The following is a 115,343-nucleotide window of genomic DNA, read 5'->3' on the forward strand; positions in this document are numbered from 1 at the left end:
CTTTAGCGGTCAGCTTCATTAGTCCGGCGCCAGGGTCGGTACCGACAATGCGGTAGCCGACCTCTTTGCCAAAGTCCTCAGTTGTGGCGGAAGCCGGAGCCGCTTCGGCTCCGTTATCCTGCAAATCAGTAATCGATTTAACATCCATGTAAGCTGGAACGACCAATCCGGTTTTAACACCGCTCATATTAGCCCCAAGATCGTCGAGCTTATCCTTGTATTTAGCCCAGTAATCCGCATGTGTTAACGGCAGCCATGCAGCCGGTGAAGCATCTACATCACCACTAGCGACACCCGTCCACATAGGACCTGCTTCGACTTGAAGTGCGGTTACTTTGTAACCCAGTTTGTTCTCCAAAATATAACTTAGCAAATTCGTACTGGCAATTTCGGAATCCCAAGCCACATAACTCAGCTTGAACGTGTCGCCATTGACAGGTTGCAGTCCTTTAGTCCATTCCTGAACCTTGTCGGCATGTTTCTCCGCCCAATCCTGGGCAGCTTGTTCAGGACTGGTTCCAGCTTGAATGGCAACCATCATTTCACCCATATCTTCAGGTGTCCATTTGAAACGTTTTAGAAACTCATAAGCGATAGGAGCATCCTGCTGCAAGCCTTTACGGGCAATCGTATGAATACCCTCGGCTTCACCATAAGACTTCTTAGGGTCTTCCAAATATTTGAGATCATACTTGTTGAACATCCAGTGAGGAGTCCAACCTGTAATAATGATCGGTTTTTTCGCTTTAATGGCTTTGTCCAGTGTGGCCGTCATAGCTGCACCGGAACCTTCAACCAGCTTCCAATCAGACAAATTGTAGTCTTGAATTGCTTTGGCAGTCGATTTCATAATGCCTGCCCCGGCATCAATACCGATAATTTTGTAACCGACTTCTTCGCCAACCGGGTTGGCAGCAGCGTTACCTTTGCCAGATGCGGAATGATCCGTTCCAACAAAATATTGGGATGCACCAGCGATCAAAATGACAGCTGTAACTGCAGAAGTAATCCAAACTTTTTGCTTGCTGGATACGCGGCTTTTGCCTTTTTGCGTAGGTTTAAACAGGTTTTGCGTAAAACGATCAAGCACAATAGCCAGAACGACAACAGCTAAGCCGGCTTCAAAACCTTTACCGATTTGCAGCTGTGTCACAGCACGGTACACAACAGCACCGATGCCTTCTGCACCGATCATGGAAGCAATGACAACCATGGACAGTGACAGCATAATCGTCTGGTTAATACCAGCCATTAAGGTAGGCAATGCCAGTGGAAGCTGAACTTTGAACAGCTTTTGCGCAGATGTTGAACCGAAAGCATCTGAGGCTTCGATCAGCTCACCTGATACTTGCATAATCCCCAAGTTAGTCATGCGAATGGTTGGGGGGATAGCAAAGATAACAGATGCGATAACACCAGGTACAACACCCAAGCTGAAAAAGGTAACCGCTGGGAGCAAGTACACGAACGCAGGCATCGTCTGCATAAAATCAAGTAAAGGCGTGATAATGCGGGATGCGGATTTACTGTATGCACACCAGATCCCGATGGGAATCCCGATAACAATGGATACGAGCGCAGACGTGATGACCAGTCCGAGCGTATTCATTGTTTCACTCCAATAGCCGAGATTATCAATCAGCAGGAAGCCGATGACAGTAAACAGCGTAAGCTGAACCCGCCCGATCATAAAGGCGATAATCCCGATGATCACGATGAACACCAGAGGATGCGGAAGCATGAACAGGCCTGAGAAAAAGCCTACTACAGCTTCTATAATAGAAGAAATAACATTAAACAATCCAGCCAGATGAATACCCATCCAGTCGACAATGGATTGAATCCACTCAGCGATTGGCAGTTTCGGTATCATGGGCATTCACCTCCTTTGTAGTGGTAACATCTCCACCAAGTGCGCCGAGCAATGCTCCACGGACGATAACGCCCAGTAACTTTTGATTGTCATCGACCACAGCCAGCGGCACCTTGGACGAGCTTGTAATTTCAAACAAATCATTAATGACAGTCTCGGCAGCAACCTGCGGTCCGTCAGTAATCAAAATATCTTCAATTTTCAAATTATTGCGCAGTGCATGAACAGCATCCTCGGCGTTAATAACACCCAGTAGCTTTTTAGTGCGGTCAATGACGAACAAATTGGAAATTCCACGCTCCCGCATCAATTCCAGAGCCACACGCGGACCACGATCCATGGTGATGGTTTCTGGACGAAGCATGACATGAGCAGCCGTCAATACCTTGGACAGATCCACATCCTCGACGAAGCGGGCTACATAAGAGTTAGCCGGTTGGATCATAATTTCTTCCGGTGTACCGATTTGTACGACCGCACCGTCTCGCATCAAGGCAATCCGGTCACCAATCCGCAACGCTTCATCCAGATCATGGGTGATAAATACAATTGTTTTCTTCATTTTATCTTGAAGTTCCAACAGCTCATCCTGCATGTCACGGCGAATGAGAGGGTCCAATGCACTGAACGCTTCATCCATCAGGAGCACTTCAGGGTCATTAGCCAGCGCCCGTGCCAGGCCGACACGCTGCTGCATACCGCCACTCAATTCATCGGGCATTTTATCGCCCCAGTTTTTAAGACCAACCAGTTCCAGCGCTTGTTGCGCCTTTTCCTGACGCTTTGATTTTTCTACCTTTTGAATTTCAAGACCATATTCTACATTTTCTAATACAGTCCGATGTGGGAACAGGGCGAATTTTTGAAAAACCATGCTGATGGTTTTTCGACGAACTTCGCGAAGTTGTTCTTTGTTCATCTTACGGAGATCTTTGCCGTGGACCAGAATTTCACCGGAGGTAGGCTCAATCAAGCGATTTAGCATTCGCACCAAAGTGGACTTGCCACTGCCCGATAGCCCCATAATTACGAAAATTTCACCTTGCTTAATTTCCATGTTGGCCTTATTGACACCAACAGTAATCTGTTTTTCTTTGGCCAACTTTTCCTTGCCCCAGCCTTGCTCCAGGAGCGGAACACCTTGCTCTGCGTGAGGACCAAAGAGTTTGCTGACATTTTTGACTTCCAAAATCGTCATACATACACCTCTTCTTTCTATACTTTGCTTGGTATTAACCCCATGTTGCATTAAGGATTGAGTATAAAAATCATAATTCTGAACATCCTGAACGGTTAATGACAAAATTAATTGTAACAGAAGCATTGCTTACATTTCAAACAAAAAAACTGTTCATAAAGTACGTACAGAAAAAACTGTACAAAGTTTCCTTCAATATGCTCCTTCGTTCTTTAGAATGCTCAAACATGCGGAACTTTACAACTGATAGTGCTTTTTTTAAAATAGACAATGAAATATAACCATAAGAAAAAGATTTATGTATATCCATAATTTTAAAAATCTACTATCATTAGCAATTTTGCGAATTATGATTTTGAACGACCATGCTGTTGTAATATAGACAGAAGCTTTGCTTTTGAAACATTTCATTTATTATTGAAAGATTTCATATATTGCGTCAAAGCTAATCCTTTACGGGTAAGTCGTTCATACTAGGTTGTGCAAAATGCTCTAAAATTAGGAGGTTGCAAGCATGAGCTTGTACCAGTTAGGTGATGAGCAGCAAGCTTCGCTGCAAAAAATTCGCAAACGTGTCATAGAAGCTATAGGTAAAAACATGGACCTGTATGGGATTACTTTGTCTGCGGGGCATTTATACGGTTTGCTTTTCTTTGCGGATAAACCGATGACGCTGGACGAGATGGGCCGTGAAATGGAAATGAGCAAAACGAGCATGAGTACAGGAGTTCGAACATTATTAGATTTGAAAATGGTAAATAAGGTATGGAGCAAGGGCTCACGCAAAGACTTGTATGAAGTCGAATATGACTGGCATCAAACCTTCACTGACTTCTTCGCTATTAAATGGAGAAAAGCGGTAGAAACAAATTTACTGGTGTTGCGCAAAGCCATTGATGAGCTGGACAGATTGATGACTCAGGGTGAAGAGTACGAGGAATTTAAGGCGATTCTTCAGCAAGATCGTATGAAAATGAAGCAGGCCGTCGCTTATTACAAGTGGCTAGACCGACTAATTGACTCTATGGAAAGCGAAGAAATTTACAAGCTGATTCCCAAAGAAGAAGTTCGTGATTAATCGCTATTTCCCTATCTTGTTTATAAAAATGCCGGAGCGCAAAAGTGCTTCCGGTATTTTTTGGTTTGGCCGTGTGCAAAGGGTATAATAGAGATATGTAAAGATTGATATTATACCGTTGTGTTGAACATACGAAATAAAGGAGGCTTCATGATGGAGAGTATTACAGTACATACTCGTTTAGGTCAATTACGTGGGGAAACGGGGAATGGATATCATGTATGGAAAGGTATCCCATATGCACAGCCTCCTGTTGGAAAACTACGTTTTCACGCGCCCCAGCCTTTGGAGTCTTGGGAGGGTGTACGGGCTGCGACGAGTTTTGGGCCAATCTGTCCGCAACCTATGCCATCCGCTGAAAGTATGACTGGAAATCTGGTGGAACCGCCTGAGCAGTCAGAGGATTGCTTATACCTGAACATTTGGACACCTGCTTCGAAGGCTCCTGAGAAGGGACGTCCGGTGATGGTGTGGATTCATGGCGGTGCCTTTGTCACGGGGTCCGGGATTATACCTTTATATGACGGGGAACGCATGGCGAAGAATGGCGATGTTGTGGTTGTTACGATCAATTATCGATTGGGGCCGTTAGGATTTTTGCATCTGACTCCAAAGGGAGTTGGCCTGACCTCTAATGCGGGACTGCTGGATCAGATCGCTGCGCTGAAATGGGTTAGGGATCACATCTCTGCCTTTGGCGGTAACCCGGACGAAGTAACGGTGTTCGGTGAATCAGCAGGCGCGATGAGTATTGCCGCTTTATTGGCAATGCCAGCCGCTGAGGGACTGTTCCAGCGTGCAATTTTACAGAGCGGTGCGTCGCAGGTATTGCCAACTTCACAGGCCGAACAAGTGACGGCTGTGTATCTGCAGCAGTTGGGTGTGGACACTCAGCATCCAGAACGGTTGTTTACGCTGCCGACAGATGCGCTGATGCTAGCTATGGCGAAGACGCATGAAGTCATCGGACCAGGGATGGCGATGATCTATCAACCCGTTGTGGACGGTGTGACCTTGCCAGATGTACCGCTGTCTTCAATCGCGCAAGGTTCAGCAAAGCAGGTATCCGTTTTGATTGGAACGAACTTGCATGAGGGGGCCTATTTCATCCGAAAAGAATCCCATCTAATGAACAAGTCAACAGCGAGTCAGGCATTGGAAATGATGACGGGCATGTCAGACATCGGCGACCTGATAGAACCATTTCCGGTTACGATTGAGGGACAGGCGCAAATGTTGACTGATCTATTTTTTTGGCGTCCTGCATTGGCTCTTGCTGTTGCGCAGTCGGCGCATGCGCCTGTATGGATGTATCGTTTTGATTGGACATTGCCGGGTCATCCTACCTTTGGACAAGCGGTTCACGGTGCCGAAATTGCGTTTGTTTTCGATAATCTGGAGCTGCTAGGTAAGCTTGGATTAGAGATTCAACCGTCGATGCAGAAGCTGGCTCAAGCTATGCAGCAGGCGTGGGTTGCTTTTGCACGTGATGGGAAGCCTGTGCTGTCTGAGGGGGCTTGGCCGATGTACGACAGGGAAGAGCGGACTACAGCTATTTTCCATCAGGATATTAAGGTAGAGCACGACCCCGAAGGAGATAGACGCCGTCAGCTAACCGGTCAGATGACCCTATAAGTAAACAAGAGAGAGAGCATCTTAAGAACTCAAATGTAAAAAACCTTCGCCCGTTTTGTATACGGACGAAGGCTTTTGTTAGTAGTAAGTTAAATCTTAAATCGCTTAACCAGCTGTTGCAAATCCTGCGCCATGTTGGACAACTCCTGAGACGAAGATGCGATTTCCTCCATGGCCGCCATTTGCTCCTGAGCGGCAGCAGATGTTGTCTGCGAACTGTCCGCCGAATTGCGAGACAGACTTGCCAAATGGGTGACAGTAGCCGAAACTTCCTCTGTACTGGCTGAGATTTGTTCAGCCGCAGCGGATACACTTTGAATTTGTTCCACGATATGAGATGTAGAGCGTTCAATATTCGTAAATGCACCTTCTGCATCTTGGCTAATACGTAATCCTTCACCTACCTGGTTGCGAACATTACCGTTCATGGTAGCAGTGGAGCGTTGAATCAAATCGAGCATCTGAGTAATGATCTGACTGATGGAATCCGCGCTTTCCTTGGATTGCTCAGACAGCTTGCGTACCTCTATAGCGACCACGGCAAATCCTCGCCCGGCTTCGCCAGCTCTGGAAGCTTCAATAGACGCGTTCAGAGACAACAAATTGGTTTGCTTGGCAATGGCGGCAATAGCTGTATTCATCTGCTTTGCATCGTCCGAGAGCTGGGATAGCTCATCCATCAGGCTAGCCGTTTGGCTTACAGCTTCCAGAATACGGTCCATTTGTGTCCGCACATGGCTGATCATTTGACTGCCTTGAGCTACATCATGCTCGGTTTGTCCTGCTGAATCCACGATGGAGCTTGCTGATTCGGCAATGGTGCTGACACCCTTCGCCATTTCTTCAACGGCATTAGCGGTTTGCTCGGATGCTTCGGCGCTGGTGGCTGCATTTTCCGCGGATTCCATAACCGTTTCCGCTACGTGTTGTACGGACTCCGTCGTTTGCTCTGTGCTTTCCTTAATCATCAAAGAAGAGGAAGCAAGTCGGGAGGACGTTTGATTGACCTCGGAAACCATCGTATGCAAGGAATGCGTCATCTGGTCAAAATTCTGTGCCAGTTCGCCGAACTCATCCTTGCTGGATAGATTAACACGTTCGGTCAGATTTCCGTCACGGACGATGCGTGTTCCTGCTTGCAGCTTGCGCAGCGGAATTAGGAACGAGCGGACCATAAGCACAATGATGATCGCAGCGGCCAGTATGGAAATAACAATTACAATCAGGCTTTGCTTCAAAATCGGTTGGGCAGCATCACTGTAATCCTCCAGATCCGACAGTGCGATAATGTTCCAGCCGGTGAGAGGGTCCTGGATTGTAAAAGCCAGCACGTCCCGATTCATGAATTGAATTTGTGATATGGAAGGAGTATCATTTTCGGCGGTTTTCGCCACTTCGGGAAGTCCCTCTATGATGTCTGTTGGTTTTTTGCCTGTATTTTTAAAGGCTGTTCCAGCTCCAGCCACAATTTTATGATCAGAATCAACAATAATGAGTCCTCCGCGTTCACCAATCTTAACAGACTGCAGACTTTCACTCATTTTGTCCAGGTTCAAAGCCAGGGCAACAGCTCCTTGACCGTCCTCCAGCGTTTTTGATACATTAACCACTAAATTCCCTGTCGTGACGCTGACAGCTGGAACACTAACGGCTACTTTACCCTTCTCCTGCATCGCGTTTTTGTACCATTTTCTCTCCCTTGGATCATAATCAGCCTCCTTTTTTTTCGGCGTACGAATGTATTGTCCTTCCGCATTGCCGAGGAGCGCAGCATCTAACTCAGGATGAGCTTTGACGATGACATCCAACTTTTTCTGAAGGGCCTCTTCGTTGGAATCAATGGAATTAGATTCGATTTCAGTGGTAAGAACGTCCACGTCTTTCATAATAGGTGCTACATACTGATTGACATTGCTTCGGATCAGAAACAGATTCGTGTATACGGAACCGCCCATTTGCTGGCTGAGCTGTGTCGTAGCCCCCTGATAGGAAAAGTAACCAATAAGCACGCTCGGAATCAATAACACAGCTAAAAAAGATATTATTAATTTTGTCCTCATTAAATAAAACTGCTTGAGAAACCTGCTCCACCACGGAGCTGTTTGTTTTGCTTTAGTCATAGTTCTTTCTCCTCTGTGTCTGATGATCACTACATTGTTTTATTCGACATAAACCGACGAATTTTATAGATGTAATCATTGGGAAACGAGGAATAGTAGCATGTTTTAGACACTTTTTTTGAAAAACGGGTCTAAAGAACTATATTTTATATGGATACGAATACATAAAAAAGCCAAATCGGAGATGCAAAAGCATCTTCACAATTTGGCTTGGGTGAGTCATGAAAGGGACATTGAACTGTTAATTTTTTTGCTGACGTGAAATCATAAAGAGCGTAATCCAGATAAGCATAAAACCAGTCAATTGCGCTACAGTAACGATTTGCTGAAATGCGATCCAATTAATCACGACACCCACCATGGGAAAGCTCAATTCTGCCATCGTAGCATAAGACGCTTTGGTCGTACTTAAGCCTTTGTAATACAGCAATAAGCTAAGAAGACCCGGAAGCAATGCCTGCAATAGCAAGTTGATAATCACAGCTGCGCCTACCCATGTACCGGCAGGCATATTCCATGGCGCATGCTCTACAGAGGTGAGGACAATCAGCAGAGGAAGCGCCACCATGAAGCGGAGGGAGGTTACCGTTTCATATTTCATTGAACGAAGCAAGTAACTTCCCATGACTGTCGAACCACCCCATAGAACTGCTGCACCGAGTGCAAGCAGACTACCGACCTGGACAAAATCACGAACATGCCCGAAGGGGAGCGACCAACCGAAGGTCAGAAGATACGTCCCGAACAGAGCGACGACAATTAATAATCCAAAATGACGCGGCAACATTTCCTTCAAAATAATACGGGCTAGAACAATAGCGACCAGCGGTTGAAGCTTCTGGAGCAAGAGTACAGCATTCAAATCACCATTGCTGAGCGCCATGGTAAAAATCACGCTGGCCAGAGCCGAGCCGCCCCACGAGACGAACAAAATAGCGAAAACTTGACGAAGCCGTACCGCTTTGAGTTCCTCACGATGCTTCCACAACATCGGTGTCAGAGCGAGGAAAAGCAGCATATGCTCCATAAGTACAATTTGTGTTGAAGTAAATGATTTTAGCAAAATAATACGAAACAGCGGGTCAGCGCCCCACAAGGCCGCTCCAATTGCGACCAGCCAAAAACCGTTTTTCATGTGCGAGCTACGATCAAAACCTTTGGATGTTAGTACAGTAGAAGATTGACTCATACTCAATTAGCTCCTTGCGAATACAGGACCGGTGGCACAAAAACCCCCGTCCATGGCGAAAGGCCATGCAAGACGGGGGTGATCAAATAAACTTGCCGCTTTATGCAAGTTAAATGAAGTTACTGCAAAACCAATAACGCAGTATTCATCCACTTCGCGGCATGTTGATATTTCGATCTTCTTCCATCCGGACTTTACCGTCGGCTTTGGCATCTCACCAAATCAGTCCGTATCCTGTTGCCAGATACAGAGTCGCGGGCTTAGCTCCATGAGCCATACCGCCGGTTGGGAATCACACCCTACCCCGAAGATCCTTATTCCGTTTTTAATTTCTCCTATAGGATATACCTGTTTTAGAATGAAGTCCAGTGAAAAATGTGTGTATATCTAACAATGATTTTCATCTGTTTTTCGAAAGCGCTCTACGAAATTACATATTACGAGGTAATATCCTTATACTCAATACGTCGAATCGCCGCATAAGCCACAAGCATTCCCAGTATAGAGAAGCCAATTTGCACGGGGGCTATGGAGCTAAGTGTAGCGCCGTTATTATTGGAGAAAAGCAATGCTACAATCAGGATTGAGGTCACAATGGTGGTGGGTACAGAGTATCTTCGCATCCCCATATACAGCGGAACCAATCCCATAAAGCTGGCAGCAACGGCATTGATTAACGTCCGTGCTGATTGTTGACCCAGTATCGAAAGAGTAAGGTTATCCGGTACAATCAAGACAAACTGGTTGAGCAGATGAATAGCAGCCGTAATGATTATTTCAGATATAATAATAGACAAGAACGTAAACAGCAGCACAACCAAGAGCTTGGCGATCATCAACTTTTGACGGTGAATCGGATACATGAACAAGATCGTAATCGATTTGGATTTAAATTCTCCGACGATAAAGCGGCATAGCAAAACGGAGGAAAACACAATAAATGTGGCTCTTACAAAAATGTCTATTATATCCAAAAGTTGAGTGTACTGTGTAAATTCAGGTATTCCTTCACTTTGACTGTCCAGTGCGATAATACAGATCAGCCCAAGAATGCATGCATTGGCGATCAGTGCTGATCGGATATAACCCGCGAGATGAAATTTTTTCAGCTCCAACTGCATCAATTTAAGCATGGAGATCACCTCCGTTTAACAGCCGTAAAAAGTAGTCTTCCAGCGTGCTGCTTTTCTGATGAATGGAATCCACCTCTATATCATTTAAAATGAGCGTTTTCGTAATTTGTTTCTGCGGTACATTTGAATCGTAAATACGTATACTCTGTTCATTTAGTACCCTTATATTATTCAGATTCAGATGATGGGAGAGGACGTAGGTCGCTTTTTTACAATCGTTGGTCGTAAATTCGATATATTCCGTATTGGTTTCTCGCACCTGTTCCATCGACACTTCCTCAATCAGCCTTCCGTGATTAATCACGCCTACCGTATCCGCAATCTGCTCTATTTCCGCTAAAATATGACTGGACACGAGCAGGGTCATCCCATATTCCTTGCATAGCATATGGAATAATTGGCGGATTTCCTTGATTCCCACGGGGTCCAGACCATTAATCGGTTCATCCAAAATGAGTAGCTCTGGCTTAGTCGCAATAGCGCGGGCAATCCCGAGACGCTGTTTCATTCCCAGTGAAAAGTCTTTTACCGACTTGTCACCCGCATTCTGCAAGTTCACTAATTCCAGGGCATCCCGGACAGCCTGCTTATTATAGTAGCCCATGTATTCACAATGAAGTTCGAGATTTTGCTGCGCCGTTAGCCTGTCATAAAAAATCGGGTATTCAATAATCGAACCCATCCGTCCGAGCAGATGATACGATTTTGGCGTTAATTTCTCACCGAATAATTCAATTTCACCCGATGTCGGCTTGAGTAAATTCGTAATCATTTTCATCATCGTCGTCTTGCCTGCCCCGTTAGGGCCGAGAAAGCCATAGGTTTCTCCCTTGCGCACATTCATACTGACTCCCGCTACAATTTCGTTGCCCTTCAGGGCCTTGGTCAACTGATGTGTACGTATTACGTAAGTCATGGGTGTTCTCCCTTCGTATACTGCTGATAATTCAAGGATACAGGGCGAAATGTTCATTTTTCTTTCGTGATTCTTACAAATTTATTAAGTTGAGCATGTTGAGTACGATTAATAGTTGATTTTCTTCAATGTAAAAGAGAAGACTGTCCGCTCATAAGGTCTACTGGTCAATTGAACTTCTCCGTTCATCGTTTCAACCAGACGTTTGGCAATCGTAAGGCCCAGTCCGCTGCCTTGTACCGCCTTATTGCGGGAGTCCTCCAGTGTGTACATGCGTTCAAAAACTTTATCTTGCTCAGATTCCTGTATGCCTTTCCCACGATCCCATACCTCTATATGCACTGTATCCTGCTGTTCTGACAGTGTCAGGCCTAGCGTCCGTCCATCTGCCCCGTAGCGAACGGCATTCGAGATCAGATTATTCAGCACCCGCCCAATGGCTCCTTCGTTCCCCAAGGCATGAATGGGGTACTCGGGGATCTCAATATGCACAGTAAATCCCTGTGCAGTCAGCAGGTCATAATACTCCAAAATGCTGCGTCTGCACAGTTCTCCTATCTCCAGTCGGGTCAACGGAATATCCGTATCATTAGCTTCCAGTTTCGCCAAATTAAAAAAGCTTGCGATCAACTCAATCGCTTCGCTTGTCTTTTGATGAATTTTGGATAGCAGCTTTATACGTTCTTCCGGCAAAATAGTCGGATCGCCATCCAGCATCTCGGCATATCCAAGCACAACCGTAAGCGGGGTCTTGAGATCGTGTGAAATGTTCGAAATCATTTTGCGCATAGCAATTTGGCTACGGTTGTAATCTGCAGACACTCTGAGATTCAAGTCCAGCAGTCGATTAATTTCCGTCATGAGTCGTTGCAGTTCAACGTCACCTGTGACATATAGCAGCTTTTCCGCATGATTCACCGTCACAATCCGCTCTAGTAGCGCTCGTATATCTTTTATTTTGCGCTTATAGGCCATACGCTCCTGCCAAAGCCATACTATAACGACTGACATGATGAGGCCGACAATCCACTCAGAAATGTTTTCGATGTTCATATCAGCCATTCTCCCATTTGTAGCCAATGCCCCATAGCGTTTTAATGTGGAGAGGATGAGAGGGATCTTCTTCGATTTTCTCACGCAGGCGGCGAATGTGGACGTTAATCACGTTCTCATCGCCCATATAATCGTCTTTCCAAATAAATCCGTATAATTGTGCTTTTGTAAATACCCGGTTCGGATTGGCTACAAATAGCTTCAAAATATCGGACTCTTTGGCTGTTAGCTGAATTTCATTTTCATTGCGTATGACTGTAAAATGATCAAAATCAATGCGCAGACTGCCGTAGGTCAAAACTTGTGCTTGCGGCTGTTCCTCCTGTTGTTGCTGACGGGCATATGTAGTAGATCTGCGGATCGCGGACTGAATACGAGCCGTCATTTCGAGCATTGAAAAAGGTTTGGCAACATAATCGTCTGCCCCAAAGCCCAGTCCAAGCGCTTTATCCACGTCGCTGTCCTTGGCTGACATAATCAGAATAGGTACGGCGCTGTGGGTACGGATTCGGCGGATCACCTCCATACCGTCCACCTTCGGCATCATCAAATCCACCAGTACCAGATCATAGGTATGACGTTCAAAGGCAAGAAGTCCCTCTTCCCCGTCATAGGCGGTGGTTAAAGTGTAACCTTCCTTGGTGAGTGCTTTAAGTAGCATTTCGGCAATGAATAGATCGTCTTCAATAAGTAAAATATGCTGTGACATAGGTGTGGAACACCCCTAATTTTTAGATTAAGCTCGCGTGACGAACTGTACCTGAATTATATAGAGCAGTGGAGGGGATTTCCATAAAAATTATCCAAAGAAAAAATGAAAACTCCCTGGATCGTCCCAGGGAGTTACGTAATCAGCTGTGTCTGGCAATATATCTTTCCTCTATTATACTGAAAGAGTTTATAATCCGGTGTTTGGAATACGATGTTATGATATACGTGACATGCTTTATACAAGAAATCAGGTATGTCTAATCACGAGCTACGGCACAGGACCGTCAATAAAGGAGAGCAACGATGTTAGTTATACGAGGAACACAAAAACTGCTGAAGGAATGGGAGACCGAACCACTTCAAGTTGATATTTATCCGCCTTTGAATAGTTGGCATGCCAGCTTGTTTTTACTTAATCGAAGAAAAAATATAGTGTTTATGCATGATATATCCCGCTTAAGCATCACGCTTTTTGGGATCAAAAAATCGCAGTACAACAACCTGCCAGTTCTTTTTGTGCAAGCTTTGAAGGAATTAATGATCAGTGAAGGCTTTGATGAGCAGATTGTAAAGGCATACACACAGGAAGGCGAGCAGATGCTGGCTACGACGACGAATAGTCATAGTGTAATAGGAACCTTGGATGAGATTATTTTTATCATGAAGGAACTGGATATGGAGCATGGGTGCGAGCTGGAAAAAAACCAGTGGAATAACCGGATTGTTTTCAAAACTGTAGAATACAAGTATCCTGTTGATGTTTTTAAAGAAATGCTAGAAAAGCATTATAAACTAGAGAGTATTTGAGAAATTTATGATTTTACGAAATGAGTTCCATTTATTCCCTCTGTCCTATATAATCTAATATAGTTCTAAAAGACTATATAAAGAGAGGTAAGGGGTAAATGAAGATTAAATTGAGAAATAAAACGGGAATGATCAAGGAACGCAAAGTAGGTTTTTCATGGACTACGCTCTTTTTCGGTTTTTTCCCTGCGTTGTTTAGAGGGGATTGGAAGTGGGCTGTTATTATTTTTCTGGTATCGATCCTTACGAGTGGGGCGTCCAACTTTGTATTTTGCTTCATATATAACCGCTTACATATTAATGACCTGCTGACCCAAGGCTATGGTCCTGCTACTAAGAAATCCCAAGCTATCCTGATTTCTAAGGGATTTATTGCTGAAAATTACGCTGCTAACTTTGCAGGTTAATTTGAGAGCTGCTTGTTAAAACGAGACGTGTCAAAAGAGCATTCACCGAAGTCCATGCGGCCGGGGAATGCTCTTTTTTTATAACTCACATGATAGCAACGCTTGCGATGAAATGAATCATAGCGCAATAAGCGGCAGACTTTGGTAAAATAAAACGATACAGGGTTTGGCACCATCGGTCAGACTTATAAAACGGGGGGTACATAACGAAAGATGAAGAGGATTATTGATATAGCCAAAGAAGCAGGAATTGAAGAAGAACATCTGGAGACGTATGGAAAATATAAAGCGAAGCTGAATCCGTCCCTGTGGGAGCAGTTAAAGGATCGCCCGAATGGAAAGCTGGTGCTGGTTACAGCGATGAATCCCACGCCAGCGGGAGAAGGGAAAACGCTGACAACCATCGGGCTGTCACAGGCGCTGAATGCGCTGGGGCATAAAACCGTTGCTGCGTTGCGTGAGCCGTCCCTTGGCCCTTGCTTCGGCATGAAAGGAGGAGCAACCGGGGGAGGACAAGCCCAGATTGTTCCTGCAGAAGACATTAACCTGCATTTTACAGGTGATATTCACGCGATTTCAGCTGCGCATAATTTGCTGGCAGCGATGATCGATAACCATTTGTTTCATGGAAATGCTTTGCGGTTGAAACCGGAGCGGATCGTGTGGAAACGCGCTGTCGATATGAATGACCGGAGTTTACGGAATATTGTGACCGGATTGGGGTCAGGTAATGGAGCGGTGAGAGAAAGTGGCTTTCTGATTACCTCGGCTTCAGAAGTGATGGCAGTATTATGTTTAAGTGAAGATATGGACGATCTTAAAGTGCGATTGGGTCGGATGGTGATTGGTTATAACGAAGATGGCGAAACGGTAACAGCTGAGGAACTACATGCGGTGGAAGGTATGGCTGTGCTGCTTCGGGAAGCATTGAAACCCAATCTGGTGCAAACGTTGGAGGGAACTCCAGTTATTGTGCATGGCGGACCTTTTGCGAATATTGCGCATGGATGCAGTAGTTTGATCGGTACGAAGCTGGCCCTGAAGCTGGGAGAGGTGGTCGTCACGGAGGCTGGATTCGGGGCCGAGCTGGGAGCGGAAAAATTTTTTGACATCAAGTGCCGTCAATCCGGTTTGCAGCCAGATGCGGCTCTGTTGGTCGTAACCGCCAAAGCGCTGAAATATAACGGCGGTGTAGCTAAAAATGAGCTGGACGCAGAAAATCTGGAGCAATTGCAACTTGGATTAGTCAACATGAATCGGCATGTACGGAATTTGCAAAAGTTTGGCGTGCCAGTACTGGTAGCAGTCAACCATTTTGTAACAGATAGCGATGCCGAGCTGGAACTGATTTTCTCGGAATGCCGCAAGCTGGGAGTACCCGTAGAACTGTCACAGGTGTGGGCACAGGGAAGCCAAGGTGGAGAGAAGCTGGCCCAAAGCCTGCTCAACCTGCTTCAGGAGAACAAAGCCCATTTTGCACCATTGTATGAGCATACACTTGATTTGCAAGCGAAAATTAGTGTCATTGCGAAGGAGCTTTACGGTGCGGCAGAGGTAGCTTACACTCCTGCGGCCAAACGGGCGTTGGCCGGTATGGAGCAGCTTGGTTTTGGACAACTGCCTGTATGCATGGCCAAAACGCCGTATTCTTTCTCAGATCAACCTTCTCTGCTAGGTGCACCGGAGGGTTTTACCATTCACGTGTCCAGCGTTGCTTTGTCCGCAGGGGCAGGCTTTGTGGTCGTGGAAACAGGCAATACTATGACGATGCCAGGATTGCCCAAATCCCCAGCAGCTGAGCATATGTCGCTGGAGGCAGATGGAAGCATTCAAGGTCTAATGTAGTATCTTTAGAAAATGGCAGCTTCTCAGGATGAAGTTCCAAGCAGTTTGGGCAGTGCAGTAAGCAGTTTTTGCCGGGTTATGGCATCGCTCCAGTTCCAACGTTCAGCTTCTACGAAATATACCCGACCTTGACGTACAGCAGGGAGGCTGCGCCAGAGAGGGCTGCTGATCATGCGTTCCAGCGTACGTTTGGATTCTGGTGCTGTTGGGACAAGCATAAAAATGCGGTCCCCGGCGTAATCAGGCAATTCGTTCGGATCTATTTCCGCGAAGCCGTGTCCCTCGTCGAGCACCTTTTGGATCGGCTCAACGGGCTGAAAGCCCTGGGGGTGGTAGAGGGCCGATGAGAATCCGGACATACCCATGACAAAGAGCCGATCACCATGATCGAAGATGAAGACGGAGGCCGTTTCTCTGGCTGTGATTTGCGTGCCGAGCTGCTGCCACATTGCCAGATTACGGGCTGTGAAGGTAGACAACCAGCGTTCGGCCTCCCGCTCCTTACCGAGCCAGGCGCCAAGTGTACGCATCCGTTCCTCCAGCGTGGCGAAGGAGTTGAAGGTGACGGTGGGGGCGATGCTGGCAATGCGCTTATATTCCTGTTCGTCCGAATTGGCGATGATAATTAGATCAGGATCAAGAGCACTGGTCAAGCGGGCATCCAGTGGAAGGCCCACATCGGCAACATTCACAAGACGATGTTTATAGACACTGTATTCACTGAGTTGCAGACTTCCGCCGATGGCTTTGGTCCCTAATGCCAATAGATCGCCCATCGTTTCTCCATGATAGATGATGCGGCTTGCTCGGCGCGGAATATGAATATGGTGACCCGTCCAATCCTTGACGCGCACAGAACCGGAGACAGAAAGTGCGTACTTGCCAGGGGGAATCCCGGTCATTTGCCTAAACCGTCGATTAAAATAATATTCGTCAGAGAAACCAACTTGACGGGCAATTTCACGTAAAGGCCGTTTGCAATCCAGCAGCAGCCGCTTGGCATGATTCAAGCGCAGCTCAGTGAGGTAATGCAGCGGCTTTTTGCCTGTAATTTTACGAAACATTTGCGAGTATTGCCATATGGAAACGTTCGCCTGCTCGGCAAGCTGCTTGACGGTAATGGGCTTTTCATAGTTGTTTTCCATATATGAGAGAGTGCCTTCTACCGATGCTGGCAATGCCGGATTAGAGGTATTGTTTTGATCAATATCGGTGTGGTCTTCCTGCCACAACAAGAGCAACTCTTGAAACATGATTTGCTGCCGTAATACGGATGTTTGGTTATGCGGCTGTACCGTTTGTTGGGCACTATAAAATAACTCTTCAGTCGACTGAATAAGTTTGGAGGAAGAAGAGGAGACGATGTATTCGCGCGGTCCCGGCAGGACAGGTCCATGATATAGGGATGGCATACACGCTGCGTGTTCAGCCAAGGCCATGTCCGCTTGTGGTTCTGACGTCAAAGTGATGACCTCAAACGAGATTTTGTAGTATTTAGGTACAGTTCCATTCAGGGGAGCGATTTGATAGGATTCACCTGGAGCTAGCCAATACCCATGGCCTGTATGGAATAGATACTGCTCTGGGCCAATGTCCACCATCCCTGTCCCACTGATGAACATAAGCAGACAGTGATATGAATTGGGACGTGATAATAATTCATCGGTAGGCTCACCAATCAACGCAATTTCCTTAAAATGAAAAAGCAGTGAGCTGAACGGAGGAGGATATACGGACGACGGAGACTGGTTCACGGTATTGCTCCTTTTATTGAGAATGGTTATCATGTATATATGAGTATACCTCCTTTAGGTTCAACAAAAAAGAAGCCTATCAACAAGTGTCGATAAGCTTCTCCAATTTTATTTGATGAGCTTGGGCAATTCCTCCAGCAGCCATTCTCGAGTGGAAGCATCACTTTCAGTTTTGCCAATATCCTGAGTGTACACACGACCCTGTTTGACAGCAGGGAGCTGGAGCCACAGCTTGGTTTTCATTAACTGTTCGGTGGATTGTTCGGCTTCTGAACTTGGTGTTCTTAGTATGAAAATCCGATCTCCAGCGTATTGTCCGATCACTTCCTGAGATATTTGTACAAATCCTTTGTCTTCATCCAGTGCTTTCTGGATAGGAGGGGTAGGTTTGAAACCATTCTTTTCATACAGTATTTGTGACAGTCCTGTCCGTCCCATTGCGAATAAACGGTCACCTGGATAGTAGGTAAAGACTGAAGCAGTTTCCCCCGCCTTAACACCTTCTGCGTGAAGTTTGGTCCACATCTCCGCTTCCTTTATTTTATATTGGGTAAGCCAATCTTCAGCGTCCTTTTTCTTGTTCACAATGTCTCCGAGATGTTGCAAACGTTCGTTTAACGGAGCAAAGGTATCGAACATAATTGTAGGTGCAATTTTTGTTAACGCTGCGTATTGCTTTTCATCTGTATCGGCGGTAATGATCAGGTCAGGCTGTAGTTCCAAGGCTTTTTCCAAATTAATCGGGAACCCCAGATCAGCCACGTTCTGAACCTGCTTTTCGTAAACCTTGCCTTCAATCATAGAAGTTGATGTACCTACAGCTTGTACGCCTAAAACCAATAAATCCCCATAGTTTTCTCCAAAGTAAGCAATGCGCCGAGGAGTCGTGGGAATATTCACTGGATGTCCCTTATAGTCTGTGTATTCACGAGTTGTGGCAGCTTCCGATGTTTTTGTAGGTGCTGTTCTGTTGCTGCTTGCACTCTGATTGTCAGATGCGCCGCATCCCAGCAGCAATGCCCCCATAAGAAAGAATAGGCAGATGAGAGCAGTGTATGGTCGAGTAGATTTTTTGTTGATTGTCGAGCTCTTGTTGGTCATAGTAACCCCCGTATAATAGAATTATTCAGAATTTTGCAAATGAGAATTATTATCACAAAAGCTATGATAAGCGCTAGACCCTCAATACTCAATGGACAAACTTGGTCAATGAATCCGATTTTGTACAAAATAAGTCTCATGTGTTCTTAGCTCATTTCATTCTTCAAATTTTATTGATTTGTCATTTTTTATGGTATAGAATATCATTTTTTTACATTTGAAAGGGGTTTTGAAATGGCATTTTTTATTACATATGTTTTACTAGGTTTCTCTATAGCACTACCTGTAGGTACAATTACGGTTGAAATGACGAAGCAAGGGCTAAAGAATGGATTCATGCATGGATGGATTGTGGGCCTTGGGGGGATGACCGTCGATTTGTTATTAATCATTGGTTTATATTTTGGTCTGGCCTCTGTTTTGTCATTATCTGTTGTACAGGTGATCATGTGGCTCATTGGAGCTATATTTTTGTGCTACGTGGGGTACGACAGCATTAAAAATGCAGATCATGATATTGCGCTAGAAGGAGAGAAAAAGGCGAAATCATTAGGATAAGTTCAAGCTTGTCATGCCAGTCTGCATAAATCGAACAAGTCCTTCATAGACATATACTAATTCATTTAAAACATGTGCTGAAGGGGTTGATGACATGCGCCGGATTTCATGGATGCTCGCCATGGTCATGTGTGTAACGCTGCTGCTGGCCGGGTGCGGCAAGAAGAGCGCGGACGATGTGGTTAAAGATTTGAGTGACGTGGTGAGCGACCTGAACAGCTACCACGGTACAGCTTTGATGACGCTGCATACCGGCGACACGCCGCAGGAATACAAGGTGGATATTTCCTACCGCAAGCCGTCCTATTACCGAATTGCCATGACGAATGAGAAAAAGGATGTTACGCAAATTGTGCTTCGTAATGATGAGGGTGTATTTGTACTGACACCCAGTCTGAACAAAAGCTTCCGTTTCAAAAGCGACTGGCCAAACAATCAGGGTCAAGTATATTTATATGAAACGTTGGTTCGCAGCATTATCGGCGATGCCTCCCGTCAGTTGGCTACCGACGATAAATCCTATGTGTTTGATGTGGCAGCGAATTACAACAGCCATGCGCTGGTGAGACAAAAGATATGGCTGTCCAAAAATGACTATGCACCCACTCAGGTACAGGTGTCTGATGCGAATGCCAAGGTAGTTGTTGATCTGAAATTCGATCAATTTGCTTTTGATACGAAGTTTGACAAGGACTCTTTTGATATGGAGCGGAATATGGCTTCAGGTAAGACGAGTACGGGTAGCGAAGGGGCGCCATCTTCCGGAGCAGTGGATCCCAGCGGTCAGCTTGAACCTTCCAGTGCGATGGATGGGACGACTGGCGTGACGTCTGGCGAACCCGGACAAGAACAGGGAACAGCAGGGGATGCAGTCCAGCAGCCGTCAGGGGAAGCGAAGGTGGATGGTACTGCCACAAATGATACGTCCAAACCGGATGCAGCAGCCAATACAGAGGCACAGCAACAAACACCAGGCACATCGGATGCCGCAAACGGAACGTCAGCGGGAACAGATGCAGCAGAAGCAGTGATGGGTGAGTTCGGCTTGATCGAACCGTCCTACACGCCAGCCGGAGTACAGATCAAGGATACGCCGGAGCTGGAGGATAATGGGACACATGCCGTGATGCTGCGGTATAGTGGAACGTATAATTATACCATTGTGGAGGCACGTCCAAAAGATCGGGCGGTCGCACTGGCCGCAGGTGAACTGGTTGATATTGGAGGAAGCTTCGCCGTTCTGACCGGAAGCGAACAGCAGACGATGACCTGGATGAATGACGGAATCGAGTTCAGAATCACCAGTGCTGACCTGCCTGTGAGCGAAATGATACAAATTGCCGCTTCTATACAGGATCAATCGGGTAAATAAAACTTTATAGACGGATGCAGACGGTCTAGAGTGTAAATTACTCTGCTGCCGCCCGTATCCGTCTTTTGTTCATTCGCGGTCTAGGATATGCATCGCTTGTAAGTCGTGTTCATTGTAGAGGATGCTGGCAAACGCCCCCTGCCATTGACAGCCACGTTTCTGAACATTACCATTAACCTTTGGAAGTAAGGTATGTGCCACACTCCGAATGGTAAAGGTTATGTTACAGGCTAACAATTGAAGAAGGTGACTGGATTTTGCAAGCACAATACAGATCGACCCGGGCCGAAATCAACCTGGATCTCCTTGGCGCCAACTATGAAGCTTTTCGCAAGGCATTGCCAGCGGATAAGCTGATGCTGGTCTGTGTCAAGGCAAATGCCTACGGACACGGTGCCGTGGAAATTTCAAAGGAATTGGAACGCCTTGGTGCGGATTATTTGAGCGTCGCTTTTCTGGATGAAGCGTTGGAGCTTCGTCATGCGGGGGTTCAGCTACCAATTCTAGTACTCGGTTATACCTCACCGGAAGCTGTACAAACGGCTTGGGAGCATGATATCTCATTGACAGTGTTCAGTGAGGAAGTGCTGGAGGGTATCCGCAGACTGGACCGCCAAGGAAACGAACGCAAGCTGAAGGTGCACATCAAAATAGACAGCGGCATGGGAAGACTGGGTTTGTTGCCTGGAGAAGAGGCTATGGCTTTTGTCCGGCAGGCTAACGAATTAGAGCAAGTGCTGCTGGAAGGCATGTACACCCATTTTGCCCGCGCGGATGAAGAAGACAAAAGCTATACACTGCTACAATATGATCGGTTTCGGGGCGTGGCGGAAGCGCTAAGGGAACAAGGTATCACCATTCCCATTATACATACGGGCAACAGCGCCGCCACCATTGATACCCCTTCTCTTTCCCCCAATATGGTGCGGATTGGTATCAGTATATACGGTCTGTACCCGTCTGATGAGGTTAACCGGCAAGCCATTGAACTGTTGCCTGTGTTGTCATTAAAGACGGCAGTGGTTTATACCAAGACGCTTCCTCCCGGCTGGGGAGTTAGCTATGGCACCCGGTACGTGACCTCCAGTGAAGAACGGATCGGTACACTGCCAATCGGCTATGCGGATGGATACTCCCGCATGCTGAGTGGGAAGATCGAAGTGTTGATACGCGGTCGCCGCGTCCCGGTACTCGGTACGATTTGCATGGACCAGTGTATGGTATCCTTACAATCTTTCGCAGAAGATGCGGAAGAAATCCAAACCGGCGAAGAGGTTGTTCTCATCGGCCAGCAGTCCGGCGAAACTATCGCGGCGGATGAGCTGGCATCCAAGCTTGGTACGATCCACTATGAGGTAATCTGCATGATCGCAGACAGGGTACCGCGTGTATACACACGAGATCATGTTCCTGTTGTTCGAGTGAACTCGCTTCTCCCAACCCGCTGGAATTAATTTCATAACGCAAATTACCGAATAAAAGCAGGAGTTTTCGCAGAACGTCCCGAAATATGTACAAAGGAAAGAAAAGAGCGCTATAACTGTCAAAAGACGCATCAGGCTCCGCTGACACTTGTATTTCGGGGATCAAACGCCTGTACGAAAACGAACTGCGTAGTTTATAATGGAATGCAGCATAGATGATATACGAATATCATATACATTCTCTTGTATTCCGTTTGAATAAATTACCGGGAATAACGTTATAATGGTACAATGGCGACAAGGTTTTGGGGGTGGAAGAGAAGTTGGCTAATTTGCAGAACACCAAAAGAATAATGATCAGTTTGCCAGATCATCTCTTGCAGGAAGTGGACGGGATCGTAGCTATGGAAAATTCCAACCGCAGTGAATTTATCAGGCAGGCCATGAAGCTGTATGTAGGCGAACGTAAAAAACGTTACATTCGTGAAGCTATGCAGCGTGGATACATGGAAATGGCTAAAATTAACTTAACCATGGCATCCGAAGCCTTTCACGCGGAGGAAGATGCAAACAGCACCTTGGGCCGTACAGTTAGCGGGGTGTAATCCATATTGATCGTAAAGCGCGGCGACGTTTTTTTTGCAGACCTTTCACCCGTAGTCGGTTCCGAGCAAGGTGGCGTCAGACCTGTGCTGATCATTCAAAATGATATCGGCAACCGGTTTAGTCCTACTGTGATCGTAGCGGCCATCACCGCCCAGATTCAGAAGGCAAAGCTGCCTACACACGTGGAAATCGACGCGGCGACGCATGGCTTTGATCGTGATTCTGTTGTTCTTCTGGAGCAAATTCGGACGATCGACAAGCAAAGGCTTACCGACAAAATCACCCATTTAGATGAAGAAACCATGCGCAAAGTGAGCGATTCGCTACAAATCAGTCTCGGTTTGATTGATTTTTAGCGTGATGGAACAACGAGTGAAACGGGAAAAGGGCAGCGCTTGGGCGCTGTCCTTTTGCGTGTCCAATGAAAATGCAGGTAGAGCTTGCTTTAACGTCACCTGCTGGCGCTTTGAATCATTTTTTGTGATAATGAAAGACATGGTGTATGACAAGAGCTGTGAGGAAGAAGGGATAGGTTTGTCTAACGAGGAAACGAAGACGGAAATCCGGCAGGAGCCGAACGAAGCAGAACGCCAAGAGCGGATTGTCAAACAAGTGGCGAGAGAGCTGTCGCTGGCACTCAAGCAAATCCGGACAACGATCAGTTTGTTGGATGAAGGGAATACAATTCCTTTTATCGCGCGTTATCGAAAGGAAATGACAGGAGAGCTGGATGAAAATCAGCTGCGTGAAATTGAAGATCGTGTGCTGTATTTACGTAATCTGGAGGATCGTAAGGTAGAGGTCATCCGCATTATTGATGAGCAGGGTAAGCTGACGGAAGACCTGCAGGCTGCTATCACCTCTGCGGTTAAACTTCAGGAAGTGGAGGATCTGTATCGTCCGTATCGGCAAAAACGCAAGACTCGCGCCAGTGTAGCAAAGGAACGGGGACTGGAACCGCTCTCCATCTGGATCTGGAGCCAGCCGAAGCAGGGCGATGCTCTGAAAGAAGCCGAGTCTTATGTAAATGTGGAACTCGGAGTGGATAGCGCTGAGGCGGCCATCCAAGGAGCCTTGGATATTTTAGCTGAAAATATAGCGGATGATGCAGCTATTCGCCAATGGGTACGCCGATATACGCTGGACCATGGTATGTTGACCTCCGAAGCGAAGGACGCAGAGCAAGAGTCCGTATATGAGAACTACTATAGCTATCGTGAGCTGGCTAAGAAAATGCCGCCTCACCGTATTCTGGCGATTAACCGCGGCGAGCGGGAAGGTATTCTTAAGGTCGGTCTGGAGGTAGTGCCAGATTCCATTTACAATTACGTGGCAGGTCAAGTGATTAAAGGATCGTCTGTCGTAGAAGAGCTGCTGCGCAATGTCATTGAGGATGCGTATAAAAGACTTATCGCGCCATCCATTGAGCGCGAAGTGCGCGCTGAAATGACGGAGAAGGGCGAGCAGCAGGCCATCTCCATCTTTGCAGGCAACTTGCGCAGCCTGTTGCTACAGGCTCCGATCAAGGGCCGCCGTGTGCTCGGTGTCGATCCGGCCTATCGGACAGGCTGTAAGCTGGCGGTTGTCGATGACACAGGCAAGCTGCTGGAAGTGGCTGTGACGTATCCGACACCGCCGAACAACAAGAAGCGCGAGGCTGCTGAGAAGTTCAAGCAGCTGATTGCCCAATACGGTATCGAATTGATTGTCATTGGTAACGGAACCGCTTCGCGCGAGACAGAGCAATTTGTAGCGGAAGTCATCGCGGACATTGGTGACAGCAGTCTAGCGTATCTGATCGTCAATGAGGCGGGCGCGAGCGTATACTCTGCCTCCAAGCTGGCACAGGAGGAATTTCCCGATTTGGACGTGGCCGAGCGCAGTGCGGCTTCCATCGCACGTCGTGTGCAGGACCCACTGGCTGAGCTGGTCAAAATTGAGCCGAAGGCTATTGGTGTAGGCCAATACCAGCATGATGTGTCGCAGAAACATCTGGATGAAAGCTTAAAGGACGTTGTCGAATCAGCCGTTAACCATGTCGGTGTGGATGTGAACACGGCTTCCTCTGCGCTGTTATCCTATGTAGCAGGGATCAATGCGACGATTGCCAAAAACATTGTTAAGTACCGTGAGGAAAACGGAAAATTCAGCAACCGTCGTCAGTTGCAGAAGGTGCCGCGTCTTGGTGCAAAAACCTACGAGCAATCTGTAGGCTTTATACGTATACCGGGTGGAGAAAATCCGCTGGACCGCACACCGATTCACCCTGAATCTTATGCTGTCGTAGACCGCCTGTTGGCGGAATTGAACATTAGCGCTCACGATCTGGGTACTAAGACTGCAATGGAAGCACTGAGCGTGTCCAACATTGACGAATTGGCTGCGAAGCTGGAAGTCGGCGTGCCGACACTGAAGGATATTCTGGAAAGCCTCCAGCGTCCGGGCCGTGACCCGCGTGACGAGCTGCCGTTGCCTGTATTCCGCAAGGATGTGCTGAAGATCGAGGATCTGGCACCGGGTATGGAGCTTCAGGGAACCGTCCGCAATGTCATTGATTTTGGTGCGTTTGTCGATATCGGTATTAAAAGTGACGGGTTGGTTCATATTTCACAGCTGCGCAGTGGCTTCGTAAAGCATCCGATGGATGTCGTATCTGTCGGTGATAACGTAACGGTGTGGGTGTTGAATGTTGATTTGAAAAAAGGCAGGGTTGGTCTGACGATGAAACCTCCTGCAGAGGCGCAATCGCAGGCATAATACTTTAAATAAAGCTGTACAACCTTCTTGTGCAGGTATAATAAAAGCCGGAATCTCCGAACTGTATCGGAGATTCCGGCTTTCATTTTTGGATGCCTTTAGCTTTTACCCGTTGTTGGCATCGAACTCCACGCCAGGTGCTTTATGATAAAAAAACCAACAATCGTTCAACAGCTTAATTTGGCGCCGGTCCTTTTTGTAAAAGGCCCGCATGAGCTGGTTGCTGAGCCATTGAGGCAAGCCGATCTCCTCCTCTGTGTTACATCTGTATGTTTAGCATATGGGGTGGGTACCTAAAGTGTGCTTATGAATTGGGGGTTAGACTTCGGTCGTTATTTTATAATATGCTTGTCAGTAAGGAGCGAAGGAGGAGAGACCGTGAGGATGGAGTCCAAGTCCCTGAGCAATTCAATGAACCATTCAATGAGCCGTTCTATGAGTAATGAAGAGCTTCAAGAATGGGTAGAGCGCATTTCGCTGGAGAGCTTCGGCGTGCCGTTTCGACATCAAGCCACCTTTAATGCGCGCCTGTCTTCCACAGGTGGTAGGTATTTTATGAAAAGTCATCATATTGAAATTAATCCACATCAACTCGCAGCTTACGGACGTTCTGAGGTGGAGAAAATTATTAAGCATGAGCTGTGCCATTATCATTTGCATTTGCGCGGGATGGGCTATCAGCATCGAGATGCTGACTTCAAAGCATGGCTGGCCCGTGTAGGAGGAAGCAGGCATTGTCAGACTCTGCCGGGAAGAAAAGAACGTGAGCCTCAGCCTTATCGTTACAAGCTAGTATGCGTTTCCTGTAAACAGGAGTATATGCGCAAGCGCAAGATGAATCCTCAGCGGTATCGCTGTGGGAAATGTGGAGGTAAGCTACGCCTGTTGGCACTTGACGGCACCCCCTGAATCATGGTAAATTAACCATACTGTAAGATAATTTACAGTAATGTTCCCTGATAGCTCAGTTGGTAGAGCACTCGACTGTTAATCGAGTTGTCACAGGTTCGAGTCCTGTTCGGGGAGCCATGGAGAGGTACCCAAGTGGCTATAAGGGGACCCTCTGCTAAGGGGTTAGGCTGCGAAAGCGGTGCGAGGGTTCGAATCCCTCTCTCTCCGTTGGTATTTTAAGCAGAAAAAGGACGCTCGTATGCATTGTAATGATGCTTGCGAGCGTCCTTTTCGTCTATATCTGCTTTGAGAATAACGGAGGACTGAAATCGTTTAAATGGAGAGTGGACGTGCTGCGTACAGCATGAAGCGGCGCTAGCCTGTCTTGTACGCAGCCAATGACGTCTATTTCACGGTGTCAGCCTCGACTGTCTTGAGTATGTTCAACAGAGCATGAGCGACGCCATCTTCCGCATTAGTCAGAGTCACTTGGGAGCAGACGGCCTTGATGTCGTCTTTTGCATTGCCCATGGCAATGCCTGTTCCTGCCATCGTCAGCATGGAGATATCGTTGTAGCTGTCCCCAATCGCTACGGCTTCCTGCATGGGAATGCTCAGATGATTCGCCAGATAACGCAATGCATTACCTTTAGACGCATCCCTATGCTCGACTTCAAAGTTACGGTCTGAAGAGATGACCATGTTCAGGCCCTGAAAACCTCGGTAACGCTCACGGCCCCGCTCCAATTTGGCTTGATCAAAGGAGAAACAGAGCACGTTATAAATCTCTACATCCAGTGGAATGTCCTCATATGAAGCGATCCGGGTATGTCCAGTCTGTTCATATTGTTTTTCAGCTGCATGTAATAAAGTATCCAGCGAAATATCCGGGTTGGCACTCAGCAAGCGGTCCATTTCAACAGCAAGTAGCTGATGACCGTTTTGTGGAGAATAAATAGCGCGGTCTGTCATGACCTCATAGTAAAAGTCGTTGTCATGCAGCCAGCTCAGCACTTCAAACGTTTCACTGCGGCCCATAGGAGTAGAGGTTAACTGACGACGATGCACATCATGTACGGTTGCACCGTTTGCTCCAATGACTGGAGTTATAAGCTCTGCTTCCTCTAGCTTCGTCCAGGCGTCATAAGCGGCTCTACCAGTGGCGATTGTCACCTGAACGCCTTGCTGCTGTGCTTGGCGTATAGCCTCCGCGTTCACTTTGCTTATTTTTCCTTCCTCGTTCAGCAGTGTTCCATCCATATCAATCGCAAACAGTTTCATTTCTCTCCAACTCCTGTCTTTCGATATCTCTGTGATAAATCTTGAGTTCTAGCTAAGCAGTTTCATATTTTATGAGGGTACAACAACTTCAACATCATAATGTTGCAAAATTTCCAGCATCGCTGGTTCTGGCAATCTGTCGGTGATCACGATATTAACTTCAGACAGATCGGCAAAACGATATGGAAAATTGATTCCGAATTTCGAATGGTCCGCAAGGATGATCACCTGATCTGCCTGCTTCATCATCTGATGCTTCAGCATACCGTCTTCTTCATGAATCAGGCTTAGTCCGTGGGCAGATATACCACCAATCCCGATAAAGGCTTTGTCTACAAAATAGTGAGACAAAGTGGCGATCACGGAGGAGCCATATACATATCGGTGTTCTTTTTGCAGGCGGCCTCCCAACAGATGTATGGAGACACCGTCTTTTCCAGATAGCACGTCAGCCTGATTGATTGAATTGGTGATGACCGAACATTCCTGCACATTCAGTCTTTCTGCACACGCCTGCACGGTGGTAGAGGAATCCAATATAATACGATCCTTATCTCGTACCATGCTGGCAGCAAGTTGTCCGATCACTTGTTTCTCCTCGGATACAGTAAGTAGTCTTTCGTTATAATTTCCAATTGGATCGTGATGAAGTGTAGGGAGAAGAGCGCCGCCACGGGTGCGAATAATTTTTTGATGTTCTTCAAGTTTTACGAGGTCTCGACGCGCCGTATCTCGTGAAACATTAAAAAATTCACAAATATCATCCACCGAAATACGCTTATGAAGCTGTAAGTAATCAACGATTTTTAACATTCGTTCTTCCTGATACATAGAAAGCTCCTCTGATGTATAATTATTTCGGTATCTTGTAAGTGATTATAAGTAAATATAAGTGATATTGCAATCATTTATCGCTTTTTTCAGGATTTTAGTGATTTAAGATAAGGGATTGTAAGTTAATATGCATTTTGTACTTATAAAAACTGCTTTTTTAAAAATTTTAGAAATAAGTATTGCCATTCGTTATTCTATTTGATATACTCTTTCTTGTCGCTAAGTTGGCGCATAATAATAAGGCCCGTTGGTCAAGGGGTTAAGACACCTCCCTTTCACGGAGGTAACAGGGGTTCGAATCCCCTACGGGTCATTGTTGTCTTTATAGACTACATGTTGCATGCTTAAGGGAAATTCCTGAGGTCTGGTCTAATGGCGGACAGCTTGGATGAACAGCATGAGCCATTAGCTCAGTTGGTAGAGCACCTGACTTTTAATCAGGGTGTCGAAGGTTCGAGTCCTTCATGGCTCACCATTTATATTTTGTTATGCGGTCGTGGTGGAATGGCAGACACGCTATCTTGAGGGGGTAGTGAGCGTACGCTCGTGGAGGTTCGAGTCCTCTCGACCGCATCAATGGAATGAACGGAAAAGTCTCTCGCGGTAGAGGCTTTTTTTATTTGTGTAATGATGTAATAAAGTAATGATTATGATGAAATAATGATTCCATAGTATAATATAACGCCATAATGTTATAGAATGATAAGTATAAACTTATGAAGTGACGGTGAAAAATATGGACACTCAACTGTTAGGAAATATATCAGAAAATATTTTGGGCTTGTTTCCGATTGTGAAGAAGAAATTTTTCACCTACGGTCCGCTCGATTTCCCATTACACTTGTCGCCTAATAACTTTCAGGTGCTAATGCTCCTGCGTGAAGTACGTTCGTCTACGGTATCTGATTTATCCAAACAGCTCAATGTCTCACGTCCGAACATGACTCCTCTTCTGGACAAACTGGTGGAGCATGGGTTGGCTGACCGCCAGTCGTGTGATTCGGATCGCAGAGTCGTGAATGTAGCGATTACACAGGAAGGCGATGCTTTTTGTGAACAGGTATTTCATACCTTCTCCAATAAAATTCAAGAAAGACTGGTGTATCTGCCAGAAGAAGATTTATTGCATCTGAGTGAAACTTTGAATGAATTGAAGCATATTTTACTTAAAATCGACAACTCTGCTACGTGATTGGCGTAAGTGAACTGGCTTAAAAACCGCCCTTTCTTTGGAAAACAGGCGGTTTTTGTTGCGTGTTGTGGTATAATGGGAACCAACATACATAATTCGGTAATTTTAGCATACGTGATCTTTGAAATGGGAACGGAGAACATGATATCGTTATTTGAGAGCCTGCTAGGGAGGAAGGAACTTCTATGCAATCTATTTACCATCGCATCGAGGAACTCATCAAGGAACGGGGAATGACGAAAAAGGCGTTCTGCCAGCAGTTAGGCATTAGTACAGGGAACTTCGGGGATTGGAAAAGAGGAAAAACGACGCCAGGCACGAATAAACTCATTGAAATCGCTTCTTTTTTTGATGCCAGTCTGGATTGGATTATGCTGGGTCGAGATGTACAGGGTGAGGTGCTAAAGGAGTCGCAAGACCCTTATTTTTTTGACGCTTCAGGGCAACTGAATTACCAGGGGGAACCGCTTAGTGAGGCGGAAAGAAATTTTATACTTGAGTATATTGAATTTACCCGCTTTCGTAAAGAGAAAAACCAGCGCAATTCTACTATGGGGTAATGGTTGCTTAGGATTTGATGGGGATTACTAATGAGTAAGGCTGAAAAATGAAAATTATTTCAGAAAAAGTTACTGTGTCGGAGGGGAAACATTTTGGGAGATCAAACTATTTATCAGCGGATTGAAGCTTTGATTAAGGATCGTGGAATGACCAAGAAGGCATTTTGTGAAAAACTTAAAATCAGTTCAGGGAATCTTGGTGATTGGAGAAGAGGTAAAACAACGCCGGGTACCGCCCATTTGATTCAGATTTCAGACTTTTTTAATGTATCGCTTGATTGGTTAATGAAAGGGATTAAGCCAGGAGAAGGCGTACTTCAGGAGCAGAAGGCTGCTTATTTTTTTGGAGTGATGGGGCCACTCAATTGCCAGGCAGAAGATCTTGAGACGGAAGAACAGAATTTTATTTTAGAATATGTTGAATTTGCGAAATACCGTAAGCAAAAAAGTGAGAAGGATAAAACAAAGCCGGAATAATTTTTTAGCTAAAGATCGTCTGGGTTGAAAACCCGTAAACGAACTGGAGAGGTTCTGGTCAAGACCCCATTTTATAGACACTGAAAAAAGACCCTAGGCTATAAGCTGCTTCCGATACTCTTTCGGAGGCAGCTTATTTAACTTTCGTTGTGGTCGACATTGGTTGTAAAATCGAATATATTCTTCTATTCTCCTTTGTGCCCCGTCCATATTTCGGATATCATATGGGTAGAGCCCTTCCGTTTTGAGATGCGAGAAGAAGCTCTCCATCGAGGCATTATCATAACAATTGCCTCGGCGAGACATGCTGATCCGGGCGCCAACCTTTGGCAACATGTCATGGTACGCATGGGACGTGTACTGGAATCCCTGGTCGCTGTGAACGATGAGGCCAGTCACGTCTTTTTGCTGTTTAAAGGCTTGTCGAAACGTCTGTAAAACCAGTTCGTTATCATTTCTATGGCTCATCTGGTACGCGATAATTTCGTTATTGAACAAGTCTTTAATCGCAGACAGATATAGCCAGCAATCCCCCACACGATATTGCGTGATATCTGTGACCCATTTTTGATTAGGTTTGTCCGCCTTGAAATCCTGTTTTAGCAGATTTTTCGCCACACGACCTTTCGTAGAGGAAGCATAGTTGCAGCGATGTTTCCGGCGAATTTGTGAGCGGATTCCCAAGACCTGCATGAGCCGGAGTACCTTTTTATGGTTCATCCAGACTCCATGATCGTGCTGCAAAAATAGTTGAATTTGGCGATAGCCGTAGACCCCGTTATACTGCTCATACACTTTCTTCACAAGTGCTTTCGCGTCCCGATCTCGATCTGCTCCTCTACGCTTTAAGAAGGCGTAATATCCACTTCTGGAGACTTTGAAAAGCGTACACAGTTTGCTAATAGGATAGTCTTTCGCAGCTTTCTCAATGGTTATATATTTGTGTGCTTCATCTCCTGTATCCAGATTTCCAAACACTTTTTTAGCATATCATTTTCCCGTCTCAGCTTCTGTACATACCTATCCTGATCGATATACTCCTTACGCCGTCCTCGCTGGTCCATGAGCCCGAATTCACCGAGTTGCTTGTATTTGCGCATCCATTCTTTTAATCGATGTCGATCTGCGATCCCAAACTTCTCCATGAGTCTACGATACGTCCAACCTTCTTCAATATGGAGTCGTATGGCCTCTACCTTGGTTTCAAACGTATACTCGTTAAACTTTGTTCCCTTTTTCGCCGGCATAAAAAATGCACCCCTTAGATTTCATCGGATAAACCAGGGGTTTATTCCAATGTCTATTCTAAGGGGTGCACTTCAGTTCGCTTTACGGGTTTATTTGGTTTCTTGGTGGTATGGAATGACCTATATGTAACTGGAATGCTTGTTGGGTTTAGAGTGGCGGTGCCTCCTTATAATCGTTATCGTCGATGTTCAGAATTGCAGCAACTTGTTTTCTGTACCTTTGTGCTTTGCGGGTGCCGTGAATCAGATTGGACAAGCGTGAAGGTGGAATATTGTGTGTCTCACAAAATGTTTTCTGATCCAGTCGAAGTTCGACAAGCCGTTGTTTGATGGCCCACCCGAAGGAGGTGACAGGCATTTTGTTGTTCAAGAGAAATCGCCCCTTACGGATTCTTGCGGAATAATTGGTGTGTTATAATAATCATCAGTAAACATGTTAGAATTAACCATCTAAAACTATGATACACTTTTATACGTGTTTTTACAATCGTAAATGCGTCATTTTATTGAATTAATTACTTAATTAAGTGCTAGATGGTTCTGATAATCCGTCTAGAGTCTGCTAATGGTGTGAATTTCGATTATATGTGGATAAAAAACACTCTGCCACCTGAGGAAAGGGACAGAGTGTTTTTGGTGTTGCTGCCACATTAGCGAAACGACGCATCAGGGGGATGCTGGAAGGCGTTTGAATAGACCTGAGGAGAGGAAAACAGTCTAGGTTCATCCAATTGGCTATTATGGCTCATATAAAGAGGTAGAGTGATGTAGGAGCTGGACCAGTGTCTGTGAAGAAGACGACGCTGAAATGCGGTTGGCTCAGGTTCGTTAAGCTTCTTCCATGCAGAGAGCAGCTCGCTGGTCATACGCTCCATAAAAGGGTTCTTTTCCTCATAAGGAGGATTGAGTAGTTTGAAGGCATCTTCCACACAGAAGGACACCGCTGCGCCAAGATAGCCGTGAACGGTCTGTTCTACATCGTTTCCGAGGAGGAGGTTAATCCAGGTGTGAACGGTAGCGAGTGTGCCAATCGCATTGTATTGAATGAGTATGGATTCCAACTGGTCAAATTCAAGCCAAGGATAAAGAGCCTTAGCGAGCTTGAGTAGACGCTGACCGGATAGACGCAACTCCTTCACATGCTGCAAGGAGGGACGTTGGGTATGCAGCATCTTATCAATGAGAGCGATCCGCCAACCGTCATTCTGCTGGATGGCGACATACAGACTTTTGATAGCCATGCCATCAACGGTTGTAAATTGAGGATACAAATCATCCAACATGTAATGTTCCAGGTCTTGTAGACTGTTCAAATGTCTGTTGCGGAATAGTTTCTCTAGTCCGTTAAAACGGGTGAAGCCACCAATAGGTAGGGAAGGGTCCAACAATAAAGCATAGTTCAGCAAGCGGTTGCCTTTATGCAGGGTGGTTCGCCTCCTCGAAGTGAATTATTATGTTATATTATTTTACTCTGCACTTGGGGATAACAAAAAAATTCGAAATATATGTAATATATATTTACATTTTAGTAGCCTTTGTGTCAAATTAAATATTATTATCGCTTATATATGTTAGAAAAAATAACACACAAAATAATTATTATATTTTTGTTTACAAATAGTTGATGAGAGAGTATAATAAATCTGTTGCCTCATTACATTATGATTTGCGGTCGTGGTGGAATGGCAGACACGCTATCTTGAGGGGGTAGTGGGCGTACGCCCGTGGAGGTTCGAGTCCTCTCGACCGCATTATATGCAAGACCCAGTTAAAAAAAGCATCCTGACACGTTTTACGTGAAGGGATGCTTTTTTTTTTGTTAAGCATTTTTCGTTATATCCTTTAGCCACAGAAGCAACGGTAGACAACAGGTTGTTTAATAACTGTGATTAAGAAGAATGTCAGTTTTGCTGCAAAAGCTTCTCTATATCTCCCGCCAGCTTATCTGGAGTGGTTTGCGGTGCATAGCGCTTAAATACGTTACCTTCTCGTGTAATTAAGAATTTAGTAAAATTCCATTTGATCGCTTTGGATCCTAATACCCCCGGAGCTGTTTGGGTAAGGTAGCGAAATAAGGGGTGCGCTTGATCTCCATTGACATCTGTTTTGGCGAACATCGGAAAGGTAACACCATAATTGATCTGGCAAAATTCGGAAATCTCCTCGCTAGAACCTGGCTCTTGTTTGGCAAACTGGTTGCTGGGAAATCCCAAAATTTCGAGCCCCTGTTCATGGTACTGGTCATATAGCTCTTGTAGCGCTTTGTATTGGGGGGTTAACCCACATTTGCTGGCAGTGTTCACGATAAGCAGAACGTTCCCTTCATATGTGGATAACGGAATTTGTTTCCCTTGCAGGGTTTGCGCATCATATTCATAAACGGTCATAGTATCTCTCCTTATTCAATATTCAGCAATTAAATTGTAAGCAATTAAAAGCGAGGTTGCAAGTTTGGAAAAGCTGTATCAAGCCTTTAGCCGCTGTAAAATCGTATTTTGTTCAAAACAGTAAATCGCACCGCAAATGGAGCGAATTAAGGTGTTTCTTCTTATAAAAGCGGGTTCAATCGGTGTTTAGCTGGTACATATAGCGTATTTTCTTCTCTTTTTACAAAAAAAGGCCAAAAACGCTCTACCCTACGCCAATATTGACATGCTTGTCATTTTCGAAAAGGGATGAAAAACAGAGATTGAAGGAGCTGTGAGAAGCATAGTTGTATTGTAAGCGCTATTATTAATATACTAGGCTCTAAAGGCCGATTTATAACCCCGCAGTTGAGCTTTACAGTCTTCCATGCGCGGGTGTATGATTCAAGACGTAATTTCAAATTAACTTGAATGAAGCAACAACGAAATGTCTATAGCGCTGAATTTTGCAGTTGCAAAAGCGGGGGAACCAATCGAGACTGTACGGCTTCGGAAGCCGTGTGTCTCATGGGGTGAATTTTCCGGTCAAGTACCAGAAATAGGGCGACTCTCACGTCCGAATCCGACAGCTAACCTCGTAAGCGTACAGGGAGAGGCAACAAACCGCCGTGTGCAGCCATGGTTTATTTTATCATGGATATGTAAGAAGCCGGAGGAAAGCCTTTTTCCTTCGGCTTCTTTTTGTTGTCTTTTTATACCGGGAGAGGAGCTACTGATGGAAGGTCGGTTAATTATTGTCACTGCACCGAATGAAGCGGGCAGAAGTTTTGTGAAATTGCTTATGTTCAAAAAATTGGCGTTTGCAGTTCTCACGAATAGCGCCCAGGAGGAACGACAGCTCAAAAAAATGGGTGTGGAGCACATTGTCCGCATCAATACCATGCAAGCGGGAAAATGGAATTTTCCAAAAAAAGAAATTGGTAGTGTGTATTTGTTCGAGAACAGCTTGAATCTGACTTGCCGTTTCCTGCAAATATGTCGGCCACTAACATCGGAATCGATCTATGTTATTACGCACGGCTGTAATCCACAAGGAATTTATCGGGGATTGGGAGCGGACCATGTGATCTACACATTGAACGGAGAGGTGGGTTTTCTACTGAACGGATAAGCACTTATAACATAGTTGTTTTATGATTTTATGATGAAATAAGAATGGCGATCTGAGGACCGATACGGAGGTTATGAACATGATGGATATATACATGCTGCTCGTCATGGCTGTGAGTTATGGAGTGATATTGCTGTTTGTACGCTGGTGTGATGCGCAGACCTCTAAAGGAGGACGAAGAGGATGATCGTTATACTTGGGCTTACGGCTATTGTGTTTATGTATTTAATCTACGCACTCCTGAACCCTGAAAAGTTCTAGTCAGCTATAGGGGATAGAGCGGGCGGGAACAACAGATCTGAATATTAAGCATCATAGGTAGCAGGTTTTCGCAAACGTGTGCACTCCATAGATGGTCTGAATCGGGTCTGTTGTTCCAAACGCAGGAGCATTTTGAAGGAGGAATAGAGGATGGAGCTGCTTCAAATTGGAATTGTGATCCTTATATTGCTGCTCTTGGTAAAGCCAATGGGTACATATATGTATCATGTATTCTCGAATGAACCGAATCGGACGGATCGGATTTTTGGCGGAACAGAAAAGCTGATTTATAAAGTAGTAGGATTGAAGAAGCTGGAGAGCATGCGTTGGACTACGTATGTTATGAGTTTCATTGCTACGAATGTCGTGCTTGTGGCGATCAGCTACTTGCTGTTGCGTTTACAGGGAATGCTTCCCGGTAATCCGGCAGGAAACAGTAATATGGAAGCATCACTAGCTTTTAATACGGTAATCAGCTTTATGACGAATACGAATCTCCAACATTATAGTGGAGAAAGCGGGCTTACGTATCTGACACAGATGGCGTTCGTCACGATGATGATGTTCACTTCGGCTGCTTCCGGTTTTGCGGTTGCAGCGGCTTTTATGAGAGGATTGACGCGGCGCGGTGAAGGAATGGGCAATTTCTTTCAAGATTTTATTAAAGCCATTATAAGAATTTTCCTGCCGCTGGCCTTTGTGCTTACGCTGGTGCTGGTTGGATTGAAGGTACCCCAGACGCTACAGCCTACGGCGGATCTTACGACGCTGAGCGGAACACAGCAGCAGATTTCTATGGGACCTATTGCTTCCCTGGAGTCCATCAAGCATTTGGGGACAAACGGGGGCGGTTATGCGGGAGCTAACTCTGCGCATCCTTTTGAAAATCCAAGTCCTTGGACGAACGTGCTGGAAATTTTGGCAATGTGGGTAATGCCGGCTTCGTTGCCGTATACCTTTGGATTGTTTGCCCGTAATCGTAAGCAGGGCTGGATTATTTTTAGCTCCATGATGGTATTGTTTCTTATTTTTCTATCCATTACGTACGTGTCTGAAAAGACAGGTAATCCGTTAATCCAGACACTGGGTGTGGATGCTTCTCAGGGAAGCATGGAAGGGAAAGAGGTTCGTTTCGGCATTGGACAATCGGCTTTATTCACTGCGGTCACAACAGCGGCAACGACAGGTTCGGTCAATAATATGCATGATACACTAACCCCACTGGGTGGTATGGCTGCTTTGGGAGAAATGATGCTAAACGTCATTTTTGGCGGCAAGGGTGTCGGGCTGATGAATATGCTGATGTATGCGATTCTGGGTGTGTTTATATGCGGACTGATGGTCGGGAGAACTCCGGAATTTATGGGAAGGAAAATTGAAGGCAAGGAAATGAAGCTGATCGCGATTGCCATTTTGGTACATCCGTTTCTCATTCTCGCCCCAACTGCACTTGCATTTATGAGTCATTGGGGATACGATGCGGTCACTAACCCTGGCTATCATGGGTTGACTCAGGTGCTCTATGAATATGCGTCATCTGCCGCAAATAATGGTTCGGGGTTTGAAGGTCTTTCGGATAACAACGTATTCTGGAACATGACAACGGGGATGGTTATGTTCTTCGGACGATATGTATCTATGATTGCATTGTTGGCTGTGGCGGCTTCGTTGAATGCCAAAGCACCGACTCCGGTGACGACGGGGACACTGCGCACGGACAACAAGTTATTTGGAGCCATTCTGATCGGGGTCGTGCTGCTGATTGGTGCGTTGACCTTTTTACCCGTCATCGTATTGGGACCTGTTGCTGAATTTTTGACCATGTGAAGAAGAAAATGAGAATGGATGAACGGGGTGTTTGATCATGAAGGAACAACGCAAACACATGCTGGACAGAAGCATCTTGAAGCATGCGATCAAGGATAGCTTTATAAAATTAAATCCGATGATCATGATGAAGAATCCTGTCATGTTCGTCGTGGAGATCGGTACATTGGTCGTGCTGCTAATGTTACTGTTTCCCGGTTATTTTGGAACTGGCAAGGAAATGGGCTTTAACCTGGCCGTGTTTGTTATTCTGTTGTTTACGTTGCTTTTTGCCAACTTTGCCGAAGCGCTCGCGGAGGGGCGGGGTAAGGCACAAGCTGCCTCTTTAAAAAAATCCAAGCAGGATACACAAGCTAACAAGCTCATCGGAAATGACATTCAGGTGGTTAGCTCAACCGAATTGCGTAAGGGGGACGTGGTTATTGTCTCCCAGGGCGAAATGATTCCAAGCGATGGTGAGGTCATTGAAGGTCTGGCTTCGGTGGATGAATCTGCAATTACGGGAGAATCGGCTCCGGTCATCAAGGAATCGGGTGGTGACTTTTGCTCGGTAACTGGCGGGACGCGAGTGGTCAGTGACCGGATTAAGGTGCGGATTACTACAGAGCCGGGCGAGACATTTATTGATAAAATGATTTCGCTCGTGGAAGGCGCACAGCGGCAAAAAACGCCAAATGAGATTGCACTGAACACTTTGCTGATTAGCTTGACGATTATCTTTCTAATTGTGGTGGTTACGCTAGCGCCGATTGCCCGTCATTTTAACATTGATTTGCCTGTTCCTGTGCTGATTTCGTTGCTAGTCTGTCTGATTCCGACCACGATTGGAGGGCTGCTGTCAGCCATCGGGATTGCCGGTATGGACCGGGTCACCCAGTTTAACGTGCTGGCCATGTCAGGTAAGGCGGTAGAAGCTTCTGGAGATATCAACACGATGATTCTGGATAAAACAGGTACAATCACCTTCGGAAACCGGATGGCGAGTGAATTCGTGCCTGTAGAGGGCGTGGAGAAGGCAGAGTTAGTGAAGTGGTCCGCGATTAGCTCAATGAAGGATGAGACGCCAGAGGGTCGCTCGGTTCTCGAATTGATGCGCAAACAGGAGCATACGTTGGATGCATCCTTGGCAGCAGATGGAACCTTTATCGAATTCAAGGCGGAGACCCGGATGAGTGGTCTGGATCTGGCCGATGGACGAAAGGTACGCAAGGGTGCGGTGGATTCTGTTCGGCAATGGATCGTATCGCAAAACGGCAGTGTTCCAGCCGATCTGGAGGAAAAAGCGAATCAGGTAGCCTCTGAAGGAGGTACACCGCTGGCAGTCGCGCTGGATGATCAGATATACGGCATTATTTATTTGAAAGATACAGTGAAGCCAGGCATGAAGGAACGGTTTGATCAGCTCCGGGAAATGGGTATCCGTACGATCATGTGTACGGGAGATAATCCGCTGACAGCAGCTACCATTGCACGAGAAGCGGGTGTGGACGACTTTGTAGCTGAGAGCAAGCCGGAGGACAAAATCGCGGTTATCCGACGTGAGCAGGAACAGGGGAAGCTGGTTGCCATGACCGGAGACGGCACGAATGATGCACCTGCGCTGGCGCAAGCGGATGTCGGTCTTGCCATGAATAGCGGCACAGTCGCAGCCAAAGAAGCGGCTAATATGGTGGACCTGGATTCCGATCCGTCCAAAATTATTGAGGTGGTCGCGATCGGCAAGCAGCTGCTTATGACGCGCGGAGCATTGACAACGTTCAGCATTGCGAATGATGTTGCCAAATATTTTGCCATCATCCCGGCGATGTTCATGCTGGCCATTCCCCAAATGGGCGCTTTGAACGTCATGGGGCTTGGCTCCCCGCTGTCCGCTATTTTGTCGGCGCTGATCTTTAACGCGGTTATTATTCCGCTTCTGATTCCGCTGGCCATGAAGGGCGTGAAGTATAAACCGATGAGCTCGGATCGCCTACTGGGACGGAATTTGCTGATTTACGGTCTGGGCGGTATGGTCGTACCGTTTATCGGCATTAAGGCCATTGATTTGCTGGTGCATTTGTGGATTTAGCGCAGAAAGGGTGAATGACATGAGTGGTTTTTATCGGATGATGTCTGGACGCAGATTTGCTGCGCACGAAAAAGCCGAATCTGGCGGGCAAGGTCATAACAAACGTACAGGGACCGGGACAGTGTCGGAAGGACAACCGGAGAGACAAGAGATGCGAGGAAGTACAGTTATTGGAGTGGCTTTGCGAACATCGGTGCTGATGATTCTCTTGTGCGGTTTGGCATATCCGCTAGTCAGTACAGGAGTAGCGCAGGTTCTGTTTCCGCAGCAAGCAAACGGTAGTATGATCCGTGACGCAGAGGGGCGGGTGGTCGGCTCCGAATTGATTGGGCAGTCCTTTGCCGATTCGGCGTTTTTCCAAGGTCGGGTATCGAGCGTTGATTACAATGGGGCTGGTTCAGGCTCTAGTAACTACGCACCGTCGAATCCGGCCTTGATGCAGCGAGTCAAGGATTCTATTGCGGATTGGCAGAAGCATAACCCGGATGTACCTGTCAGTCAGGTTCCGGTGGACCTGATTACGAACTCCGGCTCCGGTCTGGACCCGCACATCTCGCCACAGGCGGCACAGGTGCAAATTCCGCGCATTAGCGGCTTGACGGGTATCCCGCAGGATCAACTGAGAGCACTGGTGCAGGAGCAGACAGAAGGCCGCAGCGCCGGGGTATTCGGCGAGCCGCGTGTGAACGTGCTCAAGCTGAATCTCGCGCTTGAGGCGCAAATGAAGGTAGAGCCTGCCAAGCCATAAATGGATCAAAAAAAGGTATTCCTGAGCGATAAGCTTGAGGAATACCTTTTTTCAGGAGTTGAAATTCTGTATAATGGAAAATATGCAATAAAATGTTTTATCATTTATGTGGATATGAATTTTTGTTCACTTATTTACTTAGCTTTACATTGCTTGATGAATTTTTGGTTTTCCTTAAGGCTGAAGCGAGTACGAACATGTATATAAATACAATAATGCCTATGATTAAATAAGAGAACTTAATATTCATTAGATCCGTGAGAGTACTGCTCAAAATAGGGCCGATCATTAGGCCAATCGAGTATGCCGTGTTATAGAGTGCAAAAGTAATTCCATAAGAATGAATTCCACTTCGTTGAGAGATATCAGCAAGTTGAGGTAAGCAGGGAGCAAGGACCATACCCATGCTAACCCCTAAAATAGCTAAAATAACAGCTTGAAGCGATAATATTGCTGGAAGTGCAGTTAGAGGAAGTGCGATGGATACCATAAGTAGACCGAGGAGAATTCCATTTTTATAGCCGATTTTACTAGAAAACTGTCCTATAAAAGGTGTTGCCAGGCCATAAGCAAGCGTGGGAATAGCAAATAATAATCCAATAATTCCTGGGTTAGCGCTAAATTTGTGCTGTAGGTGTAACGGTAATGTTGGCTCAAGTACGCTTGGGATGGATGCGCCGATAATCACCACTCCAATAACCAAAAGCAAATCTTTATTTTTCATGAACGAGAAAGGGGAAATATACTTTTCATTTTTCGCTTCCGGAATATCATGCAGGAGAATTAGTCGAAGTACAGCATCGATGACGGCCAAGGAGATGGCAAAGTAAAAAGGAAGCTGGTAACTTCCCCATTGATACAACCAACCGCCAATTGTCGGTCCGAGAAGGGTTCCGGCGGCTTGACCGGATAATGCCAAGCCCATAGCTTTACCACGTTCTTCAGAAGGGTATAGATCAGCCAAGAGAGCGAGTCCTGCTGTCCAGGTCATTGCGGCTGCGATTCCCTGAAGAGCGCGTGCCACTATAAGTAGCCAGAAAGTGTGGGCTATGGCAAACATAAAAGTGGAGGCTATGAGTCCAATTAACCCCCATAATAGAGGTGTCTTTCTCCCAATCCGATCCGTTAATAGGCCAAAAACAGGTGTAGCTATAAATAATGCGATTGCATAACTGCTGAATAAAAATCCGATTTCAGTTTGAGTTGCGCCCAGAGAATTTGCATACCTCGGCAAAATGGGAACGACTAATCCATAGATTAACATATCAATGAATACAGCTAATCCGACAACAATTAGTGCAGCTTTTTGCTTATTTTGTACTCCTTTACTCAGTTTCATTATTACATCCTCCTCATAAATTTCTTCTTATTTCCTCTTTAATTTGTTTAACAAATTTTAATTGAAGCTCACATTGATCATAAATATTTCTGAAAATTAACATAACGTTTACAGGGATATCCATAAGTTCAGCTTTTTGTTCTTGCCCTAATTTCATTTCTTTATAGATTTTTTCGATGGCTTGCTGCTGGAAACTTAAAGCTTCCTCAATTTCATGGAGCCCAGCCTCATTCATAAAAGTTAAAGCTGTGTACAGTGCTGTTGGAAATACAACAGAAGATTCCTTAAATGATTCGATTAAAAGCCGACTAAACTCACTTTTTCCAGCCTCCGTGATAGCATATATAGCTTTGGACCGGTTCCCTGTCTGTTCTAACGTTTCTAACTGTACAATTCCTTCTGAATCCATTTTTTTTAAGGCATGATATATGGAAGCTGGTTGCACATAAGCCCATTTATCCGTTTGTGCTGATTGCATTTTCTGTTGTATTTCGTATCCTGACATTGCTCCATATTGCAGCAAGAGCCCAAGAACCATCACACGTGTTGTACTCAAGATGATATCTCCTCCATAACTTTATTGCTAAATGTTTTATACTAAATATTTAGTAAAGGATTATAGTCGGATTATATCATTACAATCCAATGATGTAAAGGTTTATTGCCTACATGCGTTTCTCACTGTGCTTCTTCAAAAGAAGCCGTACTAAGAAATTAATCGGTTTTATCCCTAGAGACACGATGGCTGACCTCAACATCGGAGTACGTGAGCTTTGTTGTCTTTTAAATACCATTCGGTTGGTTACTGATCAATAGTATTAAATGGAGAAAGGTATCCTTAGATAAGCACCTCATAATCCCTTTGTTTAAGGGAAAGCTTTTTACCATTAAGTTGATAGATTTTATATAGTTTGTAATTATAAATTTAACCTGAAAAACATTAATTCAATATTTACTTTACGAAAATATGGAGGTAGAATATTTCTTGTGTAACATACTAAATATTTAGTATTTTATATTTTTTAAAAAATGTATAGTTATTAATGTTTTCTATGCTATTAGAGAGGTGGGTATATATGAACAGTCTATAATGATGCTTACATTTACATCGGAAAGATACTTCTGCAAGGGGAGTGATCCGAAATGTTAAGCAAGTTGATCAAGGATATCCGGTTTATTAGAGAAATGGACCCAGCGGCAAATAGTTGGCTAGAAATACTATTATGTTATCCAGGTTTTCATGCTTTGATATTCTATCGATTATCTCATTTCCTTTTTGAGGCTCATTTGTATTTATTTGCACGAATGTTATCTAATTGGGGACGATTTTTTACGGGAATAGATATACATCCGGGTGCGAAGATGGGAGATGGGATTTTTATAGATCATGGTATTGGAGTTGTAATAGGTGAAACTACTGTAATTGGGAGCAATGTGACGATATATCAGAATGTTACTTTAGGGGGCACTGGGAAAGATGTGGGGAAACGGCACCCTACTATTGGAAACAGGGTTGTTATAGGGGCGGGAGCCAAAGTATTGGGCCCTATTACAATTGGCGATTACTCCAAAATAGGAGCAGGCGCAGTTGTGTTAAAAAATGTACCTGCTAATTGTACAGTTGTCGGTGTTTCGGCAGGCATAGTGAAATGGAACGGGTATTCTTTCATAAAAAACAACCAGCATAATAAGTCAGTGGTCAGATATCTTAAATGATCATATTTAGAGGAGGAACTATTATGCATAAGCAAGTCCCTGTGAAATTATCCAAATTAATCCATGATGAAGCGGAGTATTTCTGGTCTCCATCCGTTCGTTGGTGCAAAACAGAGGATGCTGTTGAAATTGAGCAATCCATATTCTCTGGTATAGCACTTGAATTATTTCCTGAATTGTACTACATAACGCAAAAAGGCATAAAGCTGGAATCTCTTATCGAGCATTATTCTCATTTAGATCAGGGACTATTTGTTGATTTTATTAAACACTTAATTAATGAACGTATATTAGTAAATTCTATTTTATCCCCTCAAGAGCTCCTTTATCCGCATAATTATCTTGTACACAATCCTCACCACGATGACACTTTCATTGATCCGGAACGTTACAATTACTTCAAACAAAAACAGCTTGAACGCTCATTTTCGAATGTTATGGAGTACGAACTTCCTCTAGAGGATGTTTCTTTCACAGAAGAGATTGTAAATCGCAGATCTTTTCGTAATTTTGATATAAATCTTAAACTTCCATTTAAAACATTTTCAAAACTAATCTCTGTTTTTAAGCAGACGATAACGAATGGGGAGATTCGCTATTTTTACGCAACCGATGGTGGATTATATCCAATCGATATATTCATTTATGTTAAGGACGCCCGTGTAGAAAAGGTAAAGGCAGGCTTATATTACTATAATCCTGTACGTAATATGCTACAAATGGTAAGCAGCGCTTGTGTTATCACACAAGAAGCTCATTATGCCCAAAATCAAGAAATATTTAGCACATCAGCTTTTTCTGTGTTTATGGTTTATAACAGTGAGGTAACGATGCCGAAATATGGAGGAATGGGCTATTTGTATGCCGCTATCGACTGTGGAATTATGGTGCAACTGTTTACTCAAGTAGCTGAACTGGAACAGGTGGGGTTGTGTTCTATTGGTGATATGAATTTCCGGAAAATTAAAAAATATTTCAAACTAAATTCCAGTCAGGTTATGCTGCACTCCATTGAAGTTGGACTCAAGTGAATAGAACGATGGAAACTCGGCAGGGAGGAATAACAATATGACTATCCACAGTCTATTTGAAAAGCAAGTAGTAGCTAATTCAGATCATCCCGCTGTTGTCAGTTGTGAAAAATACCTAACCTATCGCGAATTAAATGAAAAATCCAATCAATTAGCTGAAGTACTGGTTGAGCATAATGTTTGTACTGGTTGTATTGTTGGAATTATGATGGAACGCTCCGTCGATATGATCATTGCAGTATTAGCGGTCCTTAAATCTGGAGGAGCTTATTTGGCAGTTGATCCAGGTTACCCTGAGGAGAGAATTAGATTCATGCTAAGTGACAGTAACGTAAAGTTGCTGCTTACACAACAGCATTTGAAAACTCCTAATCATCCAGGATTAAGTAAATTAATAATGACTGAACAGCTGTATTGTAATCGCTCGACTGATAATTTGGAGCGGAATGTTTGCTCAAGCGATCTCGCCTATTTAATCTATACCTCAGGTTCAACAGGGCAGCCTAAAGGAACCTTATTAGAACATAAGGGAATTGAAAATTTGCAGTCAATTTGGGCAAATAATTTCCATATTACTTCAAAAGATCGAATCGGTCAGTTCGCCAGCTTTTCATTTGATGCCTCTGTATGGGAACTTTTCATGGCACTTTTTAATGGGGCGACCTTATATATTATTCCTCAGAAAATAATACATGATCCCATCGATTTTGAATCCTATGTTTCAGAAAATATGATTACCGTCTTAACACTGCCTCCAAGTTATGCAGTGTACCTGGAAGCTTCACATATTTCGGATTTAAGGTTGCTGATAACAGCCGGATCGTCATCATCCAGTAATTTGGTGAATCAATGGAGTCCGTGTACAACTTATGTGAATGCATACGGGCCCACAGAAGCGAGCATATGTGCTTCTTTATGGGTGGCTCCTTCAGCATATTTTGAAGGTAATTCAGTTCCTATAGGCTTGTCATTGCCGAATACGCATTTTTTTATTTTTGATGAGCAACTAAACCCTGTTGATGCTGGAGAAATCGGGGAACTTTTCATAAGCGGCTGTGGGCTGGCAAGAGGCTATTTGAATCGTCCAGAGCTTACAGAACAAAAATTCATCCAACATCCAAGAATTCCGGAAATAACAATATATAGAACTGGTGATTTAGTTCGGATGCTTCCTGACGGGAATTTGGAATATCGTGGGAGGATGGATCAGCAAGTAAAAATACGTGGACATCGGATCGAATTGGAAGAAATTGAAGCGATTCTTCTTAAATATAAAGAAATCACAGAAGTAGTGGTGCAGGCTATTCGGGATGAGCAGGATCAGCTGCAGTTGTGCGCGTATTATGTAGCTCAAAATACGATTAGCACAACGGAGTTGCGTCAGTTTATCAGGCAAGAATTACCGATTTATATGATGCCAACCTATTTTGTTTATTTATCTGAACTTCCTATGACCATTAATGGAAAAGTGGATCGAAAAGCCCTTCCTATGCCAACCAGGGATTTATCGGAGCAATCTAATCATCATCAGCCTCGCACTAATTTAGAAGAACTTTTATGCCTACTAATGAGCGAGGTTCTTGGCGTAGGGCAGGTGGGAATATATGATAACTTTTATGATTTGGGTGGTGATTCAATTAAAGCCATTCAATTATCTGCAAAGTTGAACTCCCATAATCTAAAGCTCGGTAGTCATCATCTTTTAAAACAACCTACTATTGCACAATTTGGCCAGTCCATTCAACAGATTCACCGTAAGAGTGACCAAGGCAAAATTTTGGGGAATGTCCCCCTTACCCCTATTCAGCATTGGTTTTTTACAAAAAAGTTAACTGATAAGCATCATTGGAATCAATCTGTTCTGTTTTATAATCCGGAACGGTATGAAACAGAAGCATTGCTCAGAGTTTTGAAAACATTGGTTGAGCACCACGACGCGCTTAGAATGACTTACCAGATGGAGGGAAGTATTTTAAAGCAGGTGAACATGGACGTGAGTCCCGAGGTATTCGGCTTCAATGTATTCGACGTGCCGCATGAGGATGAAGAAAAATTTATTATTGACCAAATTTCAGAGATTCAAGGGAGTAAAAGTTTGGAGAAGGGTCCATTAGTACATTTAGGACTGTTCAGATCCAAGTCGGGAGATCATTTGCTGTTGTCGATACATCATTTAGTGATGGACGGAATTTCCTTACGTATATTAATCGAAGATTTCTCAAAGTCCTATGAGCAAATTATTAAAGGCAGAAAGGTTATACTGCAAGGAAAAACAGATTCATACCAAAAATGGGCTGAAGCATTGAAGAATTATTCATATAGTAAGGAAATAGTAAAACACATCCCTTATTGGCTGAATTTTAATGCAAAAGTTAATCAGGAATTATTACTGTGGAAGAATGACCAAGTGCAGGTGTCAACACAAAGGAACAAACGTAATTTAAAATTTGCTCTGTCAAAAGAAAACACAAAATGGGTTCTTGGTCAAGTTCATCATGCATATAACACCGATATAAATGATGTTTTGATAACTGCTTTAGGGATAGCTCTGTATGACTGGCTTGAAGTCAAACAAGTTGTAATCAATATGGAATCCCATGGCCGTACAGATATTTTACCTGATATGAATATTACACGTACAGTCGGCTGGTTCACATCTCAGTGCCCCGTACTTCTATGTATGTATGAGCCTGACAATTTGCCTGATTGGATTATAAAAACCAAAGAGAATCTTAGAACTATTCCGAATAAAGGTTTGGACTATGAGGTACTCAAATATCTTAGCACGGAAAGTTTGAGGGCGCCTTTGGTATTTTCTATTGAACCAGAAATTAATTTCAATTATTTAGGTCAACTTGACCCAATCTCAAGTTCTCCATATTTCCAACTCTCTTCTTACAGTAGTGCAGCTTCCTTTGGACCCGAGGGATTAGGGAATATCAGCCCTAATAATGAACTGTGTTATGCACTTGAAATAACAGGATATATCACGGGAGATCAATTGCATCTTTCTATCGGCTATGATAGTGCACGAATTAGTGGACAAGAAATCCAGCATTTGGCGGAAGGATATGAAAAGCAGCTTATCAGGATTATTCAGCATTGCATAGACAAGAAGGAGCAGTTGCGCACTCCAAGTGATTTTACATTAAAAAATTTAAAGGAAGAGGATTTAGATATGATTTATGATGTACTTCTCAGTTCCTTGAATTCTAAACACTAGATTAGGCAGGTGAGTAGAGTGAACCCGTTTTCGAAAGGACAAATTCAGGATATATATGCGCTGTCCCCTATGCAAGAAGGCATATTATATCATTCTCTCTCAGATACAGATCCCAACACTTATATAGTACAGCTAATCCTAACCATGGAAGGTCATCTTAATGCTGAACTTATGAAGCAAAGTTTTTCGACACTTATCCAACGGCACAATGTATTAAGAACTACTTTTTTATTGGAAAAGGTCAAGCAGCCACTTCAGGTAGTGCTGACGGAAAGACCTCTTCAATTTGTTTATAAAAGCAGAGCTGATATATCAAATCTGGATAAAAAACAGTGGATTCAGCATTATTTACAAAAGGATCGTCAGCAAGGATTCAATCTAACGGTAGATCCGCTCATTAGGCTGTCCGTGCTCCAGACAAGCTCTAGTGAAAGTACTTGTATACTCACTTTTCACCATATTTTAATGGATGGCTGGTGCTCTGATTTAATCCTTTGCGAATTATTCGAAATCTATACTGGTTTAGTTAAAGGACAAAGCCAAACCATTTGTATGGAGCAGCCTTATAGTCAGTATATAGAATTTTTGGCAAAACAAGACCAAGATAGTGCGCTTGAATACTGGAAAGATTATTTAAGCGGTTTTGAAGAGTGCTCAATCATGCCAGGTCAGACACATACTAATGGAAACAAATTAATTCAAGATTATAGCTTGGGTAAACATTCTATTCAATTAGAGCGTCGGCTGTCCAATTTTTTAAAAGAATTGGCCCGAAACAACCAAGTCACATTAAACGCGGTCTATCAGAGTCTGTGGGGGGTTGTGCTGCAAAAATATAATAATAGTAACGATGTTGTATTTGGCTCAGTTGTTGCAGGAAGACCACCAGAGATCCCAGCAGTTGAGCGAATGATAGGGTTGTTTATTAATACAGTTCCCTTACGTATACAATCAGCAGGAGACTTAACCTTTACTTCACTAATACAGCAAATTCATCATCTAAATTTGAATTCTAAGCCCTACGAGCATTTGTCCCTTTCACAGATTCAAAATCAGTCGATTGGACAAAGCCTGTTTGATCATATTTATGTGTTTGATAATACGCCTTTAAATTCCTCATGGAAACATCAATTAACAGAAGTAAATGTACACATCAAGGACGTTAATGTTATAGAACATACTAATTATGACTTAAGTATTACAGTGCTTCCGGGAGATGAAACAAACATAACATTTATCTATAATTCCAATATCTATTCTGAAGATACTGTGAGAAGAATGGCAAATCATATATATAATGTCGCAATGAAAATCTACAGTGAACCTTCTGCTTGCTTGAAAAATATCTGTATTTTGAGTGCTGATGAGGAAATCGAACTTATTGCACTGAGAAGCTCAAAGAGTATGGAGCATAGCGGTACAGAAACACTTGCAGATTTATTTGAAAGACAAGTTGAAATTGCGCCATTTGCAACGGCCCTTACCTATGGAGAAACTCATATATCCTATGGTGAGTTAAATAGGCAAGCCAACAAGCTTGCCTATGTTTTGCAAGATATAGGTGTTCAACCTGATCAACTAATTGGACTGCTTACTGAGCGTTCACCAGAGATGATTATTGGGATACTAGGCATTTTGAAATCTAATGCAGGCTATACTCCTCTTGATCCGGAAAATACAAGTGAGAGGTTAAAGGTTATTGTGCAGGATGCGAACTTATCAATCATTGTAGTTTCGCGATCAAAGGTTTCTTTAATTACAAAGCTAATAGCACAACTGGAAGGTTCCGAAAGACGTCGGATTTTGGTTCTTGAGGACGTGCTGGAACAAACAAATGATCGTGATAAGAGTAATCCACTACGCCTATCAGAGGCTAACCATTTGGCTTATGTAATGTATACTTCTGGCTCGACCGGTATACCTAAAGGAATCATGATTGAACATATCAATGTAATGAGAGTTGTGAAGGGTTCAGATTATGTACAAATTACACCACAAGATACCATTCTCCAATTGTCCAACTTTGCTTTTGATGGTTCTATTTTTGATATATTTGGGAGTCTTTTGAATGGAGCAAGACTTGTTTTAATAGACAAAGAGACAATGCTTAATGTATCTGAGTTAGCTCAGTTGATTTTAAAAGAGAATGTCTCCGTTTTTTTTGTGACAACGGCTCTTTTTAATACACTCGTAGACCTTGAAATTCATTGCTTGGCCAATGTAAGAAAGGTACTTTTTGGTGGCGAGCGAGTATCCATAGTACATGTAAATAAAGCTTTTCAGTTGATGGGTAAAGGGAAAATTATTCATATGTATGGCCCCACAGAGAGTACCGTTTATGCGATGTATCATGAAGTTCAAGAAGTTAATGAGGAGATGTTTACGATCCCGATCGGCCGACCCATTAAGAATACGGAGGTGCTTGTTCTTAATTCGGATAATCAGCAGCAGCCAATTGGGGCAATTGGGGAACTGTGTATTGCTGGAGAAGGTCTCGCACGAGGTTATCTCAACAATCACCAATTAACTCAAGAGAAATTTTTCTATCTGCATGATAAACGATTATATAAGTCAGGTGACTTAGGGCGACGACTTGAAAACGGAGAAATTGAATTTCTAGGACGTAATGACCATCAGGTAAAGATTAGGGGATTCCGAGTTGAATTAGGTGAAATTGAAAAGTGTATCCTTGAAAATCAGGCCATTAAAGAAGTATTCATCATGGAGCAGACAGATAAACAAGGGGATAAGCGCTTATGTGCGTATTTTGCTGCAGATCAAGAAATGAATACCGAAAAAATCAGGCAATGGGTTTCCGAAAGGTTGCCAAACTACATGATTCCTGCCTATTTTGTAAAGGTAAATAAGTTGCCTCTAAATGCAAATGGCAAAGTGGATCATAAAAAACTACCAATACCTGATACAAGCCAGCTTTTTCAGAATCAAGCGATACATCCAAGGAACAGCATTGAAGAGACGATAGCCCATGTATGGGAAACGGTGTTGGGGATTGAAAACATAAGTGTAGTCGAGGACTTTTATACATTGGGAGGAGATTCAATAAAAGCAATTCAAATTTCGGCGCAACTTCGAGTGAAAGATATTACAGTGACTACCAAAGATATATTCCAGTATCCAAGCGTAGCGGATTTAAGCACCTTTATTATAAAGGGACAATCCAAGCAGGCCCAGTCTGTGAATACTACTGTGATCCAAAATGGCTATGACGAATTAGGGATTTCCGCAAGTGATCTGCACGAACTTCAAACAGAGTTGAATTCCAAGATCAATTAACAGGGGGAACTAGTCATGTCGTCTAAACAACTTTTACAAAAGATTTATTCGCTAACACCGATGCAAGAAGGAATTCTATACCATACATTGCGTGAAGAAAATCAGGGGAATTTTATAGTTCAGCTTTTTTTCAGTGTGGAAGGGCCTCTCTCACTAGATATTATGAATAAGAGTATGCAATTGCTTGTACAGCGACATGAAGTTTTTCGTACGCTTTTTAATGTCGATAAAGCGAAGCGACCCATTCAAATAGTCGTAGACCATTTGGAACATAAAATTGTTTTTCAGGATTTAACTGAAAAAAATCATGATTGCCAAATGGAATATATCTCTCATTATGCCGATGAAGAAAAAATGAGAGGCTTCGATGTAACTGCTGAAATGCTTGTTCGGCTTGCTGTATTCCAGACGAATCTACAACATTTTCGATTACTTCTAAGCTTTCATCATATTATTGTAGATGGTTGGAGCTTGAGCGCGATTGTACAAGAGCTTTTTGAAATATATAGTGCCTTATCTGCGCAAAGATCTCCTGATCTAAGGGAAATTCACTCTTTTCAAAATTATATCGAATGGCTTAAACATCAGGATCAAAATTCTGCAAGTTTATACTGGAACCAATATTTAGAGGGGATTGAACAGTCCACTGCTCTACCATGGCAACCCAAACAGAAAAGGGAAGGCTACTTGCAGGAACAAGTTAAGTTTACCTTCGATCGGGAAATGACTAAAAAACTTAAGGAATTGGCACTTGCCTATCGTGTAACGATGAATGCTGTTATTCAAGCAATCTGGAGTATTGTGCTAAAAAGATATAATGATACCAATGATGTGGTTTTTGGAACAGTCGTTTCAGGAAGGCATGCAGCGGTTTCCGGAATCGACCAAATGATCGGAATATTGATCAATACCAATCCAGTAAGAATAAAATTTGAACAAGATATCCATTTTGAAGATCTGTTGATACTCATCCATAAGCAAATGATTGATTCCCAAGAGCATAGTCATTATCCCCTGATGAAGATACAAGCGGCTACGCCATTGAAAGAGAATTTAATCAATCATATTGTAGTTTTTGAAAATGTGCCTTTGGAATTCAATTTATTAGACGGACAGCATGTCCGTGAGTTGAAAATTTATGATTTTGAATTAAAGGACCAAACAAACTATGATTTCAATATCATTATCATCCCCTCCGAAGAAATATCTGTATGTTTAAAGTATAATGCATTTTGCTATTCGCATGAAGATATGCAAAAGGTTGCCGGACATATTCGTGCGGTCACTACTTCCATCACTGAAAATCCACACATACTTGTTAGAAACATTTCAATTCTCACGCCAGATGAAAAAGAACGTATATTAACAGAATTCAACAACACGGACCAAGCTTTTTCTGGTCAAAAATATTTACACGAATACTTTGAAGATAGAGTTATAGCTTATCCTAATAAAACTGCCCTCATCTTGGGTGAACAAAATATGAGTTATGAAGAGGTTAACAAACGTGCCAATCAGCTAGCCAGAATACTACGACGCAAGGGGGTAGGTAGTAACCGGACCGTTGGAATAATGGTTGAAAGATCATTTGAAATGATCATAGCTATACTGGCGACTCATAAGGCTGGTGGGGCTTATATACCTATCGATCCCGCTTATCCCAAGGAGCGGGTTCGCTATATGCTACATGACAGCGTAACTAACCTTGTCTTAACAAAGACAAATTGGAAGGAATGCCTCTCAGGTTTTGAAACAGAAATCTTGCTTATGGATGTAAGTTTGTCTGATAACGAGGATGACACCAATCTAAATTGTGTTAATAAACCTGAGGATATGGCTTACATTATGTACACATCAGGTTCTACTGGCAAACCAAAAGGGGTTATAGTTCAGCATCGGTCCGTTGTCAACAATATGTTATGGATGCAACGAAAGTATTCGATCACAGAAGCAGACATTATCATGCAAAAAACAGCTTATACTTTTGATGTGTCTGTGCTTGAATTGTGCTGGTGGTATTTTCAGGGCGCTGCTACCCTATGTTTATTGGAGCCTGGAGCTGAAAAAGATCCTGAGAGCATAATCCGCACAGTTGAACAACAAAAAGTAACTGTAATCCACTTTGTTCCATCTATGTTACATGCATTTTTAGACTATTTAGAATATGGAGAGGGACATATTCAGCGTTTATTGTCTATACAAAAAGTATTTACTAGTGGTGAAGCACTGACATGCTGGCATGTTCAACGGTTTAACGATGGATGGAGAAGAGATAAAAACATTGTTTTCTCTAATCTATATGGACCGACTGAAGGCACTATACATGATTCTTATTTTGATTGCCCTTCTGATTTTGAGAGGGATTCCATACCAATCGGCAAGCCGATCGATAATATTCAAATGCATATAATAGACCAGGATGGTCAATTACAGCCAATTGGTGTAGCAGGAGAATTATGTATTTCGGGTACAGGTGTAGCAGCAGGATATGTGAATCTTCCAGAAGCAACTGAAGAGAAATTTGTAAGAGATCCATTTAGAGCGGGTCAAAAAATGTATAAAACAGGCGATTTAGCAAGATGGATGAGTGATGGGAATATTGAGTACATGGGGAGAAAAGACTTTCAAATTAAGATACGTGGATATCGAATTGAGATTGGAGAAATAGAAAACGTTCTACATCAATATCCAGGTATACAGCAGGCATTAGTCACAGTATATATGGATGCCGAAAATAATGGACATTTATGCGCATATATTATGGAGTCCCGATCTATTGATGAAGATGCCATAAAAAAATATCTTATCCAACACGTACCAGATTATATGGTGCCGTCTTGTTTTATAAAGTTAGATAGATTTCCTCTATCGCAAAGCGGAAAGATTGATCGTAGGAATTTACCAATACCGGACATCAAAGTAAAGGTATATGCTAGCTACACACCGCCAAGAAATCATATTGAAACCGTGACTTCAGAGATATGGGAAGAAGTGCTGGGGGTAGAAAAAGTGGGCATCCATGACCATTTTTTTGCACTCGGGGGAGATTCTATCAAAGCCATTCAAGTGTCGTCACGTTTACAACGTCATCATGTGCATATCGGGATCAAAGATATTTTCGCGAATCCGACGATTGCACAATTAAATCAGGTGTTAGCTATACAAACAAAAGTTGTAGATCAGAGTGTTGTTGAGGGGATCGTTCCGCTTACCCCAATTCAAAAGTGGTTTTTTGAACATCAGGGGATACAACGTCATCATTGGAATCAGTCTTTTATGTTGTATAGAAAAGAAGGTTTTGAACCTGAGACTCTTCAAGAAACGATGAATTATATTATTTATCATCATGACGCTCTGCGTATAGTGTATTCAAGCGAGCATGACTCTATTGTACAAACAAATCAGGGCATGAAAAAGTCGGCTTGGTTGCAGGTTATGGATCTATCAAGTGAACTAGATGTAAGGGAGCGTATCGCAAATTTTTCAGAAGAGATTCAAAAGAGTATGGATTTAACTACAGGTCCTCTACTGAAAGCAGGGGTATTTCAAACCATAGAAGGAGATTACCTCCTTATGGTTGTGCATCATTTGGTAATAGATGGTGTTTCTTGGAGGATATTGCTAGAAGATATCACACAGGTTTATAAACAGCTTAGTTCTGGAGAAAAGCCTTCATTACCGTATAAGACTACTTCCTATAAGAGCTGGGCTAGCACACTGGAGGAGTATGCGAATAGTCCGATATTACTTGATGAGATTCCATACTGGATGAATATAGATCAGCGGTATTTTGAGCCTCTACCTAAGGATCACACATGTCCAACCAACTTTATCAAGGATACGAGATCGATAAATATTCAACTATCCAAGCAGGACACAGACAATCTGCTTCGTCATTCCAATCAGGCTTACAATACGGAAATTAATGACTTATTGTTAGCTGCATTAGGGAGTGCATTCCGAGATTGGACACATCATACTCAGATTCTTATCGGTTTAGAGGGGCATGGGAGAGAAGACATAGTTTCTGATATTAATGTCTCCCGGACGATCGGTTGGTTTACAACGATGTATCCTGTAGTAATTGATCTTCCGCCATCTTGTTCTGTTCAGGATATTGTTCAACATGTAAAACAAACATTACGCCAAATCCCAAAAAAAGGGATCGGATATGGTCTGTTAAAATATATTACTGCTCTGGAACACAAAAAATCAATGAAGTGGAAACTCAATCCAGAAGTTTGCTTTAACTATTTAGGGGAATTTTCCCAAAGTATAGATCAGGAAGTTTTTACGCTTTCTGATATGCCTCAGGGCCAAATGCTTGATCCACAATCAGAGCGAAGTTACTCCATTGATATAACGGCAGCAGTCATGGAAGACGAGCTGAAAGTTTCTTTTATATACAATGAGTATGAGTATGATGAAGATACCCTGGCCGAAGTTGCCCTAAATTTTAAAAATCATCTCTTGGAAATTATCAATCATTGCGCAACATGTGGAACAAGAGAGGTTAGTGAAAAAATATACCCGATAGTGCTTCCCGATTTAGAACAATTAAACGCTCCTTTTGCATTAACTGATATTCAGATGGCATATTTTCTAGGTCGAAATGATGAACTTGAAATGGGCGGCGTTTCCACTCATGTATATACCGAGGTGGAGACTGACGTTGACATGGTGCGTTTTAATGAATGCTTGAATAAAGTCATTCAGAGACACCCGATGCTAAGGGCGATTATCATGCCAAGCGGCGAGCAGGTTATTCTTAAAGATGTGCCTGAGTATCAAATGGTTATAGAAGACCTTCGATTCCTGAAAAGAAGAGAACAAGAGGAACGAATTCATCTGGAGCGAAGCCGGATGTCACACCATGTGTTTGTTCCTGAACAGTGGCCGATGTTCGAATTTAAGGCTTTCCTGCTTGAGAATGATAAGTATCTATTGTGTATGGGCAGAGATTTGCTCATTGCTGATGCAGCAAGTATGGATATTATCGGTCGTGATCTGATGTATTTCTATCACAATCCAAATGCCGAATTGCCCAAATTGGACTTCAGCTTCCGCGATTATATTCTTGCTTATTTAGATTTGAAGCAATCTGAAATACATGAGCTGGATCGCAAATACTGGCTTAATAAAGTAGAAGATTTTCCATTAGCGCCTGTTCTTCCTTTACAATGTGATCCAGAACAAATAAAAACACCAAAATTCCAAAGAAAAGAGAAGATATACAATCAGCAACAGTGGATTTCTTTAAAACAGTTGGCTTTACAAAATGGAGTGACTCCATCCGCTTTGCTTGCGACTATTTATTCATATCTTCTTTCCATATGGGGCAATCAAGAGAACTTGTCCATTAATCTTACGGTCTTCAATCGTTACCCTTTTCATGAGCAGGTAGAGCATATAGTAGGTGACTTTACATCAAACCTTCTGCTTGGTATCTCATTTAAACCGGGTATGTCATTCTGGGAAAAGGCCAGGGCCGTTCAGTTTGTCTTAATTGATGCGTTGGAGCACCGCCACTATGAGGGTGTTGAGTTTATTAGAGATATTGTGAGACATCATGGGATTAGACATGGAAAGGCTGTAATTCCGTACGTTTTTACCTCTGTGCTTTCTGAAAATAACACAGAGCGCACACCTGGTCTTGAACAATTAGGAAACTTGAAAACGGGAATAACGCAAACCTCACAGGTCTATATTGATTTTCAGGCTACATTAGTAGCAGATGAATTATGGCTATTTTGGGATTATGTAGAGGAATTGTTTTCACTAGAAATGATTGAAGGCATGTTCAGACAGTTTACGCAAATCATTGATTCTCTTTTGTTAGATGCTATGCATTCTTCAAATCTGGAAATTAAAGTAGAAAATGAGGAAGCTAACCGGTTATACAATAATACGAACAAGACTATACCGTCTAGCACCTTGCACGGTTTGTTTGAGGAGCGGGCAGCACGTACTCCAGAAGCAGTGGCGTTAATGCATAAGGATGAATGCCTTACGTATGGAGAACTGCAGAAACGTTCGAATCAAATTGCCCGCTATTTGCAAGAGCAGGGGGTATGCCGTGGTGATTATGTCAGCGTATCGGCAAGCCGGAGCATTGCAACTGTTGCTAATGTCATAGGTATTTTGAAGGCTGGAGCAGCTTATGTACCGGTGGATCCAGACTATCCAGAAGAACGTCGCCACTACATCCACGAGCACAGTCAATGTAAGCTGACTGTAGGACCGGAGTTGTATGATACGGCTGACGTATCAGGATATTCTGACGAAGCACTTCCACTGAATTATCATCCGGACGATGTGGCGTACGTAATCTATACATCCGGCAGCACAGGCCGCCCCAAGGGCGTAATCACCACACACGGAGCAGCAGCCAATACAATTCAGGATATAAATCATAAATTCGGCGTCCATGAGCACGACCGGATGATAGGTTTATCCTCCATGTGTTTCGATCTGTCTGTATATGATCTGTTTGGTGCCTTGGCAGCCGGAGCGGCCTTGGTATTGATTGATGATCAGCGGGATGTGGAAGATGTGATCTACACGATAGAGCATCAAGGCATCACCGTATGGAATTCCGTACCGGCAATTATGGAAATGGTGCTCGCCAGTGCCACGGATGACTTTTACAATGATGGAATTCGAACAGTGTTGCTTAGCGGGGACTGGATACCATTACAGCTGCCTGAGAAAATCAAACGACATTGCCCACATGCAGAAGTGATTAGCCTGGGAGGAGCGACAGAAGCCTCGATTTGGTCCATCTATTATCCAATCAGGGAATGGGATGGTCAGACCACCTCGATACCTTATGGCAGACCGCTGGCGAACCAGCAGATGTATGTGCTGAATTATGAACTGAAGCCTTGCCCGGCGAATGTACAAGGGGAACTGTATATTGGCGGGATGGGGCTTGCGGCAGGTTATCTGAATGATGAACAGAAAACCCGTGAATCGTTTGTGGAACATCCAGAGCTGGGTCGATTGTACCGAACGGGAGATTATGGCATATGGCGTCCGGCAGGTTATATCGAATTTCAGGGACGGAAGGATCAGCAGGTCAAGATCCGAGGGTACCGGGTAGAGCTGGGGGAAATTGAAGGACGTCTGCTGGCACATGAATTCATCCAAAGTGCAGTGGTAATGGAACAAAGGGATCATCGCAATCACGTATTTCTATGTGCGTACTATGTTCCAGATGAGGAGGAAGTAACCCCAGAGGAGCTGCGAATATATTTACAACGGGAACTGCCGAGTTATATGGTGCCGTCGCATTATATGGAACTTGAGAAACTACCGTTGTCTCCTAATGGGAAGGTGAATCGAAGAGAGCTGCCGATCCCGGATGTGGAGCAGCAAATGGATACGAAATACGAAGAAGCACGTAATGAAACAGAGCAGAAACTGACGGAAATATGGAAAGAGGTATTGGGCGTCGAACGAATAGGAATCCATGATCATTTCTTTGAACTAGGTGGAAATTCGATTCTGATGGTGCAAATCCGAACCAGAATAAGTAGGGAAATGGGAATCGATTTGAATCTACGAGACTTCCTGCAGCATTATACTATAGCGAAGCTGTCGGAACGGATCAAGGAAGGTGTAGATACACAAGAGGCCATTGTGTATCCAGAGTTAACACCTGATCCGGAGCATATGTATGAACCATTTCCGCTAACGGATGTGCAGATGGCTTATCTGATGGGACGCGAAGACCATTTTGAAATGGGCGGAGTATCGACTCATGGATATACGGAAATTAAAACTGACTTTGATATAGACCGGCTTAATTTTGCATTACAACAGGTTATTCAATATCAGCCCATGATGCGCGCAGTCGTATTTCCTACCGGGGAGCAGGTTATTCTGGAGAACGTACCGGAATATCGAATAACAGTGCTTGACCTTACCCATATGAGTTCATCTGAGCAGCAAGAACGGATAGTGTCAGAAAGAGAGCGAATGTCTCATTATGTATTTCCAACAGACCAGTGGCCGCTCTTTGAATATAAAGCTTTTAAATTATCTGAAGGAATTCATTATTTGTTTATCAGCTACGACATGTTGATTACGGATGGAGCAAGTATTCAACTGATAGGCAAGCTGCTGGTTAAATTCTATCATGAGCCCAATTGGATGCCATCACAGTTGCAGAGCACATTTCGGGACTACATTCTGGCATTGCAGCATTTTAAAAATTCGGAAACCTATAAGAAGGACAAACTATATTGGTTGAATAAATTGGAGGATTTCCCTGCAGCTCCAGAGCTTCCTTTGAAAACAGAGCCTTCCGGTGTGACTGAGCCTCGTTTTCGTCGTCTGGAGCAAGAGATTGATAGAGAAACCTGGGAGAGAATTAAAAAGCAGGCGTATAAGTACAATATAACGCCTACAGCGGCTCTTCTTGCCGCTTATGCAGAAGTGGTGGCCTTTTGGAGTAATCAGCCTCATTTAGCTGTAAGTTTGACTGTTTTCAACAGACTGCCGTTTCATCAAGATGTGAACGACATGGTTGGAGATTTTACTTCTGTAATCCTTATAGAAATTGATTTTAGATCTGAAAAGGGATATTGGGAGAGAGCAAAACAGATCCAAGAACGTCTTTTAGAATCACTTGAACATCGGCATTATGATGGAATTGAGTTGATACGAGAAATATCCAAATATCATAATTATGGTAATCGTGCTGTTATGCCTATTGTTTTTACAAGCATGCTGCTGGGGACCAAAGAAAGAGGTGAAGTTAGTTGGTATGAATTGGGAGAAATACAAATGGGTGCTGGGCAGACATCTCAAGTGTATTTGGACCACCAACTTTTTGAAGATAACGGTTCGTTAAGACTCGTTTGGGACTACGTTGAGCAACTATTTGATGAAAATGTAATTCGTACAATGTTCAAGCAATATATAGATGCATTAACTCTGCATACTAATTGCATCAAAATTACTGAACAAGAAATGAAATTGCTGGAAAGCTACAATAATACAGAGAAACCGATACCATACAGCACCTTGCACAGGTTGTTCGAGGAGCAGGCAGGGCGTAGTCCAGAAGCAGTGGCGCTAATGTATAAGAATGAAAGCCTCACGTATGGAGAACTGCAGAAACGTTCGAATCAAATTGCCCGCTATTTGCAAGAGCAGGGAGTATGCCGTGGTGATTATGTCAGCGTATTGGCAAGCCGGAGCATTGCAACTGTTTCTAATGTCATAGGTATTTTGAAGGCTGGAGCAGCTTATGTACCGGTGGATCCAGACTATCCAGAAGAACGTCGCCACTACATCCACGAGCACAGTCAATGTAAGCTGACTGTAGGACCGGAGTTGTATGATACGGCTGACGTATCAGGATATTCTGACGAAGCACTTCCACTGAATTATCATCCGGACGATGTGGCGTACGTAATCTATACATCCGGCAGCACAGGCCGCCCCAAGGGCGTAATCACCACACACGGAGCAGCAGCCAATACAATTCAGGATATAAATCATAAATTCGGCGTCCATGAGCACGACCGGATGATAGGTTTATCCTCCATGTGTTTCGATCTGTCTGTATATGATCTGTTTGGTGCCTTGGCAGCCGGAGCGGCCTTGGTATTGATTGATGATCAGCGGGATGTGGAAGATGTAATCTACACGATAGAGCATCAAGGCATCACCGTATGGAATTCCGTACCGGCAATTATGGAAATGGTGCTCGCCAGTGCCACGGATGACTTTTACAATGATGGAATTCGAACAGTGTTGCTTAGCGGGGACTGGATACCATTACAGCTGCCTGAGAAAATCAAACGACATTGCCCACATGCAGAAGTGATTAGCCTGGGAGGAGCGACAGAAGCCTCGATTTGGTCCATCTATTATCCAATCAGGGAATGGGATGGTCAGACCACCTCGATACCTTATGGCAGACCGCTGGCGAACCAGCAGATGTATGTGCTGAATTATGAACTGAAGCCTTGCCCGGCGAATGTACAAGGGGAACTGTATATTGGCGGGATGGGGCTTGCGGTAGGTTATCTGAATGATGAACAGAAAACCCGTGAATCGTTTGTGGAACATCCAGAGCTGGGTCGATTGTACCGAACGGGAGATTATGGCATATGGCGTCCGGCAGGTTATATCGAATTTCAGGGACGGAAGGATCAGCAGGTCAAGATCCGAGGGTACCGGGTAGAGCTGGGGGAAATTGAAGGACGTCTGCTGGCACATGAATTCATCCAAAGTGCAGTGGTAATGGAACAAAGGGATCATCGCAATCACGTATTTCTATGTGCGTACTATGTTCCAGATGAGGAGGAAGTAACCCCAGAGGAGCTGCGAATATATTTACAACGGGAACTGCCGAGTTATATGGTGCCGTCGCATTATATGGAACTTGAGAAACTACCGTTGTCTCCTAATGGGAAGGTGAATCGAAGAGAGCTGCCGATCCCGGATGTGGAGCAGCAAATGGATACGAAATACGAAGAAGCACGTAATGAAACAGAGCAGAAACTGACGGAAATATGGAAAGAGGTATTGGGCGTCGAACGAATAGGAATCCATGATCATTTCTTTGAACTAGGTGGAAATTCGATTCTGATGGTACAAATCCGAACCAGAATAAGCAGGGAAATGGGAATCGATTTGAATCTACGAGACTTCCTGCAGCATTATACTATAGCGAAGCTGTCGGAACGGATCAAGGAAGGTGTAGATACACAAGAGGCCATCGTGTATCCGGAGTTAATACCTGATCCGGAACATATGTATGAACCGTTTCCGTTAACGGATGTGCAGATGGCTTATCTGATGGGACGCGAGGACCATTTTGAAATGGGCGGAGTGTCGACACATGTATATATTGAGTTGGAAACTTCATTGGATATGGATCGGTTTAATCGAGCACTGCAAAAAGTTATTGAACGTCATGCTATGTTGCGAACGATTATCCTGCCGAGCGGACAACAACAAATATTAGATTATGTTCCGGAATATCATATTGAGGTTATCCCGATACAGGATCTCTCCAAGGAAGCCCAGGAAAAGAAAATACTGATGGAAAGAGAGCGCATGTCTCACTACATTTTCAAGACCGATCAGTGGCCTCTATTTGAGTATAAGGCTTATCAATGTTCTGCAGAAAGGTTTTACCTTTTTATCGGTTATGACATGTTAATAACGGATGGGGCAAGCTTTCAATTCATTCATCAGGAAATTATGAAATTTTATCATGATCCAGATTTAGATTTGGAAGGTGTGGACATTACTTTCAGAGACTACATGATGGCTTATACGGGTTTCAAATCCTCGGAAATATATAAAAGGGATCGGCAATATTGGACGGATAAACTGGAATGTTTTCCTGATCCTCCTGCTTTACCGTATGTTTCCTCACCGAGCCTGATTGTACAACCGCGATTCAAAAGGGTAACCAAACATTGCAATAGGGAGCTTTACGAAAAGCTAAAGCAAGTTTCACAAAAAAATCACGTGACACCAACTGCAGTGCTGTGTACTGTATTTGCCAAAGTGTTGTCATACTGGAGTAATCAATCCCAATTGGCGCTCAATTGTACTATTTTTAATCGTTATCCATTTCATAAAGATGTATATAAGATGATAGGGGACTTTACATCCGTTATGTTACTTGACATCACGCTTGAAGGAGGGAAATCTTTCTGGGAACAGACTGAATCCGTGCAAAACGTGTTGATGGAGGCGCTCGAACATAGGCACTACGACGGAATTCAATTCATCAGGGAAATAATACGTCAACGTGGTGCTGAAACTCATAAGGCAGCGATGCCCATTGTATTCACAAGCATGTTACTGGATACAGGGAAAGGTACTGATGATTCTGTTTATTATATGGGTGATGTAAAAACAGCGGTTTCTCAAACCTCTCAAGTTTTTTTAGATTATCAGGTCCTGGAAGTAGATGGTGGACTCACGATCACATGGGATTATGTTGAACAACTGTTTGATTCAGAATTCATTAAAACGATGTTTGACCAGTACTGTATGCTGCTGGAATTTTCCTTAAGCTCAGATGCCGGAAATCGTTTTCCTTGGGGACATGAAAATCATCTTCTGATCTCAGCCTTTAATCATACTTGTGAAGAAATTCCAAGGACTACACTCCATTCCTTGTTTGAACAGCAGGTCGTTCGCTGGCCAGAGGCAATTGCAGTGATTTATAAAAATAGCCATATCACTTATCAGGAATTAAATGAACGCTCGAATAGGGTGGCTCGCTATTTACAGGAATATGGCGTATGCCGTGGTGATTTTATTAGTGTATTAGCCAATCGGAGTATTGAAACCATTGTGAATATTATAGGTATATTGAAGGCCGGAGCGGCTTATGTACCGATTGATCCTGATTATCCGGAGGAACGTCGTGAATATATTAGGGATCACAGTGGTTGTAAATTAATGTTGGAACCGGATCTATACGTTAAGAAAGAATTAGCCGTTTATTCTGGTGAAGCTCTTCAGGTCGAACATGATCCTGATGATGTAGCCTATGTGATTTATACTTCAGGCAGTACAGGCCAGCCTAAAGGAGTCATTGTTACACATGGGGCGGTAGCGAACACGGTGCAGGATATAAATCGTAAATTCAATGTGAATGAGCAGGACCGTATTATTGGATTATCATCCATGTGTTTCGATTTATCGGTTTATGATCTATTTGGAGCGTTAGCGGTTGGAGCGGCTTTAGTGCTTATTGATGATCAACGTAATATTACAGAAGTCGCCAAGACACTGGAGGAACATAAAATTACAATTTGGAACTCCGTGCCAGCTATAATGGACTTGATGTTGAATCATGTGCTGGGAGAAGAAGAGGAAAGCGGCTATTACTGGGATAGTAAGTATCGCTCGTCTGGAGCACGTAAGAAAAACACTTCTTTGCGTTTGGTCATTCTTAGTGGAGATTGGATACCTCTCAGTCTACCGGATAAAATTCGCAGACAATATTTTCACGCGAATGTAGTAAGTATGGGTGGGGCAACAGAGGCTTCTATTTGGTCCATTTATTATCCTGTATATGAAGTCCATGAAGATTGGGCCTCCATACCTTACGGAATGCCACTAGCCAACCAAACTTATTATGTATTGAATTATGATCAGGAACTTTGTCCAGTAGGTGTAAAAGGTGAGCTATACATTGGAGGTGTTGGCCTAGCGAAAGGTTATCTGCATGAAGAAGAAAAAACGGCATTTTCATTCTTTAATCATCCGAATTTTGGCAGATTGTATCGCACTGGAGACCAGGGAATCCTGAATTCAAAAGGATATATTGAATTTTTGGGACGTAACGATCAGCAAGTAAAAATCCGTGGTTATCGTGTAGAGCTTGGCGAAATTGAAAATCAAATTCTTCAAATTATTGGAGTAAAAGAAGCAGTGGTCTTGTATACTCCTGATTCAAAAGGAAATAAAGTACTGTGTGCGTATATTGTGGCCCAACCAAGTTTGAGCATTCAGGATATTAAAGAAGGTATTAGTCGTGCATTGCCAAATTACATGGTGCCCACCCATTTTATTTGTCTTGAACAAATTCCTTTAACACCTAATGGAAAATTAGACCGAAAAGCACTGCCAGAGCCATCAGCTAAAACAATATTTCAAAAGAAATATGAAGCTCCAGTGACGGAGATGGAGTGCCTTATGGTACGAATCTGGGAAGAGATTTTGGAGTATAGTTCCATTAGCGTGGACGATTCTTTATTTGAATTAGGGGTGGATTCGACAAGTGTAATTAAATTTGTGGCGAGACTAACTACAGGGAACGGAATAGAACTTCCAATTCGACAAATTTTTGTGACACCGACTATTCGAGAATTGGCATCCCTAGTTTCTTCATCTGAGACACAGATTAGTGACCTTTCTAACGAAAGAATGTTGTTTAATCCACAGGGAGAAAGAGACCGAAACATATTTTGCTTCCCTCCTGTAGTTGCATTAGGGGTTGTATATCAAAGGCTTGCGGAATTCCTTGGTTCCTATCGATTGTATAGTTTTAATTTTCTTGAGATTGAACAGGACCGTCTCATAGCAGAATATATCCGCCTTATAAAAGAAGTTCAGCCTGAGGGGCCTTACGTATTTCTGGGGATTTCAGCAGGAGGAAATTTGGCTTTTGAGATTACAAAGGCCCTTGAAAAACAGGGAGATAAGGTCGGCCAGCTCATTTTATTGGACTCATTTTACATTACAGAAATAAATTCAGAGCGGCTTACAACGGAAGAGAGTCGTAAATATGCGAAAGAAACAGTAGACCTTATGTTGAAAAAATACCCACAATTACAAAGTGAAGGAGAATTTTTTTATCTCCATGTTGGAGAGAAGATACAGAGATACTATGCTTATCTGGATAATTTAATGAATTCCGGACAAGTTGCGGCTCATATTCATGTTATTAAATCTCTTCAGAGTCAAAGTAAACATATCCGTGGAGATATCCGAATGTGGGAGCATTCTACAATTGGGGAGTATTCCATTTGTGATGGGTATGGGGATCATGAAAGCATGCTTGATGCTACATTTGTTGAACAGAATGCAGAGTTGATTCTAAGCATATTGGAGAAATAAATAATAATAAAAAGAGGTATTCCATGGCTATTTCGGCCTGTGGAATACCTCTTTTTAATGGTTGTATCCAAACGGTCTGTCAACCTGATATCGTTTGTACAATGAGCACTACATTCAAGATAATGATGATAGCGGTCACGATCCAGGTTAGTACTTTTTGCCACATTTTATTCGCAAATTCACCCATAATCTTTTTGTCGCTGGTAAAGAGCAGTAATGGAATGATGGCAAAGGGAAGCTGGATGGACAGGATGACCTGGCTCAACACAAGCAGTTCCTCTGCACCTTTTTCACCTGCGATAGCAGTGACGATGACCGCTGGAATGATCGCGATGAGGCGGGTCACCAGACGACGCAACCAAGGTGAAAGACGAAGATTCAAAAAGCCCTCCATCACGATTTGCCCGGCTAAAGTGCCTGTTACGGTTGAATTTTGCCCTGAGGCGAGTAAGGCTACCCCAAATAGTATGCTCGCCAGTGTGGTTCCCAGTAGTGGCGAAAGCAGATAATAGGCATCACTAATTTCGGCTACATCTGTTCTTCCTGCTGTATGGAATACAGCAGCAGCCACGATCAAGATGGCGGCATTAATAAATAATGCGAACATCAGCGCTATACTGGAGTCCCAAGTTGCAAATGTAATAGCTTCCCGTTTACCTGCTGAAGTCTGCTCAAATTTGCGAGTTTGTACAATAGAAGAATGCAGATACAGGTTATGCGGCATTACGGTAGCACCCATAATACCGATAGCAATATATAGCATGCTTGGATTCGTCAAAATTTGCGAGTCTGGTACAAAGCCACCCAATACGCCGCCCCATTCCGGTTGTGCCAAAATGAGATTAATGCCAAAACAGCCGGCAATCGTCGCCATCAGTACAATGACGAGGGTTTCCAATGCCCGAAAGCCTTTGTTTTGCAGCAGTAAAATGAGCATAACATCAAATGCGGTAATGATAACTCCGTATAGTAACGGTAGACCAAACAGCAACTTCAGCGCAATGGCAGAACCGATGACCTCGGCTAAATCCATGGCTGCAATGGCAATTTCGCATAAAAGCCATAAGCCGATCGCGACAGGACGACTGTAGGCATCCCGGCACATTTGAGCCAAATCTTTACCTGTAGCAATACCGAGCTTGCCAGATAAGGCTTGCAGCAGAATAGCCATCAGGTTGGAGATTAGAATGACACTAAGTAGTGTGTAGCCGAATTTTGATCCGCCAGCGATGTCTGTGGCCCAGTTGCCGGGGTCCATATAGCCGACTGCGACCATATAGCCGGGTCCAGCAAAGGCAAGAAACTTCCGAAACCAGGTCCCGTCTTTCGGGACGCTCAAGGAACGATTCACTTCTGATAGTGAAGCGATTTCCGCGAAGTTGCCCTTTGAATTTTTCATACGCTTCACCTTCTTTGTTCATATTGAAATATATTATTAGTGACATAGCGATTGCGTTATCCCTATTGTACACCCACAATAGTTTTTGTCTAGTGCAACTTTTGTGTGGTCAAGCAAAATCATCGTATTTTTGAAGCAATTGACCATCTTAATTAAAACTAAACAATGGAAAAAACCAAGCTATATTGCTCTCAAGGGGCAGCTTGGTTGTTTTGGATTTTCTAAATGCAGGCGGCCCATCAAGTTAGGGTTAGGGGCTTATAACATATAGTGTAAACACAAAAGAGGTGGAACTAAACGGTAAATAATACGGTAAATAAACGGGTTATCATCCCTTTTTAAATGATTCATTTTGCGTGGCTCGTTTAAAGTACATACGAGAAGGAAATCATGTATTAACATGACGAGGATTCCTGCGGAATGCCAATAAGATGGAAGAAGGAGAGATGAAATCATGGAAGCATTATACACAGCATCGGCAACGGTACATGGTGGAAGAGACGGTTCAGTCGCTTCATCCGATGGAGTTTTGAAGCATAAGCTCAGCACGCCGAAGGAACTGGGTGGCGCAGGTGGAGAAGCTACGAATCCGGAGCAATTGTTTGCGGCAGGTTATGGTGCCTGCTATGAGAGCGCATTGGCTAATGTGGCCCGAAAGGCTAAGGTGAAGGTGGACAATGTTGAGGTTACCAGCCACGTATCTATCGGCAAGGACCCAAGCGATGGCGGCTTCCAGCTGGCGGTACGTCTGGATGTGAAAATACCCGGTATTGAACGCGCCCAGGCCGAAGATCTGGCACGCCAAGCGCATGATTTTTGTCCGTATTCCAAAGCAACACGTGGTAACATTGATGTCGAGCTTAATGTCATTTAACTGCATTTCTATAACTTTTACACTCTGCCGCCGATTTATCGGTGGCTTTTGCACATAGATCTTGATTCGCTGAGATTTGCGACCATTTGACATCATCGCCAAAATTCATTAAGATGGCTTAGGTGATTCTGGTCATCAGGTACGAAACAAATTTGAAAAATACGGGTGATATGATGTCTTACAGACCGAATATTGTTAATTTCACGCTGGCTGGCAGCAACGAAAAAGAAGGGCTTTATGAGTTTAAAATGAGTTTGGCCGATGGAACGGAGTGCCGCGTTTTTTCTCAACGTAATCCGGAGTGGACCTTGACGAATATTAGTCGACTGCTAACGACGCCTTGCCCGGTATGCCATAAGGATTTTATCTGCAAGTGTATGGATAAGTTTCATGAGGAGTTTTTAGAGCAAATTAATACGAAACAGCTGTTTGAGAAAGCATTGAGCTAGTTTTCGAACAGGTAAAGACTATACATTTCTAAACAAGCGTCGGATACTTTCGGCGTTTTTTTGTTTATATTCATATGGTTGCGTTGCTGGTATTCATGCCGTTGATTTTCTGTGGAGGTGAAATGCATTTATGAACCAGTCTGATCATGCTCGTTCAGATCATTCCATTGTGTTGGTGGATGGGGTATGCCACTTTTGTCAGGGAGCGGCCCGCTTTATTATCAAGCGTGACCCTAAGGGAACATTTCATTTTGGTTCCCTGCAATCCGAGGCAGGACAAGAACTTTTACGTGCAGGAGGACTATCTACAGATCAACTGGATACGTTCGTGCTGATTGAAGACGGTACGTATTATACAAGGTCAACCGCAGCTTTGCGAATTGCCAAACGTCTTCGTTTTCCATACCCGCTGGCCTATATGTTCATCCTGGTTCCCCGCTTTGTGCGCAATGCAGTCTATAACTGGGTGGCGCGTAACCGATATCGTTGGTTTGGCAAGGATGAAGAGGATCAATGTCAGATCCCCCCACCAGAAATTAGACAACGATTTTTTTAGTTGCTTTTTTAAGTTTCTTTTTTGGAGCGATGTCTACGAATTAGTAAGATCACAGCGATCACGATCAGTATCAGGCTCGTAACAGCTACATACACGATATGTCGTACATTGGGTACGTTAACAGACAATTTTAGCTCGTTAGATTCCAATGGAGCAATGTCCCAATACAGTGTTTTTCCGTCTTCCGACACACGGTCCGCATTATTGGTAGCAGGTTGGATGGGTAAGGATAGGCTGAAATTAAGATCCAGCTGCCGCTCCAGTAATTTGCGCGCAAACACATTCATTTGCTCAAATTTGTCACTCAGTCCTTGAGCTTCTTCAGGAAGCATCCGTGGTAGATCGAGCTTCATGGTAAGATCAATATTCGTTGTGAAAAAATGTTGACTCACAGCGCGCTTTATTTCTAATCCCTCAGGTAGATTTAATTCCTGACTGGGATTTTTTTTGTTTGTGCTCCAATCTCCTTGATAATGTCCCTTGATTTGATATCCCTTTCTTCCCTGTTCAGCTAGCGGCTGTACATCTACATTGTTGCTTTGAATACGCTTGACTAATCGATCTAGCAGCCCGGGATTGTCCAACATCATCAGTGTCTGGTTGTTTACACTGAACGTTGCATCCATATCTACACTTTGATCGAGATGAACCTCTACATGGATGTCACCTCGAGCACAGGAAGTTAGGACAAGCAGACAGCACACCAGTATAAAAATAAGCAGTATTTTTCGTATCCGAACTTGCCGACATTTGTTCCGATAAGGGCTGTATCCTGTTGGCTCCATGACCTGCACCTCTTTATATGTATTCTTTGGTTTAACGACTGGATATCTTCTATATATTACACATTGGGAGAACGAAAATCGAACGGTATAACGAAATACATAAGAATTATATTTTATAAAATGTTTCCCTAGGTAAAAACTTTAGTGTATACTCTAAAATATAGTATTGATAAAAAATAATTGACTAAAGGAAATAGTTTGTCCCAAAACGAATATTCAAAGGAGGATTTTAAAACATGAACAAGCAGTTTAAGAAGGCTTTGCCGCGATGGGTAGCGACGGTTGGAGTATTGTCTCTAGCTCTGGTTCTAGCGACTGCATGTACCGATGCTAAGAAGAAGGAGCAGGGAACTGCGAGAGAGGCGGGACAAAAAATAAAGGCTACGGCTACCATCGGTATGATCTCTGACATTGTCGGCAAGGTCGGCGGTAATCATGTGAAGGTCACAGGAATTATGAAGTCAGGCGTTGACCCGCATTTGTACAAGGCTTCTCAGGGAGATATGCGCAAGCTGGATCAGGCCGACGTTATTTTTTATAACGGGTTGCATCTGGAAGGTAAAATGCAGGACATTCTGGAGAAAATCAGCAAGCAAAAACCCGTCATACCCGTGTCCAAAAATATCACTCAGGATCAGTTGCGTGCAGGTAGCCCGGAAATGGGATCTGAGCATGATCCACATATTTGGTTTAACGTACAGAATTGGATGTCTGCGGTAGAAACCGTCAGAGATGAATTATCGGCGCTAGACGCTGTTCATGCGGAGGAATATAAGGCCAACGCAGAAGCCTATCTTACTGAGCTGCGAGAGCTAGATGATTACACGAGAGAGCAGATTTCCAGTATACCGGAAGCCCAGCGCGTGCTTATCACAGCACATGATGCTTTCGGCTATTTCGGAGATGCCTACCACATTCAAGTGAGAGGACTTCAAGGTATGAGCACAGAGTCAGAAGCGGGTTCTCAAGATGTGACCAAGCTGCGAGATTATTTGGTGGAGCATAAAATCAAGGCTATATTCGTAGAATCTAGTGTTCCGAGAAAGGCCATAGATGCGGTTATTCAGGGGGCCGCTCAGCAAGGTCATACAATTGAGGTTGGTGGCGAGCTGTATTCGGATGCCATGGGTGAAGAGGGCACAGAAAATGGAACATATATCGGAATGGTCAAGCATAACGTCAATACGATTGTTAAAGCTCTTAAATAAGGAGGCAGAGATACATGGGGCATTCACCACTTGTCATTCGTGATTTATCGGTAGCTTATCAAAAAAAGCCCGTTTTGTTCGATGTTTCCTTTGAGGTGCCGGAAGGCAAGCTGATTGGTATTATCGGCCCGAACGGGGCTGGGAAATCTACACTGATCAAGGCAACGCTTGGATTGATTCCAAAGCTTAGGGGCGAGGTGCTAGTTTACGGCAAGCCCTATAAGCAACAGCTGCTCAAGGTTGGCTATGTACCGCAGCGGGAGTCGGTGGACTGGGATTTTCCGACGAATGCGCTGGATGTGGTTATGATGGGACGGTATGGCAGATTGGGCTGGTTTAAGCGTCCGGGAGCAGCAGATCGTCAGGCTGCAATGGAGAGTTTGGACAAAGTTGGAATGAGCCAATATGCAGACAGACAGATTAGTCAATTGTCTGGCGGCCAGCAACAACGTGTTTTTTTAGCCAGAGCACTCGCGCAGGACGCTCAGCTTTATTTTATGGATGAACCGTTCGTCGGTGTGGACGCTGCAACAGAAAAAGCCATTATTTCATTGCTCAACGATTTGAAACAGCAGGGTAAAACCGTGCTTGTCGTTCATCATGATTTATCTACAGTCACGGATTATTTTGATCAGGTTATGCTGTTGAACGGGCATCTTATGGCGTTTGGAGAGACGACAGATATTTTTACCGAGGAAAATCTGCAGCGTACGTATGGCGGGCGTCTGAGTATACTCAAAACAGGCCCGGATTCCGGCACGATACTCGGAGTGAGGTGAGCAATATGGAAAGCTTGGCAACGCTTTTGACCGACCCGAACATGCAGTGGATTTTGCTGGGCTGCATTTTGCTCGGTTTAAGCAGCGGGGTAATTGGCAGTTTTATGTATTTGCGCAAGCAGTCGCTCATGGGAGATGCTTTGGCACATGCGGCTTTGCCAGGGGTATGTGTGGCTTTTATGATCACAGGTACAAAATCCGTGTTTGGATTTATGATGGGGGCCGCCATTGCAGGGATTGTTGCGACCTTTGCTATCAGTGCGTTAACCCGGTATTCGCGAATTAAAAGCGATTCGGCGATTGCAGCGGTGCTGTCGGTATTTTTTGGCTTCGGCATTATGTTATTGACCGAAATTCAGCATAGTGGCGCAGGAAACCAAAGCGGGTTGGATAAATTTCTATTTGGTCAAGCTGCGGCAATGGTATTGTCTGATGTCTATACGATGGCGGTAATTTCGATGGTACTCATCGGAATATGTATATTATTTTTCAAGGAATTTAAGCTGCTCAGCTTTGATCCCGGCTTTGCCCGCGGACTTGGTTTTCCGGCAGGTTTGCTGGATAAGTTGTTGATGCTATTGATTGTCATTGCGGTGGTTGCTGGCATTCAGGCCGTGGGAGTCATTATGATGGCTGCCCTGCTGATTACCCCGGCCGTGTCGGCAAGATACTGGGCAGAGAAGCTGGGTGTCATGGTATGCCTATCAGGCTTGTTTGGTGCTATAGCAGGCCTTGGTGGGACGCTCATTAGCTCTCTGGGGCAAAATCTGCCTACAGGACCGTTATGTGTGTTGTGTGCGACTGTGGTGTTTGGAATGAGCTTGATTTTTGCGCCGCAGCGCGGGATGATCTCCAAGGCTATCGTTCGGTTGAACGCCAGAAAAAATCTGGAGCAGACAGTCGGAACACAGCCAAAGGAGGAGCGTGCCCTATGAGTTCATTTTATGTAATTTTGACGGGAATGTTAGTGGCAGGGGGATGTAGTATCGTTGGGTGCTTTCTCGTGCTTCGAAAAATGGCTATGATCGGTGATGCAATCAGTCATGCGGTATTGCCGGGGATTGTCATTGCCTTTCTCATCAGCGGATCGAGGGATTCGGTGTGGATGATGTTTGGTGCGGCTGTGCTGGGTCTTCTAACGGTGTGCCTAATTCAGCTATTCCAACAAAGCGGTCTGCAAAGTGATGCTGCCATTGGCGTGGTGTTTACGACATTGTTTGCTATCGGTGTTTTGCTGATCAGTGTGTTTGCTTCCAATGCCCATCTGGACATGGATCACGTTTTGTATGGGGAAATTGCTTATGTGCCATGGAATACGTTCGAGATTGCCGGCTTCGATGTCGGTCCGAGGGCTGTGTGGATTACGGGCGCGATGTTTTTGATCAATTTGCTCGTGATAGGGGGCTTTTTCAAGCAATTTAAAATCACTTCCTTCGACCCCGCCCTGGCAGCTTCATTAGGCATTCCAGTTGTTTTTTTTCATTATCTGCTGATGAGTCTCGTCTCGTTAACGACGGTGGCGTCATTTGAGAGCGTGGGTGCAATTCTGGTGGTTGGCATGCTCGTTGTACCGCCTCTTACCGCTTATTTGCTGACGGAGAAGTTGTCCCGTATGATTGTATACAGCGTCGGATTTGGAGCCATCAGTTCGGTCGTAGGCTTTTACACAGCAAGTGTATTGGATGCTTCTATTGCGGCATGTATGCTGTGTATATCAGGTGTGTTGCTGCTTTTGGCTTTTCTCTTTTCCCCGTCTCACGGTGTGGTATGGCAAAAGTTATTTCAACAACGGGGGATCGTTGGCGAAGATAGCAAGTGATTGTAGGAAGTGATCCCATATGAGTTACCCAAAATAGCGTGCATTCAGGCATAAGAGACCTGAATGCACGTTTTTTGCGCTTATACTGCCCTGTGCGGCTTTTTTGGGGGCAAGCTTGATTGATCATCTTGAATTGATTGGGACACGGGAGTACATTCATTACAACCATATAAGAATGGACGGAACAAACAAGCACGCTGTGGGGAGGAACGAAAGTGGAGAGCTTCAAACGTAAATCACCAGAGGAAATACTGGATTCGATTAACAAGCTGCATCGAGGCAGACTCAAAATATACATGGGTGCGGTCAGTGGCTCGGGCAAGACGTATCATATGCTGCAGGAGGGACAATCGCTGCAGCATGAAGGTATTGATGTTGTGATTTGTGCGGTCTCAACCATGCAGCGGCCTGTGACCGTCGAACAGGTCGGCACGTTGGAGCGCGTGCCTAGTATTCATTGGATAAAAGATGGTGAGGAGCAAAAGGATCTGAATGTGGAAGCTTTGGTGGCGCGAAATCCCGAGGTGGTACTGGTAGATCATCTGGCACATCATAACCGGAAAGACGCTCCATTCCCAACACGGCTGGAGGATATTCGGTATTTGCTGGAGCAGGGAATTAGCGTCATTACGACGGTCAATGTTTATGAACTCGAAGGAATTACGGAGTGGGTATATCAGCTGACAGGCTTTGAAGCGGAATATACGGTTCCGGTTGATACACTGGAGCTGGCGGATGAAATTCGTCTGATTGATGCCACCCCGGAGATGATTTTGGAACGGCTGGCGAAAGGCTACATGCATACGCCCAATCCTGAGATGTTTCACCGGGGAAATCTGGGTAAATTGCGTGAGCTTGCCTTGCGATTGGTAGCAGAGGATGTGAATGATTCGCTGGAACGGCACCGGGAGGAGTTAGGCTTGCACGGGGCGTCAGGAGCCGCAGAGCGTATTTTGGTACCTGTCCAATATCATTGGAATGGGTCCATTTATGTACGCAGGGGGGAACAGGTCGCCAAGCGGTTGGGTGGAGATATGCTAGTAGTCTCCTTTGTCAGCTCGAATCGCAAGCTGTCCAAGGAATCAGCAGCCTTTAAGCGCTCAATTGAGCAATTGGCTGACAAGATCGGATCAACATTTGAAGAAATCCCGCTTTTTTCCCGCAGAAGGTTGCCTCGTCAACTGATTCATTATGCGGTGAAGCACAATGTTACCCGTATTGTTATGGGACATTCTCGGCAGACTCCGTGGCAGGAGCTGATAAAAGGATCGCTGGTGAACGGGATTTTAAAACGAATGAAAAATATGGATCTACTGCTGATTGCGGATCGAGCCGAGCAGGAGGGTGAGCGAATTTTACCAACGATGAGACAGGAGGTAGAAGAGAATGACCCGTATCATCGTTTGAGCGTTGAGGAAGCACAGGCTGAGGCAGCCAAAATCCTGCGAGGCAAGCTCAAGGTATACATTGGCGCTGCTCCGGGGGTCGGCAAAACATACACGATGCTGAGAGAGGGAAACGATCTGCTGGAGAGCGGGATCGATGTAGTTATCGGATTGCTGGAAACGCACGGAAGAGCAGAAACATTGGCCCAGGTAGGCTCTCTGGAGATGATCCCTCGTCAGTCCATTGAGCGTCATGGTGCACACTTGGAAGAAATGGACACCGAAGCTATTCTCAGGCGCAATCCCGAGGTGGTGCTAATTGATGAGCTGGCTCATACCAACGTCCCTGGAAGTCTGAGATCCAAGCGCTATGAGGATGTGCTCGCCATTTTGGAACAAGGGATTTCTGTGATATCCACAATGAATGTACAGCATCTGGAGAGCTTAAATGATGCGGTAGAACAGATTACTGGCATACGAGTGAGAGAGACTGTTCCCGACCATATGATGCGTCTGGCCGATGAAGTGCAGCTTGTTGATGTGGCTCCCAAATCGTTGCAGCAGCGTATGCGTGAGGGCAAAATATACGATCCTGCGAAGGTGGAACAGGCACTTAGCCACTTTTTTAAACTGGGCAATCTGATTGCGTTGCGTGAACTTGCTTTGCGGGAATTGGCAGATGACGTAGATGAGCGGCTGGAATCCTGGGATCGACACGAATCACTTCGGGGACCGTGGCGCAGGGAGGAAGTGATCTTCGTAGGCGTGACGCTAAGCGAAAATGCTGAAAGGTTGATTCGCCGTGGTTTTCGTATCGCCTTTCGTCTGAAGGCTGTGTGGATTGTGACTTATGCTCATGTCGGTGAGCGTATACCTGAGAGGCTGAGCCCTCGTCTGGAACAACTAAAGCTACTGACCCACCGACTGGGGGGGACCTTTGAGATGCGGCTTGTTTCCAGCCGACGCGAGATTGCCGACATTTTGATTGCTCCGGTGGAAGGATATTCAGGTACACAGCTCATCGTGGGGCAGTCTTCCCGAAGTAGCCGTTGGGGTAAGTCTGCGGTTGTGCCAAGGATTCTTCGTCAAGCACGTCATATGGATGTTCTAATTGTGGCGGATTATGATCCGGATATTAAGCTAGAGGTAGATCATTAATTAGCCCAGTAAATTCATAAATAGTCATATGCTGGTTACCGATGGTTCGCTGCTTCCATAGTATATTCTATCTCAAAGAAATGGAGGCGAATTTGAATGTATAAACATCGTAAGCATGATTGTCATTTTCCAAAGCCAAAAAAACGTGTCTTTAAGAAGATCATTAAGGTGACTGTCATTAAGTTTAAACCTAAATTTAAACGTGATCACTGGAAACATGAAGATTTTGATAAGAAATGTCATTGCCGGAAACGTCGCCATCATCGCCATCATGACTGTCATCGTCGTCACCACAAATTCTACTAAGATGAAGATGCTAGGAGGCGGGGCTAGACTGCCCGCCTTCTCCTAGTACGAGGATTTTGGAAGATACTTGCACAAAAAATACTTGCTCTAATATAAGCGCTATGCTATTCTACCAGTAAATAGATTGCACGTGACGGAAGCACCGTTCACCAACCGTATGTACTTACGGATGGATGAACGGTGCTTTTTTGCGTTGTTGTATTGGGGAAAGGGATGAGCGTTATGGTTCCAGTGAAAGTGGTATTGGCTGTAGAGGGCCGGGATTATATTGAGCCGCTGCTGAATTATGTTCACGGAAGCGAGTACGCCAGAAGGCTGAGAATAACGGCTTTTTCGCAACCGGAGGCATTTCATCAATACATGATGGAAACCAGCGGAATGAAAAGACCGGACGTGGTGGTTGGTGAAGCGGCTTTTTTGAATCTATGGACAGACAAGGAAGCTGCTGGTATTCCTTGTTTGGTATTGCATGAGGGAGAGCAAGTGAGCGAATATGGACAGCCTTTATTAAAATATCAGCCTTTATCTGAGCTGGTCGGTTTTATTTTGGAAACGGCGAGAGAGAGATCGAACGGTCGGAAAAGTGTAAACAGCCGGGAAGGTGGAATGATTATCGGCATGGTAGCAGCTTCCGGTGGACTGGGCAAGACAACGGCCGCACTCAATATGTCCAAACAACTGGGGAACGAGGGATATTCGGTATTCTATCTGAATCTGGAGACGGTGGATTCAAGCTCATTGTTCACTGGTTCAGGCAGTGTTAGCGGAGCAGAAGGAGAAGGGCTGTCCAGGCTGCTCTATGATCTCAAGGCAGAAGGGAGCGAGGAGACTCCGTTATCCATGGCTTCCTATTGTGTTCGTCGCCCTGAAATTCAGGCGGATACTTTTCAGCCTGTCTATAATCGCAAGGAGCTGACGGACATGACTTGTGATGAAGCGAAAGAGCTGATTCGAACGGTTGCCGAAAGCGGACAGTATGATGTAGTGATCGTAGATGGCGATTCTGAAAAAGGTAATCGGGCTCAAGCCGTGCTTGAAGCTAGTCATAAGCTGATCTGGTTGCTGGCAGACGATTTAATGAGCATGCACAAGTGCGGATTATGGCTGGATGTTTTAGAAACCACGCAGCCTGAAAGGCTTGAAGATATGATATGCAAAACCAGCTTTGTGGTGAACCGCTATATGGGAACTATGATCAACTCATTACCTCGTGACTTCATGGAGCTAAACGGAGCGTTACCCTATATACCTTCATGGAAGCAGATGCAGCACCGTGAGCTACTGCTTAGTTCACCGATTTATCAGCGAGAAATTCGTCATCTGTGTCGTGAGCTGCTGAATGTGGACGGTGTAACACATCCGTCCGCCGTTTGGTCTTAAAAGGGGCTGATGAACATGAATGAGGAACGGTTTAAGGCATTGCGAGCAGATATCCGAAACGGGCTGGACGTAACGTCTTCGGTAAAGGATGCCGATCTGGTACGGCATATTGAAAATCGAATTTTACACGATGTAGAGCTGGCGGGCTTAACTTCCCGTGAGAAGCACGCACTTGTCCGCAAGATTTTCAACTCTTTCCGTGGGCTAGATGTACTCCAGCCATTAATTGACGACCCGACCGTTACGGAAATTATGATCAACAGTCACCGGGAAATCTTTGTGGAGCGGGCTGGTGAGGTGATGCAGGTACCCGATCAATTTGAGTCCCGCGAGCGACTGGAGGATTTAATCCAGACGATTGTAGCCGGGGTGAACCGAATTGTGAATGAGGCTTCCCCCATTGTGGATGCCCGTTTAAAGGATGGGTCACGCGTAAATATTGTGCTGCCTCCAGTTGCTCTCAAGGGTCCGACGATGACAATACGGAAGTTTCCCGAGCGTCCTATGACGATGGATGACTTGATACGAATGGGTGCGCTGGATGCAGAAGCCGTCGCTATGCTCAAGGACTTGGTACGTAGCAAGTACAATATTTTTATAAGCGGCGGAACGGGTTCAGGTAAAACTACCTTTCTGAATGCATTATCCCAGTTTATCCCGTCGTCTGAACGGATTATTACCATTGAAGACTCAGCAGAGCTGCAAATTGTGACGGTCCCTAATCTGGTTTCCATGGAAACAAGGAATGCCAACACCGAGGGAAAGGGAGAAATCACAATTCGCGATCTGATTCGTTCCTCCCTGCGTATGCGGCCCAACCGCATCGTGGTGGGTGAGGTCCGGGGAAGTGAGGCATTGGATATGCTGCAAGCGATGAATACTGGCCATGATGGAAGCTTGTCAACTGGCCACGCAAATAATATCCGCGATATGGTCAGCCGGCTGGAAACGATGGTGCTCGGAGGGGCAGAGCTTCCGCTTGGAGTAGTACGGCAGCAGATTAGCTCAGCCATTGATATATTCGTTCATCTGTCACGGATGCGCGACAAATCCAGACGAGTACTGGAAATTAGCGAAGTGATTGGTTTTGAAAACGGTGAGGTGACGCTTAATCCTCTTTATCGTTTTCAGGAACGAGGAGAAAGTAAGGGGCGAATCGTAGGAGGTCTGGAACGTTGTGGCGAGGGTCTGCAACATACTTTGAAGCTGCAAATGGCCGGGATCAATCCGGAAAGCTGGCACAGGGGAGGAGTATCAGCGTGAAGTCAGGAAAAACGACTGTCAAGCAAGTATCACGTGAGGTCCCTTCTCTGCCAGATTATACGGTATATACATTATCGACAGTACAAAAAAGTCTGTGCATATTGTTAAGTGGCGTGCTGTTTGCGATGATCGGCTATCTATTTTATCACCAATGGATATTATCGTTGCTGTGCGCTGCCGGGGCTGTGGTGACGCCTCGTTATTTTAGGAAAATTTTGCTGCAACGACGCAGGTCTGCTCTAAGCATCCAATTCAAGCAGGCTTTATATTCGCTCTCGTCTTCTCTTTCAGCGGGGAGGTCGGTGGAGAATGGTTTTCGTGAGGCTGTAGAGGATTTGAGATTGCTTAGTCCAGATGGAGATCACGACCTGATTTTTGAATTTAACATCATTACCGCCTGTCTCGAAATCGGACAGCCTGTAGAGGCTGCTTTGCAGGATTTGGCCCGTCGGGCGCAGATGGAGGATATTACGAATTTTGCGGACGTATTTGCGGCTTGCAAACGAACCGGAGGTGATCTGGTGGAAGTCGTACGACGAGCTTCAAGTGTCATTGGTGAGAAGCTGGAAATTCAGCAGGAGATTGGTGTAATGATTGCGCAGAAACGTTTTGAATCAAGGGTTATGTTTGCGGCGCCTTTTTTGTTTGTATTGTTTATGACAATGACAGCGGGTGATTACATGATGCCCTTATACAGCGGTACAGGTATGATTTTATCAACCTTTTGTTTGTTGGTGCTTGGTGGGTGTCTTGTGTGGATCAACCACATTATGAAGATTGAAGTGTAAGGAGAGATGGGTGTGGTGATGTTGGTTTGTCTGGTCATGCTGGTTCTGCAAGTGGGAGGCTGGGTGGTGCTGAACCAGATGCATGGTGCTAAGTATGCGCATTTTCGCCATATGAAGCTGGAGGGACTGCGGCTGCAAAGACTTTCAGTCCCATTTGTACACATGATTCATGCTTCACGTGCTACTCACCGGCTGCCTTTGCTGATGTTCAAGCTCCAGTGTTCGGTGCAGAAGCTGTATGGTATGCGCAACAGCGGAGAAAAAACGATGCTTTTTCTGGCAGAAATGTTGGGTTACGGATATATGATGGCTGCTGGTGGAGCTATAATATCGCTTTTGATGGGTGGGGATGCGACCGGGCTGGTACTCGGATTGGGACTTGGTATTCTGGTACCCATCGCGCTGATCAAGGATTTGCATGGGAAAGTACAGAAGCGGGATCAGCAAATTTTAATGGAACTGCCTGAACTGTTGAGTAAAATGATGCTTTTAGTAGGTGCAGGTGAGACGGTACAACGGGCATTGCTACATTGCGTGGAACGTAAAGGAGCGGATACGGAACATCCGTTGTATCGAGAACTGAGGCAGACGGTGGCGGAATGGGAAAGTGGTTTTTCCTTTCAACAGGCATTTGAGCACCTGAGCAAACGTTGTGGTATTCAGGAAATGACAGTATTTACGACGACAGTTTTGTTGAATATGAGGCGCGGCGGGAGCGATTTCGTGATGGCTTTACGTGAGTTATCCCAGACGTTATGGGGCAAGCGGACTTCAATTAGCCGCACAAGAGGGGAGCAGGCTTCATCTAAGCTAGTATTCCCGATGGCGCTGATTTTGCTAACGGTAATTGTGCTGGTGGGCGCTCCGGCTTTAATGATGATGAATATGTAGGAGGAATACAACGATGATGACATTAGTAACAGACAGTATTCGTAAGTTGTACAAGGATGAGGATGGTCTGGGTACGTTAGAAATGATCCTGATCATTGCCATTCTGATTGCGGTGGCAATTATTTTCAAGGATCAGATCAAGAAAATTGTAGAAGGGCTTTTGAAAAAGGCTGATAAAAAAAGTAACGATTTTATGGATTCATAATGCTGCGCAAATTGGCACAAAAAGAGGACGGGAGCTTCTCTTTGGAAGCTTCTCTCGTCTTTCCCATTCTACTGCTGGTTATTTTTGTGATGTTATTTTTTTGCCTGTACATATATCAAAAATCTATATTGGTGCAGGTCGCTGCTACTGCTTCGGAAAGGGCCGCTTACAGTTGGGATAACAGCTTCAAGGGCCCACGTACGGGAGCATTTACACAAGGGCAACGGGATTCTCTCTATTGGCGCCTGAAGGATGATGTTATGCTGGGAGCCCTATTTGGCTGGACCGGAGCCAACAATCAGGAAAGTGTACAGGTGCCGGGCGGCAATGGGGGAGGCTCGTTACCTGCTCAGAAGCTGTCCAATGCAGAAAATAGAATGCCTGCGGGCATGCAGGGGCAGATGACATATGAGAACAGTATGATTCACCGTAAGGTGACCACAAAGTTAAATAAGATAGTGAAGGTACCTTTGTTGAATCAGTTTTTAGATCAGACAGATTTGCAAGGGGAAATGAGCTCTGGCGTGGTCGAACCTGTGGAATGGATTCGTACGGTGGAGTTGGTCCGTTATTATGGTGCGAAGTTTATGGGCAGAGGATCAGGTGAAAAGGTAGATTTGGCAGTTGTAGGGAAAGTACTGATGCAATATGGTCAAAACGGTCAGTGAGAAGTAAGTAACGGGAATGTAACTGGAAAGGAGGAAGCAGGTGTTTGGTAAGGGACACAATACAAAGGACGGAGAATCAGGTGCTGTCACGGTCTTTTTAATTCTAATTTTGGCGGTCATGTTCGGTTTTATTGCTGTATTTATTGATTACGCGAGAATTGCTGCATTGCATGTGCAGACCGAACGGCTGACCCATGCGGCGGTTCGTTCAGTGATGTCTGCTTATGATCCAACATTACAACAGGAGTACGGTTTGTTTGCTTATGGCGAAGGCGGCGGAGAACAAATTATGGTCAAAGTGCTGAATGACAGCGCGCGGCGTACGGCACGCGCGGATACACTCCCGCTGATGAATACGAAGCTGGATTCAAGTTCCCTGCAAATGGAAAGAGAGCTTGGTAAATATGCCATATTTAACGAACAGATCCGGGAAGAGATGAAGTATAAAGCACCTGTCGATTTTACGTTTGAAGTGCTCGAAAAGCTAAAGCCGCTCTCTCAAAATATGAAAGAGGCTTCTCATACGGTAGATTTGCTGAAACGTCTACAAAAGCTGTACGACAGACGAGAGGCCAAACTGGATGACATGCTGGAGAAGCAACGTAAGGCAGGAGCTTATATGGAAGAGGTTCGCAAGCGGATTATTAAACAGAGGGGCACCTATATGCCCAATCAATATATATGGGACCCGCTTGAGGTTGTAGCCGATATTGCCGCTCAATATAAGCATTACGTACATGTATATGAAGACAATAAGAAGAGTGTGGACGACGTTAAAATCATGCAGATGGAAAAATATGCACGTAGAGCGAGGGCAGCGCTTGATCGCCTGCGTCAGATCATGGTTCAGGCTGGAGAAGAACATGATAAGCTGCTTCTGGAAGCCAAGGAACCGTTAAATGAGGCCCGACAGATTAATGAAGAGATGCGCAAAGTCATAGTCCAATATAAGCAGAGGGCGGCCAATGCAGGCTACGATGAGGTTTCAGCAGCCCCTACTCCAAGCGGAGCAGGCTCCAACGCAGATCCGTCGGTAGGAAGCGCACGGCAAAAAGCAGAGGATTTGTTGATTCCAGACAAGGAATTTGAGCAATGGGAAGCAGAAATCGAAAAGCAACGGACTTCTATAAATACTGCTAACAATAGAATAACGAGCATGATGCGTACCTTATCTTTTTATACAGATCCATTTTTGAATGCAGACATGCTCAAGCAAGAAGTCGCATCAACGCTCAAAGAGATAGATAAATACTTGAATGCGTATGCTTGGGCGGGACCTGCCAATGTACTCGACGGTGAAGCCAAAATGATGGATACGCGACGTGGACCGGACAAAGAACGCAAGAAAATGGAAAAAGAGGCGAAAAACAAGCTCAAACAAGCCTATCGGATCATTGAGGTTCTTTCCAAAGGTAAACAAAGTGCAGGACAATTCCAAAATTTGGAACGGTATTACAAGGAAAGTATTTCGTTTAACCAGTCTACATCCAGTCCATCTGTATCCGCTGATTTGCCCTATGACACCTATGATGCAGCGGGAGCTTCCATGGATAGTATGGATGGTCTATACGGGTCGGCATCTAATTTACTGACTCAACTGGGAGACGAGTTTTACCAGAATGAATATGCACTTTCTTACTTCCATCATGTGGATTTTAGCCGTTTTGGCAGCTTGGCCGGATCGGGTGGAAATGTGGGAAATGCTGCACAGATTTTGGGAGATCAGCTGGAGGTGAATAATCAGGAAGTTGAGTACATCCTGTATGGGTTCCATAATCCGACGGGTAATCTGGCATCCGCCTATGGAGAAATTTTTGCTATGAGACTTGCCATTCGAACAATGGAGGGATTGGTTAAAAACAGCTCAAAAGGTAATCCGCTGGTCGTTTTGGCGGCAGCTTTGTTATATGGAGTAGAAAAAGCGATAGAAGATATGATTATGCTGGCACAAAAGGGGGACGTGCCATTGTCTGATTTTCTGAAATTTCGAATGACATACAAGGATCATTTGCGATTGTTCCTAATGCTTCATAGCAATAATGAACGAAAAATGTCCCGTATGCTTGCTCTGATCCGCCTGAATACAGATGTCAATCCTGCTGAGCGGCAAACGTATGCAACGGGTGAAGTCAAGAATGGGATGAGGCTGTGGTTTCTACCTGGGGTAATGAAGATGCTCGGGACCGCCTCAAAAGAAGGCGAGAGCATTAAGGGAAGTGTGTACTATGTCACGAAAACAGCGCATTTTTCCTATTAATCGGTGTTTACGGAAAGTTTGTGGGCAGAAGCAATGTGAACAAGGAAGTATTGTTTTAGAAGCGGCACTGGTGTTGCCAATGTTTCTGTTTTTTATTATTTTTCTCATTTATATGGTTCAGATGACGCTGGTATCCACAGCCTTGCAGAACACCGCTTCAGAAGCGGTTAAGCAGGTTTCGACTAAAATCTACCCAGTTTCTCTAGCCGTGAAGGCGGCGTCCGCGAAAATAGATGCAGTCCGTGAACCGCTGGATGAATTGCCCAAGTTATCTGTGAGTGAATATGCAAGCCAATTCGCTGCCCAGTTGCCACCTCCAATTGGTGATTGGGTAGAAAGCGCTGTTCAGGGCGGTCAAAAGCCGATGGAGGAGCTGCGGGGGCGATTTACGGAAGCTACACTCGATCCTGTTCTGAAGCCGATGCTAAAGCCTTTTATGGAGGAAAGCATTCTGGAGTATGACCGTATTCATATAACGAGCGTACATGTACCTGCTCTTACAGAAACTAAGGACCCTTATTTTAGAGTAGAGCTGTCGTATGAATTGCCGATGAAGGTCCCCTTTCTGTATCGCAGCATTGTGCTTCAGGCGGCGGCAGAGGAACGTCTTTGGATTGGCGACACAGGGGAAGGAGCAGGTACAGGAAATGCGACAGGGGATAAGGATGCGGAGCATTCCATACAGTTGCTCGTTAAGCCTGAACCTGCTGTGAAGGGTGTGTACAATTTGATCAAGGCTAAGGTTGAGCCTGGGACGACTGCTAACCTTTCTGTACTTTATAAGTCGGGTGAAAGCACAGCTCAGCACTTGGGCTGGACCTCTGCCAATGCGGATGGAATTATTGAATGGAACTGGTTTGTGGGAACGAACACAACACCCGGTCAATGGAGCTTTGTAATTGAAACGGAGGATGGTCAACGTATCGAGGTTCCGTTTACCGTGGAAAAGCCAGCTGATGGATAGGATGGATATAGACGTGTAGGGATAGCTACGATGGAAAATGATTTGGCAGTCTGCTATTTCTATTTTTATAAAAGGGGGAAGATCGCATTGACGTGGATGTATATTGTATGCGGAGTCCTACTGGCGATTGCGTTAGTTACGGATTTACGTAGCATGAAAATCCCTAATAAGCTTACAGTGCCCGGCATAGCGGTAGGCTTACTGTTTAATACTCTGTTTGGAGGCTGGCACGGTTTTTTATTTGCTGTTGCTGGACTAGGTACCGGATTTGGGTTCATGCTGATTTTGTACTGGATGGGAGCTGTTGGTGCAGGAGATGTAAAGCTGTTCGGCTTGATTGGAGCATGGACAGGTGCCGCTTTTGCATGGCAGTCAGCTTTATATTCGATTTTTTTTGCAGGTATTATTGGCATAGGGGTTTTGCTATGGAAGAGGGAAACCATCATGAGACTGCGACGCGTGGCTTTTAATTTAGGAGGATTTTTTCTATTTCGCAGCGGCAAAGCGCTGACCAGTGGGAATGAAGCGCACCTCAGGTTTCCCTTTATGACGGCAGTCATTCCTGGAGCGATCAGTGCTTATCTTTACTTCTTGCCATGACATGTCCGCTGGGGGAGATCATGCTACCTCACGGAGATAGGAAATTGTTAAGGAGGTCATGAATTGTTTGGTTTAAGCAGGGATTTTGCCCGGAACGGCGGGACATTTATGATTCTAAACAAGGAAGATGGGCTCAAGACCGATGATTTAAATTCCGTACAGACCGGAATGATGACTGGTAATCGGATTCCCGGTCTGCTGGAACTTAGAATAAAGGAAGTCGATTTTCAGATTGAGTTACATTATGACATTTCGGGACAACGCATGCTTTCCCAGTTATGGAAAGGTGGGGGCGTGTCGACTTCGGATTTCTACCGGATTCTTTTTGAAGTGGCAGATGTCCTCCATCGCAGCCCGCAATATATGTTAGATATCCGCCAGTTTATTTTGCACGAGGATTATATTTTTCTAAGTGGTTCAGGTACAAGGGAAACCTCCAGTTTAACCTATGTTCCTTTACGCAGTGTACAGCATGCAGAGCAAACAGGCAGTCAATTTAAGCAGATGGTTATTCGTTTAATGACTCGTGTGGCCCACTTTCAGGGAGAATATATACAACGCATACTCGATCTGTGTGATAGAAATGAGTTTGAATTGGGATTGCTAAAGGAACTGCTATTGCAAGGAATGACGGCTGGAACAGAGCATGCTAGTGTGCAGGGAGAAAGTATGAAAGGGAGGAATAGAGATCCCTATACTCCAATAGAGGCTCAAGGAGAGCGTGATGGATTACGTTCACAAACTGCACACGAGAAATCATTCTCATTAGCAGACCCTATCATATCTGCTCATACCTCACAGGGTAACTATACAGATCGTGGAACGTACGGGCAAGAGCATCGGGAGACTCTGCAGGAGATTCAGGAGCTTAAACGGATCAATCGGCTCAAGCAGTCTGTGAAACCAGAGGACAATGCTGAGGTAGGAGCCGAATTCGAAATGGAAGATGTGGAGTCTGGATTGCGAAAATATAAAACATACATTGCTCTCGGATGTCTGCTCGCTTCGGCCATCGTGTGGCGTTATATTTATCTGGATCATCCAGAGACGGTACCGTTGATCATTTCAGTGGTGCTGACCTTGGTACTTGCCTCCGTTGCTTATATAAGCTGGACGGGGAAATGGGAGCGCAATCGAGCTTCATCTCATATATACAGCGATTCAGTACCTGTATTGGATTCGGAATGGTTAGGAACTGCTTCCCCAGCACAGCGAAAAAATGACCGCTATCAGGTAGATAAGCTGACTGGATTTGTAGCGGGACGTCATCATCAAGACAAGCGACCTTCCGATTCAAGTGATCAAGGGCAGGAGAGCTGGCGATGGACTTTTCCAAACTCAGAATCTAAAAGTGTGGGAAACCGAGTTACGGAAGATAGGGAGAAAACTTCAGCAAATTATGACTTACACGAGCCATCGAGGAGAGGTGCGGAACGGGCAAATGAATTGGAAGCCAGTGATACCAGTGAGGCTTATTATAAGTCCTTGTCCGGGGTAACGGAGCTACTAAATACTGTATCTAAGCAGGAAACCGTGCTACTTCGTCCGGATCAAGAGGTACAGAGTTTACCTGTTCAGCAATCACCGATTTCTTGCCTAGATCGTAAGCCACCAGGGAGTGGAGAAACCGAGCGCATCCGGTTGCAGCCAGACCAATTCGTTGCAGGCAGCTTCATCATCGGAAGAGATCCGCAATTGGTCCAGTATGTAGAGCATACGGATGGAGCTTCCCGTTCTCATATTGAGCTTTGCATAGTTACCGGAGGACATAGCCACATTGTTAAAGATTTGTCCTCGACGAATGGAACTGTTCTGAATGGAGAGCCTATGGTGCCTTATAAGGAGTACACAATGAAGGATGGAGACACTTTTAAAATCGCCGGAGTATCTTATACTTATCGGTTGGACTCTTTTAAATCCTCCAATGCATCATAAATGAAGGTTATATGGATATGTGTCAAGAAGAGGCCTGTTCTGTTCAGGGCTTCTTTCTTTATGAATAGTGGACTATTCATAGGAATAAAATGGGCATCTTAAAAACTTGCGGTCTGCTTGATAGATTGTTTCTGACTAAAAAAATGAACCCTAAGCTGGTAGTAACACTAACCTACCAGCCTGGAGTTCCTCTTTTTAAATTCAATGCTGTTTTTGGGAAAAATGGAGTTCCTCTAGAGCGTCCTTCAGTGAAGGATAGTTAAACTTAAATCCATGCTCCAGCGCTTTGCGCGGTATTACCTTTTGACCATCCAATACAAGCGTGCTCATCTCACCAACTAACTTTGAAACGAGAATGCTGGGGACGGGAAACCAGTGCGGACGGTGATATACGGTAGCTACTGTCCTCCCAAACTGGTCGTTCGTCAAGGGATGTGGTGATGAAGCATTCACTGCCCCGACGATTTCCGTCGTATGGATGCAGTACGTGATCAGACGAACGATATCTTCAATATGAATCCAGCTCATCCATTGATGACCACTGCCTATTTTGCCGCCAAATCCGAAGCTATAAGGCATCTTCATGAGTGGGAATGCCCCTTTTTTTCTGTCCAGCACAAGGCTAATGCGTAACTTAATTAAACGGGCATCAGAAGGGTAGGCATTGGCGGCTTCCTCCCATTGCTCAACCACCTGAGACAGAAAACCTTCCGAACGACGCGGGCTCGTTTCGTCGAATGTTTCGGTCAGGGATGTACCATAGGCGGCAACAGCCGAAGCCTGAATGATAACTTTCGGCTTTTTTTGTAGAGCATTCAATGCTTGAGCCAACCGTGCAACAGACAGCAGTCGAGATTGAAGAATTCTTTGTTTGGACTTATCCGTCCAGCGCTGATTCAGCGTTTCGCCTGCTAAATTAACGACCGCATCTGTGCCTTCCAGTACTTCAGGCCTTTGTTTTAATTCGTTCCAACTCATATATTGTAAACGGGGGCTCGCTTCGTGTCCTACCAGTGGCTTGCGGGTAACGACTTTCACGGTGTATCCGTCGTCTAGCAAGCTTTTGACCAGTGCACTCCCCACCAATCCAGTTCCTCCACATACGATGATGTTCATGGAGCCAGCTCTCCTTCCGATTCACAAAAAAATACATCTGTTATAGAATATAACCCTTTTCGAGAAAAAAACTTCATATGAATGTACCTTTATACGGTTAAGGATGTCAATCCATGATTTTATTTACCCTCGTTTGACTAACATATATTCTGATGTGTACTTTATCTACGTATTCCCTTAATAGAGTCATTTAAGAAAGCTGCCATAAAAGCTATGTTGTTTGATTTCAATAATCACGTTAAAATGATTAAATTAAAATAAGACAAGCATAACAGGATAAGGGGATGAATCAGGATCATGCTGAAAATTGGTTCTCATGTGTCCTTCTCGGACAAGGGTCTGCTCAGCGCTACAAAAGAAGCGTCTTCTTACGGGTCCAGCTCCTTTATGATATACACGGGGGCACCGCAAAACACGCGCCGTAAGCCGATGGAGTCCATGTATTTGGAGGAAGGCAAGCAGTTAATGGCTGAGAAGGGAATGGAAGATATCGTGGTGCATGCCCCGTATATCATCAACCTTGGCTCTTACAAAGAAAATACCTATGAGCTTGCGGTCAGCTTTCTTCAGGAGGAAATTCGACGCACACACGCGATTGGTGTGAAAAATATCGTGCTGCATCCAGGCGCTTTTACCGATAAGGATGCAGAATACGGAATTGGGCGTATTGCTGATGGTTTGAACGAGGTACTAAACGGCGTGAAGGAGACAGATGTTAACATTGCGCTTGAAACGATGGCAGGCAAAGGAACGGAAATGGGTCGTAGCTTTGAGGAGATTGCCTCCATTATTGATAAAGTAGAGCATAACGAGCGTCTTACGGTTTGTATGGACACCTGTCACATTCACGATGCGGGTTATGATATCGTAAATGATTTGGACGGTGTATTGGAGCAATTCGACCGTATTGTCGGCTTGAATCGCATCGCAGTTGTTCACATCAATGATAGTAAAAATCCAGTTGGCGCTCATAAAGACCGACATACTCCGATCGGATCAGGCTGGATTGGCTATCAGACTATTCATAATGTGGTGCATCATGAAGCACTTCAAGGACGTCCGTTTATTTTGGAGACGCCATGGATTGGTAAGGAAGCCAAAACTCAGCGTCCGATGTATGAGGTTGAAATTGCCCTGCTTCGCGGAAATGTAAAGGAGCGCTTTGGGGATGAGTTTTTGGGTCAGGTAGAGCAATTGCATTCGTTTTTCAAAAAACAGGATGTGGATGTCCGTAAATTTGTGCTGGACACCTGGGCTCTGCTGAAAAATGATGCCAAAGCAAGAAAAGCCGATCCACGTGAGCCGTTGGAGCGTCTGTATGACATGATAACGGAAGCAGCACTATTTCCAGATTTGAGCGAAGAACACATTAATCAACGGTTGATTGCCTGGTTTGCCGGCAGTCATTTGCCAGTGACGGTATAAGCTAAGGGGGATTAATAGCCACATGGAAATTCACGTAAAACATCAGCAAAATAGCACTCTATCAGCCCATGAAAACCGCGCGCGTATGCTTGTATCTTGTCCAGACGGACCAGGTATTGTAGCGGCCGTGTCCCGTTTTTTGTACGAGCATGGGGCCAATATTGTTCAATCTGATCAATATACAATGGACCCGTCCGGCGGTATGTTTTTTATGCGTATTGAATTTGATCTACCGAATTTGAGTGCAACCCAACCACAGTTGGAGCAGGATTTTGCCGCTGTTGCTGAGCAATTCCGTATGGAGTGGACGATTTCTGCGGTTAGCCGCAAGAAAAAACTGGCTATTTTCGTTTCCAAAGAAGATCACTGTTTGGTAGAACTGCTGTGGCAATGGCAGGCAGGAGATCTGGACGCGGATATTTCATTGGTGGTTAGTAATCATCCGGATATGAAGGAGTATGTGGAATCGTTTGGCATCCCATATCACCATATTCCGGTAACCGCCGATACTAAACCGGAGGCGGAGCGCCGTCAACTAGAGGTCATTGGCGAAGACATTGACGTTATCATTTTGGCCCGTTACATGCAGATTATTTCTCCCAAGTTTATTGAGCATTATCGCAACCGAATTATCAATATCCATCATTCCTTTCTGCCTGCATTCGTGGGTGGGAAGCCATATGCCCAAGCCTATAATCGCGGTGTGAAAATTATTGGTGCTACTGCGCATTATGTAACTGAAGAATTGGACGGCGGCCCGATCATTGAGCAGGACGTGCAGCGGGTAAGCCACGGAGATGATGTAAATGAGCTAAAGCGGATCGGTCGCACCATAGAGCGGGTCGTTTTGGCAAGAGCCGTGAAATGGCATGCAGAGGATCGTATTCTGGTTCATGAGAACAAAACGGTCGTTTTTAACTAATCTTAAAATTTTAGAAAAAAATTGTGAATATATATTTTTTGTTAAACAAAGCCCGTCGCATAACGGGCATTGTTTTTTTATGTAAGGATTTTGCAAAATTCGATTCCAGTCGCTCCGAAGTGCAAGATATAGACGAACTAAACCATTTCGATCTATATCTTGTTCATTGGAAGTCGCTTATGGGATTTTTGAAAAATCCTCATGTGAGCTATTTGCCTTATAAACGGTCAGTACATAATATTTTTTGTGATTTTATAATTTTTTAAATGAGGTTAATACATTACGGGTATATTTATATGAGGACTCGGTACAACATTTCCACAATCATCTTTATAAACGATCTGGCAAACTTTCACGGCAAATGGTACAATACTTAAGAATGTATAAGTCATATTGAAACATTCAAGCAGATTCACTCACTTCAATAGACATCGTTTCTATATCGGACGGTGGTGTTGGAGAGTATGACCGAATGCAATTGACATACTTTATACAATATGAGGAGGCAAACCATGACTGACCAGAATCAAGCGATTCAAAAGGATGAAAACTCCACGATCGACAATTTGTCCATCACAACTATTCGTACGTTGGCAATTGACGCCATCGAGAAAGCAAACTCGGGACATCCTGGTATGCCGATGGGCTCCGCGCCAATGGGATACCAACTTTTTGCTAAAACGATGAATCATAATCCCGATCAACCTACGTGGGTTAACCGTGACCGTTTTGTATTGTCCGCAGGACACGGTTCCATGTTGCTATACAGCCTTCTGCACCTGAGCGGCTATGATCTTCCTATGGAAGAACTGAAGCAATTCCGTCAATGGGGCAGCCTTACACCGGGCCACCCTGAGTTTGGGCACACTGCTGGTGTAGATGCTACAACTGGACCTCTGGGACAAGGTCTCGCAATGTCCGTAGGTATGGCAATGGCTGAAGCTCAACTGGGTGCAACATATAATAAAGACGAATTTAAAGTTGTAGATCACTTCACGTATGCAATCTGCGGCGATGGCGATCTGATGGAGGGTATTTCCCACGAGGCTGCTTCGTTGGCTGGTCGCTTACAACTGGGCAAGCTGATTGTATTGTTTGATTCCAATGATATTACACTGGACGGCAAGCTTAATCTGTCCTCTTCCGAGAGTGTTGCCAAACGTTTTGAAGGTTACAACTGGCAAGTACTGCGTGTAGAAGATGGTAACGATCTTCCAGCCATCCAAAAAGCCATTGAAGAAGCGCAAGGCGACTCGACACGCCCTACGCTGATTGAAGTGAAGACAGTTATCGGCTACGGAAGCCCGAACAAACAAGGTAAAGGCGGACACGGTGGTACTCATGGTTCCCCGCTGGGATCAGAAGAAGCCAAGCTGACTAAAGAATTCTACAAATGGGTATACGAAGAGGACTTCCACGTACCACAAGAGGTTCGCGAGCATTTTGCTAAAGTAAAAGAGCGCGGTATCGCGGCGAACAAAGCATGGGATGAACAGTTCGCGAAATACAAAGCAGCTCACCCTGATTTGGCAGCTCAGTTCGAAACAGCTGTAAACGGTGATCTTCCAGAAGGATGGGATCGTGATCTTCCGAAATACACGACTGGAGACAAAGCCGTTTCGACTCGTGTAGCTTCTGGTAATGCTCTGAACGGATTGGCTCCAAACGTACCTTTCCTGACAGGCGGATCTGCCGATCTGGAGAGCTCCACGATGACACATTTGAACAACCTGACGAACTTTACGCCAGAAGACTACGCCGGCCGTAACATCTATTTCGGTATCCGTGAATTTGGTATGGCTGCTGCGATGAACGGTATGGCGTTGCACCAAGGTGTAAAAGTATTCGGCGGTACATTCTTCGTATTTACAGACTATCTGCGTCCAGCCGTTCGTCTGGCAGCTCTGATGGGATTGCCTGTAACCTACGTTCTGACTCACGACAGTATTGCTGTAGGTGAAGATGGTCCGACTCATGAGCCGATCGAACAATTGGCTTCCCTGCGTATTATCCCGAACTTGACAGTAATTCGTCCAGCGGACGGTAATGAAACTTCTGCTGCTTGGGCTTATACGCTGGAAAACAAGAAAAACCCGGTTGCTCTGGTATTGACTCGTCAAAACCTGCCAATCCTGGCTGCTAGTGCTGAGCATGCACGCGAAGGTATCAAACGTGGTGCTTATGTGGTTGCAGATGCAACAGACGGCAAACCGGTTGCTCAAATTCTGGCTACAGGCTCCGAAGTACAATTGGCTGTTAAAGCTCAGGAAGCACTGGCAGAACAAGGTATTCAAGTACGTGTTATCAGCTTCCCAAGCTGGGATCTGTTCGAAAAACAAGACAAAGCATACAAAGATTCCGTTCTGCTGCCAGAAGTGAAAGCTCGTTTGGCTGTAGAAATGGCGTATCCACTGGGCTGGGAAAAATATGTTGGCGACCAAGGCGACATTCTCGGTATCAGCACATTCGGCGCATCCGCACCTGGCGACCGTGTGATTAAGGAATACGGCTTTACAGTAGAGAATGTTGTTAGCCGTGTGAAAGCTTTGTTGAAATAAAACACTGAGCATCTAAAACAGACAGTCGTAACCTGAGAAAGGCTTACGGCTGTTTGTTTCATACAGTTGATGCTTTGCAATGAAATCACTATTAAATTCCAATCTATAGGATGCGGTGATACAGTGTGTATTTTCATACTGAAGCTGGAATCAAATCTATGTTATGATGCACCAATATTCATTCAACCATTGAGAGCAGATGAGGGGATAACGAATGACACAGTTCGATGGAGTAAGCGTAGTTAAAAAAGCAAACGTTTATTACGATGGTCAGGTTACAAGCCGTACAGTCATCCTGGGTGACGGCAGTAAGGTTACACTGGGTATTATGCTGCCAGGAACGTATGAGTTCGGCACGGATTCCCGTGAGATCATGGAGATTTTGGCAGGGGATTTGAGAGTGTTGCTTCCAGATACTGAGGAATGGCTAGAAATACAAGGGACGGCAACCTTTCACGTACCTGCAAAGTCTTCATTCAAGCTGGAAGTACGAAGTGTAACTGATTATTGCTGTTCTTATCCCGAATAATAAGCTAAAACGGGTAAGCACACTCAGCCTTCAAGCCAAGTGTGCTTACCCTAAAGCTATGCCATATGTACACAAGCACAGCCGTATGGTTACAAAGAAAGGTGCAGCTTATTCGAGAGGTTGACCACCAATGGTGTGGCCAATCCATGCTTCGTATGTCTTCACGACAGCGGAGAGGTCTTCATCGCCGTAGCCTTGTGTTTGCCCGGCTTGAAACAGGCTTTTGGCAATGGATAACATAGGTGCAGGGATGGACAAGCTGTCTGTTAGTGAGGAAGCAAGCTTCAAGTCCTTAAGCATCAAGGCAAGTGAGAACTGGTTACTAAAATCATGTTCAATGATTTTGCGCCCTTTCAGGTCAGCGGCCTTGCTGCCTGCCGATCCGAGTTGTACCAATTCAAGGAAGCTGTCTGCCGGGATGCCGGATTTAGCCGCGATAGCAAAGCCTTCAGCCAGAGCGAGGTTATGAATACCCACCATCGTATTATGAGCGAGCTTGGCTACGGCCCCGCTGCCATTAGGTCCCATATGAAGTACCTTTTTGCCCAGGGTATCAAAAACATCTGATTGTGCCGCAATGGCTTCTGCATTACCGCCAACCATGAACACAAGTGTACCGTCTACAGCAGCAGGCTTACTGCCTGTTACGGGTGCATCAATGAAAGAGCAGCCCAGCTTGTCCGCTTCGGCGGCCAGTTGCTTGACCAGTTCAGGTGAAATCGTACTGTTGTCCATCACGGTCATGCCAGCCGTAAGTCCGGCAAACACGCCGTCATCGCCATAATAGATGTCACGAATGGAGTGATCATCGCTGACCATGGTAATGACCAAGTGCTGACCTTCAGCTGCTTCACGAGGAGTTGAAGCTGTACGTGCACCTTGCTCTGCCAGTGGTTCGCAGCGCGAAGCGGTACGATTATAAACAGTGACTCCGAATCCCTGCTTTAGCAGATTGGATGCCATCGGGGCGCCCATGGTGCCCAGTCCGATAAATCCGATGTTTTTCATTGCTAATCACCTTTCTTGTTGGAAGTTGCCGTCCGATGCAGATTGCGCGTTCGGCTTGAAATGAATATAAAACAGGTTGATCTCAGTTAATTGTAGCATGGGCATGCTACCCTATCTACAGGAGGGGCTGTCAAGCACAGGATACACAGGTAACGCAAGCTTGTCAGGCCCCGCAAATTAAAGTATCCTATTCCTAAGTCCTTATGTTCGTATTCATGGTCTTAGTAATACCAAACAGGAGGTTCCAAACATGTCTAAAAAAGTTAATTTTGATTACACTAAAGCGCTCTCCTTTGTAGGTCAGCACGAAATTGATTATTTTGCAGAGCCCATCAAGCTGGCTCATGAGCAACTGCACAACCAAACCGGTGTAGGGTCCGATTTCTTGGGTTGGATTGACCTGCCTACTAATTATGATAAAGAAGAGTTTGCGCGCATCCAAAAGGCTGCTGCTAAAATTCAAAGCGATTCCGAAGTATTGATCGTAATCGGTATCGGTGGTTCTTACCTTGGAGCACGTGCTGCGATCGAAATGCTGTCGCATTCTTTCTACAATGCGCTGCCTAAAGATCAACGCAAGGGTCCAGCTATCTATTTTGCTGGTAATAACATCAGCTCTACATATGTGAATCATCTGTTGGAACTGATTGAAGGTAAAGACTTCTCTGTGAACGTCATTTCCAAATCAGGTACGACAACAGAGCCAGCGATCGCATTCCGCGTATTCCGTGCAGCTCTGGAGAAAAAATACGGTAAAGAAGAAGCACGCAAGCGTATTTATGCAACGACGGATAAAGAACGTGGCGCTTTGAAAAAACTGGCTAACGAAGAAGGCTACGAATCCTTCATTATTCCTGATGATGTGGGTGGTCGTTACTCCGTGCTGACAGCAGTAGGCTTGTTGCCGATTGCTACTGCAGGCATTAACATCGAGGAAATGATGCAGGGGGCGGCAGACGCTTCCAAAGAGTACAGCAACCCGAATGTAGCTGAGAACGAGGCTTATCAATATGCAGCCGTTCGTAACGCTTTGTACCGCAAAGGTAAAGCAATTGAAATTCTCGTAAACTATGAGCCGTCTCTTCATTTTGTATCCGAGTGGTGGAAACAGTTGTACGGAGAAAGCGAAGGTAAGGATTACAAAGGCATTTATCCTGCTTCTGTTGATTTCTCGACAGACCTGCACTCCATGGGACAATTCATTCAGGAAGGCAGCCGCAACATTTTCGAAACGGTAATCCAAGTAGAAAATGTACCTAGTCACATCACCATCGAAGCAGATGAGGATGATCTGGACGGACTGAATTTCCTGGCAGGCAAAACTGTGGATTTTGTAAACAAAAAAGCATTCCAAGGTACATTGCTGGCTCACACAGACGGACAAGTACCGAACCTGATTGTAAATATTCCTGACTTGAGCCCTTACTCTTTCGGCTACCTTGCTTATTTCTTCGAAAAAGCTTGCGGCATCAGCGGCTACCTGTTGGGTGTAAATCCGTTCGATCAACCGGGCGTAGAAGCTTACAAGAAGAACATGTTTGCGCTGCTCGGTAAACCAGGCTTCGAAAAAGAAAAAGCTGAGCTTGAAGCGAGATTGTCTGAATAAGAGTGCTGTAATCTCTGATGCGAAACAGGATTTCGGTCAGAAGTGTTATAGTGTATAGCAGCAATTAAAGTACAGGAAAGCAGTTCACCAGCTGCCAAAAGCGGGGGACTGCTTTCTTGTAAAATGAAGTAAGGAAGGTTATACGTGTATGTTGGAACAATACCGAACCGTACGCGGTGCCGGCAACAAGGAAATTGTAATCCGAAAATCCCGTTTTATCGGCCATATTCAGCCTGTTCAAACTGAGGAAGAAGCAGTTGCTTTCATAGAGCGCATCAAAAAAGAGCATTGGAACGCTACCCATAATTGTTCTGCTTACATGATTGGGGAAAGAGACGAAATCCAAAAGCAATCGGATGACGGAGAACCGAGTGGTACGGCTGGAAAGCCTATTTTGGAGGTGATCCGCAACCAGAAGCTGAAAAATGTCGCTATTGTTGTTACCCGTTACTTTGGTGGGATTTTGTTGGGAGCAGGCGGTCTGATTCGCGCGTATTCAGATGGTGCTGTTGCAGCAATCGAGGCAGGGGATGCAATTACACGTGTGCTGCATCGTGAAGTTTTTGTAGAATTGGATTATACCTGGTTGGGCAAAGTGGAAAATGAATTACGCAATCGCAGCATCCGCACTGGAGAAACAATGTTTACGGATAAAGTTACCTTAACCTGTCTGCCGCTGGCTGGTGATGCGGAATCCTTCAGCAACTGGATAACAGACTTGACGCAGGGGCAATCGCTTGTGTCGGAGGGAGAGCAGCTTTACTTTATTGAAGGGGAATAAATAATATGGCTAGAAGAGCAGTAGAACAGGAGTTGTCAAGAGGGCGGATTCTGGAAGCGGCCAGGCACTTGTTTATTACCAAGGGCTACCGCGCGATTTCAATGCGCAGCATTGGCCAGCATCTGGGGTACAGTCATGGTTCGTTATATTATCATTTTAAAGAGAAGGCTGAACTGTTCTATGCTATTGTGATTGAAGATTTTAATACATTGCGTGGGATTCTACTGCAAGCAGCAACAGGTACGCCTGATAATGGCTTGAGCAGGCTGGAGTACTTGATGCTGGAATTTATCCGTTTTGGTTTGGAAAATCCATATCAGTACGAAATTATGTTCATGATGCACGATGAAGAACTATTTGCATACTGTCGCACAGAGCAAAACCGTTGTGTGGAACTATTTGCGTCCATGATCCGTCAAGAATTGAGTGGTCAGGGGCATTCGGAGGAAGATTGCTCTAGGGTACCGAAAAGCCTGTTTTTATCCATGCATGGCTTTGTATCATTTTATATTCAGGACGGTTTAACATTTGAAGAAATTAGGCCCGCTGCTTTAGCACATGTAAAGCTGCTGTGCAGACACCTATGATCGTACCTGCATTCACACACTGCAGCCATGAACATGTAGGGCGTTTTTCTGGGTGTATGCACTTCATGACGGTGACTTATCATTACGGTACTTTGCGAAAGCGACTAAGAATTTAACAGACGATGATGCATCCAGTAGGAAAACATCATGGTCTGTTTTTTTACCCGTTTCAGTCAGCCCTTCATGATCTTTACATGGTATTGGCGTCTGCGTGGTCCGTCGAATTCACAAAAATAAAGTCCCTGCCATCGTCCGAGCAACAGCTTTCCGTCATGGATGATGATCGTTTGTGAGGGGCCTGTCGTGATGGATTTTAGGTGGGACGCTGTATTTCCCTCCATATGGCGATATTGGGGATGCTCCCACGGATAGACTTCATCTAGTCTTAACATCACATCATGTTTGACATCTGGGTCTACATTTTCATTAATGGCGATGCCGGCTGTCGTGTGTGGACAATAAACAAGTGCGGTTCCTTGTTGCACCCCGCTTTTTTCGATCAATGAAGCAACCTCTCGTGTAATATCGCGAATTTCATCTCGCCGTGTAGTGGATAATTCTAAAGTATGCAACAATAACTCCATCTCCTTTCTTCCTAATACTTTACCCTTTTAATTCCTAATATAATATATAGAGTTGACGAAAATTACTTTCCTTTGATAAAGTATCACATAAGAAAAAACATAGTATATGCATTGGAATAATTAAATGGTTTCAAATGAGGTACGTGCTTTGCGGTAAGCAAGGCTGCTGCTGTTCCTGAACAGGTCCAGAAGCGGAAAGGAAGTGTACGGATATGCATGTGGAAGTAAGAGGGTTAAACAAGCATTTCGGTAATTTTCATGCAGTAAAGGATGTATCTTTTGATATTCAGGCGGGCCATCTTATTGGCTTACTCGGTCCAAGTGGTGGGGGAAAAACCTCCATTCTTCGCATTTTGGCGGGTCTGGAGCAACCGGATGCGGGAGAAATTCATTTTCATGGAAAAAGGGTAAACGAGCTGTCCCCGCAGGAACGTGGAATCGGATTTGTATTTCAAAACTATGCTTTGTTCAAGCACATGAGCGTCTACGACAATATTGCCTTTGGTCTGAAAGTGAAAAAAAGCTCCAAAACCCGCATCAAGGAACGGGTCACAGAGTTGGTCGAACTAACGGGGCTCAAAGGATTTGAGCATCGTTATCCGCATCAGTTGTCAGGTGGACAGCGACAGCGGGTTGCCTTTGCGCGTGCTTTGGCACCAGAGCCTCAATTGCTGCTGTTGGATGAGCCTTTTGCAGCTATTGATGCCAAGATTCGTCAGGAGCTGCGCACCTGGCTGAGAGAGTTGATTGAGCGGGTGGGTATTACTTCAATTTTTGTCACCCATGATCAGGATGAGGCGATTGAAGTAGCGGATGAAATTATGGTGATTAATCAGGGACGACTGGAGCAGAAGGGAACACCTTGGGATATTTATAAAAAACCGGGTACTCCGTTCGTGGCTTCCTTTATTGGGGAATCTACGGTGATTGAGCAGGCAGGCAGTCTCACAGGCTTCGAAGAAGCTGCTGGAGTGGGAACACGTGCCTTGATCCGTCCGGAGTATATTGATGTCGGGCCAAGCGAGGAATTTACGCTCCTGTCGGCGACCGAGGAAGGCATAGTGAAGCATTTGCATTTTCGTGGAAGTGAGTGGATGGTTGAAGTACAGGTTGGGGATCATCGTCTCATGACATACCGCTCGCTGGAGAAATCTACGCTGGAAACTGGTCAGCAGGTGCGAGTGTTGGTGCATCGAGCCTATCTTTATAATGACCAGTCCAGCTGGATGGTGGAAAACCGCCTGAAGGAAGATCCAATGCCTATCATCATTTAAAAATAAATACGATCACGCATGAGGGGATGTCGAGCCTGATTTCACGGCTTTGGGCATGCTCCTTTTGGCGTTGGACGCTGGAAGGATTTACGCAGATGATTTACGTAGAATCGGTCTGTTCGTTATAATAGTAGTAAAAAGACCCAGATAGATAGGAGTTAAACCATGAATCGGCTTATTTTTCTTGGCACGGGGGATGCAATGGGGGTTCCGCGTGTATATTGTGATTGTCCCGTATGCTCAGAAGCTCGCACGACAGGGGCGAATGAAAGATTGAGATCGTCTGTGCTGATCGAAAGCGAGACGGAGGACTTTATGATTGATTGTGGTCCCGACTGGCGCAAACAGCTAGAATTACGCGGTCTGCGTTTTATCCCTACAATCCTTGTGACACATGCACATTTTGACCATATTGGAGGATTACCAGAATGGGCAGATGCCTGTCGCTGGACTGGCAACAGAGGTCGCTTGTACGCGCCACAGGAAGTGATTGACACGATCTTGCGTCAATTTTCCTGGCTCTCTGGAAACTTGGATCTTATTCCAGTAGACCAGGGAGCCCAACTTGGCGGGTGGAATATTCGGGGATGGCGTGTGAATCACGGGAAAAACGGATATGCCTACGCTTATCGTCTGGAAAAGGACGGCTTCTCGTGGGCTTACTGTTCGGATTCGATTGGATTGAATGAGGCAGAAATTCTGCCCTTGCACAATCTGAATTTGCTCGTCCTGGGAACGAGTTTTTATCATGAGGAGGCCGAGTATGCCACCCGTTCCGTATATGACATGCTGGAGGCTCAGGAGCTTATAGGAAGGCTTAAACCCCAAAGCACAGTGTTTACACATATGTCCCATGATGTGGATGTCACACGCAACTATGGGCTTCTGGAAGGGATTAGCTTGGCACATACCGGCATGAGTTTACCGTTAGAATAAAGGTGCCCTTTACCTTTACATCGTTCGACTGATACGTAGAAGGGTAGAGATTCCTTCTTTGATTTGTAGCTCGTTGGCGTATGAATAGGACAGCCGTACATGCGTTTTACCTTCTGCACCGATGGGATCAAACACATTGCCCGGGACAAAGGAAACGGACTCATGTACACTTCTGGAAAGTAGTTCATTGGGTCTCAACGTAGAAGGCAGCTGGAGCCACAGGTTGAGCCCCCCCGCCGGGCTGGTCCATGTCCAACCGGAATCGCGGAGACTGTCTTCCATCGTTTCCTTACGAATCTGGAGCGCGATACATAGCTTTTTAATATGCTGCTGCATACGTGGAGATTGAAAGTATTGTAAAAACAGCTTTTGATTCAGCAGTGGCGATCCATTGTCCACCAACGCTTTGACGTTCAGCAGGCTGTTCATGAGCTGTGGTCGGCAGGTCACGGCTGCGATTCGTAGACCGGGTGCAACATATTTACTGTAACTTCGAATGTAGACGACGCTTCCCGAAACATCATAGGCGAAAATCGGAGAAGGGGGCTTTTGCCCAAAGCTGATGTCATAGGTGCTGTCATCCTCAACAATGAGACAGCCGTAGCGCTCGGCTAGTTCTGGCAGTCGTTTGCGCTGCTCATCGGGGACCGTAAAGCCCGTCGGGTTGTGGAATGTTGGATTCATATAAAAGAGGCGTGGTTTTTCTGTTTTCATGCACCACTCAATCTGGTCCATATCATAACCTTCTGGTCGAATATCAGTCATAGTCAGACGTGCGCCTAGTCTACGGAATATTTCCATAGCGGGGCCATAGGCAGGGCGTTCGATCAGTACACGGTCTCCTGTACGCAGCAGAGATCGGGCAATTAAATCAATGGCTTGCTGTGCTCCAGAGGTAATCAGCACTTCATCCGGTGATAAAGCAAAATGCTTATCCACGCTAAAATGCTGCGCCATGGCCTCCCGAAGCTCGGCATCACCCTGTACAGAGGAATAGGTGGCCGCTACTTTTGGATGCTTTTCAAATACCTGCATCATCAGTTCTCCCCAAAATCGGTTGGGCAGGAGAGAGGGGTCAATCAGCGCTTTGGAAAACTGGAAATTCGCATTTACCGATTGAACGCGGCTAAGTCCATCCATTCCTCTCCAGGCTGAAATTGACGGATCATCTGCCGCATGGGCAGATTCGGAGTGAATCGTGAGGTCAATGGACGAATGTCCCGAGTAGCCAGCATATTTTGCATGCCCAGTCGCTTGGGAAGCATGAACGTAATACCCTGATTTGTCCTTTACATAGACCAGTCCCCGTTGCTTCAACTCCTGATATGCCCGGAAAACAGTTAGCCGATGTACACCCAGCTCCTGAGCCAAGCTTCGTACGGACGGCAGCTTCATGTCTGTTTGCCAATCCCCGCGATCGATCCGCACAGTTACATAATGGATAACCTGCTCATACAGCTTTAAGGCATGATCGGCTGGAAAAAGTAGTTCGCTGTTGTTCTTACCCATGCTATCCACGCTCCTTTGTGTGTATTGTACTATATAGCACTTCAAAAACGTATACAACTGTTCTGTAGTTATACAACTGTTCTGTTCGTCTCCCTGTATGCTTAAAAGCAACTGAAGGGAGAGGGACGTATCATGATTGGGATCGCGTTTACAGTAATGTGTCTTATTTTTGGCACAACGTTTTTGGCCATAAAAGTGGGAGTGGAAGCTGGGCTTCCGCCATTCCTATCGGCAGGTGTACGTTTTTTCGCGGCAGGGGCGATATTGTTCATTGCTATGAAGCTGACCGGAAAAGTACGATGGTCGTTATTATGGCGTAAGGAAATGTTGCTGATTGGAGCAGGAACGACCTTCGGTACATTTTCAGCCTTGTATTGGGCAGAGCAATATGTCAGCTCGGGGATCGGAGCTATTTTGTCAGCTACTGGGCCGATGATGATCGTCATTTTGCAATCTGTACTGCTACGGCAAAAAACGTCACGGATTACGGTCGTTGGCTGCATGATCAGCTTTCTTGGTGTGGTGCTGGTTGTGCTGCCCGGATTGGCGGTTCAGATCAGTGGTCTGTGGCTGGCGGGATGCCTTGTCATTTTGCTGGGAGAGCTGTGTTATTCCGGGGGAGCTCTTTATTCCAAGCGAGTGATGGATGTATTTCGTGAAACGAACCCGATTGCCCTGAATGCGGCGCAAATGATCCATGGGGGATGGATGCTGCTGTTACTGTCTGCGATCACGGAACCGTGGAGTTCTGAGGGGTGGCAGTACCTTCCTGCCATGGGGTCTTTACTTTATCTGATCCTGTTTGGTTCGATGATTGCACATACACTGTTCTACTGGCTCATGGAGCGTACAAATCCCCTGTTTCCGACGACGTGGTTGTATATATCACCGCCGATTGCGGTGGGCTTGGGAGCGTTGTTGTATGGAGAGCATGTAAGCTGGTGGATGCTGGCTGGGGTGCTGCTCATTGTGACCGGACTAATCCTTATGAACAATGGAATTATCCGTCTGGTGAACAGGCGCAAGGTACGTTCTGCTGCCTGATATTGTATAGCGGTCAGGTTATTATATGATCTGACAGAAAAGGCCTCCAAACTGTCGTATGTTACTGATCATGCGACAGTTTGGAGGCTTTGTTGTTGTATTACTTCATTTAAAAATTATGGAAGCAGGCACTTTTTGCTTATTCAACATTGAGTACGAATTTGTCGATGGCGTGCTTAACACCGTCTTCGTTATTGCTGCGAGTGATGTAATCAGCTAGCTTTTTCAAATCAGGAATGGCATTCTCCATCGCTATGCCGAGACCAGCGCATTCAAGCATTTCATGGTCGTTCCAAGAGTCGCCGATGGCAATCGTTTCCGACAGTTCACAACCAAAATGGTTTGCAAGGAAGGTAAGCGCGTGACCCTTGGTGCCTTCATGATGCATAATTTCCAGAAAATGAGGCTTAGATTTTGTAATGTGCACTTCATTGCCAAGCAGTTCGCGAAGTTCAGGAATTAATTCATCCAATACTTCAGGCTCGTCGATAATCAGCAATTTAGGAGCCGGCTGCTCTATAACTTTACTGAATACAGGCTCTACAAAATATTCCGTGTTGTTCAGCTCCGTGTAATCTTTGATTTTCTGATTATCTTCACGTGTGTACAATTTGTCATCAATATACGTTTGCAGATGCAGATTGCGTTCCACGCAGAATTCATACAGACGACGCGCAGCCACGAGTGGAACATAACGCTCATACAGCACGTTTTCGTCCAGCAGGTTTTTAACCAAAGCTCCTTGGTACGTAATGATCGGCACGTTCAAACCAGTTTGGCGAGCAATTTTGTGTGCGGAGGCATAAGCTCGTCCAGTAGCGAGGGTAACCACCACACCTTTAGCTACAGCAGCTTCTAATGCCTGTTGTGTCGCCGGTGTAACTTCTTTCTGGTCGTTAATGAGTGTATCATCAATATCAATGGCAATTAATTTATACATATCGGTATTCTCTCCTTTATCTCTATCATGGGGCAATGTTAAAATTGTATCTTATAATATTCAAAATGACAATATCGCAATGAAAAGGGGATGGCCCCTATAAGAGCCTGTCCCCTTATAACCACTGAAGTATTGGCTTGAAACGATGGAAAAAAGTAACGGTTAGTCTTCCAAAAATACAAGTCCAACAAAATCGTCCAGCTCAATATTACCAAAATAGTGCTTCAAATCGAGAGAGGATAAGGCTTGACGGACCTCACCTTCATCATAGCGCTTGCCACGCAGGATATTTTCAATATCAGCAACGTCACCCACGCCGAAGAAATCCCCATAGATTTTAATATCACGGATATAGCCTTCCTTAAGATCCATGCGGATATCAATAATGCCGACCGGAAATTTACGTGTGTGCTTGATATTGCTCTCGGGGGATAGACCGTAGTTCCAATCCCACGATTGGTAGCGTTCTTTGGATATTTCATGGATTTTGGCCCAATCGGTATCGGTGAGCTTATATTGAGGTACCTGATCCAATTCTGCACCGAATATGAAACGCAGCAGTTCCTCGCGAAATTGCTCTATGGTCATCTCACGGTCCATCAGTTCGCTGATGTTAGCCACGCGACTGCGGACGGATTTAGTGCTTTTGGATTTGAATTTTTCGGGATTGGCATGCAACGATGCAGCCACATTGTCCAGATTCAGGTTAAACATCAATGTACCGTGGCTGAACATCCGTCCGCGTGTGGCAAATTGGGCGTTTCCTGAAATTTTACGTTCTCCGACCTGCAGATCGTTGCGGCCTGTCATTTCAGCTTCTACTCCCATTTGGCGCAGAGCATCAATAACGGGTTGCGTAAATTTGAGGAAATTATGAAAGGACTCCCCGTTATCCTTGGTAATAAAGCTGAAATTTAAATTACCGAGGTCATGATATACAGCACCGCCGCCGGACAGGCGACGAACCACTTGAATATTGTTATCTCTGACAAACTCGGCGTTGATTTCTTCAATGGTATTTTGGTGCTTGCCTATAATAATAGAAGGCTGATTAATATAAAACAGCAGATAGCTGTCGTCAAGCGGAAGATGCTTGAGCGCGTACTCCTCAATGGCAAGATTAATGGCTGGATCGTGTATGCCCTGGTTGTCGATGAACAGCATGTCCATTCCTCCGTATATACAAACTGTGTAATTTTATGTGTGCCTCCATCTATTGTAACCCAAGTGAGCCATGTACACAAAAGCTCATTTGCATTGACGGGACGCAAAAAGCAGCCTCATAATGGAGCTAAATGATTGGGAACGGCCGGAAAGGATGAGAGGCAATGATAGAGGTTTACGGTCATGGCGGGGACAGGGAAACAGCTGCGGCGACATTTGGCGGAGCTGCTGCGGATTTTGTAGATTTTAGTGCAAATATTAATCCGCTTGGTCCACCACCAGAGGTGCTTGAGGCGCTGCAACACTCATTTGACACTGTGATTCGCTATCCAGACCCTGGGCATCGGAATTTTAAAAATATGCTCGCACGGCGACTGCATGTTCCACCGGAGTCGCTAAGTATCGGAAACGGAGCGGCTGAAAGTATGGCGCTCCTACTATTGGGACTAGCTCCTAAGCGTGTGGGTGCAGTAGAGCCGTGTTTTTCAGAATATGCGGAGCTGGCTGGCAAATTTGGAGCTGAGGTCAACCGGGTGTACGGAAAGGCCTCGCTTCAATGGAAGGCGGACGTGGAGGACATCCTTCAGCTCATGGAGCAGGTAGATGTTTTGTTCCTTGGGCAGCCGAATAATCCAAACGGTGTGCAATATGGTGAGCAGGAGTTGTGCGAGCTGGCAGAGGCGGCTGGCACAACGGGTACCGTGCTGGTGGTGGATGAAGCATTCATTGATTTTATCCCGCTGGAACGGCGAATCTCACTGCTGCCTGTACTGGATCGTTATCCTCATGTGATTTTGATCCGGTCAATGACCAAATTTTATGCCATTCCTGGCTTACGATTGGGCTATGCGATTGCTCATCCGGACTATATCCGGCGAATGACGGCCAAACAGGTGACCTGGAGTGTGAATGGATTGGCGTTGCTGGCTGGGGAGGCGTGTTTGAGAAGTGGGCAAGCATATGAGCGCCAAACACAGGAGCTGATTGCTACGGAGCGCAACCGCCTGTTGACCGCCTTGGCGGAATGGGGCTGCGGTGTCGTTCCCGGCGAAGCCAATTACGTGCTGGCAAGGGCGCCGGGTACGTGGAGCGCATCGGCGATTCAGCAGGCGCTTGGACAACGCGGAATTCTTATACGTAGCTGTGCTATGTATCCGGGGCTGACGACGAGCCATTTTCGGATTGCGGTCAAGGACGCGGAAGCCAACGACAGGCTGCTGTCTGTATTGGGTGAAGTGCTGGAGGAGGAGCAGCGGCGTGACAGTTAGCTTGATTATCCTGGCAGCCTATCTTTTGGACAGGCTGATCGGTGACCCGAGGTGGTTGCCGCATCCAGTCATCGGTATGGGACATGCCATTTCGGCATTGGAAAAAGTGATTCGCCGCCAGGTCCGAAGTGACTGGGGGCTGAAACGTGCGGGTATACTGCTTCCACTTATTGTGGCGGGAGGCTCCTTTGCGCTCGCCTGGGCGCTGTTGCACTTGCTTGCCTGGATTCATCCATGGTTATCTGTCGGCGCAGAAATGGTGCTGATTGCGACCACGATTGCTTCTAAAGGACTAAAGGATGCAGGAATGGCAGTATACCGAGCGTTGCAGGCGGATGACCTGGCTGCAGCACGACGGGAGCTGGGCATGATTGTCGGGCGGGATACGCAACAGCTTGATGAGCCTGAGATTGTACGCGGTACGGTTGAAACGGTCGCTGAAAATATCGTGGACGCGATTATTTCCCCGCTTTTTTATGCCCTGATCGGGGGAGCACCCTTGGCGCTGGCTTATCGTGCCGTGAATACGCTCGATTCCATGGTTGGCTATAAAAATGAAAAGTATCTGCATTTAGGCTGGGCTTCAGCACGTCTGGATGATGTAGCTAACTACATTCCGGCACGCCTGACAGCGGCAATGCTTGTGGTAGCGGCGTGGATGTACAAGCGAGATGCTGCAAGAAGCTGGCGCACAGTCAAGCGAGACGCTCGTCTGCACCCAAGCCCGAACAGTGGCTTCCCGGAATCGGCTGTTGCTGGTGCACTGGGGATTCGTCTTGGAGGCTATAATGTGTATCATGGCGTGCGCTCCTTTCGTGCATACATGGGCGATTGGATACGACCGCTAGAGTCGAAAGATATACGGCATACAATCCAGCTGATGTTCGCCGTGTCCAGTATGTTTGTAGGATTGTGTTTGTTAGGAGCTGCAGGTTGTTTTGCCTTGGGATGGGTGCGGTGAGGAGTGACACACTGAATAATGATCGAGCAGGAAGTGACATGATCTTGAAACAAGATATAGCAGTAAAAAGGACAGTAGAATACGCACAAAGTCCGAACTCACAGGAGGATAAGGTGCCGTATGATGCTAAAGAAGATCTGCATTGGGACATGGAACTCGTGTTAGTTCGTCACGGTACAACCTTATGGAATAAGGAACGTCGATATCTGGGACACTCCGACTTAGGTTTGCTACCGGGAGCAGAACAGGAATTAAAGCCTTTGCAAGAAAAATTGCAAGGGCAGTCCTTTGCTCGAATCTATTGCAGCGATTTAATGCGATGTCGCCAGACCTTGCAGATCATTGTGCCGGAATCAGAATTGACGTCTGGAGGTTCCCTATCTATTATGTCTCCTATGATGGAACCACGTCTGCGAGAGCTTCATTTTGGCGAGTGGGATGGAAAAACGTATGACATGCTCAAGGATGTGTCGTTGTATTGCGCTTGGATTGATGAGCCGCAACGGATAACCCCTCCTGGAGGAGAGTCTTGGACAGATTTTGTGAATCGCTTGCGGAAATTTCTTGACTCTCTGTATGAATGGCGTGTTGCTATGGAAGTTCAACCCATGGATTTGACTGCTGCGCCGCCCTCTGTTTTGGTCGTTACGCATGGTGGCGTAATTCGTCAGCTAGCTTGCATGCTGATACCGGGCCATGATTTTTGGAGTCTGAATCCGAAGCCGGGAGAAGCATTTAGGATTCAATTGAGGCTGGCAGGACCGCACAATTACATAGCGGAAATGCTCCCTCATTAGGTTAGACACCAGCGGATAAAGAGGCTGTTTGGGTTGTAAGCCGCCTCATTTTAACCTATAATCATCAAGTAAAAGAACGGCTTGACTACCACTACATCAAATATCCAGCAGACGAGGTCGGCGCAGTGTGATGAAACTATGGTTTCCCTTGCCTGCGCTGTTAAAAGGGAAGTCGGTGTAAGTCCGGCGCGGTCCCGCCACTGTAAATGGAAACATGCCGGTTAGTCCTGCTTTATGTGCTACTAAGCATATGAAGGAATTTCAGGACATGCATCTTACCATAAGTCAGGATACCTGCCCGTTTGCCTGTCACCATAATCCTTCGAGGAAAGGATGACGTGTTCGCAGTGACTGTCCGTGCGGAAAGAAGCTGCCGCCTGCGCACGATCTGCGCTAACGTGACCCCTGTGTCCTGATATGAGGATGCGGGGTTTTTTTGATAGGAAAAGAAGGCTGGATTTAGAAGATATCTGATGATGCTCAAGTAACGCTCTTAACGATTTTTTTATGAAGGGGTGCAAATCATGGCAGGAAAAAAAATAAAGGTTTGGACAACAGGTCTATTGGTTCTGATTTTGGCAGTTGTGCTGAGTGCATGTGGAGCTAATGGGAAAAATGCTGAAAATAAAGAGAACCAGACTTCTTCACAGCAGCCAGGAAAGACCGTAACCGCACAAGAGCCTCCGGGCAAAACAGTTTACCCACTCACAGTTAAGGATGCAACAGGACAGGAATTTACATTCAAAAAAGCGCCGGATAAAATCGTTTCCGTCTCCCCGGCAGAAACCGAGGCGCTGTTCTCCATCGGGCTGGATAAGGAAATAGTTGGCGTCTCCGACTACTCTGATTACCCGGAAGCAGCTACGAAAAAGCCTAAAGTGGGCGGTATTATGAAACCGAACGAAGAGGCGATCATTGCTGCGAACCCGGAAGTCGTTTTTGCAGGGATATCACTTAGTGAACAGGCTACGACCAAGCTGCGCGACATGGGAATTATGATTTTTAAAACGGAACCGAAGACAGTTGAAGATGTCATAGCTAACATCGAATTGTATGGGGAAATCACCGATCATCAGAAAGAAGCGAGAGCGGTGACTGACAAGATGAGAGCAGATGTAGCGGAAGTGAAAGAAGGAGTTAAAAATATCGGTAAAGGGCAGAAGCTGCGGGTATACGTCGAGTTTTCACCAGGCTGGACAGTTGGTAAAGGCGAGTTTATGGACGAGCTGATTACGTTGGCGGGCGGTGAAAATGTAGGTGCCACGCAGAAGGGGTGGTACCAAATTAGTGAGGAAAATATTATTGCTGCGAACCCTGACGTGATTTTGTACAGCAAAAGTGTCAAGGACGACAAAACTGGTCAAACGCTCGGCGAAATCATTAAAGCTCGCAGTGGATGGGATCAAATATCGGCTGTTCGCCACAACCGGGTGTTTGCCGTGGATGATAATTTGATCAGTCGTCCGGGTCCACGCGTAACGGAAGGTCTCAAGGAAGTGGCCAAGGGCGTGTATCCTGAAATTTTCAAATGAACCGTAAACTGATCGGCTTTGGAGGGACAGGTCTTGTCCTGCTGTTGCTGACGCTGCTGCTCTGTCTTGGCATCGGCTCGGCCAAGCTTCCGGTTAGCCAGATCACGGGCATTCTGGTTAACCACCTTCCGTGGTTAGGCGATACGTTTACACCGGATTGGAATACATCCTCAGAGCAGATTATTTTGAAGGTCAGATTGCCACGAGTGTTACTGGGAATGTTGGTAGGAGCAGCGCTGGCGCTGGCGGGAGCCGGATTTCAGGGTGTGCTGCGTAATCCTTTGGCTGATCCGTATACACTGGGGGTATCCTCGGGGGCTTCGGTAGGAGCGGCAGTACTGATCTATTGGGGCCTTCAATTTTCATTTGTTGGCATATGGACGCTGCCGCTAGTGGCATTTACGACCGGAATGCTGACGCTGTGGATGGTGCTGACGTTGGCACGGGAAGGTGGAAAAATTCCGACACAAAGTCTCATTTTGTCGGGTGTGGTGATGCAATCCTTTCTGGGAGCGGTTGTTTCCTTTCTGACAGCCATGTCGAAGGAGACGGTCAATGAAATATTGTACTGGACGATGGGAAGTCTTAGTCTGCGCGGTTGGTCATATACAGGAATCCTTTTACCTTATGTGGTCATAGGACTGGTATTTCTATGGAACCGGGCACGGGTGCTGAATATTTTGGCTTTGGGTGAACGTCAGGCGGCTCACATGGGAGTTCATGTAGATGCGACGAAGCTATCTGTTCTGATCATTTCCACGCTGCTGACAGCTGCCGCTGTCTCGGTATGTGGAGTGATTGGCTTCGTGGGACTTGTTGTACCGCATATCATTCGTCTGGTGACAGGTCCTGATTACCGGATGATTGTTCCATTATCTGCGCTCGGTGGAGCCATTTTTATGGCTTGGGCAGATACGGCGGCTCGCACGTTGTTAGCCCCCACGGAAATTCCTCTGGGCGTGATGACGGCCTTTGTTGGGGCACCGTTCTTCGCATATCTCCTGTATCGGAACAAGAAGCTGCGCAGGGGGGAACTGCTGTGACAGAACAAAGTGAATCACAGAAAGTGCGTGATCGGGCATTAGAGGTAGCGGGTCTGACACGTGCCTATGGAGAGTTCCATGCGTTAAAGAATATAAGCTGGAGCGTCGACGAAGGAACTTGGTGGGGGATTATTGGTCCGAACGGCAGTGGAAAATCGACCTTGCTGCATCTGCTTTCGGGTGTAGATCAGCCAACATCGGGAAACGTTCATATCTATGGCAAAAAGGTCGGTAGCTACAGCAGAAAAGAGCTTTCCCGACTCATAGCCGTACTCCAACAGGAAGGGCTTCCTCCAGTGGGATACACCGTCAGAGAAGTCGTAGAAATGGGACGTTTTCCTCATCAGGACTGGTTAGGCAGGGAAAAGGGTGTTGATGTGGAGGCGATCACGGATCGCGTGCTGGAGCGATTGGGTCTTACCACGTTGGCGGACAGAGCATTGGACCGCTTGAGTGGGGGACAGCGACAGCGTGTAGCTTTGGCAAAAGTAATGGTGCAGGAGCCACGAATATTGCTGCTGGACGAGCCTACGACCTATCTGGACTTGCGCTATCAGCTTGAATTTATGGAACTGCTGGCAGATTGGCGCCAAGAAACGGGTGTGACGATCATTGCGGTCTTGCATGATCTTAACTTGACAGCCCAATTTTGCGAAGATTTGCTTGTACTCAAAGATGGAATGGTTGAAGGATTGGGAGCTTCATCGAAGTTATTAACCGAGGATCGGATTCGCCGTGTATATGGTGTTGAGCCTGTGATGCTTCCGCATCCCGATAGCGGTGTGCCGCAGCTCTTGCTGCGCAGAAGTGCTTCGGACACAGCAGATTAAATAAACGATGAAACACACTTAAAAAGAGCAGGGAGTGGAAGGTATGAACAACAAGCTGCGTCAGCTGATCGATAGCATTGCCCAGCCGAATGGGGTGGCGGCCTCGGCAGCTTCAGCCCATTTGGACCAATTAACGAAGCCACCGGGAAGTCTTGGAAAGTTGGAAAGTGTGGCCATTCAGCTAGCAGGAATTACAGGAGTGGACAAGCCTGAATTTGAGCATAAAACGGTTATGGTTATGGCTGCGGATCACGGGGTGTGTGAAGAGGGAGTCAGTGCCTTTCCGGCTGAGGTTACACAGCAAATGCTGTATAACATGCTGTCAGGTGGCGCGGCAATTAATGTGCTGGCACGTCATGCGGGCGCAGATGTCAAGGTGGTAGATGTTGGCGTGAATGCGGATGTCGCTCACGCGAATCTGGTGGACCGTAAGGTACGCATGGGTACTTCGAATATAGCTAAAGGGCCAGCGATGTTGCGTACGGAAGCGGAACAGGCGGTTTTGGCCGGAGCAGAAGCCGTAGCAGAAGCAGTCAAAGGAGGCACACGGCTATTCGTTACCGGAGAGCTGGGCATCGGGAATACGACAGCCAGCGCTGCAGTCGTATGTGCTCTCACCGGACTGGAGCCGGAAGTTATCGTAGGCCGGGGAACGGGTGTAGATATGGCTGGGCTTACCCGTAAAATATCGGTTGTCTGCCGCGCATTGGACGTGAACCAGCCCGATGCAAATGATGCGCTCGACGTGCTCACTAAGGTCGGCGGTCTGGAGATTGCCGCCTTGGCAGGAGTCATCCTCGGCGCAGCCGCACATCGCTGTCCAGTTGTGCTGGACGGCTTTATTTCAGGCGCAGCTGCCCTCGCAGCGCGTGCACTTGCGCCTGCAAGCGCTGCGTACATGCTTGCTTCGCACGCTTCGGACGAGCGCGGGCACGCGGCGGTGCTCCGCCAGCTCAAGCTGGAGCCCATGCTTCATTTGGACATGCGGCTCGGGGAGGGCACAGGAGGTGCGCTTAGCTTGCACCTGATTGATGCGGCGTGCCGCATTATGCGCGAAATGGCGACCTTTGCCGATGCAGGCGTATCGGACGGTCAGGGAGCCGCGCAGCGATGAAAGCGCTCGTGACCGGCGGGGCACGCAGCGGGAAAAGCGACTTTGCCGAGCGATTATGCATGTCGCGCGCGCCTGGCGCCTGCTACATTGCAACGGCGCAAGCCTATGACATGGAGATGAAGGAGCGCATCGCCCTTCATCGGGTCCAGCGCGAGTCTGCCGGGTACGACTGGCAGACGCTGGAGGAAGCGCAGGCGCTGCCTGAGCTGCTGCGACGGCTTGGCGGCGATCAAGCGTCGCAGCCATCATCCTCGCCTATGGTGCTAGTCGACTGCCTGACCCTGTGGCTGTCGAACGTGCTACTGGCCGCAGGCGAGGACGGCGAAGCTACGTCCAGAGCTGCCATTAATGAACTGGCGGCAGCTGTGGAGCAGTATCCGGGGCAGCTCGTCATCGTGACTAACGAGGTTGGTGACGGTATTGTGCCTGAATATCCGCTTGGTCGGCTGTATCGGGATTTGAGTGGGGTTATGAATCAGCGGATTGCCCGTCTTTGTGATGAAGTATTTTTGGTGACGGCGGGCATTCCTGTAGAACTCAAACAGTTGGAATATAAGCTATGAGCCGCGAACGTCAGGCTGTTGCTGCGGCTTTTCAATTTTTAACGCGTCTTCCGGTGAAGGCGGAAATAGATTTTTCCCCGGATTTGCTTAAACGCAGTGCAAGTTATTATCCGCTGGTGGGAGTGGTTATTGGCATCATTGTCTGGGGCTTTGCGGCGCTTACTTCTATGATATTGCCGCCGTTGCCGTGTGCGATTCTTACGCTTGTTGTCTGGGTTTGGTTGACGGGCGGATTGCATTTGGACGGGTGGATGGATGCGGCCGATGCCTTGTTCAGCTACCGATCTCGTGAGCGGATGCTGGAGATTATGAAAGATAGCCGTGTAGGGGCAATGGGCGTTATTGCTTGTGTGTTGCTACTCATGCTCAAGGCTTCTTTGCTGTATACGGTGCTGGTTGAACGGAATGTGTCTGGCTTGCTGCTGCTTCCGATGGTTTGGAGCCGCTGGTTTATGGTACATGCAATGAAGCGCTGGCCTAAAGCCCGTAATGATGATGGGCTGGCTGCGCGTTTCGCTGATATGAGTGGTGGCCGCCTAGGGTTGGCCGTATTCTGGGCAGTATTAGTGACCCTGAGTGCTGCCGTAGGACAATATCTTCTGGCAGGTTTGGCTACAGCAACAAGGGGGACTGGGAATCTGTTGTTGGCAGGATCATACTTACAGCCGTTCCTTTCGTATTCTGAGAGCCTTCCAATCTCGCTAGGTTTTGTGTTGCTTCCGGTCTTGGCTTACGGTGTTGGAACCTTCACGGCAAACCGTATTAACCGCCGCTTGGGTGGACTTACGGGAGATATATACGGAACTTTAAACGAATTGCTGGAGACTGTTTTATTGTTGTTTATTGTCATTTTGTACGGGTTGTGACCAGATTTGAAATGAATTCGTTAAAGGGGAAGAGGCAATTGTCAACTTTCGAACCGTCCTACACAAACCCGGCAGCCGTATTGATGCTTCAAGGAACAGCGTCGGATGTGGGCAAAAGCGTGGTGACGACTGCGCTTTGCCGTATTTTTACGCAGGACGGATATCGTCCCGCACCGTTTAAGTCGCAAAATATGGCATTAAACTCTTATGTTACCGAGGACGGCAAGGAAATTGGACGAGCTCAGGGGGTGCAGGCTGAGGCCTGCGGTATTGAGGCCACAACTGATATGAATCCGATTCTGATTAAGCCGGTCAAAGATATGCACTCACAAATTGTTGTACACGGTGTACCTTATGCCTATATGAGCGCCTCCGATTACCGGAAGGATTTTTTGCCAAAAGCCAAACAGACCGTCATGGATGCTCTGAATCGGTTGCGTGATACCTATGATATTGTCCTTATGGAAGGGGCGGGCAGCCCGGCAGAGATTAATTTGAAGGACCGCGATATCGTAAATATGAATCTGGCAGGTTGGGCGGATGCTCCAGTGTTGCTTATTTCAGATATCGACCGGGGCGGTGTTTTTGCCTCTCTCGTAGGAACTATCGAATTACTGGAACCCCATGAAGTACAGCGTATCCGCGGATTTATCATCAATAAATTCAGAGGTGATCTGTCTCTGCTTCAACCAGGATTAGACTGGCTGGAAGAACGGACAGGCATTCCTGTACTCGGTGTATTGCCCTATCTGCCAGACATTCGCATTGAAGCAGAGGATTCGGTAGTATTGGATAAGAAGCCCAAGCAATCTGCAAAGGATAAAGAACTGGATATTGCGGTGATACGATATCCGCGGATTTCCAATTTTACAGACACGGATGCTCTGGCCGCAGAGCCGGATGTGAGTGTTCGTTATGTCACAGAAGCCGGACAGTTGGGCGTACCGGACGCCATTATCTTACCGGGGACCAAAGACACCATTGGAGACCTGCTGGAATTGCGTGAGAGAGGTCTGGAGAAAGACATTCGGCAGGCTATGAATACCG

The 115,343-nt window shown here is 45.4% G+C and carries 90 protein-coding genes, 6 tRNA genes, 1 pseudogene and 3 riboswitches (2 of these 100 only partly in view); of the genes and pseudogenes, 69 read left to right on the plus strand and 28 right to left on the minus strand.

Annotated features, from left to right (window positions below; translation table 11 throughout):
* Positions 1–1,873 carry the 5' portion of a glycine betaine ABC transporter substrate-binding protein gene (locus T3H97_RS06590; RefSeq protein ID WP_328802062.1) on the minus strand. Its footprint begins 725 nt before the window's first position, so 1,873 of the gene's 2,598 nt are visible here — the first part of the coding sequence; the start codon lies at positions 1,871–1,873; its stop codon lies beyond the left edge, outside the window.
* A complete protein-coding gene (locus T3H97_RS06595) occupies positions 1,848–3,071 on the minus strand; it encodes a quaternary amine ABC transporter ATP-binding protein (protein ID WP_328802063.1) in 1,224 nt (407 codons plus the stop codon). Before T3H97_RS06595 ends, T3H97_RS06590 begins: the two co-directional genes overlap by 26 nt.
* Before the next feature lie 514 nt (positions 3,072–3,585).
* On the opposite strand from T3H97_RS06595, the gene T3H97_RS06600 reads away from it, so the two are divergent.
* Both T3H97_RS06600 and T3H97_RS06605 read left to right on the plus strand, forming a co-directional pair.
* A complete protein-coding gene (locus tag T3H97_RS06600) occupies positions 3,586–4,149 on the plus strand; it encodes a GbsR/MarR family transcriptional regulator (protein WP_328802064.1) in 564 nt (187 codons plus the stop codon).
* A 153-nt stretch (positions 4,150–4,302) separates the two neighbouring features.
* The gene (locus tag T3H97_RS06605) at positions 4,303–5,784 is read left to right on the plus strand and encodes a carboxylesterase/lipase family protein (RefSeq protein WP_328802790.1); all 1,482 of its coding nucleotides are present in this window, start codon (positions 4,303–4,305) and stop codon (positions 5,782–5,784) included.
* Between the two features lie 89 nt (positions 5,785–5,873).
* On the opposite strand, the gene T3H97_RS06610 is transcribed toward T3H97_RS06605, so the two are convergent.
* The 6 genes from T3H97_RS06610 to T3H97_RS06635 all read right to left on the minus strand — a co-directional run bounded on the left by T3H97_RS06610 (position 5,874) and on the right by T3H97_RS06635 (position 12,904).
* Entirely contained in the window at positions 5,874–7,904 is a 2,031-nt protein-coding gene (locus T3H97_RS06610) for a methyl-accepting chemotaxis protein (RefSeq protein WP_328802065.1), read from the minus strand.
* 241 nt (positions 7,905–8,145) lie between these two features.
* The gene (locus tag T3H97_RS06615) at positions 8,146–9,093 is read right to left on the minus strand and encodes a DMT family transporter (protein ID WP_328802066.1); all 948 of its coding nucleotides are present in this window, start codon (positions 9,091–9,093) and stop codon (positions 8,146–8,148) included.
* A 171-nt stretch (positions 9,094–9,264) separates the two neighbouring features.
* Positions 9,265–9,409, minus strand: a riboswitch (FMN riboswitch).
* A gap of 121 nt (positions 9,410–9,530) precedes the next feature.
* A complete protein-coding gene (locus T3H97_RS06620) occupies positions 9,531–10,226 on the minus strand; it encodes an ABC transporter permease (protein WP_328802067.1) in 696 nt (231 codons plus the stop codon).
* Positions 10,219–11,142: an ABC transporter ATP-binding protein gene (locus T3H97_RS06625; RefSeq protein ID WP_103048863.1), complete on the minus strand. Its 924-nt coding sequence runs from the start codon at positions 11,140–11,142 to the stop codon at positions 10,219–10,221. The genes T3H97_RS06620 and T3H97_RS06625 overlap by 8 nt, the downstream gene beginning before the upstream one ends.
* A gap of 108 nt (positions 11,143–11,250) precedes the next feature.
* On the minus strand, positions 11,251–12,195 hold the full coding sequence (locus tag T3H97_RS06630; RefSeq protein ID WP_328802068.1) for a sensor histidine kinase: 945 nt from the start codon (positions 12,193–12,195) through the stop codon (positions 11,251–11,253).
* A 1-nt stretch (position 12,196) separates the two neighbouring features.
* Positions 12,197–12,904: a response regulator transcription factor gene (locus tag T3H97_RS06635; RefSeq protein WP_025722060.1), complete on the minus strand. Its 708-nt coding sequence runs from the start codon at positions 12,902–12,904 to the stop codon at positions 12,197–12,199.
* Positions 12,905–13,209: 305 nt separating this feature from the next.
* Between T3H97_RS06635 and T3H97_RS06640 the strand changes: the two genes are divergently transcribed.
* The 3 genes from T3H97_RS06640 (at position 13,210) to T3H97_RS06650 (ending at position 15,965) form a co-directional block, all read left to right on the plus strand.
* On the plus strand, positions 13,210–13,713 hold the full coding sequence (locus T3H97_RS06640) for a DUF6933 domain-containing protein (protein WP_025722059.1): 504 nt from the start codon (positions 13,210–13,212) through the stop codon (positions 13,711–13,713).
* 98 nt (positions 13,714–13,811) lie between these two features.
* Positions 13,812–14,120, plus strand: a complete 309-nt coding sequence (locus tag T3H97_RS06645) for a hypothetical protein (RefSeq protein WP_025722058.1) — start codon at positions 13,812–13,814, stop codon at positions 14,118–14,120.
* Between the two features lie 213 nt (positions 14,121–14,333).
* Positions 14,334–15,965, plus strand: a complete 1,632-nt coding sequence (locus T3H97_RS06650) for a formate--tetrahydrofolate ligase (protein ID WP_328802069.1) — start codon at positions 14,334–14,336, stop codon at positions 15,963–15,965.
* A 23-nt stretch (positions 15,966–15,988) separates the two neighbouring features.
* On the opposite strand, the gene T3H97_RS06655 is transcribed toward T3H97_RS06650, so the two are convergent.
* Positions 15,989–17,719 carry an ABC transporter substrate-binding protein gene (locus tag T3H97_RS06655; protein ID WP_328802070.1) on the minus strand — a complete coding sequence of 577 codons (1,731 nt, stop codon included), beginning with the start codon at positions 17,717–17,719 and terminating at the stop codon, positions 15,989–15,991.
* Positions 17,720–17,827: 108 nt separating this feature from the next.
* On the minus strand, positions 17,828–18,820 hold the full coding sequence (locus T3H97_RS06660) for an ABC transporter substrate-binding protein (RefSeq protein WP_328802071.1): 993 nt from the start codon (positions 18,818–18,820) through the stop codon (positions 17,828–17,830).
* Between the two features lie 234 nt (positions 18,821–19,054).
* Between T3H97_RS06660 and T3H97_RS06665 the strand changes: the two are divergent.
* The 6 genes and pseudogenes from T3H97_RS06665 to T3H97_RS06690 all read left to right on the plus strand — a co-directional run.
* Positions 19,055–19,372, plus strand: a pseudogene (locus T3H97_RS06665) (LysE family translocator); the annotation flags it as partial.
* A 100-nt stretch (positions 19,373–19,472) separates the two neighbouring features.
* Positions 19,473–20,750 (plus strand): outer membrane lipoprotein-sorting protein, encoded by a 1,278-nt coding sequence (locus T3H97_RS06670; RefSeq protein WP_328802072.1) that lies wholly within the window; start codon positions 19,473–19,475, stop codon positions 20,748–20,750.
* Positions 20,751–21,007: 257 nt separating this feature from the next.
* The gene (alr, locus tag T3H97_RS06675; RefSeq protein ID WP_061829579.1) at positions 21,008–22,204 is read left to right on the plus strand and encodes an alanine racemase; all 1,197 of its coding nucleotides are present in this window, start codon (positions 21,008–21,010) and stop codon (positions 22,202–22,204) included.
* 293 nt (positions 22,205–22,497) lie between these two features.
* The gene (locus T3H97_RS06680; protein ID WP_007429334.1) at positions 22,498–22,779 is read left to right on the plus strand and encodes a CopG family ribbon-helix-helix protein; all 282 of its coding nucleotides are present in this window, start codon (positions 22,498–22,500) and stop codon (positions 22,777–22,779) included.
* A 6-nt stretch (positions 22,780–22,785) separates the two neighbouring features.
* Complete coding sequence (locus tag T3H97_RS06685) at positions 22,786–23,136, plus strand: type II toxin-antitoxin system PemK/MazF family toxin (protein WP_007429335.1); 351 nt, start codon at positions 22,786–22,788, stop codon at positions 23,134–23,136.
* Positions 23,137–23,314: 178 nt separating this feature from the next.
* Positions 23,315–25,537 (plus strand): Tex family protein, encoded by a 2,223-nt coding sequence (locus tag T3H97_RS06690; RefSeq protein ID WP_328802791.1) that lies wholly within the window; start codon positions 23,315–23,317, stop codon positions 25,535–25,537.
* Positions 25,538–25,642: 105 nt separating this feature from the next.
* Here the strand turns inward: T3H97_RS06690 and cmpA are convergent, their stop codons facing one another.
* Positions 25,643–25,777, minus strand: coding sequence for a cortex morphogenetic protein CmpA (cmpA, locus tag T3H97_RS06695; protein ID WP_007429337.1), 135 nt, complete (start codon positions 25,775–25,777; stop codon positions 25,643–25,645).
* A gap of 144 nt (positions 25,778–25,921) precedes the next feature.
* Between cmpA and T3H97_RS06700 the strand changes: the two genes are divergently transcribed.
* From T3H97_RS06700 to T3H97_RS06710, 3 genes are all read left to right on the plus strand, one after another.
* Positions 25,922–26,446, plus strand: coding sequence for a SprT family protein (locus T3H97_RS06700; RefSeq protein ID WP_328802073.1), 525 nt, complete (start codon positions 25,922–25,924; stop codon positions 26,444–26,446).
* 44 nt (positions 26,447–26,490) lie between these two features.
* A tRNA-Asn gene (locus T3H97_RS06705) sits at positions 26,491–26,566 on the plus strand.
* A 1-nt stretch (position 26,567) separates the two neighbouring features.
* Positions 26,568–26,656: transfer RNA gene (locus tag T3H97_RS06710), tRNA-Ser, on the plus strand.
* Between the two features lie 177 nt (positions 26,657–26,833).
* On the opposite strand, the gene T3H97_RS06715 is transcribed toward T3H97_RS06710, so the two are convergent.
* Positions 26,834–27,709: a Cof-type HAD-IIB family hydrolase gene (locus T3H97_RS06715; protein WP_103048856.1), complete on the minus strand. Its 876-nt coding sequence runs from the start codon at positions 27,707–27,709 to the stop codon at positions 26,834–26,836.
* Between the two features lie 69 nt (positions 27,710–27,778).
* Positions 27,779–28,540 (minus strand): DeoR/GlpR family DNA-binding transcription regulator, encoded by a 762-nt coding sequence (locus tag T3H97_RS06720; RefSeq protein WP_013309250.1) that lies wholly within the window; start codon positions 28,538–28,540, stop codon positions 27,779–27,781.
* Between the two features lie 244 nt (positions 28,541–28,784).
* Between T3H97_RS06720 and T3H97_RS06725 the strand changes: the two genes are divergently transcribed.
* From T3H97_RS06725 to T3H97_RS06750, 6 genes are all read left to right on the plus strand, one after another.
* A tRNA-Glu gene (locus T3H97_RS06725) sits at positions 28,785–28,856 on the plus strand.
* An 86-nt stretch (positions 28,857–28,942) separates the two neighbouring features.
* A tRNA-Lys gene (locus tag T3H97_RS06730) sits at positions 28,943–29,018 on the plus strand.
* A gap of 15 nt (positions 29,019–29,033) precedes the next feature.
* Positions 29,034–29,116 (plus strand) — tRNA-Leu (locus T3H97_RS06735).
* Positions 29,117–29,279: 163 nt separating this feature from the next.
* A complete protein-coding gene (locus T3H97_RS06740; RefSeq protein WP_023987598.1) occupies positions 29,280–29,735 on the plus strand; it encodes a MarR family winged helix-turn-helix transcriptional regulator in 456 nt (151 codons plus the stop codon).
* 185 nt (positions 29,736–29,920) lie between these two features.
* Positions 29,921–30,295 (plus strand): helix-turn-helix domain-containing protein, encoded by a 375-nt coding sequence (locus tag T3H97_RS06745; RefSeq protein ID WP_328802074.1) that lies wholly within the window; start codon positions 29,921–29,923, stop codon positions 30,293–30,295.
* Between the two features lie 93 nt (positions 30,296–30,388).
* Positions 30,389–30,772: a helix-turn-helix domain-containing protein gene (locus tag T3H97_RS06750; protein WP_069291379.1), complete on the plus strand. Its 384-nt coding sequence runs from the start codon at positions 30,389–30,391 to the stop codon at positions 30,770–30,772.
* Between the two features lie 93 nt (positions 30,773–30,865).
* On the opposite strand, the gene T3H97_RS06755 is transcribed toward T3H97_RS06750, so the two are convergent.
* The 4 genes from T3H97_RS06755 to T3H97_RS06770 form a co-directional block, all read right to left on the minus strand.
* Positions 30,866–31,750: an IS3 family transposase gene (locus tag T3H97_RS06755; RefSeq protein ID WP_134902449.1), complete on the minus strand. Its 885-nt coding sequence runs from the start codon at positions 31,748–31,750 to the stop codon at positions 30,866–30,868.
* Positions 31,705–32,019 carry a helix-turn-helix domain-containing protein gene (locus T3H97_RS06760; protein ID WP_025722639.1) on the minus strand — a complete coding sequence of 105 codons (315 nt, stop codon included), beginning with the start codon at positions 32,017–32,019 and terminating at the stop codon, positions 31,705–31,707. The genes T3H97_RS06755 and T3H97_RS06760 overlap by 46 nt, the downstream gene beginning before the upstream one ends.
* Before the next feature lie 148 nt (positions 32,020–32,167).
* The gene (locus tag T3H97_RS06765; RefSeq protein ID WP_069291380.1) at positions 32,168–32,389 is read right to left on the minus strand and encodes a Rha family transcriptional regulator; all 222 of its coding nucleotides are present in this window, start codon (positions 32,387–32,389) and stop codon (positions 32,168–32,170) included.
* 280 nt (positions 32,390–32,669) lie between these two features.
* Complete coding sequence (locus T3H97_RS06770) at positions 32,670–33,425, minus strand: urease accessory protein UreF (RefSeq protein ID WP_328802075.1); 756 nt, start codon at positions 33,423–33,425, stop codon at positions 32,670–32,672.
* Between the two features lie 262 nt (positions 33,426–33,687).
* On the opposite strand from T3H97_RS06770, the gene T3H97_RS06775 reads away from it, so the two are divergent.
* Positions 33,688–33,770, plus strand: a tRNA-Leu gene (locus T3H97_RS06775).
* A gap of 150 nt (positions 33,771–33,920) precedes the next feature.
* Here T3H97_RS06775 and T3H97_RS06780 read toward each other — a convergent pair.
* A complete protein-coding gene (locus T3H97_RS06780; protein ID WP_103048853.1) occupies positions 33,921–34,406 on the minus strand; it encodes a glutathione peroxidase in 486 nt (161 codons plus the stop codon).
* A 466-nt stretch (positions 34,407–34,872) separates the two neighbouring features.
* A riboswitch (cyclic di-AMP (ydaO/yuaA leader) is annotated at positions 34,873–35,045 on the plus strand.
* Between the two features lie 115 nt (positions 35,046–35,160).
* Here T3H97_RS06780 and T3H97_RS06785 point away from each other — a divergent pair.
* The 5 genes from T3H97_RS06785 (at position 35,161) to kdpC (ending at position 40,460) form a co-directional block, all read left to right on the plus strand.
* Entirely contained in the window at positions 35,161–35,556 is a 396-nt protein-coding gene (locus T3H97_RS06785) for a hypothetical protein (RefSeq protein WP_013309257.1), read from the plus strand.
* Positions 35,557–35,739: 183 nt separating this feature from the next.
* On the plus strand, positions 35,740–35,817 hold the full coding sequence (locus T3H97_RS26385) for a potassium-transporting ATPase subunit F (protein ID WP_071559652.1): 78 nt from the start codon (positions 35,740–35,742) through the stop codon (positions 35,815–35,817).
* Positions 35,818–35,967: 150 nt separating this feature from the next.
* The gene (gene kdpA, locus T3H97_RS06790) at positions 35,968–37,644 is read left to right on the plus strand and encodes a potassium-transporting ATPase subunit KdpA (RefSeq protein WP_272640120.1); all 1,677 of its coding nucleotides are present in this window, start codon (positions 35,968–35,970) and stop codon (positions 37,642–37,644) included.
* A 37-nt stretch (positions 37,645–37,681) separates the two neighbouring features.
* Positions 37,682–39,712, plus strand: coding sequence for a potassium-transporting ATPase subunit KdpB (kdpB, locus tag T3H97_RS06795; protein WP_328802076.1), 2,031 nt, complete (start codon positions 37,682–37,684; stop codon positions 39,710–39,712).
* 19 nt (positions 39,713–39,731) lie between these two features.
* On the plus strand, positions 39,732–40,460 hold the full coding sequence (gene kdpC, locus T3H97_RS06800; protein ID WP_328802077.1) for a potassium-transporting ATPase subunit KdpC: 729 nt from the start codon (positions 39,732–39,734) through the stop codon (positions 40,458–40,460).
* Between the two features lie 130 nt (positions 40,461–40,590).
* Here the strand turns inward: kdpC and T3H97_RS06805 are convergent, their stop codons facing one another.
* Together T3H97_RS06805 and T3H97_RS06810 are read right to left on the minus strand one after the other, a co-directional pair.
* Entirely contained in the window at positions 40,591–41,799 is a 1,209-nt protein-coding gene (locus T3H97_RS06805; protein ID WP_103048849.1) for an MFS transporter, read from the minus strand.
* A 13-nt stretch (positions 41,800–41,812) separates the two neighbouring features.
* On the minus strand, positions 41,813–42,355 hold the full coding sequence (locus T3H97_RS06810; RefSeq protein ID WP_069012203.1) for a PadR family transcriptional regulator: 543 nt from the start codon (positions 42,353–42,355) through the stop codon (positions 41,813–41,815).
* Between the two features lie 587 nt (positions 42,356–42,942).
* Here T3H97_RS06810 and cysE point away from each other — a divergent pair.
* The 5 genes from cysE to T3H97_RS06835 are packed head-to-tail and all read left to right on the plus strand — an operon-like array spanning position 42,943 to position 65,670.
* Positions 42,943–43,515, plus strand: a complete 573-nt coding sequence (cysE, locus tag T3H97_RS06815) for a serine O-acetyltransferase (RefSeq protein ID WP_328802078.1) — start codon at positions 42,943–42,945, stop codon at positions 43,513–43,515.
* 23 nt (positions 43,516–43,538) lie between these two features.
* Positions 43,539–44,546 carry a SagB/ThcOx family dehydrogenase gene (locus T3H97_RS06820; RefSeq protein WP_180984596.1) on the plus strand — a complete coding sequence of 336 codons (1,008 nt, stop codon included), beginning with the start codon at positions 43,539–43,541 and terminating at the stop codon, positions 44,544–44,546.
* A gap of 37 nt (positions 44,547–44,583) precedes the next feature.
* Positions 44,584–47,769, plus strand: a complete 3,186-nt coding sequence (locus tag T3H97_RS06825) for an amino acid adenylation domain-containing protein (RefSeq protein WP_328802079.1) — start codon at positions 44,584–44,586, stop codon at positions 47,767–47,769.
* Between the two features lie 18 nt (positions 47,770–47,787).
* The gene (locus T3H97_RS06830; RefSeq protein ID WP_328802080.1) at positions 47,788–51,063 is read left to right on the plus strand and encodes a non-ribosomal peptide synthetase; all 3,276 of its coding nucleotides are present in this window, start codon (positions 47,788–47,790) and stop codon (positions 51,061–51,063) included.
* A 15-nt stretch (positions 51,064–51,078) separates the two neighbouring features.
* Positions 51,079–65,670, plus strand: coding sequence for a non-ribosomal peptide synthetase (locus T3H97_RS06835; RefSeq protein ID WP_328802081.1), 14,592 nt, complete (start codon positions 51,079–51,081; stop codon positions 65,668–65,670).
* A 79-nt stretch (positions 65,671–65,749) separates the two neighbouring features.
* On the opposite strand, the gene T3H97_RS06840 is transcribed toward T3H97_RS06835, so the two are convergent.
* Entirely contained in the window at positions 65,750–67,069 is a 1,320-nt protein-coding gene (locus tag T3H97_RS06840) for an Nramp family divalent metal transporter (RefSeq protein WP_328802082.1), read from the minus strand.
* Between the two features lie 454 nt (positions 67,070–67,523).
* Here T3H97_RS06840 and T3H97_RS06845 point away from each other — a divergent pair, with 454 nt between their 5' ends.
* The 3 genes from T3H97_RS06845 (at position 67,524) to T3H97_RS06855 (ending at position 68,948) form a co-directional block, all read left to right on the plus strand.
* The gene (locus T3H97_RS06845; RefSeq protein WP_013309264.1) at positions 67,524–67,943 is read left to right on the plus strand and encodes an organic hydroperoxide resistance protein; all 420 of its coding nucleotides are present in this window, start codon (positions 67,524–67,526) and stop codon (positions 67,941–67,943) included.
* Between the two features lie 122 nt (positions 67,944–68,065).
* Positions 68,066–68,392, plus strand: coding sequence for a hypothetical protein (locus T3H97_RS06850; RefSeq protein ID WP_025722703.1), 327 nt, complete (start codon positions 68,066–68,068; stop codon positions 68,390–68,392).
* Between the two features lie 130 nt (positions 68,393–68,522).
* Positions 68,523–68,948 carry a thiol-disulfide oxidoreductase DCC family protein gene (locus T3H97_RS06855; RefSeq protein ID WP_165176314.1) on the plus strand — a complete coding sequence of 142 codons (426 nt, stop codon included), beginning with the start codon at positions 68,523–68,525 and terminating at the stop codon, positions 68,946–68,948.
* A gap of 8 nt (positions 68,949–68,956) precedes the next feature.
* Here T3H97_RS06855 and T3H97_RS06860 read toward each other — a convergent pair whose 3' ends face one another.
* Positions 68,957–69,733 carry a DUF3153 domain-containing protein gene (locus T3H97_RS06860; RefSeq protein WP_328802083.1) on the minus strand — a complete coding sequence of 259 codons (777 nt, stop codon included), beginning with the start codon at positions 69,731–69,733 and terminating at the stop codon, positions 68,957–68,959.
* A 236-nt stretch (positions 69,734–69,969) separates the two neighbouring features.
* Here T3H97_RS06860 and T3H97_RS06865 point away from each other — a divergent pair, with 236 nt between their 5' ends.
* The 15 genes from T3H97_RS06865 to T3H97_RS06935 all read left to right on the plus strand — a co-directional run bounded on the left by T3H97_RS06865 (position 69,970) and on the right by T3H97_RS06935 (position 87,339).
* Positions 69,970–70,941, plus strand: a complete 972-nt coding sequence (locus T3H97_RS06865) for a metal ABC transporter solute-binding protein, Zn/Mn family (RefSeq protein ID WP_328802084.1) — start codon at positions 69,970–69,972, stop codon at positions 70,939–70,941.
* Between the two features lie 14 nt (positions 70,942–70,955).
* Positions 70,956–71,720, plus strand: a complete 765-nt coding sequence (locus tag T3H97_RS06870) for a metal ABC transporter ATP-binding protein (RefSeq protein WP_328802085.1) — start codon at positions 70,956–70,958, stop codon at positions 71,718–71,720.
* A gap of 5 nt (positions 71,721–71,725) precedes the next feature.
* On the plus strand, positions 71,726–72,655 hold the full coding sequence (locus T3H97_RS06875; protein ID WP_328802086.1) for a metal ABC transporter permease: 930 nt from the start codon (positions 71,726–71,728) through the stop codon (positions 72,653–72,655).
* Positions 72,652–73,539: a metal ABC transporter permease gene (locus tag T3H97_RS06880; RefSeq protein WP_328802087.1), complete on the plus strand. Its 888-nt coding sequence runs from the start codon at positions 72,652–72,654 to the stop codon at positions 73,537–73,539. Before T3H97_RS06875 ends, T3H97_RS06880 begins: the two co-directional genes overlap by 4 nt.
* A gap of 215 nt (positions 73,540–73,754) precedes the next feature.
* The gene (locus T3H97_RS06885) at positions 73,755–76,082 is read left to right on the plus strand and encodes a histidine kinase (protein WP_328802088.1); all 2,328 of its coding nucleotides are present in this window, start codon (positions 73,755–73,757) and stop codon (positions 76,080–76,082) included.
* Between the two features lie 528 nt (positions 76,083–76,610).
* A complete protein-coding gene (locus T3H97_RS06890) occupies positions 76,611–77,768 on the plus strand; it encodes a P-loop NTPase family protein (protein ID WP_328802792.1) in 1,158 nt (385 codons plus the stop codon).
* Between the two features lie 15 nt (positions 77,769–77,783).
* Entirely contained in the window at positions 77,784–79,031 is a 1,248-nt protein-coding gene (locus T3H97_RS06895; protein WP_328802089.1) for a TadA family conjugal transfer-associated ATPase, read from the plus strand.
* A complete protein-coding gene (locus T3H97_RS06900; protein ID WP_272640134.1) occupies positions 79,028–79,819 on the plus strand; it encodes a type II secretion system F family protein in 792 nt (263 codons plus the stop codon). The genes T3H97_RS06895 and T3H97_RS06900 overlap by 4 nt, the downstream gene beginning before the upstream one ends.
* A 6-nt stretch (positions 79,820–79,825) precedes the next feature.
* Positions 79,826–80,710, plus strand: a complete 885-nt coding sequence (locus T3H97_RS06905) for a type II secretion system F family protein (protein WP_328802090.1) — start codon at positions 79,826–79,828, stop codon at positions 80,708–80,710.
* 13 nt (positions 80,711–80,723) lie between these two features.
* Complete coding sequence (locus tag T3H97_RS06910) at positions 80,724–80,915, plus strand: Flp1 family type IVb pilin (protein ID WP_250272622.1); 192 nt, start codon at positions 80,724–80,726, stop codon at positions 80,913–80,915.
* Positions 80,915–81,583 (plus strand): TadE family protein, encoded by a 669-nt coding sequence (locus T3H97_RS06915; protein WP_328802091.1) that lies wholly within the window; start codon positions 80,915–80,917, stop codon positions 81,581–81,583. The genes T3H97_RS06910 and T3H97_RS06915 overlap by 1 nt, the downstream gene beginning before the upstream one ends.
* Before the next feature lie 40 nt (positions 81,584–81,623).
* On the plus strand, positions 81,624–83,840 hold the full coding sequence (locus T3H97_RS06920; protein WP_328802092.1) for a hypothetical protein: 2,217 nt from the start codon (positions 81,624–81,626) through the stop codon (positions 83,838–83,840).
* Entirely contained in the window at positions 83,809–84,804 is a 996-nt protein-coding gene (locus T3H97_RS06925; protein ID WP_328802093.1) for a TadE/TadG family type IV pilus assembly protein, read from the plus strand. Before T3H97_RS06920 ends, T3H97_RS06925 begins: the two co-directional genes overlap by 32 nt.
* Before the next feature lie 87 nt (positions 84,805–84,891).
* Positions 84,892–85,404, plus strand: a complete 513-nt coding sequence (locus tag T3H97_RS06930; protein ID WP_328802094.1) for an A24 family peptidase — start codon at positions 84,892–84,894, stop codon at positions 85,402–85,404.
* A gap of 63 nt (positions 85,405–85,467) precedes the next feature.
* Positions 85,468–87,339, plus strand: coding sequence for a DUF6382 domain-containing protein (locus T3H97_RS06935; protein WP_328802095.1), 1,872 nt, complete (start codon positions 85,468–85,470; stop codon positions 87,337–87,339).
* Between the two features lie 201 nt (positions 87,340–87,540).
* Here T3H97_RS06935 and T3H97_RS06940 read toward each other — a convergent pair whose 3' ends face one another.
* Positions 87,541–88,455, minus strand: a complete 915-nt coding sequence (locus T3H97_RS06940; RefSeq protein WP_328802096.1) for a TIGR01777 family oxidoreductase — start codon at positions 88,453–88,455, stop codon at positions 87,541–87,543.
* 297 nt (positions 88,456–88,752) lie between these two features.
* Between T3H97_RS06940 and T3H97_RS06945 the strand changes: the two genes are divergently transcribed.
* From T3H97_RS06945 to ppnP, 4 genes are all read left to right on the plus strand, one after another.
* Entirely contained in the window at positions 88,753–89,880 is a 1,128-nt protein-coding gene (locus T3H97_RS06945) for a deoxyribonuclease IV (protein WP_025722686.1), read from the plus strand.
* Between the two features lie 22 nt (positions 89,881–89,902).
* Entirely contained in the window at positions 89,903–90,802 is a 900-nt protein-coding gene (gene purU, locus T3H97_RS06950) for a formyltetrahydrofolate deformylase (RefSeq protein WP_103047595.1), read from the plus strand.
* Positions 90,803–91,314: 512 nt separating this feature from the next.
* Positions 91,315–93,360, plus strand: coding sequence for a transketolase (gene tkt / locus T3H97_RS06955; RefSeq protein ID WP_328802097.1), 2,046 nt, complete (start codon positions 91,315–91,317; stop codon positions 93,358–93,360).
* A gap of 214 nt (positions 93,361–93,574) precedes the next feature.
* Positions 93,575–93,889 (plus strand): pyrimidine/purine nucleoside phosphorylase, encoded by a 315-nt coding sequence (gene ppnP / locus T3H97_RS06960; protein WP_328802098.1) that lies wholly within the window; start codon positions 93,575–93,577, stop codon positions 93,887–93,889.
* 108 nt (positions 93,890–93,997) lie between these two features.
* Here the strand turns inward: ppnP and T3H97_RS06965 are convergent, their stop codons facing one another.
* Positions 93,998–94,897: an NAD(P)-dependent oxidoreductase gene (locus T3H97_RS06965; RefSeq protein ID WP_061829552.1), complete on the minus strand. Its 900-nt coding sequence runs from the start codon at positions 94,895–94,897 to the stop codon at positions 93,998–94,000.
* Positions 94,898–95,147: 250 nt separating this feature from the next.
* Between T3H97_RS06965 and T3H97_RS06970 the strand changes: the two genes are divergently transcribed.
* The 3 genes from T3H97_RS06970 (at position 95,148) to T3H97_RS06980 (ending at position 97,871) form a co-directional block, all read left to right on the plus strand.
* Entirely contained in the window at positions 95,148–96,503 is a 1,356-nt protein-coding gene (locus T3H97_RS06970) for a glucose-6-phosphate isomerase (RefSeq protein ID WP_061829551.1), read from the plus strand.
* Positions 96,504–96,651: 148 nt separating this feature from the next.
* Positions 96,652–97,284, plus strand: coding sequence for a YigZ family protein (locus tag T3H97_RS06975; RefSeq protein ID WP_029516377.1), 633 nt, complete (start codon positions 96,652–96,654; stop codon positions 97,282–97,284).
* Positions 97,285–97,289: 5 nt separating this feature from the next.
* On the plus strand, positions 97,290–97,871 hold the full coding sequence (locus T3H97_RS06980) for a TetR/AcrR family transcriptional regulator (RefSeq protein ID WP_134904176.1): 582 nt from the start codon (positions 97,290–97,292) through the stop codon (positions 97,869–97,871).
* Between the two features lie 173 nt (positions 97,872–98,044).
* Here the strand turns inward: T3H97_RS06980 and T3H97_RS06985 are convergent, their stop codons facing one another.
* Entirely contained in the window at positions 98,045–98,446 is a 402-nt protein-coding gene (locus T3H97_RS06985) for a secondary thiamine-phosphate synthase enzyme YjbQ (protein WP_328802794.1), read from the minus strand.
* A 221-nt stretch (positions 98,447–98,667) separates the two neighbouring features.
* Here T3H97_RS06985 and T3H97_RS06990 point away from each other — a divergent pair, with 221 nt between their 5' ends.
* On the plus strand, positions 98,668–99,729 hold the full coding sequence (locus T3H97_RS06990) for a sulfate/molybdate ABC transporter ATP-binding protein (protein ID WP_328802099.1): 1,062 nt from the start codon (positions 98,668–98,670) through the stop codon (positions 99,727–99,729).
* Between the two features lie 165 nt (positions 99,730–99,894).
* Positions 99,895–100,665: an MBL fold metallo-hydrolase gene (locus T3H97_RS06995; RefSeq protein ID WP_272640143.1), complete on the plus strand. Its 771-nt coding sequence runs from the start codon at positions 99,895–99,897 to the stop codon at positions 100,663–100,665.
* 15 nt (positions 100,666–100,680) lie between these two features.
* On the opposite strand, the gene T3H97_RS07000 is transcribed toward T3H97_RS06995, so the two are convergent.
* Positions 100,681–102,174 carry an aminotransferase-like domain-containing protein gene (locus tag T3H97_RS07000; protein ID WP_328802100.1) on the minus strand — a complete coding sequence of 498 codons (1,494 nt, stop codon included), beginning with the start codon at positions 102,172–102,174 and terminating at the stop codon, positions 100,681–100,683.
* Positions 102,175–102,306: 132 nt separating this feature from the next.
* On the opposite strand from T3H97_RS07000, the gene T3H97_RS07005 reads away from it, so the two are divergent.
* Complete coding sequence (locus tag T3H97_RS07005; protein ID WP_013309297.1) at positions 102,307–103,218, plus strand: DMT family transporter; 912 nt, start codon at positions 102,307–102,309, stop codon at positions 103,216–103,218.
* Positions 103,219–103,357: 139 nt separating this feature from the next.
* Here T3H97_RS07005 and T3H97_RS07010 read toward each other — a convergent pair whose 3' ends face one another.
* Entirely contained in the window at positions 103,358–104,158 is an 801-nt protein-coding gene (locus T3H97_RS07010) for a Cof-type HAD-IIB family hydrolase (RefSeq protein WP_023987642.1), read from the minus strand.
* A 162-nt stretch (positions 104,159–104,320) separates the two neighbouring features.
* A complete protein-coding gene (locus T3H97_RS07015) occupies positions 104,321–105,322 on the minus strand; it encodes a lipoate--protein ligase (protein WP_023987643.1) in 1,002 nt (333 codons plus the stop codon).
* A 164-nt stretch (positions 105,323–105,486) separates the two neighbouring features.
* Between T3H97_RS07015 and cobD the strand changes: the two genes are divergently transcribed.
* The 10 genes from cobD to T3H97_RS07065 all read left to right on the plus strand — a co-directional run.
* Positions 105,487–106,590: a threonine-phosphate decarboxylase CobD gene (gene cobD, locus T3H97_RS07020; RefSeq protein WP_328802101.1), complete on the plus strand. Its 1,104-nt coding sequence runs from the start codon at positions 105,487–105,489 to the stop codon at positions 106,588–106,590.
* Positions 106,580–107,551 carry an adenosylcobinamide-phosphate synthase CbiB gene (gene cbiB / locus T3H97_RS07025; protein ID WP_328802102.1) on the plus strand — a complete coding sequence of 324 codons (972 nt, stop codon included), beginning with the start codon at positions 106,580–106,582 and terminating at the stop codon, positions 107,549–107,551. The genes cobD and cbiB overlap by 11 nt, the downstream gene beginning before the upstream one ends.
* A gap of 38 nt (positions 107,552–107,589) precedes the next feature.
* Complete coding sequence (locus T3H97_RS07030) at positions 107,590–108,348, plus strand: histidine phosphatase family protein (protein WP_442955636.1); 759 nt, start codon at positions 107,590–107,592, stop codon at positions 108,346–108,348.
* A gap of 122 nt (positions 108,349–108,470) precedes the next feature.
* Positions 108,471–108,664, plus strand: a riboswitch (cobalamin riboswitch).
* A 208-nt stretch (positions 108,665–108,872) separates the two neighbouring features.
* Complete coding sequence (locus T3H97_RS07035) at positions 108,873–109,880, plus strand: ABC transporter substrate-binding protein (protein ID WP_328802103.1); 1,008 nt, start codon at positions 108,873–108,875, stop codon at positions 109,878–109,880.
* On the plus strand, positions 109,877–110,923 hold the full coding sequence (locus tag T3H97_RS07040; RefSeq protein ID WP_103047604.1) for a FecCD family ABC transporter permease: 1,047 nt from the start codon (positions 109,877–109,879) through the stop codon (positions 110,921–110,923). The genes T3H97_RS07035 and T3H97_RS07040 overlap by 4 nt, the downstream gene beginning before the upstream one ends.
* Entirely contained in the window at positions 110,920–111,753 is an 834-nt protein-coding gene (locus T3H97_RS07045; protein WP_053324912.1) for an ABC transporter ATP-binding protein, read from the plus strand. Before T3H97_RS07040 ends, T3H97_RS07045 begins: the two co-directional genes overlap by 4 nt.
* 43 nt (positions 111,754–111,796) lie before the next feature.
* Positions 111,797–112,867 (plus strand): nicotinate-nucleotide--dimethylbenzimidazole phosphoribosyltransferase, encoded by a 1,071-nt coding sequence (gene cobT / locus T3H97_RS07050; protein WP_328802104.1) that lies wholly within the window; start codon positions 111,797–111,799, stop codon positions 112,865–112,867.
* Complete coding sequence (gene cobU, locus T3H97_RS07055) at positions 112,864–113,430, plus strand: bifunctional adenosylcobinamide kinase/adenosylcobinamide-phosphate guanylyltransferase (RefSeq protein ID WP_328802105.1); 567 nt, start codon at positions 112,864–112,866, stop codon at positions 113,428–113,430. Before cobT ends, cobU begins: the two co-directional genes overlap by 4 nt.
* Positions 113,427–114,296: an adenosylcobinamide-GDP ribazoletransferase gene (cobS, locus tag T3H97_RS07060; protein ID WP_328802106.1), complete on the plus strand. Its 870-nt coding sequence runs from the start codon at positions 113,427–113,429 to the stop codon at positions 114,294–114,296. Before cobU ends, cobS begins: the two co-directional genes overlap by 4 nt.
* A gap of 38 nt (positions 114,297–114,334) precedes the next feature.
* Positions 114,335–115,343, plus strand: partial view of a cobyric acid synthase gene (locus T3H97_RS07065; RefSeq protein WP_328802107.1) — the 5' portion only. Its footprint extends 611 nt past the window's final position; 1,009 of the gene's 1,620 nt are visible here — the first part of the coding sequence; the start codon lies at positions 114,335–114,337; its stop codon lies beyond the right edge, outside the window.

The organism is Paenibacillus sp. LX16, assembly GCF_036252815.1.
GTDB classification, from domain to species: Bacteria; Bacillota; Bacilli; order Paenibacillales; family Paenibacillaceae; genus Paenibacillus; species Paenibacillus polymyxa_B.

Excerpts from the sequence above, each read along its gene's own strand:
- T3H97_RS06595 (WP_328802063.1), bottom strand. The coding sequence starts at position 3,071 with ATGACGATTTTGGAAGTCAAAAATGTCAGCAAACTCTTTGGTCCTCAC.
- T3H97_RS06600 (WP_328802064.1), top strand. The coding sequence starts at position 3,586 with ATGAGCTTGTACCAGTTAGGTGATGAGCAGCAAGCTTCGCTGCAAAAA.
- T3H97_RS06605 (WP_328802790.1), top strand. The coding sequence starts at position 4,303 with ATGGAGAGTATTACAGTACATACTCGTTTAGGTCAATTACGTGGGGAA.
- T3H97_RS06610 (WP_328802065.1), bottom strand. The coding sequence starts at position 7,904 with ATGACTAAAGCAAAACAAACAGCTCCGTGGTGGAGCAGGTTTCTCAAG.
- T3H97_RS06615 (WP_328802066.1), bottom strand. The coding sequence starts at position 9,093 with ATGAGTCAATCTTCTACTGTACTAACATCCAAAGGTTTTGATCGTAGC.
- T3H97_RS06620 (WP_328802067.1), bottom strand. The coding sequence starts at position 10,226 with ATGCTTAAATTGATGCAGTTGGAGCTGAAAAAATTTCATCTCGCGGGT.
- T3H97_RS06625 (WP_103048863.1), bottom strand. The coding sequence starts at position 11,142 with ATGACTTACGTAATACGTACACATCAGTTGACCAAGGCCCTGAAGGGC.
- T3H97_RS06630 (WP_328802068.1), bottom strand. The coding sequence starts at position 12,195 with ATGAACATCGAAAACATTTCTGAGTGGATTGTCGGCCTCATCATGTCA.
- T3H97_RS06635 (WP_025722060.1), bottom strand. The coding sequence starts at position 12,904 with ATGTCACAGCATATTTTACTTATTGAAGACGATCTATTCATTGCCGAA.
- T3H97_RS06640 (WP_025722059.1), top strand. The coding sequence starts at position 13,210 with ATGTTAGTTATACGAGGAACACAAAAACTGCTGAAGGAATGGGAGACC.
- T3H97_RS06645 (WP_025722058.1), top strand. The coding sequence starts at position 13,812 with ATGAAGATTAAATTGAGAAATAAAACGGGAATGATCAAGGAACGCAAA.
- T3H97_RS06650 (WP_328802069.1), top strand. The coding sequence starts at position 14,334 with ATGAAGAGGATTATTGATATAGCCAAAGAAGCAGGAATTGAAGAAGAA.
- T3H97_RS06660 (WP_328802071.1), bottom strand. The coding sequence starts at position 18,820 with ATGACCAACAAGAGCTCGACAATCAACAAAAAATCTACTCGACCATAC.
- T3H97_RS06670 (WP_328802072.1), top strand. The coding sequence starts at position 19,473 with ATGCGCCGGATTTCATGGATGCTCGCCATGGTCATGTGTGTAACGCTG.
- T3H97_RS06700 (WP_328802073.1), top strand. The coding sequence starts at position 25,922 with ATGGAGTCCAAGTCCCTGAGCAATTCAATGAACCATTCAATGAGCCGT.
- T3H97_RS06715 (WP_103048856.1), bottom strand. The coding sequence starts at position 27,709 with ATGAAACTGTTTGCGATTGATATGGATGGAACACTGCTGAACGAGGAA.
- T3H97_RS06720 (WP_013309250.1), bottom strand. The coding sequence starts at position 28,540 with ATGTATCAGGAAGAACGAATGTTAAAAATCGTTGATTACTTACAGCTT.
- T3H97_RS06740 (WP_023987598.1), top strand. The coding sequence starts at position 29,280 with ATGGACACTCAACTGTTAGGAAATATATCAGAAAATATTTTGGGCTTG.
- T3H97_RS06745 (WP_328802074.1), top strand. The coding sequence starts at position 29,921 with ATGCAATCTATTTACCATCGCATCGAGGAACTCATCAAGGAACGGGGA.
- T3H97_RS06760 (WP_025722639.1), bottom strand. The coding sequence starts at position 32,019 with ATGCCGGCGAAAAAGGGAACAAAGTTTAACGAGTATACGTTTGAAACC.
- T3H97_RS06780 (WP_103048853.1), bottom strand. The coding sequence starts at position 34,406 with ATGACCGTTTATGAATATGATGCGCAAACCCTGCAAGGGAAACAAATT.
- T3H97_RS06785 (WP_013309257.1), top strand. The coding sequence starts at position 35,161 with ATGGAAGGTCGGTTAATTATTGTCACTGCACCGAATGAAGCGGGCAGA.
- T3H97_RS26385 (WP_071559652.1), top strand. The coding sequence starts at position 35,740 with ATGATCGTTATACTTGGGCTTACGGCTATTGTGTTTATGTATTTAATC.
- kdpA (WP_272640120.1), top strand. The coding sequence starts at position 35,968 with ATGGAGCTGCTTCAAATTGGAATTGTGATCCTTATATTGCTGCTCTTG.
- kdpB (WP_328802076.1), top strand. The coding sequence starts at position 37,682 with ATGAAGGAACAACGCAAACACATGCTGGACAGAAGCATCTTGAAGCAT.
- kdpC (WP_328802077.1), top strand. The coding sequence starts at position 39,732 with ATGAGTGGTTTTTATCGGATGATGTCTGGACGCAGATTTGCTGCGCAC.
- T3H97_RS06805 (WP_103048849.1), bottom strand. The coding sequence starts at position 41,799 with ATGAAACTGAGTAAAGGAGTACAAAATAAGCAAAAAGCTGCACTAATT.
- cysE (WP_328802078.1), top strand. The coding sequence starts at position 42,943 with ATGTTAAGCAAGTTGATCAAGGATATCCGGTTTATTAGAGAAATGGAC.
- T3H97_RS06820 (WP_180984596.1), top strand. The coding sequence starts at position 43,539 with ATGCATAAGCAAGTCCCTGTGAAATTATCCAAATTAATCCATGATGAA.
- T3H97_RS06825 (WP_328802079.1), top strand. The coding sequence starts at position 44,584 with ATGACTATCCACAGTCTATTTGAAAAGCAAGTAGTAGCTAATTCAGAT.
- T3H97_RS06835 (WP_328802081.1), top strand. The coding sequence starts at position 51,079 with ATGTCGTCTAAACAACTTTTACAAAAGATTTATTCGCTAACACCGATG.
- T3H97_RS06840 (WP_328802082.1), bottom strand. The coding sequence starts at position 67,069 with ATGAAAAATTCAAAGGGCAACTTCGCGGAAATCGCTTCACTATCAGAA.
- T3H97_RS06845 (WP_013309264.1), top strand. The coding sequence starts at position 67,524 with ATGGAAGCATTATACACAGCATCGGCAACGGTACATGGTGGAAGAGAC.
- T3H97_RS06855 (WP_165176314.1), top strand. The coding sequence starts at position 68,523 with ATGAACCAGTCTGATCATGCTCGTTCAGATCATTCCATTGTGTTGGTG.
- T3H97_RS06860 (WP_328802083.1), bottom strand. The coding sequence starts at position 69,733 with ATGGAGCCAACAGGATACAGCCCTTATCGGAACAAATGTCGGCAAGTT.
- T3H97_RS06865 (WP_328802084.1), top strand. The coding sequence starts at position 69,970 with ATGAACAAGCAGTTTAAGAAGGCTTTGCCGCGATGGGTAGCGACGGTT.
- T3H97_RS06870 (WP_328802085.1), top strand. The coding sequence starts at position 70,956 with ATGGGGCATTCACCACTTGTCATTCGTGATTTATCGGTAGCTTATCAA.
- T3H97_RS06875 (WP_328802086.1), top strand. The coding sequence starts at position 71,726 with ATGGAAAGCTTGGCAACGCTTTTGACCGACCCGAACATGCAGTGGATT.
- T3H97_RS06880 (WP_328802087.1), top strand. The coding sequence starts at position 72,652 with ATGAGTTCATTTTATGTAATTTTGACGGGAATGTTAGTGGCAGGGGGA.
- T3H97_RS06890 (WP_328802792.1), top strand. The coding sequence starts at position 76,611 with ATGGTTCCAGTGAAAGTGGTATTGGCTGTAGAGGGCCGGGATTATATT.
- T3H97_RS06895 (WP_328802089.1), top strand. The coding sequence starts at position 77,784 with ATGAATGAGGAACGGTTTAAGGCATTGCGAGCAGATATCCGAAACGGG.
- T3H97_RS06905 (WP_328802090.1), top strand. The coding sequence starts at position 79,826 with ATGGGTGTGGTGATGTTGGTTTGTCTGGTCATGCTGGTTCTGCAAGTG.
- T3H97_RS06910 (WP_250272622.1), top strand. The coding sequence starts at position 80,724 with ATGATGACATTAGTAACAGACAGTATTCGTAAGTTGTACAAGGATGAG.
- T3H97_RS06915 (WP_328802091.1), top strand. The coding sequence starts at position 80,915 with ATGCTGCGCAAATTGGCACAAAAAGAGGACGGGAGCTTCTCTTTGGAA.
- T3H97_RS06925 (WP_328802093.1), top strand. The coding sequence starts at position 83,809 with ATGTCACGAAAACAGCGCATTTTTCCTATTAATCGGTGTTTACGGAAA.
- T3H97_RS06940 (WP_328802096.1), bottom strand. The coding sequence starts at position 88,455 with ATGAACATCATCGTATGTGGAGGAACTGGATTGGTGGGGAGTGCACTG.
- T3H97_RS06945 (WP_025722686.1), top strand. The coding sequence starts at position 88,753 with ATGCTGAAAATTGGTTCTCATGTGTCCTTCTCGGACAAGGGTCTGCTC.
- purU (WP_103047595.1), top strand. The coding sequence starts at position 89,903 with ATGGAAATTCACGTAAAACATCAGCAAAATAGCACTCTATCAGCCCAT.
- tkt (WP_328802097.1), top strand. The coding sequence starts at position 91,315 with ATGACTGACCAGAATCAAGCGATTCAAAAGGATGAAAACTCCACGATC.
- ppnP (WP_328802098.1), top strand. The coding sequence starts at position 93,575 with ATGACACAGTTCGATGGAGTAAGCGTAGTTAAAAAAGCAAACGTTTAT.
- T3H97_RS06965 (WP_061829552.1), bottom strand. The coding sequence starts at position 94,897 with ATGAAAAACATCGGATTTATCGGACTGGGCACCATGGGCGCCCCGATG.
- T3H97_RS06970 (WP_061829551.1), top strand. The coding sequence starts at position 95,148 with ATGTCTAAAAAAGTTAATTTTGATTACACTAAAGCGCTCTCCTTTGTA.
- T3H97_RS06975 (WP_029516377.1), top strand. The coding sequence starts at position 96,652 with ATGTTGGAACAATACCGAACCGTACGCGGTGCCGGCAACAAGGAAATT.
- T3H97_RS06980 (WP_134904176.1), top strand. The coding sequence starts at position 97,290 with ATGGCTAGAAGAGCAGTAGAACAGGAGTTGTCAAGAGGGCGGATTCTG.
- T3H97_RS06990 (WP_328802099.1), top strand. The coding sequence starts at position 98,668 with ATGCATGTGGAAGTAAGAGGGTTAAACAAGCATTTCGGTAATTTTCAT.
- T3H97_RS06995 (WP_272640143.1), top strand. The coding sequence starts at position 99,895 with ATGAATCGGCTTATTTTTCTTGGCACGGGGGATGCAATGGGGGTTCCG.
- T3H97_RS07000 (WP_328802100.1), bottom strand. The coding sequence starts at position 102,174 with ATGGGTAAGAACAACAGCGAACTACTTTTTCCAGCCGATCATGCCTTA.
- T3H97_RS07005 (WP_013309297.1), top strand. The coding sequence starts at position 102,307 with ATGATTGGGATCGCGTTTACAGTAATGTGTCTTATTTTTGGCACAACG.
- T3H97_RS07010 (WP_023987642.1), bottom strand. The coding sequence starts at position 104,158 with ATGTATAAATTAATTGCCATTGATATTGATGATACACTCATTAACGAC.
- T3H97_RS07015 (WP_023987643.1), bottom strand. The coding sequence starts at position 105,322 with ATGCTGTTCATCGACAACCAGGGCATACACGATCCAGCCATTAATCTT.
- cobD (WP_328802101.1), top strand. The coding sequence starts at position 105,487 with ATGATAGAGGTTTACGGTCATGGCGGGGACAGGGAAACAGCTGCGGCG.
- T3H97_RS07030 (WP_442955636.1), top strand. The coding sequence starts at position 107,590 with ATGATCTTGAAACAAGATATAGCAGTAAAAAGGACAGTAGAATACGCA.
- T3H97_RS07035 (WP_328802103.1), top strand. The coding sequence starts at position 108,873 with ATGGCAGGAAAAAAAATAAAGGTTTGGACAACAGGTCTATTGGTTCTG.
- T3H97_RS07040 (WP_103047604.1), top strand. The coding sequence starts at position 109,877 with ATGAACCGTAAACTGATCGGCTTTGGAGGGACAGGTCTTGTCCTGCTG.
- cobT (WP_328802104.1), top strand. The coding sequence starts at position 111,797 with ATGAACAACAAGCTGCGTCAGCTGATCGATAGCATTGCCCAGCCGAAT.
- cobU (WP_328802105.1), top strand. The coding sequence starts at position 112,864 with ATGAAAGCGCTCGTGACCGGCGGGGCACGCAGCGGGAAAAGCGACTTT.
- cobS (WP_328802106.1), top strand. The coding sequence starts at position 113,427 with ATGAGCCGCGAACGTCAGGCTGTTGCTGCGGCTTTTCAATTTTTAACG.